Annotated in this window: 108 protein-coding genes, 1 tRNA gene and 2 riboswitches (1 of these 111 running past the window's edge); of the genes, 75 read left to right on the top strand and 34 right to left on the bottom strand. The window is 61.7% G+C overall.

Going from position 1 to position 113,746, the window contains the following annotated elements:
• Positions 1-401: the end of a cobyric acid synthase gene (locus FIU85_RS14625; protein WP_152497428.1), read on the top strand. Its footprint begins 1,045 nt before the window's first position; 401 of the gene's 1,446 nt are visible here — the last part of the coding sequence; its start codon lies beyond the left edge, outside the window; the stop codon is at positions 399-401.
• Positions 402-426: 25 nt separating this feature from the next.
• Here the strand turns inward: FIU85_RS14625 and FIU85_RS14630 are convergent, their stop codons facing one another.
• Genes FIU85_RS14630 through FIU85_RS14645 form a run of 4 tightly spaced genes read right to left on the bottom strand, consistent with a single transcriptional unit; the run spans position 427 to position 2,732 of the window.
• Positions 427-771, bottom strand: coding sequence for a hypothetical protein (locus tag FIU85_RS14630; protein WP_152497429.1), 345 nt, complete (start codon positions 769-771; stop codon positions 427-429).
• Positions 758-1,693, bottom strand: coding sequence for an adenosylcobinamide-phosphate synthase CbiB (gene cbiB / locus FIU85_RS14635; RefSeq protein ID WP_152493713.1), 936 nt, complete (start codon positions 1,691-1,693; stop codon positions 758-760). The genes FIU85_RS14630 and cbiB overlap by 14 nt, the downstream gene beginning before the upstream one ends.
• Positions 1,690-2,103 (bottom strand): hypothetical protein, encoded by a 414-nt coding sequence (locus tag FIU85_RS22225; RefSeq protein ID WP_216648876.1) that lies wholly within the window; start codon positions 2,101-2,103, stop codon positions 1,690-1,692. The genes cbiB and FIU85_RS22225 overlap by 4 nt, the downstream gene beginning before the upstream one ends.
• On the bottom strand, positions 2,100-2,732 hold the full coding sequence (locus FIU85_RS14645; RefSeq protein ID WP_254702912.1) for a histidine phosphatase family protein: 633 nt from the start codon (positions 2,730-2,732) through the stop codon (positions 2,100-2,102). Before FIU85_RS14645 ends, FIU85_RS22225 begins: the two co-directional genes overlap by 4 nt.
• Here FIU85_RS14645 and cobU point away from each other — a divergent pair.
• Genes cobU through FIU85_RS14660 form a run of 3 tightly spaced genes read left to right on the top strand, consistent with a single transcriptional unit; the run spans position 2,732 to position 4,984 of the window.
• On the top strand, positions 2,732-3,262 hold the full coding sequence (cobU, locus tag FIU85_RS14650; protein WP_152497430.1) for a bifunctional adenosylcobinamide kinase/adenosylcobinamide-phosphate guanylyltransferase: 531 nt from the start codon (positions 2,732-2,734) through the stop codon (positions 3,260-3,262). The genes FIU85_RS14645 and cobU overlap by 1 nt on opposite strands.
• Entirely contained in the window at positions 3,246-4,262 is a 1,017-nt protein-coding gene (cobT, locus tag FIU85_RS14655; RefSeq protein WP_152497431.1) for a nicotinate-nucleotide--dimethylbenzimidazole phosphoribosyltransferase, read from the top strand. The genes cobU and cobT overlap by 17 nt, the downstream gene beginning before the upstream one ends.
• Complete coding sequence (locus tag FIU85_RS14660; RefSeq protein ID WP_152497432.1) at positions 4,259-4,984, top strand: adenosylcobinamide-GDP ribazoletransferase; 726 nt, start codon at positions 4,259-4,261, stop codon at positions 4,982-4,984. The genes cobT and FIU85_RS14660 overlap by 4 nt, the downstream gene beginning before the upstream one ends.
• Positions 4,985-5,003: 19 nt before the next feature.
• On the opposite strand, the gene bluB is transcribed toward FIU85_RS14660, so the two are convergent.
• Positions 5,004-5,678, bottom strand: coding sequence for a 5,6-dimethylbenzimidazole synthase (gene bluB, locus FIU85_RS14665; RefSeq protein WP_152497433.1), 675 nt, complete (start codon positions 5,676-5,678; stop codon positions 5,004-5,006).
• Between the two features lie 263 nt (positions 5,679-5,941).
• Positions 5,942-6,148, top strand: a riboswitch (cobalamin riboswitch).
• Between the two features lie 35 nt (positions 6,149-6,183).
• Here bluB and FIU85_RS14670 point away from each other — a divergent pair.
• From FIU85_RS14670 to FIU85_RS14680, 3 genes are all read left to right on the top strand, one after another.
• A complete protein-coding gene (locus FIU85_RS14670) occupies positions 6,184-6,360 on the top strand; it encodes a CbtB domain-containing protein (RefSeq protein WP_082631025.1) in 177 nt (58 codons plus the stop codon).
• A gap of 4 nt (positions 6,361-6,364) precedes the next feature.
• The gene (locus FIU85_RS14675; RefSeq protein ID WP_152497434.1) at positions 6,365-7,066 is read left to right on the top strand and encodes a CbtA family protein; all 702 of its coding nucleotides are present in this window, start codon (positions 6,365-6,367) and stop codon (positions 7,064-7,066) included.
• Between the two features lie 73 nt (positions 7,067-7,139).
• On the top strand, positions 7,140-7,637 hold the full coding sequence (locus FIU85_RS14680) for a hypothetical protein (RefSeq protein WP_152493707.1): 498 nt from the start codon (positions 7,140-7,142) through the stop codon (positions 7,635-7,637).
• On the opposite strand, the gene FIU85_RS14685 is transcribed toward FIU85_RS14680, so the two are convergent.
• From FIU85_RS14685 to FIU85_RS14715, 7 genes are all read right to left on the bottom strand, one after another.
• A complete protein-coding gene (locus tag FIU85_RS14685) occupies positions 7,627-7,965 on the bottom strand; it encodes a DUF1636 family protein (RefSeq protein WP_152493706.1) in 339 nt (112 codons plus the stop codon). The two genes, FIU85_RS14680 and FIU85_RS14685, sit on opposite strands and share 11 nt — an antisense overlap.
• Positions 7,966-8,057: 92 nt before the next feature.
• Positions 8,058-9,059, bottom strand: coding sequence for a hypothetical protein (locus tag FIU85_RS14690; protein WP_152497435.1), 1,002 nt, complete (start codon positions 9,057-9,059; stop codon positions 8,058-8,060).
• A complete protein-coding gene (locus FIU85_RS14695) occupies positions 9,046-9,708 on the bottom strand; it encodes an adenosylcobinamide amidohydrolase (protein WP_152497436.1) in 663 nt (220 codons plus the stop codon). Before FIU85_RS14695 ends, FIU85_RS14690 begins: the two co-directional genes overlap by 14 nt.
• Positions 9,705-10,463 (bottom strand): ABC transporter ATP-binding protein, encoded by a 759-nt coding sequence (locus tag FIU85_RS14700; protein ID WP_152497437.1) that lies wholly within the window; start codon positions 10,461-10,463, stop codon positions 9,705-9,707. Before FIU85_RS14700 ends, FIU85_RS14695 begins: the two co-directional genes overlap by 4 nt.
• Positions 10,460-11,443: an iron ABC transporter permease gene (locus FIU85_RS14705; protein WP_152497438.1), complete on the bottom strand. Its 984-nt coding sequence runs from the start codon at positions 11,441-11,443 to the stop codon at positions 10,460-10,462. Before FIU85_RS14705 ends, FIU85_RS14700 begins: the two co-directional genes overlap by 4 nt.
• The gene (locus tag FIU85_RS14710; protein ID WP_152497439.1) at positions 11,440-12,294 is read right to left on the bottom strand and encodes an ABC transporter substrate-binding protein; all 855 of its coding nucleotides are present in this window, start codon (positions 12,292-12,294) and stop codon (positions 11,440-11,442) included. The genes FIU85_RS14705 and FIU85_RS14710 overlap by 4 nt, the downstream gene beginning before the upstream one ends.
• 1 nt (position 12,295) lies before the next feature.
• Positions 12,296-14,239: a TonB-dependent siderophore receptor gene (locus FIU85_RS14715; protein ID WP_152497440.1), complete on the bottom strand. Its 1,944-nt coding sequence runs from the start codon at positions 14,237-14,239 to the stop codon at positions 12,296-12,298.
• Between the two features lie 124 nt (positions 14,240-14,363).
• Positions 14,364-14,575: riboswitch (cobalamin riboswitch) on the bottom strand.
• Positions 14,576-15,060: 485 nt separating this feature from the next.
• On the opposite strand from FIU85_RS14715, the gene FIU85_RS14720 reads away from it, so the two are divergent.
• The 10 genes from FIU85_RS14720 to FIU85_RS14765 all read left to right on the top strand — a co-directional run bounded on the left by FIU85_RS14720 (position 15,061) and on the right by FIU85_RS14765 (position 25,496).
• Positions 15,061-16,208 (top strand): IS3 family transposase gene (locus FIU85_RS14720; protein ID WP_152497441.1). Its coding sequence is split into 2 segments (ribosomal slippage): positions 15,061-15,313 and positions 15,313-16,208, totalling 1,149 coding nucleotides; the frame shifts between segments, so codons are not numbered across the junction.
• A gap of 486 nt (positions 16,209-16,694) precedes the next feature.
• Entirely contained in the window at positions 16,695-17,930 is a 1,236-nt protein-coding gene (locus FIU85_RS14725; RefSeq protein ID WP_152497442.1) for a transporter substrate-binding domain-containing protein, read from the top strand.
• Positions 17,931-18,007: 77 nt separating this feature from the next.
• Entirely contained in the window at positions 18,008-18,877 is an 870-nt protein-coding gene (gene urtB / locus FIU85_RS14730; protein ID WP_152497443.1) for an urea ABC transporter permease subunit UrtB, read from the top strand.
• Between the two features lie 12 nt (positions 18,878-18,889).
• Positions 18,890-19,993, top strand: coding sequence for an urea ABC transporter permease subunit UrtC (gene urtC / locus FIU85_RS14735; protein ID WP_152497444.1), 1,104 nt, complete (start codon positions 18,890-18,892; stop codon positions 19,991-19,993).
• Between the two features lie 2 nt (positions 19,994-19,995).
• Positions 19,996-20,724: an ABC transporter ATP-binding protein gene (locus FIU85_RS14740; RefSeq protein ID WP_152493695.1), complete on the top strand. Its 729-nt coding sequence runs from the start codon at positions 19,996-19,998 to the stop codon at positions 20,722-20,724.
• A 2-nt stretch (positions 20,725-20,726) separates the two neighbouring features.
• Complete coding sequence (urtE, locus tag FIU85_RS14745) at positions 20,727-21,428, top strand: urea ABC transporter ATP-binding subunit UrtE (RefSeq protein WP_152493694.1); 702 nt, start codon at positions 20,727-20,729, stop codon at positions 21,426-21,428.
• Between the two features lie 52 nt (positions 21,429-21,480).
• On the top strand, positions 21,481-22,524 hold the full coding sequence (locus tag FIU85_RS14750) for an aliphatic amidase (protein ID WP_152493693.1): 1,044 nt from the start codon (positions 21,481-21,483) through the stop codon (positions 22,522-22,524).
• Positions 22,525-22,592: 68 nt separating this feature from the next.
• Positions 22,593-23,729 carry an AAA family ATPase gene (locus FIU85_RS14755; protein ID WP_152497445.1) on the top strand — a complete coding sequence of 379 codons (1,137 nt, stop codon included), beginning with the start codon at positions 22,593-22,595 and terminating at the stop codon, positions 23,727-23,729.
• Positions 23,730-23,743: 14 nt separating this feature from the next.
• The gene (locus FIU85_RS14760; RefSeq protein ID WP_254701719.1) at positions 23,744-24,904 is read left to right on the top strand and encodes a transporter substrate-binding domain-containing protein; all 1,161 of its coding nucleotides are present in this window, start codon (positions 23,744-23,746) and stop codon (positions 24,902-24,904) included.
• Entirely contained in the window at positions 24,897-25,496 is a 600-nt protein-coding gene (locus tag FIU85_RS14765; protein WP_254702913.1) for an ANTAR domain-containing response regulator, read from the top strand. The genes FIU85_RS14760 and FIU85_RS14765 overlap by 8 nt, the downstream gene beginning before the upstream one ends.
• A 203-nt stretch (positions 25,497-25,699) precedes the next feature.
• On the opposite strand, the gene FIU85_RS14770 is transcribed toward FIU85_RS14765, so the two are convergent.
• Positions 25,700-26,569 carry a MurR/RpiR family transcriptional regulator gene (locus FIU85_RS14770; RefSeq protein WP_152497446.1) on the bottom strand — a complete coding sequence of 290 codons (870 nt, stop codon included), beginning with the start codon at positions 26,567-26,569 and terminating at the stop codon, positions 25,700-25,702.
• Between the two features lie 115 nt (positions 26,570-26,684).
• Between FIU85_RS14770 and FIU85_RS14775 the strand changes: the two genes are divergently transcribed.
• The 5 genes from FIU85_RS14775 (at position 26,685) to FIU85_RS14795 (ending at position 31,823) form a co-directional block, all read left to right on the top strand.
• Positions 26,685-27,722: a PotD/PotF family extracellular solute-binding protein gene (locus tag FIU85_RS14775; RefSeq protein ID WP_152493690.1), complete on the top strand. Its 1,038-nt coding sequence runs from the start codon at positions 26,685-26,687 to the stop codon at positions 27,720-27,722.
• A 78-nt stretch (positions 27,723-27,800) separates the two neighbouring features.
• Positions 27,801-28,907 (top strand): ABC transporter ATP-binding protein, encoded by a 1,107-nt coding sequence (locus tag FIU85_RS14780; RefSeq protein WP_152497447.1) that lies wholly within the window; start codon positions 27,801-27,803, stop codon positions 28,905-28,907.
• 80 nt (positions 28,908-28,987) lie between these two features.
• Positions 28,988-29,830 carry an ABC transporter permease gene (locus FIU85_RS14785; RefSeq protein ID WP_254702914.1) on the top strand — a complete coding sequence of 281 codons (843 nt, stop codon included), beginning with the start codon at positions 28,988-28,990 and terminating at the stop codon, positions 29,828-29,830.
• A 3-nt stretch (positions 29,831-29,833) separates the two neighbouring features.
• Entirely contained in the window at positions 29,834-30,664 is an 831-nt protein-coding gene (locus tag FIU85_RS14790) for an ABC transporter permease (RefSeq protein WP_152493687.1), read from the top strand.
• Between the two features lie 10 nt (positions 30,665-30,674).
• Positions 30,675-31,823 (top strand): P1 family peptidase, encoded by a 1,149-nt coding sequence (locus FIU85_RS14795; protein ID WP_254702915.1) that lies wholly within the window; start codon positions 30,675-30,677, stop codon positions 31,821-31,823.
• A gap of 218 nt (positions 31,824-32,041) precedes the next feature.
• Here the strand turns inward: FIU85_RS14795 and FIU85_RS14800 are convergent, their stop codons facing one another.
• Positions 32,042-33,205: a GlxA family transcriptional regulator gene (locus tag FIU85_RS14800; RefSeq protein WP_216648877.1), complete on the bottom strand. Its 1,164-nt coding sequence runs from the start codon at positions 33,203-33,205 to the stop codon at positions 32,042-32,044.
• Here FIU85_RS14800 and FIU85_RS14805 point away from each other — a divergent pair.
• From FIU85_RS14805 to FIU85_RS14820, 4 genes are read left to right on the top strand one after another with little or no spacing between them, the layout of a single operon-like run.
• Positions 33,192-34,175, top strand: a complete 984-nt coding sequence (locus FIU85_RS14805) for a TRAP transporter substrate-binding protein (protein ID WP_152497449.1) — start codon at positions 33,192-33,194, stop codon at positions 34,173-34,175. The genes FIU85_RS14800 and FIU85_RS14805 overlap by 14 nt on opposite strands.
• 22 nt (positions 34,176-34,197) lie before the next feature.
• Entirely contained in the window at positions 34,198-34,704 is a 507-nt protein-coding gene (locus FIU85_RS14810; protein WP_152493684.1) for a TRAP transporter small permease, read from the top strand.
• A 9-nt stretch (positions 34,705-34,713) separates the two neighbouring features.
• A complete protein-coding gene (locus FIU85_RS14815; protein WP_152497450.1) occupies positions 34,714-35,994 on the top strand; it encodes a TRAP transporter large permease in 1,281 nt (426 codons plus the stop codon).
• Positions 35,995-36,022: 28 nt separating this feature from the next.
• Positions 36,023-37,039: a proline racemase family protein gene (locus FIU85_RS14820; protein WP_152493682.1), complete on the top strand. Its 1,017-nt coding sequence runs from the start codon at positions 36,023-36,025 to the stop codon at positions 37,037-37,039.
• Positions 37,040-37,451: 412 nt separating this feature from the next.
• Here the strand turns inward: FIU85_RS14820 and FIU85_RS14825 are convergent, their stop codons facing one another.
• The 3 genes from FIU85_RS14825 to FIU85_RS14835 form a co-directional block, all read right to left on the bottom strand.
• The gene (locus FIU85_RS14825; RefSeq protein WP_152498272.1) at positions 37,452-38,726 is read right to left on the bottom strand and encodes an O-antigen ligase; all 1,275 of its coding nucleotides are present in this window, start codon (positions 38,724-38,726) and stop codon (positions 37,452-37,454) included.
• Positions 38,726-40,168 carry a hypothetical protein gene (locus tag FIU85_RS14830; RefSeq protein ID WP_152497451.1) on the bottom strand — a complete coding sequence of 481 codons (1,443 nt, stop codon included), beginning with the start codon at positions 40,166-40,168 and terminating at the stop codon, positions 38,726-38,728. Before FIU85_RS14830 ends, FIU85_RS14825 begins: the two co-directional genes overlap by 1 nt.
• A 115-nt stretch (positions 40,169-40,283) precedes the next feature.
• Positions 40,284-40,898, bottom strand: coding sequence for a response regulator transcription factor (locus FIU85_RS14835; RefSeq protein WP_152493680.1), 615 nt, complete (start codon positions 40,896-40,898; stop codon positions 40,284-40,286).
• A 285-nt stretch (positions 40,899-41,183) separates the two neighbouring features.
• Between FIU85_RS14835 and FIU85_RS14840 the strand changes: the two genes are divergently transcribed.
• From FIU85_RS14840 to FIU85_RS14850, 3 genes are all read left to right on the top strand, one after another.
• Entirely contained in the window at positions 41,184-42,569 is a 1,386-nt protein-coding gene (locus FIU85_RS14840; protein ID WP_152497452.1) for a WecB/TagA/CpsF family glycosyltransferase, read from the top strand.
• Between the two features lie 115 nt (positions 42,570-42,684).
• A complete protein-coding gene (locus tag FIU85_RS14845) occupies positions 42,685-43,197 on the top strand; it encodes a molybdopterin-dependent oxidoreductase (RefSeq protein ID WP_152493678.1) in 513 nt (170 codons plus the stop codon).
• The gene (locus tag FIU85_RS14850) at positions 43,194-45,692 is read left to right on the top strand and encodes a PAS domain-containing hybrid sensor histidine kinase/response regulator (RefSeq protein WP_254702916.1); all 2,499 of its coding nucleotides are present in this window, start codon (positions 43,194-43,196) and stop codon (positions 45,690-45,692) included. The genes FIU85_RS14845 and FIU85_RS14850 overlap by 4 nt, the downstream gene beginning before the upstream one ends.
• A 3-nt stretch (positions 45,693-45,695) precedes the next feature.
• On the opposite strand, the gene FIU85_RS14855 is transcribed toward FIU85_RS14850, so the two are convergent.
• Positions 45,696-46,910, bottom strand: a complete 1,215-nt coding sequence (locus FIU85_RS14855; RefSeq protein WP_152498274.1) for a polysaccharide biosynthesis/export family protein — start codon at positions 46,908-46,910, stop codon at positions 45,696-45,698.
• 209 nt (positions 46,911-47,119) lie between these two features.
• Between FIU85_RS14855 and FIU85_RS14860 the strand changes: the two genes are divergently transcribed.
• From FIU85_RS14860 to FIU85_RS14875, 4 genes are read left to right on the top strand one after another with little or no spacing between them, the layout of a single operon-like run.
• On the top strand, positions 47,120-48,334 hold the full coding sequence (locus tag FIU85_RS14860) for an oligosaccharide flippase family protein (RefSeq protein ID WP_152497453.1): 1,215 nt from the start codon (positions 47,120-47,122) through the stop codon (positions 48,332-48,334).
• Positions 48,331-49,254 (top strand): glycosyltransferase family 2 protein, encoded by a 924-nt coding sequence (locus FIU85_RS14865; protein ID WP_152497454.1) that lies wholly within the window; start codon positions 48,331-48,333, stop codon positions 49,252-49,254. Before FIU85_RS14860 ends, FIU85_RS14865 begins: the two co-directional genes overlap by 4 nt.
• 11 nt (positions 49,255-49,265) lie before the next feature.
• On the top strand, positions 49,266-50,252 hold the full coding sequence (locus tag FIU85_RS14870) for a glycosyltransferase family A protein (protein ID WP_152497455.1): 987 nt from the start codon (positions 49,266-49,268) through the stop codon (positions 50,250-50,252).
• Between the two features lie 31 nt (positions 50,253-50,283).
• On the top strand, positions 50,284-51,333 hold the full coding sequence (locus FIU85_RS14875) for a glycosyltransferase family 4 protein (RefSeq protein WP_152497456.1): 1,050 nt from the start codon (positions 50,284-50,286) through the stop codon (positions 51,331-51,333).
• 317 nt (positions 51,334-51,650) lie between these two features.
• Here the strand turns inward: FIU85_RS14875 and FIU85_RS14880 are convergent, their stop codons facing one another.
• Positions 51,651-52,670 carry an IS110 family transposase gene (locus FIU85_RS14880; protein ID WP_152495634.1) on the bottom strand — a complete coding sequence of 340 codons (1,020 nt, stop codon included), beginning with the start codon at positions 52,668-52,670 and terminating at the stop codon, positions 51,651-51,653.
• Positions 52,671-52,839: 169 nt separating this feature from the next.
• On the opposite strand from FIU85_RS14880, the gene FIU85_RS14885 reads away from it, so the two are divergent.
• The 16 genes from FIU85_RS14885 (at position 52,840) to FIU85_RS14960 (ending at position 70,929) form a co-directional block, all read left to right on the top strand.
• Positions 52,840-53,619, top strand: coding sequence for a hypothetical protein (locus FIU85_RS14885; protein ID WP_152497457.1), 780 nt, complete (start codon positions 52,840-52,842; stop codon positions 53,617-53,619).
• 97 nt (positions 53,620-53,716) lie between these two features.
• Entirely contained in the window at positions 53,717-53,935 is a 219-nt protein-coding gene (locus FIU85_RS14890) for an AlpA family transcriptional regulator (protein ID WP_152497458.1), read from the top strand.
• A complete protein-coding gene (locus FIU85_RS14895; protein ID WP_152497459.1) occupies positions 53,932-54,573 on the top strand; it encodes a helix-turn-helix domain-containing protein in 642 nt (213 codons plus the stop codon). The genes FIU85_RS14890 and FIU85_RS14895 overlap by 4 nt, the downstream gene beginning before the upstream one ends.
• Before the next feature lie 381 nt (positions 54,574-54,954).
• On the top strand, positions 54,955-55,389 hold the full coding sequence (locus tag FIU85_RS14900; RefSeq protein ID WP_152493668.1) for an ester cyclase: 435 nt from the start codon (positions 54,955-54,957) through the stop codon (positions 55,387-55,389).
• An 833-nt stretch (positions 55,390-56,222) separates the two neighbouring features.
• Complete coding sequence (locus FIU85_RS14905; protein WP_152497460.1) at positions 56,223-56,993, top strand: DeoR/GlpR family DNA-binding transcription regulator; 771 nt, start codon at positions 56,223-56,225, stop codon at positions 56,991-56,993.
• Complete coding sequence (locus FIU85_RS14910) at positions 56,990-58,084, top strand: ABC transporter ATP-binding protein (RefSeq protein ID WP_152493666.1); 1,095 nt, start codon at positions 56,990-56,992, stop codon at positions 58,082-58,084. The genes FIU85_RS14905 and FIU85_RS14910 overlap by 4 nt, the downstream gene beginning before the upstream one ends.
• Positions 58,085-58,097: 13 nt before the next feature.
• Positions 58,098-59,360: an ABC transporter substrate-binding protein gene (locus tag FIU85_RS14915; protein ID WP_152497461.1), complete on the top strand. Its 1,263-nt coding sequence runs from the start codon at positions 58,098-58,100 to the stop codon at positions 59,358-59,360.
• 69 nt (positions 59,361-59,429) lie between these two features.
• Positions 59,430-60,344: a carbohydrate ABC transporter permease gene (locus FIU85_RS14920; protein ID WP_152497462.1), complete on the top strand. Its 915-nt coding sequence runs from the start codon at positions 59,430-59,432 to the stop codon at positions 60,342-60,344.
• Positions 60,341-61,147, top strand: a complete 807-nt coding sequence (locus FIU85_RS14925; RefSeq protein WP_152497463.1) for a carbohydrate ABC transporter permease — start codon at positions 60,341-60,343, stop codon at positions 61,145-61,147. The genes FIU85_RS14920 and FIU85_RS14925 overlap by 4 nt, the downstream gene beginning before the upstream one ends.
• 174 nt (positions 61,148-61,321) lie before the next feature.
• Positions 61,322-62,440, top strand: a complete 1,119-nt coding sequence (locus FIU85_RS14930; RefSeq protein ID WP_152497464.1) for an extracellular solute-binding protein — start codon at positions 61,322-61,324, stop codon at positions 62,438-62,440.
• Positions 62,441-62,546: 106 nt separating this feature from the next.
• Complete coding sequence (locus tag FIU85_RS14935; protein WP_152497465.1) at positions 62,547-66,344, top strand: choice-of-anchor I family protein; 3,798 nt, start codon at positions 62,547-62,549, stop codon at positions 66,342-66,344.
• 135 nt (positions 66,345-66,479) lie between these two features.
• Positions 66,480-67,583, top strand: coding sequence for an ABC transporter ATP-binding protein (locus tag FIU85_RS22620; RefSeq protein WP_152497466.1), 1,104 nt, complete (start codon positions 66,480-66,482; stop codon positions 67,581-67,583).
• Positions 67,580-69,007, top strand: coding sequence for an ABC transporter permease (locus tag FIU85_RS14945; protein ID WP_152497467.1), 1,428 nt, complete (start codon positions 67,580-67,582; stop codon positions 69,005-69,007). The genes FIU85_RS22620 and FIU85_RS14945 overlap by 4 nt, the downstream gene beginning before the upstream one ends.
• Positions 69,004-69,891 carry an ABC transporter permease gene (locus tag FIU85_RS14950; RefSeq protein WP_152497468.1) on the top strand — a complete coding sequence of 296 codons (888 nt, stop codon included), beginning with the start codon at positions 69,004-69,006 and terminating at the stop codon, positions 69,889-69,891. The genes FIU85_RS14945 and FIU85_RS14950 overlap by 4 nt, the downstream gene beginning before the upstream one ends.
• A gap of 10 nt (positions 69,892-69,901) precedes the next feature.
• Entirely contained in the window at positions 69,902-70,588 is a 687-nt protein-coding gene (locus tag FIU85_RS14955) for a hypothetical protein (protein WP_152497469.1), read from the top strand.
• 53 nt (positions 70,589-70,641) lie between these two features.
• Positions 70,642-70,929, top strand: coding sequence for a hypothetical protein (locus FIU85_RS14960; protein WP_152493657.1), 288 nt, complete (start codon positions 70,642-70,644; stop codon positions 70,927-70,929).
• On the opposite strand, the gene FIU85_RS14965 is transcribed toward FIU85_RS14960, so the two are convergent.
• Positions 70,914-71,474 (bottom strand): tetratricopeptide repeat protein, encoded by a 561-nt coding sequence (locus FIU85_RS14965; RefSeq protein ID WP_152497470.1) that lies wholly within the window; start codon positions 71,472-71,474, stop codon positions 70,914-70,916. The genes FIU85_RS14960 and FIU85_RS14965 overlap by 16 nt on opposite strands.
• A gap of 79 nt (positions 71,475-71,553) precedes the next feature.
• On the opposite strand from FIU85_RS14965, the gene FIU85_RS14970 reads away from it, so the two are divergent.
• Both FIU85_RS14970 and FIU85_RS14975 read left to right on the top strand, forming a co-directional pair.
• The gene (locus FIU85_RS14970) at positions 71,554-72,474 is read left to right on the top strand and encodes a PHP domain-containing protein (RefSeq protein ID WP_152497471.1); all 921 of its coding nucleotides are present in this window, start codon (positions 71,554-71,556) and stop codon (positions 72,472-72,474) included.
• An 820-nt stretch (positions 72,475-73,294) separates the two neighbouring features.
• On the top strand, positions 73,295-78,292 hold the full coding sequence (locus FIU85_RS14975) for an ExeM/NucH family extracellular endonuclease (RefSeq protein ID WP_152497472.1): 4,998 nt from the start codon (positions 73,295-73,297) through the stop codon (positions 78,290-78,292).
• Between the two features lie 526 nt (positions 78,293-78,818).
• On the opposite strand, the gene FIU85_RS14980 is transcribed toward FIU85_RS14975, so the two are convergent.
• The 5 genes from FIU85_RS14980 to FIU85_RS15000 form a co-directional block, all read right to left on the bottom strand.
• Positions 78,819-79,031: a hypothetical protein gene (locus FIU85_RS14980; protein WP_254701716.1), complete on the bottom strand. Its 213-nt coding sequence runs from the start codon at positions 79,029-79,031 to the stop codon at positions 78,819-78,821.
• 96 nt (positions 79,032-79,127) lie between these two features.
• Positions 79,128-79,760 (bottom strand): NADPH-dependent F420 reductase, encoded by a 633-nt coding sequence (locus tag FIU85_RS14985; RefSeq protein ID WP_152497473.1) that lies wholly within the window; start codon positions 79,758-79,760, stop codon positions 79,128-79,130.
• A 24-nt stretch (positions 79,761-79,784) separates the two neighbouring features.
• Positions 79,785-80,546: a carboxymuconolactone decarboxylase family protein gene (locus FIU85_RS14990; RefSeq protein ID WP_152497474.1), complete on the bottom strand. Its 762-nt coding sequence runs from the start codon at positions 80,544-80,546 to the stop codon at positions 79,785-79,787.
• 109 nt (positions 80,547-80,655) lie between these two features.
• Positions 80,656-81,585 (bottom strand): LysR family transcriptional regulator, encoded by a 930-nt coding sequence (locus FIU85_RS14995; RefSeq protein ID WP_254702917.1) that lies wholly within the window; start codon positions 81,583-81,585, stop codon positions 80,656-80,658.
• Positions 81,586-81,675: 90 nt separating this feature from the next.
• A complete protein-coding gene (locus tag FIU85_RS15000; protein ID WP_152493649.1) occupies positions 81,676-82,140 on the bottom strand; it encodes a cupin domain-containing protein in 465 nt (154 codons plus the stop codon).
• 263 nt (positions 82,141-82,403) lie between these two features.
• On the opposite strand from FIU85_RS15000, the gene FIU85_RS15005 reads away from it, so the two are divergent.
• Positions 82,404-82,859: a cyclophilin-like fold protein gene (locus FIU85_RS15005; protein WP_254701714.1), complete on the top strand. Its 456-nt coding sequence runs from the start codon at positions 82,404-82,406 to the stop codon at positions 82,857-82,859.
• A gap of 88 nt (positions 82,860-82,947) precedes the next feature.
• On the top strand, positions 82,948-83,694 hold the full coding sequence (locus tag FIU85_RS15010; RefSeq protein WP_152493648.1) for an SDR family oxidoreductase: 747 nt from the start codon (positions 82,948-82,950) through the stop codon (positions 83,692-83,694).
• A 335-nt stretch (positions 83,695-84,029) separates the two neighbouring features.
• Here the strand turns inward: FIU85_RS15010 and FIU85_RS15015 are convergent, their stop codons facing one another.
• Positions 84,030-85,700 carry a triacylglycerol lipase gene (locus FIU85_RS15015; RefSeq protein WP_152497475.1) on the bottom strand — a complete coding sequence of 557 codons (1,671 nt, stop codon included), beginning with the start codon at positions 85,698-85,700 and terminating at the stop codon, positions 84,030-84,032.
• Between the two features lie 407 nt (positions 85,701-86,107).
• Here FIU85_RS15015 and FIU85_RS15020 point away from each other — a divergent pair.
• From FIU85_RS15020 to FIU85_RS15040, 5 genes are all read left to right on the top strand, one after another.
• A tRNA-Gly gene (locus FIU85_RS15020) sits at positions 86,108-86,181 on the top strand.
• Between the two features lie 105 nt (positions 86,182-86,286).
• On the top strand, positions 86,287-88,083 hold the full coding sequence (locus FIU85_RS15025; protein ID WP_152497476.1) for an ABC transporter transmembrane domain-containing protein: 1,797 nt from the start codon (positions 86,287-86,289) through the stop codon (positions 88,081-88,083).
• 120 nt (positions 88,084-88,203) lie between these two features.
• Positions 88,204-89,190 (top strand): NAD(P)H-binding protein, encoded by a 987-nt coding sequence (locus FIU85_RS15030; RefSeq protein WP_254702918.1) that lies wholly within the window; start codon positions 88,204-88,206, stop codon positions 89,188-89,190.
• A 59-nt stretch (positions 89,191-89,249) separates the two neighbouring features.
• Positions 89,250-90,158: a GTPase Era gene (gene era / locus FIU85_RS15035; RefSeq protein WP_152497477.1), complete on the top strand. Its 909-nt coding sequence runs from the start codon at positions 89,250-89,252 to the stop codon at positions 90,156-90,158.
• Between the two features lie 73 nt (positions 90,159-90,231).
• Positions 90,232-90,564, top strand: coding sequence for a DUF1491 family protein (locus FIU85_RS15040; RefSeq protein WP_152497478.1), 333 nt, complete (start codon positions 90,232-90,234; stop codon positions 90,562-90,564).
• 251 nt (positions 90,565-90,815) lie between these two features.
• Here FIU85_RS15040 and FIU85_RS15045 read toward each other — a convergent pair whose 3' ends face one another.
• Both FIU85_RS15045 and FIU85_RS15050 read right to left on the bottom strand, forming a co-directional pair.
• On the bottom strand, positions 90,816-91,190 hold the full coding sequence (locus FIU85_RS15045) for a VOC family protein (protein WP_152497479.1): 375 nt from the start codon (positions 91,188-91,190) through the stop codon (positions 90,816-90,818).
• Between the two features lie 5 nt (positions 91,191-91,195).
• A complete protein-coding gene (locus tag FIU85_RS15050; RefSeq protein WP_152497480.1) occupies positions 91,196-94,255 on the bottom strand; it encodes a VWA domain-containing protein in 3,060 nt (1,019 codons plus the stop codon).
• 153 nt (positions 94,256-94,408) lie between these two features.
• Between FIU85_RS15050 and recO the strand changes: the two genes are divergently transcribed.
• Positions 94,409-95,143, top strand: a complete 735-nt coding sequence (recO, locus tag FIU85_RS15055; RefSeq protein WP_152497481.1) for a DNA repair protein RecO — start codon at positions 94,409-94,411, stop codon at positions 95,141-95,143.
• Positions 95,144-95,569: 426 nt separating this feature from the next.
• Here the strand turns inward: recO and FIU85_RS15060 are convergent, their stop codons facing one another.
• Positions 95,570-96,568, bottom strand: a complete 999-nt coding sequence (locus tag FIU85_RS15060; protein ID WP_152498277.1) for an LLM class flavin-dependent oxidoreductase — start codon at positions 96,566-96,568, stop codon at positions 95,570-95,572.
• Between the two features lie 132 nt (positions 96,569-96,700).
• Here FIU85_RS15060 and FIU85_RS15065 point away from each other — a divergent pair, with 132 nt between their 5' ends.
• Complete coding sequence (locus FIU85_RS15065) at positions 96,701-96,994, top strand: DUF1330 domain-containing protein (RefSeq protein ID WP_152497482.1); 294 nt, start codon at positions 96,701-96,703, stop codon at positions 96,992-96,994.
• Positions 96,995-97,142: 148 nt separating this feature from the next.
• Here the strand turns inward: FIU85_RS15065 and FIU85_RS15070 are convergent, their stop codons facing one another.
• Together FIU85_RS15070 and FIU85_RS15075 are read right to left on the bottom strand one after the other, a co-directional pair.
• Positions 97,143-97,535 (bottom strand): META domain-containing protein, encoded by a 393-nt coding sequence (locus FIU85_RS15070; protein WP_152497483.1) that lies wholly within the window; start codon positions 97,533-97,535, stop codon positions 97,143-97,145.
• Entirely contained in the window at positions 97,535-98,071 is a 537-nt protein-coding gene (locus tag FIU85_RS15075; RefSeq protein ID WP_152497484.1) for a TetR/AcrR family transcriptional regulator, read from the bottom strand. Before FIU85_RS15075 ends, FIU85_RS15070 begins: the two co-directional genes overlap by 1 nt.
• Positions 98,072-98,239: 168 nt before the next feature.
• Between FIU85_RS15075 and phnC the strand changes: the two genes are divergently transcribed.
• The 5 genes from phnC to FIU85_RS15100 all read left to right on the top strand — a co-directional run bounded on the left by phnC (position 98,240) and on the right by FIU85_RS15100 (position 102,922).
• A complete protein-coding gene (gene phnC, locus FIU85_RS15080) occupies positions 98,240-99,034 on the top strand; it encodes a phosphonate ABC transporter ATP-binding protein (RefSeq protein WP_152494562.1) in 795 nt (264 codons plus the stop codon).
• Between the two features lie 72 nt (positions 99,035-99,106).
• The gene (gene phnD, locus FIU85_RS15085) at positions 99,107-100,012 is read left to right on the top strand and encodes a phosphonate ABC transporter substrate-binding protein (RefSeq protein WP_152497485.1); all 906 of its coding nucleotides are present in this window, start codon (positions 99,107-99,109) and stop codon (positions 100,010-100,012) included.
• Between the two features lie 67 nt (positions 100,013-100,079).
• Positions 100,080-100,967: a phosphonate ABC transporter, permease protein PhnE gene (gene phnE / locus FIU85_RS15090; protein ID WP_152497486.1), complete on the top strand. Its 888-nt coding sequence runs from the start codon at positions 100,080-100,082 to the stop codon at positions 100,965-100,967.
• Positions 100,968-100,978: 11 nt separating this feature from the next.
• Complete coding sequence (gene phnE, locus FIU85_RS15095) at positions 100,979-102,298, top strand: phosphonate ABC transporter, permease protein PhnE (RefSeq protein WP_152498278.1); 1,320 nt, start codon at positions 100,979-100,981, stop codon at positions 102,296-102,298.
• 6 nt (positions 102,299-102,304) lie between these two features.
• A complete protein-coding gene (locus tag FIU85_RS15100; protein WP_152497487.1) occupies positions 102,305-102,922 on the top strand; it encodes a chloramphenicol acetyltransferase in 618 nt (205 codons plus the stop codon).
• 238 nt (positions 102,923-103,160) lie between these two features.
• On the opposite strand, the gene FIU85_RS15105 is transcribed toward FIU85_RS15100, so the two are convergent.
• Together FIU85_RS15105 and phnF are read right to left on the bottom strand one after the other, a co-directional pair.
• Positions 103,161-104,342, bottom strand: a complete 1,182-nt coding sequence (locus FIU85_RS15105; RefSeq protein WP_152497488.1) for an alpha-D-ribose 1-methylphosphonate 5-triphosphate diphosphatase — start codon at positions 104,340-104,342, stop codon at positions 103,161-103,163.
• A 64-nt stretch (positions 104,343-104,406) separates the two neighbouring features.
• On the bottom strand, positions 104,407-105,168 hold the full coding sequence (phnF, locus tag FIU85_RS15110) for a phosphonate metabolism transcriptional regulator PhnF (RefSeq protein WP_152497489.1): 762 nt from the start codon (positions 105,166-105,168) through the stop codon (positions 104,407-104,409).
• A gap of 102 nt (positions 105,169-105,270) precedes the next feature.
• On the opposite strand from phnF, the gene phnG reads away from it, so the two are divergent.
• From phnG to phnN, 9 genes are all read left to right on the top strand, one after another.
• Positions 105,271-105,714: a phosphonate C-P lyase system protein PhnG gene (gene phnG, locus FIU85_RS15115; protein WP_152497490.1), complete on the top strand. Its 444-nt coding sequence runs from the start codon at positions 105,271-105,273 to the stop codon at positions 105,712-105,714.
• Positions 105,714-106,280, top strand: coding sequence for a phosphonate C-P lyase system protein PhnH (gene phnH, locus FIU85_RS15120; RefSeq protein WP_152497491.1), 567 nt, complete (start codon positions 105,714-105,716; stop codon positions 106,278-106,280). The genes phnG and phnH overlap by 1 nt, the downstream gene beginning before the upstream one ends.
• Positions 106,281-106,283: 3 nt before the next feature.
• A complete protein-coding gene (locus FIU85_RS15125; protein WP_152497492.1) occupies positions 106,284-107,372 on the top strand; it encodes a carbon-phosphorus lyase complex subunit PhnI in 1,089 nt (362 codons plus the stop codon).
• Positions 107,369-107,788: a FosX/FosE/FosI family fosfomycin resistance hydrolase gene (fosX, locus tag FIU85_RS15130; protein WP_152497493.1), complete on the top strand. Its 420-nt coding sequence runs from the start codon at positions 107,369-107,371 to the stop codon at positions 107,786-107,788. The genes FIU85_RS15125 and fosX overlap by 4 nt, the downstream gene beginning before the upstream one ends.
• Positions 107,785-108,375, top strand: coding sequence for an HAD family phosphatase (locus FIU85_RS15135; RefSeq protein WP_152497494.1), 591 nt, complete (start codon positions 107,785-107,787; stop codon positions 108,373-108,375). Before fosX ends, FIU85_RS15135 begins: the two co-directional genes overlap by 4 nt.
• The gene (locus tag FIU85_RS15140) at positions 108,372-109,241 is read left to right on the top strand and encodes an alpha-D-ribose 1-methylphosphonate 5-phosphate C-P-lyase PhnJ (protein ID WP_152497495.1); all 870 of its coding nucleotides are present in this window, start codon (positions 108,372-108,374) and stop codon (positions 109,239-109,241) included. The genes FIU85_RS15135 and FIU85_RS15140 overlap by 4 nt, the downstream gene beginning before the upstream one ends.
• Positions 109,242-109,320: 79 nt before the next feature.
• Positions 109,321-110,091 carry a phosphonate C-P lyase system protein PhnK gene (gene phnK / locus FIU85_RS15145; protein WP_152493625.1) on the top strand — a complete coding sequence of 257 codons (771 nt, stop codon included), beginning with the start codon at positions 109,321-109,323 and terminating at the stop codon, positions 110,089-110,091.
• A 43-nt stretch (positions 110,092-110,134) separates the two neighbouring features.
• Entirely contained in the window at positions 110,135-110,815 is a 681-nt protein-coding gene (gene phnL, locus FIU85_RS15150; protein ID WP_152497496.1) for a phosphonate C-P lyase system protein PhnL, read from the top strand.
• On the top strand, positions 110,815-111,381 hold the full coding sequence (gene phnN / locus FIU85_RS15155; protein ID WP_152493623.1) for a phosphonate metabolism protein/1,5-bisphosphokinase (PRPP-forming) PhnN: 567 nt from the start codon (positions 110,815-110,817) through the stop codon (positions 111,379-111,381). Before phnL ends, phnN begins: the two co-directional genes overlap by 1 nt.
• Here the strand turns inward: phnN and FIU85_RS15160 are convergent.
• Positions 111,357-112,040 carry a DUF1045 domain-containing protein gene (locus FIU85_RS15160; RefSeq protein WP_152497497.1) on the bottom strand — a complete coding sequence of 228 codons (684 nt, stop codon included), beginning with the start codon at positions 112,038-112,040 and terminating at the stop codon, positions 111,357-111,359. The two genes, phnN and FIU85_RS15160, sit on opposite strands and share 25 nt — an antisense overlap.
• Before the next feature lie 47 nt (positions 112,041-112,087).
• On the opposite strand from FIU85_RS15160, the gene FIU85_RS15165 reads away from it, so the two are divergent.
• Positions 112,088-113,230: an alpha-D-ribose 1-methylphosphonate 5-triphosphate diphosphatase gene (locus FIU85_RS15165; protein WP_152497498.1), complete on the top strand. Its 1,143-nt coding sequence runs from the start codon at positions 112,088-112,090 to the stop codon at positions 113,228-113,230.
• The last annotated feature ends 516 nt before the right edge of the window (positions 113,231-113,746 follow it).

A 113,746-nucleotide genomic window follows, 5' to 3' on the forward strand; every position in this document is an offset into this window, starting at 1 on the left:
CGCCGGGGGAGACGTCGGGGATTGGATTGCTGGACATCGAGACGGTCATGGGGGGCGACAAGAGCCTGGCTCAGGTCGACGCGCACCACGTGGGGCTGGACCTGCCGTTTGCCGGATACGAGATTCATATCGGCCGCAGCGACGGCCCGGACCGCGCGAGACCGTTCGCCAGTGTGGATGGCGTGGCCGAGGGGGCGGTGTCTGTCGATGGTCGCGTGGCGGGCAGCTATCTGCACGGGATGTTCGGCGATGACAGGTTCCGCGCAGCTTGGCTCGGGTCGAACGGGGCCGATGCCTCGGATCTGGGGTATCAGGCCATGGTTGAGCGCACGCTGGATGAACTGGCGGCGCATCTTGAGATGCATCTGGATGTCGCGGGTCTTTTGGCGCTTGCCAGATGAGGTCAGGCGGAGCCGATCGCCTCTTCTAGTTGCGGCCAGCGGGTCTGCGGCAGCAAGCCATAGCGATGGCGCGGGCCGGTTTGGCCAGCCATGGCACCACCTGGAGCGCGCCTTGCACGCTATTCCACGTGGCCACGCAAAGGGAAGTTTCATAGGTTGCCACGGCATTGAGCAACCGCGCCAGGTCGGATTTGCGCGGCAGCGCTGCGCGGGCTTCGTCGGTAATGCGCGGAACCTGGTGGGGTTCAGGATTGATGCCGGTCGACAGATCGAGCCAGTCGGCGGGGGCGCCGCCCAGCCTGACAACGGCTGTTTCAACGTTGCCGTTGTGATGCAGGAGTGCCGTCCTGATGGTCTTAGAGCAGCGCAAGACCGACCAGCACAAGGGCGCAAAGTGCCATAGCGCGCCGGTAGAGCGACAAGGCGCGTTTCAGATCTTCGGGGGTCGGATCGGGAGCGGAGCCGTTCAACCAGGGCTCGTCGGTGGGACGACCGTCATAGATGCGCGGACCGGACAGCCGGACGTTCAGCGCACCGGCCATCGCGGCCTCGGGCCAGCCCGCATTCGGAGACCGATGCCGCGGCGCGTCCCGTCGCATCACGTGAAGCGCGTGAAAAAGCGCCCCCGAGGCCAGTGCGAAGATGAGGCCGGTCAGCCGGGCGGGAAGCCAGTTCACGAGATCATCCAGCCGGGCGGCGGCTTTGCCGAACGCCTCGAAACGGTCGTTGCGGTGGCCGATCATGGAATCCATCGTGTTGATGGCCTTGTAAATTGCGATGCCGGGCAGGCCCAGGATCACGCCCCAGAAGATCGGGGCAACGATTCCGTCGGAGGTATTCTCGGCAAGGCTCTCGGTGGCAGACCTGGCGATGGCCGGCGTATCGAGCTTGGTCGGGTCGCGCCCGACGATCATGCTGACGGCATGGCGCGCGGCGGGCATGTTTCCGGCGGCCAGCGGGTGTGCGACGGCGGCTACATGCGCGTGCATGGAGCGCATGGCAATGAGCGGCCAGGCCAGCACCGCGCCGATCATCGCACCGACCCACCCATGGGGCAGGATAGCCTGACCGATCAGGGCGGGTAGGCCGGCGAGCAGGGTTATCCAAAGGACCGTCACGCCCCCGGCCAACAGGCGCCGACGGCGGGACCCGCGATTCAGCCGGTGCTCGGCCATTGTGATGGCCCGGCCAAGCCAGGTGACCGGGTGGCCGATACGGGCGTAGAGCCGGTCGGGCCAGCCGAAGGCGAGGTCGAGGGCCAGGGCGCCCAGCATCATAAGGGCGAAACTCATGCGCGGCCTGTATCGAAGCTGAGAATGGTTTTGAGCCGCGCTTCTTGCAGCTCGGATGGGCCGCATGGCGGGTTGGTTCCCGGCGCAAAGGTCAGCCCGCGGGTGGAGCCGGTATGCGCGCGCACCATGCCCACGGTACCGAGGCCCCTTGCGAGGTCGGCCATCGGATCGCAAGGGCCACGTCGCGCTTTGCAGCGAGGCGCGGAGTCCGAGGCGAGGGCGGCGTCGCTGCGCAGGTCGCCTGTCTTGGTCGCTACTGCCCGGCCATCGGTGAAAGGAAAGGCCTCCTCGGACGGGGCCGCGACACGCAACGGCGAACAGGCCAAGGTGATCAGGGCCACCTGCCCCGAAGGACCGAACCGCCCATGAAGCCATTCTCCGAAATGGCCGCAGATCGTGACATACCTCATGTGCGGTTGACCTCGATCACCGAGAGCGGGCTGTCGGGGCCGCAGCGCAGGCGCGTCACCGACAGGTGCGCCACCTCGAATGCCAGACCGCCGGGGGCGTGCCCGGTCACGAAGCCGAGCGCGGCGCGGATCACGCCGGCATGGACGACCAGGGCCACCGGGCCGTGCAGCGCGGCATGGCGCCCGTGCTCGATCAGGGCGGGTGTCACACGCGCGCAGAGGTCGTTGAAACTCTCGCCGCCTGGCGATCGGTGCGCCGCGAGTGCCGCGCTGTCCAAAACGCCGATGTCGGGTAACAAGTCAAAGGCCAAGCCGTCATGCGCGCCAAAGTCCTGCTCCCAAAGGCGTGCGTCCTGCTCGCAGGCACCGAAAAGCGCATTGGCCGTCTGGCGGCAGCGTTGTGCCGGACTGCTGATGACCCGGGTGATATAGGCCAGCCGATTTCTGAGCGCCGCGACCGCGGTGTCGTCGAGGACGGCCGCAACATCGGTGCGGCCATAGAGATGCCCCGGATCGGCCACGGGGGCGTGACGGATCAGGACAAGCTCTGGCCGGGGGGGCGCAACGGGTTCCAGGACGTCGCCTTTCAGCTTTCTTTTTTCCTCGAAAAATGCTTTCCCACGCTGCAATGAAAAAGTCGATACTCATCACCGGGGGCGCGCGTTCCGGCAAGTCGGCATTGGCCGAGCGGATGGCTTTGCAGCCCGCCGGACGGGCCATCTATATCGCGACCGCGCGTCTGCACGCAGGCGACGACGAGATGGCCGAGCGCGTGGCGAAACACAAGGCGCGGCGCGGTGCGGCGTGGGAGGACGTTCATGCGCCGACCGATCTGGCCGGGGGGTTGCAGGACACCGACGGCAGCGTGCCGCGGCTGGTCGATTGCCTGACGCTCTGGTTGACGAACCTCATCCTCGAAGACAGTGACTGGCAGGCCGAGACCGACAGGTTGGTCGAAACGCTGGCAAGCCAGGCCGCGCCGGTCGTTTTCGTCACCAACGAGGTGGGGCAGGGGATCGTGCCCGAGAACAAGCTGGCCCGGCTGTTCCGCGATGCCGCGGGTTACGTGAACCAATCCGTGGCGCAGGCCTGTGACGAGGTGTGGCTGACCGTGGCGGGCTATCCGATGAAGGTGAAGCCGAATGACCATTCTTTCTGACGTCTCGTCGCTGGGCGAGGTTGCCGGGCTTGCCGGGTCTTTGTCCGTAACGGATAAAGACGCCGGCGAGGCGGCGCTGGCGCGCCAGAACAGCCTGACCAAGCCGCCGGGCGCCTTGGGACGGCTGGAGGAGCTGGCGATTTTCATGGCGGGCTGGCAAGGCACGGACCGGCCCGCCATCGCCAGCGCGCAGGCCCTTGTTTTTGCCGGCAATCACGGCGTCTGCGCGCAGGGAGTCAACCCCTTCCCGCAGGACGTGACGGCGCAGATGGTGGCGAACTTTGAAAATGGCGGCGCGGCGATCAACCAGTTGTGCCGCGCAAATGGAGCCGAGCTGTCGGTGATTGCGCTGGAGTTGGACCAGCCGACCGCGGATATCACCGCCGGGTCGGCCATGTCAGAGGCTGAGACGCTGGACGCCCTGCGCCGAGGGGCTGCGGCCGTTGATCTTGGCGTCAGTGTGCTGATCCTCGGCGAGATGGGCATCGGAAACTCGACCATTGCCGCCGCGATGGCCAAGGGCGCCTTCGGCGGAGAGGCGGCGCTTTGGGTGGGCAAGGGGACGGGATCGGATGACGCCGGGGTCACGCGCAAGATCGACGTGGTGACACGCGCCTGCGCGCGTCATTCGGACGCCAGAGGTCTGGAAATCCTTGCCCGGCTCGGCGGGCGCGAACAGGCGGCGATCTGTGGCGCCGTGCTGGAAGCGCGGGCGCGGCGCATTCCGGTCATCCTCGACGGTTTCATCTGCACGGCGGCGACGGTGCCGCTTTTTGCCGCCGACCGTCGGTTCCTGGACCATTGCCTAGTCGGGCATGTCAGCCGCGAGCCGGGGCACGCGCGGCTTCTGGCGGAACTGGGCATGCGGCCGATCCTGTCGCTGGACATGGCGCTGGGCGAAGGCTCGGGCGCGGCGATTGCGTTGGGCGTGTTGCGCTCGGCGCTGGCCTGTCACAACGGGATGGCGACCTTTGCCGAGGCCGGGGTGTCGGGTCAATGAACCTACGTGCGCGCGTTGCCGAGTTTCAACTGGCACTGATGCTGCTGACCCGGCTTCCGGCCGGGCGGATCGGTGACGACCCGCCGACGATGCTGGCCGCGCGGTGGGCGTTCGTTCCGGTGGGGGCAATGGTCGGCGCCCTGACGTGGCTGGTTTTCAGCTTGGCGGCGGCGGTCGGCGCGTCAAACCAGATATCGGCCCTGTTGGCGCTGGGCGGGCTGGCGCTGGTCACCGGAGCGCTGCATTTCGATGGGCTTGCGGATTTTGCCGACGGCCATGGTGGCGGACGTGACAAGGCGCACGCGCTGGAGATCATGCGCGACAGCCGCATCGGCAGCTATGGCGTGGTTGCGATGGGGGTGGTCGCGGCCCTGTGGGCGGTGTCCGTTGCCGACGCCGATCCCGGCCTTTGTGCGTTCGTCGGCGCAGCCATGCTGAGCCGGGGGGCAATGGTGGCGGTGCAGGAGAGCCTTGCGCCGGCCCGCGCGGATGGTCTGGGGCGCAGCGCGGCGGGGCGCAGCAAGGCCGCGCGCGGGGTTCTGGCGGCAGTGGCGGTCGTGGCGCTGGTGGTTGCGCCCTGGGCGCTGCTGGCCTGTGCGTTGGTGACGGCGGCCATCGGCTGGCTGGCGTGGCGCAAGATCGGCGGGCAGACCGGCGACGTTCTGGGGGCTGTGCAATTGCTCTCGGAAACCGCAATTTGGGTGGCGCTGGCGTGTCTTTGAGGGCCCTTTGGCTGGGCTGTCAGTCCTGCCAGCCCTCGTGCATGATCAGGTCATCGAGCGATATCCGCTGCCGCCAGCCCTTGGCTGCCAGTTCGGGCTGGTCGTATAGCTGATCGACATATCCCACGCAGAGATAGGCAACCAGCTCGACATGTTCGGGAATGCCGAGCATGGTGGCGATTTCCTGGTGATCGAAAATGCTGACCCATCCCACGCCGATCCCCTCGGCGCGGGCGGCGAGCCAGAGATTCTGCACCGCGCAGACGGTCGAATACAGATCCATGTCACGGTTATGCGTGCGGCCCAACACCACCTTGCCGCCGCGGGTGCGGTCGCATGTGACCACGATATTGAGCGGCGCTTTGGTGATCCCTTCGAGCTTCAGCGACCTGTAGGCGGACTGGCGTTCATCGGGAAACATGGCGGCGGCTTCTTCGTTGGCGCGGCTGAAGATGCTGTGCACCCGTGTTCTGAGTTCGGCATCACGCAACAGGATGAAGTTCCATGGCTGCATGAAGCCGACGGACGGCGCAGCATGGGCTGCTTCGAGAACCCGGCGCAGAGCTTCCTCGTCGATCGGTTCGGGCAGAAACTCGTTCCGCACGTCGCGGCGCGCTGCGATTATGTCATACAGGCTTTGCCTTTCCTGCGAGGAAAAGATGCGTGCCGGAGTTGGCCTGGGTTGATCCGCCATGGAGCGCCTCTGCGATAGATGCTGCGACGTGTGAGCGACCCTTTCGGAGGGCGGTATCCTTTGAAGTGCGTCGGCAAGCGGCATTGCTTTGAGGCCCGGCGCGGCGATTGTCTTGTCTATGTCAGAGTGGGGCGGGACTTTGCAAGCCTGACACAGAGTACGTTTCCAAGTCGGGCCGGGACGTTCGCCTTGCGGTTTGGTCGCTGGGATTGAGATTCGCCTATCGTTTTGCGTTGTATTGTTGACAGGTGGCAATGCTTGCTAGACTAACGATGGTGATCAGTTCCATTTCCGCAAGAAATGGAAAACAGGGAACGCGGTGCGCCTGATAATATTCGGCAATTCCGTGGCTGTCCCCGCAACTGTAGGCGGCGAATCAGGCTGAATACGTCACTGGAGCACTCCGGGAAGGCCAGCCAGACGATGAAGACCCGCAAGCCAGGAGACCTGCTGATCACGACCGAAACCACAAGGCCTTCGGGTGTGAAGGCAAAGAGGTAGTACTATGACTGCAAAGACTGCAACCGCCGCACAGACAACATCGGCCTCCGGGCTGGTTTCGGTGATCGCCATCGCCGCGCTGGGCCTTGGCGTGATCTTCGTGGCAGGCCACGTTCAGGCCGCGACGCTGCACGACGCGGCGCACGATGTGCGTCACGCCACCGGCTTCCCCTGCCACTGAACCGGTGTTTACGCGTCTGCTGACCAGCGCCTTGTTCGCTGGCGCTGCCGCAGGGTTGATCATCGCCCTGTTGCAGCTTTTTTTCGTGCAGCCGGTCCTGCTTCACGCAGAGCTTTATGAAGGCGGCGAGCTGGTGCATTTCGGGACCGACTCGACCGTTTCGGCCACGCCGGATTTGCCGGGCTTCGATGCCGTGCGCGACGGGCTGAGCATCGTCTTCACGATGCTGATCTATTCCGGTTACGCGATGGTTCTGGTGGCGCTGATGTCGCTGGCCGAAAACCGTGGTGCGGCGATAAACGCGCGCACGGGCCTGATCTGGGGGGTTGCCGGGTTTGTCGCGGTGCACCTTGCGCCGGGCTTTACCCTCGCGCCGGAAGTTCCGGGCGTGGCTGCTGCCGATGTCTACGAGCGCCAAGTTTGGTGGTTCGCAACCGTGCTGACGGCGGCCATTGCCATGTGGCTGATCGCGTTCAGCCGCAACTGGGCCGGGTGGGGCGCCGCTGTGGTGCTGTTGCTGGCGCCGCATGTCATCGGTGCGCCGGAACCCGAGGTCTTTACGGGACCCGTGCCGACAGAAATCGGCGCCTTGTTCGCATCGCGCGCGCTTGGGATCGGATTGGCGGCCTGGGTCATGCTAGGAGCCTTTGCGGGTTTCTTCTGGTCGCGCGAAAGCGAAGCGGCCGGCCAGGCTCAGACCGCCTGATACCGGCAGATCACATTCCGGGCGCGTGCCTTGCGCGCCCGCCTTCTTGTTAAGGCTGAATTTGGACCCGATCATGGACCGTTCCATTCCGATGCTTCTTATCGGCCTTGTTTTCGGCGGGGGCATCGGGTTTGCGGTCGCCGCGGCGAACGGTGTCACTTTTGACGGGCATGATCATGGCGACCCAGCCCATCATGGCGGTCACGAGCAACACGCCGGGGCAGGCATGCACGATCACGGCGACATGTTGTCGGTTCCGGCAGGCGCCGATGCGCCGACGCTAAAGATCGAGGTGACGCCCGATCCGTCCGCCGGATGGAACCTGCACATCATGACCGAGAACTTCCGGTTCTCGCCGGAGAATGCCAGCCGTGACCATGTCCCGGGCGAGGGACATGCCCATGTCTATGCCAACGGCGTAAAACTGGCGCGGGTCTATGGCCCCTGGATGCATCTGGATACCCTGCCCGAAGGCGAGGTAGAACTGGAAGTGGCATTGAACAGCAACGATCACCGGCCGCTGGCCGTGGACGATACGCCGGTTGCGCGGACCGTCACGCTTAGCAACTGAGCGCCGGGACACGCCCCACCAGACAGAACCTAAGCCTGCCGCAGGGCTGCGCGTCCTCGATCCAGCCGTCTGGGGTAGCAAGGTAGGCGTGCAAGGTTGCGACGATATCTTCTGCATCCGCCGCCGGATCTACCCCGTTGAAGAAGTATGTGGCCCGGCCCGGGCCCTGCATGGCCATGGAAACCGGACTGGCACAACCATTCATGCACCCGCGTTCGACGACCATCACCGTTTTCGCCAGACCAGAACCCGTCAGTTTTGCATGCAGATCCAAGAGGTCTGATGGACCGCAGTTCTGACAGAAATGAACAGTGGCGGAGGGCGGCATTCGGTTTCTCGTTTGGTGTCTGCCCCAAGAGGCATACAGATATCTGCCAACCGGTCAATTAGGGCGGGATGGTCCGGCGTGGACCTGACCGCTCAGTGCCCAGGATTTTCCGGATCGGCGTCCGCATCGCCGCGGTCGAACGCAACCGCCCAGGCGTTCAGCAGAGGGCTGTCGCCGTGCTGGCGCCGCCACTGTCGGATCGCGTTGCGAAGACCGGCCCGGGCCACGCGGGTGTCGGGTTCGACCCAGGTTTCGGGGTCACGTGCCTCGCGGAGCGCGGTCCACACGCGCTGTTTCTGGTCGACGTAGTCCTGGGGGCCCCAATCGGACAGCAGCGCCTGGAACGCCGCGAATGCCGTCTCGTCAAAGTCCTGCTCCTCGCCGAGGCGTCCCATGACGGGACTGTTCGGGTGAAAGCCACAGCAGGGCACCCAGCCGTCGGGAATGGGCGTGTTGGCGGAATGGGTCCGATTGGCACGCAACAGCTTGGGCAGCACATGGGTGTGTGGCCCCTCGGGCGAGGTGCCGCCGGTGTCCGGTCCGCCGATCATCTGGTAGACTTCGACCCGGCCAAGGCGGGTCAGGGCGACGCGATGCGGATGCGCCTTCAGGATCGCACCCATTGCCGGGTTGTCCTGTTCGAAAAGCGAGCGCCCGGCGTTCGCGCGGAGAGTTTCCAGCAACGCCGGGTCGGCGGTGCGGATGCAGAAATCGACCTGCGGCTGGGCGAGGCCCATGTCGAAGATGACCGCCTCTCGGTCTTCATCGCGGATCGAATGCGCGTCGGGGCCGAGTTCGGTCAAAACATCCCGCCGGTTCATCGAAGCGGCGTCTTCGGGCAGGCAGAGCGAGACCGCCTGCGTCCAGCGGTGGGATCGGGGACTGAGCGTCTCGTAGGCAACTGGCCGAACGCCATCCAGTGTGTCGATACGGATGCCGCCGCGCGTTGTGACCTGCTGCAATGCTGATGCTTCGGTCGCCGGGGGATCGCCCGCCACTTGGTGAAATTCTGCAATCGCGCCGAAAGAGCCCATGTTCCATCCCGCATTCGGGTCGTTCAGCCCGTCCTTCAGTACGGCTTCAAGATGTTGCATCGAACATTTCTCCTCTTGTGGCCAACCATTGGCGTGCGCCGTCCAGAACGGCGGAATAGACGGCGCGGCCCGCGGCTTCGCCGATTTCGGTGTGAAGGCCGGCATAGCGTGTCTGCCCCGGCAGCGCCGCGACGGCAATGCAATCGGTTCCGGTCCCGGTGGCGCGACCGGGCGCGAGTGGCATGTCCACGTCCATCACAGCAGCCGTGCGCGCCTGAACCGCGATGCTCATGGCCTCGATGAGCGCGACGTCGGTAAGGCGGCGGTTGAGACGGAGTGCTATGTTGATGGTGCCCCAGTGTTCGTTTTCGAGAGCGGTCCTGTGACCGACGCGCTCGGCGTTGCTGAGACCCACGGTTGCGACGGCCTGCGCCTCTGTCGCGCCAACGGTGGCGACGGCGTGGGTGAAGCTGCCAACATCGCGGGAGGTCAGGACGGCCACGGCATCCTCGGAATTTCGCACTGCAAGCTCGGCTTGCAGCCAATCATGGGCGTCAAGGTCCTGTGTCAGGTCCGCGTCGCGCACTTCGCGCCAGACAATGCGGCGGGCGTGGACAAGACCGGGCCTGTGGACGGCCCAGCTAAGCACCTGCATCTCTTGTCCGAGATCGAATTCCAGCCAGGGGCGGTGGAGGGAGACGCCGTTCATTGCAGCACCTCGAGCGGCTGGAAAACGAAGCCCTTGTCGGTGTCCTGAAACCATGCCGTCACGCCGAAAATCTCGGCGAGGCGTCGGTCGGTCAGGACATCGGCGGGCTTGCCGTCCGCAACAAGCCCCTTGTTGCCCAGCATGATCAGACGGGTGCAGTGGCGGGCGGCAAGCCCGAGGTCATGCAACGACACCAGGGAGGATTTGCCGGTCCGTGCCAAGGCCGCGAAGGTCTGCATGGTGGAGATCTGGTGGGCGGGATCGAGCCCGGCGATCGGCTCGTCCGCGACAAGCAGCGGAGTTTCCTGTGCCAACGCCCGGGCGATCAGCACGCGGGCCTGTTCGCCGCCCGAAAGCTGCGTGGCATCGCGGTGGCGAAACTCGGTCAGCTCCATCCAGTCGAGTGCGTCGTCGACGGCCTTGCGGTCGTGGTCAGCCGGGTTCTGGATAGAGCTGAGATAGGGGGTGCGGCCCAGCATCACCACGGTTTCCACGGTCACCGGCCAGGCGATCTCGCGGGCCTGGGGCATCCAGGCGGCTTGCCTGGCGCGGGCGTTCTCCGACAGGGTGGCGAGGTTGCTGGAGCCGGTGAAGGGCAGCAGGCCGAGCGCGGCCCGCATCAGTGTCGTCTTGCCCGCGCCGTTGGGGCCGATGAGACCGACGAACTCGCCTGTCCCGATCTCGAAACTGACGTCGCGCAGCACATCGCGATTGCGCAAAGAGACCGTGAAGTCCTTGACGGACAGAAGGCTCATATCCGTTCCTTTCGCAGCTTCAGGATGAGATGCAGGAACAAGGGCGCGCCGACAAGGGCGGTCAGCACGCCAAGCTTGAGGTCGCGGGCGGGCAGGATGACCCGCACAGCAATGTCGGCGGCCAGGACCATGGCCGCGCCGCCAAATGCCGAGGCCCAGAGCAGGCGCGAGGGATGCGCCCCGACCAGGGGGCGCAGGAGGTGCGGGACCACGAGGCCGACAAAGCCGATGGCGCCCGCGACCGCCGTGCCCGCGCCGACCACGCAGGCGGTGCCAAGTACGAGCAGCAGGCGCAGGCGAACAAGGCGGATGCCCATGGCCGCCGCCGCATCCTCGCCCAGCGTCATCGCGTCGAGGCCACGTCCCAGGCCGGCCAAAAGGGCAAAGCCCACGGCCATGAAGGGCAGGGCGAGCCACACATGCGTCATCGAGCGGTCGGTGAGCGAGCCCATCATCCAGAAGACGATTTCATTCGCGGCGAAGGGGTTGGGCGAGAGGTTGAGCACCAGCGAGGTCAGCGCCCCGGCCAGGGCAGAGACCGCGATGCCGGCCAGGATCAGGGTCAGGGACGTGCCGCGCGGGCCGGCCAGTGACATGACCAGGATCACCCCAAGCAAGGAGCCCGTGAGCGCAGCCAGGGGAAGGCCGAGCGCGAATGCCCCCGCGAGCCCGGTATGGATCGCCAGGACAGCCCCCAGCGCGGCAGAGCCGGAGACGCCGATCAGGCCGGGCTCTGCCAGCGGATTGCGCAGGTAGCCCTGCATTGCCGCTCCGGCCAGCCCGAGGCTGCCGCCGATGAGCACGGCGAGGATGGCGCGCGGCAGGCGCACCTCGCGCATCACCAGCGTCAGGGGGCCGCCATCGCCCAAGAAAAGCGCCGACAGGCTTTGCCTGATGCCGATACCGGCGGGGCCGATCAAGAGCGACGCGGTGAATAGCGCGACGACCACCAGCAGGAGCGACAGGAACAGCGCCCTCATTGCCCGTCTCCGAAGAGGGCTTTGCGATCGGCGGCAAGCTCCTCGATGGCGCGCAGCACGTAGGGTGTGCCGCAGACCCAGTCGCGGTCGGTGATGCTGGCCCGTTCGCCCGTCCGGCGAAGTGTCTCGATCACCGGGTGGTTCATGATCGCTTCTGCACGGGACTCGCCGGGATAGGGCTGCGAGGTGATCACCAGATCGGGGTTGGTGACCGCCAGCACCTCGAGCGGGATCTTCATGCCCGATCCGTACCCGGCCTCTGCCGCGGCGTTCGCAAAACCCGCCGTGATCAGGATCTGGCCCGCCAGCGTCCGTTCCCCCGAGGTGTAGCCGTTGGCGTAGTAAAGCACCGCACGGGGCCGCTGCGCCACGTCAGCCCGCAGGTTGGTCAGACGCGTGTCGAAGTCCGACACCATGGCCTGGGCCGTATCCTCGCGGTGCAGCACCTCGCCCATTTGCAGGATCCGGTCGCGCACGTCGTCAAGCGACGAGGCGGGATCGAACACGACGACCGGGATATCCAGCCGGCGTAGCATCGCTACTGTGGCGCGGGCCGAATAGGTGCCTGCGATGACGAGGTCAGGCTGCATCAGATAGACCTCTTCGGCGAGGCCGTGATTGATGACGTGCTCTTTTGCCTGCTCTGCCATAGCCGAGGAGCGGGCGTCCGCGGCAATATAGGTAACCGAATGCAGTTGACCGGGTGCCGCCAGCATCATCGCCAACTGGTCGGTGCAAAGGTTCATGGAAACGACGCGGTGCGGCGCCTCGGCCGCAACGGGGCTGGCGCCGCACAGCAAAGCTGCGAGGGCCGGTCCGGCAAGGGCCGTGGAGAGACGCCGCACCGTCATCTCAGAAAGTGGCTGTCAGGCCGAAGAACGCCGTGCGGCCGGGGGTCTCGTAGCCGAGAACCTCCTGGTACTTTTCATCCGTCAGGTTCTCGATACGGCCATAGATTTCGACGCTATCTGTCAGCTGGTGCCGCAGTCCGACGTTGACAAGCGTATAGTCCGGCAGGGTCACGGGCACCGATATGAAGCTGGGCGGGAAGAACAGATCGACATTGTTCGCCACGTGCTGCACGTCCATGGTGAACCGCGTGCGGTCATCGGGGAAGTCGTAGCCAAGCTGCAACAGCACCTCGTGTTCCGGGCGGCGTACCTCGGTGCTGCCGTTGGGGTTCTCGGCATCCAGCCACGTGTAATTCAGCCCAAGGTCCAGCCGCGCGTTCACCTGCCAGGTCGCACCGATTTCCACGCCTCTGCGGTCGCTTTTTCCGGCCTGGTTGAAGGGTGTCAGGCTGCCGGTGCCAGGATCGACGGTGGACGAGATCTCGTTGGTCAGCTCGTCATCGAAATAGGTGACGTCAATCAGGCCGCGCCCGCCTAGGAATTGTTGTTCCACACCGAAATCCCAGCCTTCGCTCTGCTCGGGTTCCAGGTTCGGGTTGCCAATGAAGTTGTTGGAAAAACCGAATTGTTCGAACATGGTCGGGTTCTGGACGCCTGTGCCGTAAGAGGCGTGAAGTCGCGTGGTCTGACTGGGCAGCATGTACGACACACCGACAGCGTAGGTCGTAAAATCCTCGAACTCGTCGTTGAAATCATGCCGGACGCTGGCCTGCACATCAAGACTGTCGGTCAGGTTGCCCTGGTATTCCGCCACGAGGGCGGTCTGCTCGCGCGTCTGTTTGATCAGCTGGCTGGGTGCGAAGACGAAGGCGGGGTTGTTGTTGACGAACGTCTCCCGCTCCCACTCGGCGCCGAGGGTCAGGATGTGGCGGGCGGTATCGACCGCGCCGCCATCCAGCGCGACGCTGCCCTTGTAGCTGATTTTCTGGCGTGTCTCTGTGGTGTCGCCCGACTGTGCGCCGGTGCCGTTGAAACGATCGGTCTGGATGTCTGCAAAAGACAGATCAAGGCGGTTTCTGAAACGACCGCCGAACGTGTCGAGCTGGGCGTAGATGGAGCCGAAGGTCTCGGCCGTATCGGACCCGGAAAAGTCATCAACGAGGATCTGTCCGGCAGGTGTAAGCGCGGTGTAGATCTGGCCGTCGGAGTCCGAGTCGCTTTTCACGTGCCGTAGCGTGCCGCCGAAGGTCAGGTTTTCGGTCGCGTAATAATGGACGTTGAGGTTGTAGGTCTCGTTGAGATCACCGTCATCCTCGCCATTCAGGCCCGACACGTCATAGCCGCCGGTCTCCCGGCGCGTCGCGGAAAAGCTCAGAGCAAGTTTTTCGGTGCGCTGCCGCAAGGCCAGGCTGACTTGCGTCGTCTCGTCGGTGCCGATCTCGAACCCGGCTTGCCCGCTGAAGCCCGGCTCGGTCGCGCGCTTGGTGGTGATCGAGATCACACCGCCGATGGCGTTCGAGCCGTAAAGTGAGGATTGCGGCCCGCGCAGGACCTCGATGCGCTCGATGTCGGCGCTGAGAAGACCGCTGAAATCGTACTCGCCCTGGCTGGGCGAGGCCACTTCCACGCCGTCGATGATGACCAGCGTGTGGTTGCCTTCGTGGCCGCGCATCCGGACCTGGGTCAGGCCGCCGGCGGGGCCGGTCCGCGAGACGGAAACACCGGGCAGCGAGCGGATGATGTCGACCGCATATCGTGACCCGCGATCCTCGATATCCTCTTCGGTCAGGACAGTACCGGCACGGCCGTAGGCGCTGCCTTCAATCGGGGTCAGACCGCCGGACACGAAGATCGTTCCGAGGTCATATGGCGTGTCCTGCGCAATGGCGGGCTGGGTGAAAAGGGCGGTGGATGCCGCAAGCGCGGCTTTGAATGAGCGTGACATGGCGTGTCCCTCCGGATCTCGCGTGACGCGATGGCTTTTGTTTGTGCCTTTGGAGGGGTGACTCCGCAGACGGTGATATCGTCACCGCTACGGAAAGTCCGTTGTCGAAACGCGCCCCGCGTTCGGACAGGGTGATCACCTCGGCAGGTCTCCTGACTTGCGGGTCAATGCTTGGCCGGGTCTTCCCATCATGCGCCGCATGACAGTGACATGGTCCGGCTTCGCTCTCCGCCTACAGTTGCGGGGGCAGTTGCGGATTGGACGCCAGACGCGTCGCACCGCATTCCCTATTATCCCGCCGGAAAACCGCCGGGAACCGAAGTGAGTCGATGGTTAATGGATGAAATGGTCTGAGAAAAGATAAAAATCGAAGGCTGGAAGGTTTCATCCGCAGCCGGGTGGTACACTGAAGCCCGGGCCCATTCACGTTTCACATGGCAAAGCCGTCGATCCCGAGCTTCTCATTCGGGTGGCGGACCGCTCAGCCTGATCGAAGAACCGGCACGGTCGTTTCCGCGTCGTCCGACACCGCCATGCTATGGACCATTGTCCGAAACCAAATGGCTCAGATCTAGAGAGGCTCCGGTCATGCCCACTGTGGTAACGTCGTGATCGGCGAAATCGGAATGTTCGTCGCGGGTGCTGGTGCCCCCCTGTCTCACCGTGGAGGCGGCCATACGGGCGGGTTCGTAGGAAACACCCTGACGGATTTGATTGAGCCGCGGTCTTGTCCATGACGCTTGGTCTAGATTAGGAAGGATTGAATGTGGACTTGCCCTGGAAAAGTGGAGAGCACCAACTGAGGAACCAGGAGGTGTTCTATGGGAAACGGAAACAGACCGACGCCGGAGTTCCGGCGTGAAGCGGTGCGGCTGGCGCTGACCAGCGGCCGGACGCGACGGGAGGTCGCGGAGGATCTGGGGATCGGGCTTTCGACACTGACGCGATGGCTCAGTCGCGAGCGGGACGCTGGTGGGCCGGTCGAGGCATCGGTCGATCTGCACGCGGAGCTGAAGCGGTTGCGACGCGAGAACGCGGTTCTGAAGCAGGAGCGCGACATCTTAAAAAAGGCCGCAGCCTTCTTCGCGAAAGACGCAAGTCGATGAGCTTCGCTTTCATAGAGGCGGAGAAGGCCAGCTTCCCGATCCGGCGAATGTGTCATGTTCTCGGTGTCAGCCAGAGCGGGTTCTTCGCTTGGCGGGACCGCCCTGCCTGTCATCGCCAGCAGCAGGACATGATCCATCTTGCCCACATTCGAACGGCCTTTGAGCTGTTGAACGGGACCTACGGCAGTCCCCGCATGCACCGCGACCTCGTCGATGAGGGGCTCAAGATAGGGCGGCACCGCACGGCACGACTGATGCGCGAGAACCAGTTGATCGCGCGGCAAAAGCGGCGCTTTAAACGGACGACGGACAGTGAACATGCCTGGCCTGTGGCGCCCAACCTCGTGGCACAAGATTTCGCGGCGGACTGTCCGGACAGGAAGTGGGGGGCGGACATCTCCTACATCTGGACGGCAGAGGGCTGGCTTTACCTTGCCATTGTCTTGGACCTCTTCTCGCGCCGCGTCGTCGGTTGGGCCACGAGTGATCGTCTGAAGCGTGACCTCGCCATCGCAGCCCTGCGCCATGCTCTGGCCGCTCGCAACCCTGAGCCAGGACTGGTTCACCATTCCGACCGCGGATCGCAATACTGCTCGGTGGACTATCAGGCGCGGCTCCGCAAACGTGGCATCTTGATCTCGATGAGCGGGCGCGGGAACTGCTATGACAACTCAATGGTGGAAACGTTCTTCAAAACCATCAAGTCGGAGCTGATCTGGCCGGTCGCCTGGAAATCCCGCCAACAGGCCGAAAACGCCATCGCCAGATACATCGACGGGTTCTACAATCCCGTCAGACGCCATTCATCGCTCGGCTTCCAAAGCCCGATAGCATTCGAGCGAAAGGCCCGCGAAGTGAGCTAAACGCTCTCCACCAAAACCGGGCAAGTCCACTTTTTCATCGTCCGCTGTTGCGGTCATCATCGATGGGTCCTTTCGGGCCCCTCTCTGCACGCGGGTAATTCGCACCCCATGCCGTAGCTGTTTGTGATTTTTGGCAAGGGTTGAGATTTGGGTTGGTGTTGTTGTTCGAATAACGTCATTTGATGGCTGATAAGCTTATCACCATCAGCACTGCAAATGTTGTTCAAGCATCCGTTTCCCTTTGAGCTCGAAAAGGACACGAAACTGTCCACGAGTGATGCATTCGTGCATAACTATTAGATTTTAATAACTAAAATTTTCTTGCAAAATGTGAACCCCTGCTGAACGATGGTTGCAGGCTCAAATGTGAGTCTAAAAAATTCATGAGCAATGAGGCTCTCCGATCGTGACGAAGACGTCGCGGTGGAGGGCCTTTTTTTGTTGCCGATTCAACGGCCGCTCGTAACCAACAGAGGAGATAACCTAATGAAACGTCGCGACTTTCTTGGAGGAGTAGGTGCTCTCGGTGCAGCTGGTGCCCTTTCGGCGCCCGCGCTTCTGACGACCGCTGGGCGTGCCATCGCGCAGGGTGGCGATATTCCCGTCGGTTTGCTGTTTTCACTGACCGGCGCCGTGGCCGTGGTGGAAAGCACTCTGCACGATGCTGCGCTGATGGCGATTGAAGAGATCAACGCCGCCGGCGGGGTGCACGGCCGGCAGTTGCGGCCAATAATTGAAGACCCGGCATCCGACCCAGCGACTTATGCAGACCGCGCTCGGCGCCTGATGATCCGCGACAAATGCGTCAGCGTTTTCGGCTCTTACACCTCGGCGAGCCGGCAGGCGGTGTTGCCGGTGACCGAGCAGCGCAAGAACCTTTACTGGTACCCTACGCTTTACGAAGGCCGCGAGTGCTCGAGAAACGTCATGTATGGCGGCGCCGTGCCGAACCAGCAGCAGGATGACTTGATCGCCTGGGCGATCGAGAATTACGGCCCGCGCTTCTACATGATCGGCAACAACTACGTCTATCCGAAGGAAGAGAACAACTACTGCAAGACCCTGTTGGCCGAACTGGGCGGCGAGGTCGTGAACGAGGAATACGTCCCGCTTGGGCATTCCGACTTCAGCTCGGTCATCAACCGCATCCGGTCCGAGAAACCCGACGTGATCTTCGCCACCGTCGTGGGCGATTCCGACGTGGCCTTCGCCCGACAGTATCACGCGGCCGAACTCGACCCCGCGCAGATGCCGGTGATCAGCCTCACCCGGTCCGAGGTAGAGGTGAAAGCCATCGGCGGCGAAGCGGCGGCCGGGCACTTCTCCTCCGCGCCCTACTTCATGGGCCACGACACGCCCGAGAACGAGGCCTTTGTCGAAGCCTACAAATCCCGCTATGGCGCGGACCAGGTCACGCATTTCGTGTCCGAGGCGGCCTACTTCCAAGTTTACCAGTTCAAGGCGGCGCTGGAGAAGCTAGACCCGGGCAACATCACGCCCGAGACGATCCGCGACGCGGCCGTGGGCCTCACGCTCAACGCGCCGCAAGGCGAGGTGCTGATCGACGAGAACCTGCACACCCACCTTTGGCCCAAGATCGGCCAGTGGCAGAGCAACGGCCAAGCCGAGGTGATCGTGGAATCGCAGGAGCGGATCGCGCCCAAACCCTACGCCGCCTACGAGGGCCAGAGTTGCACCAGCGAAGGTCTCGTCAAGGCCTGACGGTCATCCACTCATAACTGAAACCAACGTCCGGCCCCGACACAAGGGGGTCGGACCCACGGGGAAGGACCGTTTACATGGACGTGCTAGCGAACCAACTCTTTGCCGGACTGAGCATGGCGTCGATCCTGCTCATGATCGCGCTTGGATTGGCCATCATCTACGGCGCGATGGGGGTCATCAACCTCGCGCACGGCGAATTCGTGATGCTGGGCGCCTACGCGACCTGGGCGTTGCAGACCTTCGCGGGCATCGGCATCCTCCCGGCGCTGCCGCTCGTCTTCATTGCGGTCGGCCTCGTCGGCTGGGTGATCGAGAAGGCGGTGGTGCAGAAGCTCTACCACCGGCCGCTGGACACGATCCTCGCGACATGGGGCATCGGCATCATCCTGCAACAATGCGTGCGGCTTGGGATCGGGGCGGAATCGCGCTTCGTCAAGGGGCCGGACATCCTGTCGGGCAATACCGAGATCGGCCCGCTCATCATGTCGAACTACCGGCTCTTCGTGATCGCGCTGTCGATGGTGGTGCTCTACGGGACGTGGCTGCTGATGACCCGGACTGAGTTCGGCATGAAGCTGCGCGCCGTCATCCAGAACCGCGGCATCTCCGAATGCTACGGGATCGAGGCCAAGCGCATCTATTCCATCACCTTCGCTTATGGCGCGGGGCTCGCCGGAATTGCCGGAGCGCTCATCACGCCGCTCTTCAGCACCATCCCGACGATGGGCACGGGCCTCGTGGTCGACGCGTTCCTCGTGGTGATCGTCGGTGGGCTCGGCAGCCTGATCGGGGCCGCATCCGCAGCCGTGCTCATCGGGGAGGCGACCGCCATCTTCTCGATCCTGATGAACGACACATTGGGCCGGATCGCCGTTCTCGCTGGGATCATCGTGCTGATCCGCTTCCGCCCGCGGGGACTCTTCCCCACCGACACCCGCCGCTGAGGAACCTTTCCGATGTCCAGACTTCACTACGACCTCGCCGCCTTCGCCCTCTTCGCCATCATCATCGTCTTCGGTGTGCCGGCGCTGATGGGCTATGACGGGTTCGAGCTCAACACCTTCGCGCGCTACCTAGCCCTTGCCATCGTGTCGATGGCGCTGGCGCTGTCCTGGGGGACCGCGGGGCTTCTCAACCTCGGGCAGGCCGCAACATTTGGCATGGGGGCCTACGCGATGGCCATGCACCTGAAACTCCGCGCGAGCGATGGGTTGCCGGACTTTATGGGCTGGAACAACGTGCCCGCGCTGCCGCTCATCTGGGTGCCGTTCGAATCGCTGGCCTTCACCCTCCTCGCGGGGCTTCTGATCCCGGCCTTCATCGGCGGGCTGATCGCGATCTTCATGTTCCGCGCGCGCATCGCGGGTGTGTTCGTGGCGATAATCACGCTTGCCTTCCTCGTGGCATTTCAGCTTCTCGTCATCAACCAGCAGGGGCTGACCGGCGGGCAGAACGGCCTCACGGGGCTGGCGCAGTTCACGATCATGGGCTGGCGCGTCGATCCCTACAGCACTGTGTTCTACTACCTCGTCGCAGGCTGCCTGACGGTGGCGCTCGCGATCGGCGTCTACCTCACCCACAGCAAGTTCGGCCTCGTGCTGCGCGCCATCCGCGAGGACGCGGACCGCACCCGGTTCTTCGGCTACAACGTCGCCACCTACCAGACGGCCGTGTTCTGCATCTCCGCGGCGCTCGCGGGTTGGGCGGGCATGCTCTACACGATGGTTCTCGAATTCGCGTCGCCCACCTACATGGGCGTTTCCTTCAGCCTCGCCATCGTCATCTGGTGTGCCGTGGGCGGACGCGAATCCGTCATCGCCGCGGCCATCGGAGCGATCATCGTCAACATGCTCGAAGGGCGGCTTTCGGACGTCTTCGTCGAAGGCTGGAACCTCATGCTCGGCGTAATCTTCGTGCTGGTGGTCATGTTCATGCCGCGCGGCATCTACGGGCTGCTCACCGGGATCGGCCAGCGGCTGACAACGCCGCGCCGCACCGCGCGCCGCGAGACCGGCACCGCGATCCCTGACGAGCAACTCGAACCCCAGCAGGAGACGTAACCATGGGCCAACTGCAAGTCACCGACCTGCTGGTCGACTTCGGCGGCCTGCGCGCCGTCGACAACCTGAGCTTCACCGTCAACGAAGGCGAAATCCTCTGCCTGCTCGGCCCAAACGGCGCGGGCAAGTCGACGACGCTCGACCTGATCTGCGGCAAGACGCAGCCGACCGGCGGGTCGATCCGGCTCGACGGCGCGGAAATCTCGCAGATGCTCGAGTTTCGCCGCGCGCGGCTTGGCATCGGGCGCAAGTTCCAGGTGCCGTCGGTTTACAAGGAGCTGACCGTGGCCGAGAACATGTCGGTCGCGCGATCGCACCGCCCCGGGCTTTGGAGCACGTTCACACGGATGGCGCTGTCGGACATGGGCGGCACCGGGGAAATCCTCGATCGCGTCGGGCTGTCGGAGAAGCGCGGCGAGATTGCCGGCAACCTGTCGCACGGCCAGACCCAGTGGCTCGAGATTGCGATGCTGATCGCGCAGGACAGCCGACTTATCCTGATGGACGAACCCACCGCCGGCATGACCGTGCAGGAGACCGAGCGCACCGCCGAGATCTTCCGGTCGCTGAGCGCCACGCACACGCTGATCGTGGTCGAACACGACATGTCCTTCGTGCGCACGGTCGCGGACCGCATCCTGGTGATGAACCAGGGCGCGCTGCTAGCCGAAGGCTCCATCGAGGAGATCGAGGCCAACCAGGCCGTCAAGACCGCCTACCTGGGACACTGATCATGGAACATCTGCAAGCAAGAGACCTCTATTCCTTCTACGGCAAGAGCCCGGTGATCCAGGGCGTGTCCTTCGACCTCGGGGCGGGTGAATTCCTCGCCGTTCTGGGGCGCAACGGGGTGGGCAAAACGACCCTCCTCAAATCTGTGATGGGGCTGACCGACCGCTGCGAGGGCGGGCTCGCCTTCGGAGATACCGATATCCTGAGCTACGCGACGCCGCTGCGAGCGCGGCTCGGCATCGGCTACATCCCGCAGGGGCGCGAGATCATCCCGCAATTCACCGTCCGCGAGAATATACTGATGGGAACCTTCGCGCGCACCGACGGCAAACGCGACATCCCCGAATACCTGTTCGAGATGTTCCCAATCCTCGACGAATTCATCAACCGCCGCGGCGGCGACCTCTCGGGCGGCCAGCAGCAGCAGCTCGCGATCGCGCGGGCGCTGGCGATGGATCCGAAGATCCTAATCCTCGATGAGCCGACCGAGGGCATCCAGCCCAACATCGTCAAGCAGATCGAGGAGGCGATCGTGCGGCTCAACCGCGAACGCGGCCTCGGCATCATCCTTGTCGAACAGAACGTCACCTTCGCACGCGCGGCGTCGGACCGCTTCATCGTGCTCGACAAGGGGCGCGTCGTTCTCGACGGCAAATCCGACGACCTTACCGAAGAGGCTGTCGAAAAACACCTGACCTTCTGACGGGTCAGGGCAAACCACCACCACACGGGATCAACAGGAAAGGACCGAACCCATGAGACACGGTGACATTTCAAGCAGCGACAACACGGTCGGCGTGGCTGTCGTGAACTACAAGATGCCGCGGCTGCACACAAAGGCCGAGGTGATCGAGAACGCCGAGAAGATCGCCGAGATGCTCGTCGGCATGAAGAAGGGCCTGCCGGGCATGGATCTCGTGATCTTCCCCGAATACAGCACCCACGGAATCATGTACGACGAAGACGAGATGATGGAGACCGCCGCCACCATTCCCGGCGACGAGACCGAAATCTTCGCGCGGGCCTGTCGCAAGGCCAATGTCTGGGGGGTGTTCTCGCTCACCGGGGAACGGCACGAGGAGCATCCCAAGAAGACGCCCTACAACACGCTCATCCTGATGAACAACAAGGGCGAGATTGTGCAGAAATACCGCAAGGTCCTGCCGTGGAACCCGATCGAGGGTTGGTATCCGGGCGATCAGACCTACGTGGCCGAGGGTCCGAAGGGCTTGAAGGTCAGTCTGATCATCTGCGATGACGGCAACTACCCCGAAATCTGGCGCGATTGCGCGATGAAGGGGGCAGAGCTGATCGTGCGCTGCCAGGGCTACATGTATCCCGCGAAGGATCAGCAGGTTATCATGTCGAAGGCGATGGCATGGGCCAACAACTGCTACGTGGCCGTGGCCAACGCGGCGGGGTTCGACGGGGTCTACAGCTATTTCGGCCACTCCGCGATCATCGGCTTCGACGGGCGCACGCTCGGGGAATGCGGCGAAGAGGACATGGGCATCCAGTATGCCCAGCTTTCGATCCCGGAAATCCGCGACGCGCGGGCCAACGACCAGTCGCAGAACCACCTCTTCAAGCTGCTACACCGGGGTTATACCGGCGTGCATGCCTCCGGCGACGGGGAGAACGGCGTGGCGGAATGCCCGTTCGAGTTCTACCGCAACTGGGTCAACGACGCTGAGAAGACGCGGCTGCATGTAGAATCCTTCACCCGTTCGACTGTGGGCGTGGCCTGTTGTCCCGTCGGCGGATTGCCGACTGGCGAGAAAGAGAAAGAGGCGGACTGATCCGCCACGACTCGGCGGTGCGGCCCGAACGAGCCGCTCCGCCAATCGTATTATTGTATGGAGTGAATATGCCTTTCCTGACTGATCGGTTGCATGACACACAAAGGCAAGAAAAGCTGGCGGCCGCCTTGGCGGACGAGAATGCACGTGTAACCGGGCGCCCAGTGAATAGGGTCAATCCCGGAAGAGGCCTGGCGTCGCGTTTCTCATTCGATAGCGCCGACATCGAGGCCGAATTACGCGCATCGATCATCGGACAGGAAGAGCCGATCAGCCAGGTGCTGGAGATCCTCAAGGTGGTCCGCGCCGATATCGGTGATCCGCGCAAACCGCTGGCGTCCATCCTCTTTTGTGGGCCGACAGGTGTCGGCAAGACCGAGACCGTCCGCACCATCGCCCGAGCGATGTACGGGGATGCCGACGCGTTTTGCCGGATCGACATGAACACGCTTTCGCAGGAGCACTATGCGGCTGCCTTGACAGGGGCGCCGCCAGGCTATGTCGGCTCAAAGGAAGGCACCACGATCCTTGACCAAGAGAAGATCGAGGGCACCCGGAACCTTCCCGGGCTTGTGCTATTCGACGAGTTGGAAAAGGCAAGCAACGAAGTGGTTCTGGCGCTGATGAACGTGTTCGACAACGGCATTCTCACCGTAGCGTCGGGTGAGCGCACCTATTCGTTTAGAAACAGCCTGATCTTTATGTCGTCGAATCTTGGAGCCCGGGAACTGATGGCGCTCGACGAGGTGGGCGGGTTCAGCCCGCGCGCGCTATGGTCGCGGCTGCTTGCAGCGCACAAGCCGAGGAAAGAACCCGCGCATGATATTGTTATGCGCTGTCTACTGGATCGATTTCCGCCAGAACTTGTAAACCGGATCGATCATGTCGATACATTTAATTGGATCAGCAGCGACAAGATGCCGGAATTGGTGGACGTGGAACTGGCGCGGTTGAACCGACGCCTGAAAAAGCATGATCTCTGGCTTGAAATCTCGGAAGACGTCAAAGGTTTTATCGCAGCAAAAGGCTATGATAAGCGGTTTGGCGCTCGTGGACTTCGCAGGGCAATGCGGCGTTATCTTGAATTTCCACTGGCTGGATATTTGCTTGGCGACCATGGGGACTTTTCGCCCCCTGATGGAAGTGCCATTGTCAGACTCCAAGCCCAATGCCGGGATGAAACCGTTTCGTTTCGGCAGTTTTGAAAGGGATGTGATCTTTGGAAAGTTGGAAGGTCGGGCTGCTTTTCTCGGAGACAGGCGTTACTTCGATCATCGAGCGGTCGCAGCTCAATGGCGCATTGCTGGCTATCGACCAGATCAACGCGAGGGGCGGAATCCTCGGTCGGCCGATCGAACCTGTCCGGTATGACCCCTCATCGGTCGTTCGACGATACGGCGAACTGGCCGAGAAGCTGATCATTGATGACAAGATCGGCGTGATATTCGGCTGCTACATGTCATCTTCCCGCAAGGAGGTTCTTCCGGTCGTAGAACGCCGGAACGCACTCTTCTTCTATCCAACGCTTTACGAGGGCTTCGAATACTCCCCCAACATGATCTACGGCGGAGCTTGCCCGAACCAAAACAGCGTGCCTTTGGCGAACTACCTGATGAATGCCTATGGTAAACGGATTCACTTCGTTGGCTCTGACTATATTTACCCAAGGGAGTCCAACCGTGTTATGCGCAATGTTCTTCGCCAAGGAGGCGGGGAAGTGACCGGAGAGGTTTACTTCGATCTCGAGGCGAAAGCTGACGACTTTTCCGCGGTCGTTGACGATATCATGGCAGTGAAACCGGACGCAATCTTCTCCACTGTTGTCGGGCAGGCCTGTATAGAGTTTTATAAAGCCTACCATGCGGCCGGAGGCAATGGCAGAGAGTGCCCGATCGCCAGTCTCACCACCAATGAAGGAGAGATTGACGCGATAGGTTCACAAGCTTCGACCGGGCACATTACGGCCGCGCCATACTTCCGCTCGATCAATTCGCCGGCGAACCGCCGCTTTCTCAGGGCATACGAGGAAAAGTTCGGCTCGACGGTTGATGTCACAAGCTGTTGCGAGGCGACATACAGCCAAGTGCACATGTTCGCCCGTGCGCTTGAAGAAACGGGTGAGATCGACACGGAATGCCTGCGAGAAGCTCTCTTGGGGGCCAGCTTCGACGCGCCGCAAGGGCAGATCAAGATCGACCCCGACAACAACCACACCTACCTTCAGTCGCGGATTGCCAAAGTTGACGAGGCTGGCGAATTCGTCATTGAGACGAAGGTGCGCCGTGCCATCAAACCGGATCCCTACCTTGTCTATCCGGCCATCCACGACTGGAGTTTCCGAACGCTGAAGGTAGCTGGAGGTGGGCGACGGAATGAGTGATCCGATCCAGGATCTGAGGGACCTTCATGCGCTCGTCGTCCACCCTCGGGACCGTAGCGCAGACGAACTGATGCAGCAGGTCAACAGGATTGGATGCAATTTCGATCACATGTGGCCGGTGCCGAAGACGCTGCCGGAAAAATTCGACCTCGTTTTTGTGGATGTCACGGATCAGAGCGCGCAGAAGCTGAAAACTTTCATCGGCAACATTGCAAAGCCACCATCAGTCGTGGCGATCATTGGGTATGAGAACCCGTCGGTTCTTGATCTCATTTTCGAAATCGGTGCTCACTCGGTTCTGATGAAGCCGGTGCGAGCAGCCGGCGTGCTCAGCAGCATGCTCATGGCACGGCGGTTTCAACAGGAACAACATCGCTTCAAGAAAGACCTCACAAAACTGCGTGAAAAGCTCGATAACGTGCAGAAGGTGAATGATGCCAAATTCATCCTTATGCGTCATCGCGGCATCACAGAGCGAGAGGCCTATGACCTAATCAGGAAGCAGGCTATGGCGAAGAGGACGACCACCACGGAAATCGCGCAATCGATTATCAACGCCGAGAGCATCCTCAGTAATATGGGAGACACATAACTATATTGAGCGGTTTTTGCATTATTCGCTCAAAAACAACCCACCGGTTCGAGCTCGCTTTCTCAGCAGCGCCATCGTCGAAGGTGGAAAAACTGTCGAATTAATCATTCTACGTACTCTCCCTTTAGCTGCATAGGAAAGATGAATGTCGGCGTGCTAGTTGATCATCTTACCGTGAAAACACTCTAGAAAAGTTTCAGACTTCAGAAAAGTTTCAGACTTCGCGCATTCTTCTTCCAACTGGCCAGTCTTTTGCTGGCTTCACCTGTAGACGCATTGGCAGCATGATCGACGATCAGCGCGAGGGTCGCGTTGAGCCCTAACGTGGATTCGAGAAACATACCGGTATTGGACGGGCTGTAGAGACAGGCATCCGCAATCTCGGCGCTCCAGTGGCAAAACTCGTCGGAGACCACGATGAGCGAGCGCCCCTGCCGCTTGGCGATACGCGCCAGCGCCTGTCCCTCGTTTGCGTAGGGCACCACATCTAGCATTACGAGGCATTCGTGCTTTGTGGCGCTATTGTCGCTGTCGAGCCATTCACCCAGCATGCTGTCATGGGGCGATAGATATTGCACTTTGGGTCGGGCAATGGAAAGACGCCGGGCGAAATCCTCGGCCAGACCGCGCACTGATTGAAAGCCGGTCACATAGATCCGAGAGGCGGAGCCGACGATCCGCCGTGCCCTGTCCCAGTGTTCGTTGTCGGTTTGCTGAAAGACTGTACGCACCGCAGACAGTTCCGCTTCCATGATCTGCGACATTCTGCTGTCGATATCTGCGCTTGGACTGATCGAAGGGCCGCCGATCGTAAATTGTTCACGCAGAAGCTGCTTGAGGTGCTTGGTGCCGCCGTACCCCAGCCTCCGCATCAGCCGGCCCACTGTTATTTCGCTAACACCGGCCCTTTGGGCCAGGGACTTGCCCGTTTCGGGACCGATGGTTTGCACATTTAGCAGGATGAATTGCGCTACCTTTGCTTCCTGCTTGGGCAGTTTGGGAAGTTCTCTCTCCAGTTTTCCTACGAAATCTCCCAGAGGCCCCTGGGGAAACGACGCAAATCCGCTGCTCATGCCAACCTCCTAGAAATGACAGAATAATAACCTTTGACAAAAACGATACTATTAAAACACCATTGGCAAATCAAATCAAAGTCCGAACACAACGAACAACGACAGGGAATGAAAAATGATTGAACGAACAGCAATTCGTACCGCTGCGGTGTCGGTTGCAGCGCTTGCCACGACCACAGTGGCCCAAGCCGAGGGAGAGCTGAATCTCTACAACTGGGGAGACTACATCAATCCGGCCGTGCTCACCGCCTTTACGGAGGAAACCGGGATCGAGGTCAATCTCGATACCTACGGAAGCAACGAGGAGATGCTTGCTAAGATCCAGGCGGGCGCTTCGGGATACGACATCGTTTTTCCATCGGTGCACATGCATGACATTATGTATCAACTGGGCCTGCTGGCGAAGACCGATATTGGACAAAGCGAGAATTTCAGCAATATCGACCCGCAATTCATCCGTGCAGAGACCGATCCGAATGCGGAATATTGCTTGCCCTATGCCTGGGGCAACGTGGGCGTCGTCTATAACAAGACCAAAGTCGAGGAGATGAGCAGCTGGGCCGACCTGTTCGACCTTGCCGCCAGCGGTGAGAAGATCGTCCTGCTGGACGATCCGCGCGAGACCATTGGCATTGGTCACATCATGAACGGCACATCGGTGAATTCCACCGACGAGGCCGAGGTCGTGGCTGCCGCCGACGTCATCAAGGAGAACCTGGAAAACGTATCGGCCTTTTCCTACGACAGCATCCCGCTGGTAACCTCAGGTGATGTCGCCGCGGCGCATTGGTACGTGGGCGCCAACATCTTCGTGCAGCAGAATCCGGATGTACTAGCCTATTATATCCCGTCCGAGGGGGCGACGATGTACCAGGAAGACATGTGCGTTCTGAAGGATGCACCGAACGCAGACAATGCCAAGGCTTTCATGGAATTCTACCTGCGCCCCGAGATCGCGGCATTGAATGTCGAACAACAGATGAACGGCACGCCCAACATCCCGGCGCAAGAGTTGATCCCCGACGAAATAGCCGAGAACAAGTCGATCTACCCGGACGCCGAAACTCTGGAGAAACTTCAGATTTTCGTCGACCTAGGACAGGACCTGCGGCTTTACAATCGCGAGTGGACCGCGATCAAAACCGCCCAGTAAGCACCTGTGACAAGTAGCGGGCGCGACGGCCGGCCGGTCGCGCCCCTTTAAGCGAGAATTAGCGGAGATGCCAAGCCGATGTCGCCAATTCTAAGCGTCAAGGACGCGACCAAGCGTTACAGCACGCCCGAGGGCGGAACGATTACCGCTCTCGACGGCGTGTCTCTCGATGTGCAACAGAATGAGTTCGTGACCTTGCTGGGCCCGTCGGGGTGCGGCAAGACGACCCTGCTGCGCACGATCAGCGGTTTCGAGGATCTCGAAGGTGGCTCGATTGAAATTGACGGGACTCCGGTCACTCATCTGCCCCCGCACAGGCGACCGGTGAACACGGTCTTTCAGCGCTATGCGCTGTTTCCGCATCTAACGATTGCGCGCAACGTGGCCTACAGCCTCGAGGTGGCGGGCCTGAAGCGCGCCGAAATCGGGTCGCGCGTGGGTGAGATGCTGGAGCTTGTCGGCCTTGGTGGTTTCGGCGATCGGAAGATCAACCAGCTATCTGGCGGACAGCAGCAGCGCGTGGCATTGGCGCGATCTCTGGTGGCGCGGCCCAAGATATTGCTGCTGGACGAGCCGCTGTCGGCGCTGGACAAGAACCTGCGGCAAAAGATGCAGCAGGAATTGAAGACCCTGCAGGAAGAGGTTGGCATTGCGTTCGTGTTTGTCACCCATGACCAAGAAGAGGCTCTGACCATGTCGGACAGGGTCGCTGTCTTGTCAGATGGCAAGATTCAGCAGTTCGGTACGCCCGAAGAGCTCTATCGCCGCCCGCGGAACGAATTTGTCGCGCGTTTTCTCGGAGCAGGAAATCTTCTTGGTGCGACCGTTTCCGAGCGCAAGGAAGCCGGTGCTATCGCGATACTAGAGTCGGGGCAAGTTGCGCATCTGCCTTCGACCGACGCCGCACGTGGCGAGAGGATCAAGCTTTTGATACGGCCCGAAGACGTCCGGATGGACAGCACCAGGGATGCAGGCGCCTTGCGGTTCGAGGGAACGGTCAAGCAGGTGTTGTTCGTGGGAACTGACTACATCGTTCACGTCGAATCCGATGACGGCGTCGAGCTGAAAGCCACCTTGCGCCCCAGGGCGGAGGATCGCGGCGGTGTCACGGCACCGGGAGCACGCATCACGCTGTTCGTTCAGCATGAAGCGCTGCATCCGGTCACGTCTGCGAAAGTGGCATAATGGCACGGCGTGACACGAGCCAAGGCCGCAAGATGCTCTCGCTTCTAGGACTGCTTGCACCGCCCACGATCTTTCTTGGCGTGTTCTTCATCACGCCGCTGGCCATAATGGTGATTTATTCCTTCCTCGAGCCCGGCCTTTACGGCGGGGTGGTGTGGAATTTCTACGATCTCAACTATGGCAGGATCCTCGGCTGGGCCGACACGAGGTACGAGAAATTTGACCCAGTTTATCTGACGATCTTTTTACGCTCCGTCCGCTTGGCCTTGACAACTGTCCTCATGTCATTGGTCATTTGCTATCCGGCTGCCTTCTGGATCAGCCGCATGCCTCAGGGCCGCAAGAACTTCTTCTTGTTCCTGATCACGCTGCCTTTCTTCGTCAGCCTGGTGGTCCGGCTGTTTGCCTGGGTGCTGATCCTGCGGCCGACTGGGTTCCTGAACCAAGCGCTCATGGAAATCGGAATGATTTCCGAGCCGCTGAATCTGATCTTTACCGATACCGCCGTGGTCATCGGCATGACCTATGTGTTCATACCCTTCATGTTCCTGCCGCTTTACGCCTCGATTGAGAAGCTGGATATGTCGCTGGTAGAGGCGTCGGCTGACCTTGGGGCAACGCGCCTTCAGACCTTCCGCCGGATCATTCTTCCGGTCACGCTGCCGGGCATTGTCGGCGGGTCGATCATTGTGTTCATCCCGTCGCTGGGCAACTTCATCGTGCCTTCGGTACTGGGCGGGGCAAAGGTGATGATGATCGGCAACCTTATCGAGCAGCAATTCCTGTCGGCGCGAAACTGGCCCTTCGGCTCGGCTCTCGGGATGATGGTGATGGCGGCGGTTCTGTTGTTGCTGATGATCTACGTGCGGATGATGACGCGCGAAGAGGAATATGCCACGGCTGCGAAAGTGAAGGAGAGCTGAGACATGAAAATTCGCAAGCTTCTGCGTTCCAGCATCCTGCCGATCTATGGCTACTTCTTCTTTGCTTTCGTCTATGCGCCGATCCTGCTGATCGTCGTGTTCTCGTTCAACTCCAACCCGGTCAACATGATGATCTGGGAGGATTTCACCTTTGACTGGTACAAGACGATCTTCGGCTTCACCTCCGCGGCCACGGAATCCGCGCTCTACCTCGATTCCACTGATCAGCTTTACGCGGCGGTGAAGAACAGCCTGGTCGTGGCGCTTGTCACCACCGCGGTCGCCACTGTCTTTGGTACTGCGCTCGCGCTGGCCATCGCGCGGTTCCGTTTCCGGTTCAAACCATTCTACCGGGCGCTGATGTTCATGCCGATGATCATGCCGGACATCCTGCTGGGTATTGCGCTGCTGATCTTCTTCGTCAGCGTCGGCATCGAGCTGTCGGTTTTTACGATCATCATTGGCCACTGCACCTTTCTGGTGTCCTATGTCTTCATAGTTGTTTCGGCCCGGATCGCCGATATGGACGAGGCCTTGGAAGAGGCCTCTGCCGATCTGGGAGCGAATTCCTGGGTGACGTTCCGGCGGGTGACTCTGCCGATGATCATGCCGGGGGTCGTGGGGGGCGCGCTTCTTGCCTTCATAATCTCGATGGACGACCTGGTGATCACCTATTTCATCGCTGGCGTGGACAGCCAGACATTGCCGGTCTTCATCTACGGGATGCTGAGAAGGGGCATCAAACCCGAGATTAACGCGATTGCGACGATCATGCTGCTATTCTCGCTGATCATCGCTTCCGTTGGGCTCTACATGAGAGCGAGAAAGGCCTGATATGACACGTGTGACGACCACGAAGCCACGGGCGCGCGATACGGGCTTGCCTTTCCTCGGGCAGACCGGACCAAATAATGCGATTACCGACGTTCCCGGTGTTTTGGTTGGCTACGAGACGCTTTGCTCGCATGCCGATCCGACGCTGCGTACCAGTGACATGCATGTTCAGACCGGGGTCACCGCTATCCTGCCGCGCGGCTTCGCAAAGGAGCCGCGCCCGGTTCTGGCTGGCCAGTTCACACTCAACGGAAACGGAGAAATGACAGGCAGCCACTGGATCCGGGACGGTGGCTATTTCGTCGGGCCGGTCATGCTGACCAACACCCACTCCGTCGGTGCCGTCCACGAAGGCGCGACACGCTGGATCGTGGAGCATTACGCGGAAGCCTGGGAGAACAATCACCTATGGGCGATGCCGGTCGTCGCCGAAACCTATGATGGCGTTCTGAATGACATCAACGGCTTTCACGTGCGGCCGGAACATGCCCTGAAGGCCATCGCGGCCGCTGATACCGGCTCGGTGAGCGAGGGCAACATCGGCGGCGGCGCCGGGATGATCTGCTACGAGTACAAGGGCGGCACCGGCACGTCGTCGCGTCGGATCGAGATTGACGGCGAAAATTACACGATGGGGGCGCTTGTTCAGGCGAACCATGGGCTGCGCCCCTGGCTGACCGTACTTGGAACGCCGGTTGGCGCTACGATGACCGAAGACCGGCTACCGGATTTCGAAGCCGAGCGCGGGTCGATCATCTGCGTCCTTGCGACCAATATACCCCTGTCCTCTAGCCAATTGGAGCGTTTGTCGCGTCGCGCATCGATCGGCATCAGCCGATCCGGCTCTCCCGGCGGGAACAACTCGGGCGACATTTTCATGTCTTTTAGCACGGCCAATGAACTGGAACTGCCGCAACTTTCCGGACCGTGGCGGTCGGTCAAACAACTCAATGACGAATTGCTGGACCCAGTCTATCTCGCCGCTGTACAGGCTATAGAAGAGGCCGTCCTGAATGCCATGTTCGCTGCTGAAGATACACCGACCACACGACCATCAGGCAAAATCTGCAAAGCCATCGACCATGCGCAACTTCTTGGCGCAATGCAAAGTGAAGGTGTTTATGATCCCAAAGCGAAATCTGTCGTCATAGAAGACTAGGATCTGAACTCTGAGGTCGAGTTCAGGGGATTTCGCGGCATTTCACAAATTGATTTCCCAGCGGACGAAAATCTGACGTTTGCTGCGGTCTGCGCCAAAGTCCGCTATGCGCGTCATTTTTGGCCATCCGTATTCCTGAGCATTTCGGTGGATCACGTTCGTTGGTGAGGACCATGATGTCTCATCAATTTTGAGTCTTATCCAATCAACGTCCGAGATCAGCCTCCGTCGATTGTTTGGCTCAATTGGCTAGAAGCTGCACGATAGCTCTTCGGCGTCATGTTGAAGAGTGACGCAAACTCTCTTGAGAAGTGAGAGGAGTCCGCGAAGCCGAGATCAGCGGCCACTTGTCCGACACTGTCCGTGGTGTGCAGAAGCCGCCATGCGCCATATCGAAGGCGCATTACCCGGTAGAACCTGGAGGGCGGCTGACCGACGCATTCAAGGAACCGACGGCTCAGCTGGCGTGTGCTAAGCCCCACTTTCTTCGCCAGATCATCGACAGAGATGGGAGCATTTAGGGTCTGCTCCATCAAGCCAATCGCATGTCTGACATCCGCGTCCTTCACACCACTCATGTCGGTTACGAATTGAGGTTGTGGCGCCGAGGATTCCCGTTGCCGGTTCAGGATCATGTGACGCAGGCTCTGTTGTGCCCTTTCGGCACCGCAATGACGGGACACCAAGTATAGAGCTAGGTCCGATGCCCCGGTCGAGCCAGCACAGGTGATGCGGTCTCTGGCATCGAGGAATATGCGATCTGACACAGTCTCGATGCCGGGGAATTGTTCGCGGAACTCTTCCCGGACATTCCAGTGGACGCATGCTGGGCGACCCTTCATAAGACCTGCGCGCGCGATATTGAAGGTGCCAGTGCAGAGACCAATCAGCGTCACGCCCTTGTCGGCGGCATCTTTGAGATATGCATCCAACCAAGCGGGCTGTCGTCTGTCTCTATAGTCGTTCCCGGCGCTTACAGCGATGTAGTCGACCTCCGCGGGATCGGGTGGCGGCCCTTGTGGTGTTACGGTAAGACCGCAGCTCGCTTGGACGGTCCTGTGTCCGGCAATCTCCCAACCGCATTCGATCTGACGACTGCGCCCACCCTCATCGGCTGCCAGTCGTAGCGCGTCGACAAACCCGGAGAATGCATTGAGAGTGAAATTGTCCAACGGAAGAATCGCCACGCGGAACTTCTGTCGCCCGCCTCCGGGCCGGTTTGACCGAACCTTGATATTCGACATTCCGTGCTCCAATCCGGAAAAATGACTGCGGCATTCTTCATTATGTCCGAGGTATTCTATTTTGTTGTCGTTTTTGCTTCTAGCCTTTCCAAATACAAAAACGACCCGACAGGAGAAACCGAAAATGATGAACCGCATATTATCCGTCACGGCGATCGCAAGTTGTCTGGCTCTTTCGCTTCCGGCAGCCGCTCAAGACCATACGTTCAAAGCGAACATGCCCGGCAACGAACAATCGATTGCCTACCTGTCGGTCGAACGGTTCGACGAGGTGCTCGGCGAGCTGACTGGTGGGGCGGTCGATATCGATCTCTTCGCCAACAGCGCCCTAGGCGATCAGGAAAGCTCGCTGGAATCCATGCAGACCGGTCTACTCGACATGGCCACGGTGGAGACGCCGATTACCAGTGTGGTGCCCGAACTTGGAGCAACCGCGCTGCCCTACATCTTTTCCGGTCGTGACCATGTAAAGGCGGCGATGGATGGCGACGCCGGCGAGATGATTGAAGAAATGCTACTTGCAAAGGGCCTGCGCCCTGTTGCCTTCCTCGAAGGTGGTTTCCGCCAGATCACGAACGATGTCCGCCCAATCAACGTGCCTGCCGATCTGGATGGGATCAAGATGCGGACACCGGGCAGCGCGCTGCGGATCAAAATCTTCAACCACTACGGCGCCAACGCATCGCCTCTACCGTTCAGCGAGCTCTATTCGGCGCTGCAGACCGGCGTGTTTGACGGCCAGGAAAACCCGGTCATCTGGGTCCAGTCTCAACGGTTCTACGAGGTTCAGGACTACCTGTCGCTGACCAACCACCTTTACACGGTCACCTACCTGCTGATGAGCGAGGACAAGTTCCAGAGCCTCACTGAAGAGCAACAACAGGCTGTCATGGAAGCCGGAGACGCGGCCGAGGCTTATTCGGTCGAGCTAGGCACGAAGGCGGACGCCGAGATTGTCAGCTTCCTCAAGGAGCAGGGCATGCAGGTGAACGACGCCGACATCGCGGCCTTCACCGATGCGTCTTCCGCCATTTGGACCGAGTGGGCCGCTGAGCAGTCTGGTTCGGCGCAGGACCTGATCGACGCCATCGTCGCTGCGCGTCCCTGATACAAAGAAAGGAGGCATCGCGATGATCAACCGAATTCTTGAAGGCGTTATCGCGATGCTTCTAGTTGCCGCTGTAGGCGTCGCGTTTCTCGCCGTTATCTATCGCTACGCACTCGATTCCGCACTGAGCTGGAGCTTCGAAGTCTCGCTTGCGCTGCTGACCTACATCACGTTCATCGGCGGTTATCTCGCGCTTCGCAAAGGTGCGCATCTGAAGGTCGATCTTCTTCTGGCGCGGATGCCATTCCCGATGCGGGGTGCGGCATTCCTGCTGAACCAGGCTCTAATCGGCGTCATTGGCTGGATCATGGCCTGGCATGGCACCAAGCAGATGCTGCGGTTCTCGGACCAGCTGACCAACGTGCTCGAAGTGTCCACGTCCTGGTATTACGCAGCCATACCCATAGCTGGAGTTCTGATCTGCCTCGATGCAGTGATCACCACGATCCGGGGCCTGATCCGGATGTCTCGGGGCGAAGAACCCGTTACGGCAGCGTCAAAAACCTCCACCACCTCCGTCGACCTTTAAGGCACCGATATGACCCTCTTGCTCGCTCTCTGCGTCCTTCTTGGGCTGATCGGCTTTGGCGTCCCCATCGCCTTTGCGCTGATCTCGATCGCCGTAGGAATATTCTGGCTTGCCGATGTCGACCAGCTCATCGTGGCGCAGCGCCTTTACAGGGGCGTCCAGAGCTTCCCGCTCCTAGCCGTTCCGCTGTTCATCCTTGCCGGTCAGATCATGACCCGAAGCGGCATCTCGGGCCACCTCGTGGAATTCGCCAAGACCCTCGTCGGCCAGATGCGCGGTGGGTTGGCGGCGGTGAACATCGTCACGTCGATGTTCTTTGCGGGCATGAGCGGCACGTCGATGTCCGATACCGCCGCCGTTGGCGGCATGCTGATCGATCCGATGGTCAAGCGCGGCTATAGCCGCCCCTTCACGGGGGCCGTGACGGCCGCATCTTCGACCATTGGCATCATCATCCCGCCAAGTGTCCCTATGGTCATCCTCGGGGCGTATCTCGGGATCTCCACTGGCGCCCTGTTTGCCGCCGGCCTGATCTCGGGTGTCGTGCTCGGCATCGCACTGATCGTCACAGCCTGGCTGATCTCTATCCGCGCTGGATATCCCGTCGAAGCGCCGTTCTCGGCGAGCCGCGCAACGAAAGCCTTTGCCCGGGCGCTGCCGGCTCTATTGATGCCAGCCATTATCCTCGGCGGCATCCTGGGTGGGGTTTTCACAGCCACCGAAGCCTCCGCAGTTGCGGTTGTTTACGGCACCGCCGTGGGAATGTTCTACTACCGAACCCTCAAGCTTAAGGTGCTCTATCAGACGCTTTGCGAAGCTGCCGTCCTCAGCGGCGCGGTGATGCTCGTCACGGCTGCGGCACATGTGATGGGCTTTGCCTTCACCTACGAACAGCTGGCCGACGACATCCTGCGCCCTCTGGCAGAGATAGATCTGTCGCCGGTGATGTTCCTTGTCCTGCTGAGCGCCGTGATGATCGTGGCAGGCACTTTCCTCGACGGGATCGCGATGATCTTCATCATCGTGCCGCTGTTCTTTCCGGCCATCCAGTTCCTTGGCATCGATCCGGTGCATTTTGGAATGGTTGTCGTGCTGTGCTGGGGCATCGGCCAACAGACGCCGCCGGTGGGCGCAGCGCTCTTCATCACCAGTGTGATCGCAAAGGTAGACATGTTCTCGCTCACACGCGCCAACCTGCCGTTCATTGCGGTCATGCTGCTCGTGCTTGGCGCCGTAATTCTCTTCCCCGAGGCGATGGTTCTGTGGATCCCGCGCGCCCTCGGTCTCTAATCTCTGAAAGAAAGAAGGTTTCGACATCATGATGACACCCAACCGTTTCCTGGACGTGATCTACACGCATACGGACGGCGAGCCGACCTGCATCATCCCCGGCGGGATCCCTTATCCCTACGGTCTGGACATCGTCGCCAAGCGCGACTTCATCCGGCGCCACTATGATACCGTTCGCACCGGCTTGCTGCGGGAACCGCGCGGTCACCATGACATGGTCGGCGTGTTTGTCACACCGCCGTCGAGCCCCGATTTTGATGCCGGCATGCTTTGGTGTGACGGGGATGACTTCATGGAAATGTGCGGCCACGGCACCATTGCGCTGTCCATGGCTATGGTCGCACATGGCATGGTGCACGATGACGGCGGTGATGTCGTGAAGATCCGTTTCGAGACACCGGCAGGGCCAGTCACGTCGGAAGTCGGGCGCGAGAATGGCCAGGTCGCCTGGACCCGTTTCCAGAATGTCCCGGCCTTTGTTCTGGCACAGGACGTGCCGGTAACACTTCCCGAGGTCGGTGAGGTGATGGCTGACATCACATTCGGGGGGAACTTCTTTGCGGTTGTGAAGTGGCCTTATCCGAACCAGCCCATCGGCCCGGAGAATGGCCGAATGCTTTCGGAATTGGGCGTAATGGTGAAGGACCAGATCAACGCAAAAATGAAAATCACTCATCCGACGGCGCCCCACATTCAAGGTTTGAACTTCACGACATTCTGGCAAGAGCCAGACCACCCAGACAGTCTTTATCGCAACGTTCACGTCTTTAGTGACGGCAAGCTGGACCGCTCGCCAGGTGGGACAGGGACATCTATGATGATGGCCGCCTTCGAGGCGCGCGGGAAGATGGAACTTCACGAGCAAATTCGCTCCGAAGGTTTGCTCGGAATTGGCAGGTTCGAGGGCGAGTTGATCGGCGAGACGAGGCTCGGAAACCTTCGGGCGGTCATCCCCACCGTAAAGGGAACTGCGAAGGTGACAGGCTACGCCAAGTGGCTTCTGGACGACAATGATCCAGTTGGACGTGGCTTCGTGGTCACCTAACCTGACCGGCGGCGGCGAGGATGAATCATGCATTCCAAACGCCTCGCCGCTTTCGCAAAGAAGATGGTCCGTTACCCTGTCTGCAGTTCTCGCTGTCGACAGTGCTGAAATTTGGAACGCTAGCCGGTGCTACGCTGCGCAGTCGGCGCGACTCAAAAATAGTTCCGCCGCGGCATGTATCAAAGTAAATAACGCGACCCCCGTAAGCTACATTATGTTAACGGCGTCGTCGGGCGGATTGCGGACCTTCACCGCACCTGCGCGAAGCTTGATGAGCCTCAGTTTGGCTGAATTACAGAAGTCCAAGGCCTGTGCTTCTTAAACGCATCGTCCGTAATTCATTCTGCGGCAGAACGCAGACAATAGGTTATAGTTATGCTCAGTAGGCGATCCAAACTGCCACCAGACGCAATTACGGCACTCCTTGAACAAACGAATGACTGCATTCACGGGCATGTATTCCAAGGCACAACAGTGCTGGCCAAAGCAAGTATGCCTCGATTTCTATGTTCTCGCCGAAGGAGAGCAAGACGACGACCATACATAACCCGAGCGGTAAGCGCCCGCGCGGACTGAGGGCCGCGTCTTTGAATGCGAGCGAAGTTTGCCAGATCAAGGGACACGCCAAGGCTATAAACCCTACCAATCCCTTGACGAACAGGAGGCCAAACCAAGTATGATGCGTGCCGATCGGCATGTATTCCACCAAGTGTGGACCCGGTTGAACGGTGCCGTGTCCGAACCACGGTGCGTCCTCCTGCCAGCGCTCTTGTGCGATACGTTGAAGTGTCGCTCGAACACGTGTGCTATCGGCGCGGGCAGACTTGAAGCCATCGACGCCTGCGCCGATCTTTTCCAATAGCCAGGGTCCTGTGACGGCAAGGGATGCAGTGAAGACCGCAAGTCCAGCCCACGCCCAGCTACGAAGCACCAGAGGCACCAGCCGAGGGCCTACCGTACAAGCCAAAAGCCCTACGAGCCCCATACGGGATTTCGACGCGAGAATTATCAAGGTGCCCGCCGCGATGCCGGCCGCGCGCCAGCGCCCTTCCTTTTCCTCAAGGGCAAACAGCACCATGACCACGCCGAGAAGCGCGGCGAACGGCGACCATGGTGCATAGAACTGCCATCTGGGCGTCCATGACGCGGGATCGAACGTAAACAGGAAGACCGTAAAGTATTCAGGCCCCGGACCGCCAACAGCCTTCAGGGGCGAGGTCCAGATGCGCTCAGGCAAACCTATATAGGGGGCGACAAGCAGCACCGGCGCGATGCAGAGCGTCCAGAAGCCGAGGCGGCAATGCGCACGGATCAGCAATTCTCTTCGTATCGGGAGAACGGCGCCCGCCAGCGGGAACAACGCAAGAAGCGCCCATCCTTTTGCCCAGCCGATCGAGGATTTAGTGGTCTGTTTTAGCCCAAGATCCCAATTGAGGTGCCCGGCCCACAAGGCAACGAGCATCACCAGCATCCCGATGATCCATGCCCAGACAACAGGCGGGATCGGGCCCGTGGCACGCATGTCAGACCGTATCGCCTGCCCAAGGTAGAGTGACAATACGGCCAACCCCGCGATGAGCCACGCCAGCACCGGCCCGACCACATAGAGCGCCCCAAGTGCATAGAAGGGCCAGGTCCAGAGGATCGTCTTCCAAACCATGGCCTCGGCCGGGTTCTCGGGTCGCATCATGCCATGCGACCCTTCTCGGAGATCAGCTTTTCGATCAGGGTGCGTCGGATCCAGGCGAGCGACAGAGCGAAGATCAGAAGGATGCTGGCTGCGGCACCGGCGGCGATGGCCAGTTTCTTGCGCGGGGAAGACGGGGCTTCGGGCAGGGTCGGATCTTCGAGCACTTGGACAAGCGGATACGAGGCGAACACGTCGGCTTTGCTGGACTGGGTGCGGGCGATCGCCGATGCGAACACGGCTTCGGCCACGTTGAAATCGCGCTGCAGATCCTCCAGACGAGCGGCTTTCGGTGCCAACGCCCCGATTCGACCGGCCTGGGCCGACACGAGTTCGCGCAGCTCGTTTAACTCGGCCAGCAAACCGGCGCGAGAAGCGTCCTGTCTGACGAGTTCGGTCAGTAGTGCGTCCCGGGCACCATCGAGGGACCGCTCAAGCGCGCTTGCGTCACCGGTTAGGGACACGGCACGCGCAGTGGCCTCGGACCGGGCAGTCTCCATCGCCGCGAGGGCTTTGAGCACTTCGGGATGGCGTTTGCCGTATCGTGATTTGGCCCGCGCCAATTCTGTCTCGGCCTCTGCCATTGCATCGATGAGTGCAGTATAGGCGCCATCGCCATTCAGCCGCAGGATGCGTGCGGCCGTTTCCGCATCTGTTCCCAGCTGGGCTTCCAGCCCGGTAACAGCCGCCGCGCTACGCTCGTATTCCGCCGTGGCAGTGTCGATTTTTGCGCGCAACAGATCGAGTTCGTCGACCTGGCGATTGTATTGCTCGGCCGAATGAAGACCGGTCTCGGCGCGCAACTTCTCAATTTCCACGCGCGTCGCGGCCACTGAGTCCTTATACTCGGTTATCGCATCAAGGCCGCCGGTCTGGCGGCTGTTCGTTTCGTCACTGCGCAGGCGGTCAATCTCGTCGAAAAAGGCGCTGAGCAGTGCGGAATTGCGCGCCTGCGCCGTTTCGGGGGCCGGCCCGGTGATCTTGACGTGGATGAATGCCGTCTGATCGACCAGCTTGACCTGGGGCTTTCCAAATTCTCTGGCCTTGATGCCAAGACGACCGGCGGCATCCCTGATCACGCGGTCCGCGGCGAGAAGCCGCTTGTAGGTTTCCGTCGGGCTGATCGAGTTACTGGAGAAGGCGGAATTTGCATGGCTGGAGGCCTGCCCGATTTCGGCAAGGTTGACCGACGAAGCCGACCCCGAGCCAGGCAGGATAAGTGACATGTGGCTGGCGAAGCTGGGCGCGGCGGTTTTCAGATACCCCGTGATCGGCGCCCAGATCGCGGCAAGACCAAGCGCGCAGATCCATACGTAGCGCGGGATCCGCCCGCTGTCGGTCGGCGCCCCGCCGATGAGCGCACGGCGCACCAGCTTGCGCATGGCGCCCGGGGCGCGGCGCGGTTTCGGTATATCTGTCGAGGCAATGTTCCGTGTGGTCATCGGCGATCTCCTTCGCCGAAATCCCTATCCCGGATCTTGTTGCAATTCGCCTGCGCGACTGGTGGGTCACGTGGGGCTTTTGCCCTGCCTTATATCCTTCCGGACAGGAGCCCTGTCAGAAAAGGCCTGCATCGCGGGCCACGATGGCCGCTTGCGTACGGTTATTGACCTCCAGCTTGCGGAAGAGGGTCTTCATGTGAAGCTTGATCGTCGGCTCGGTCAGATCGAGGTCACGCGCGATGGCCTTGTTCGACTTGCCTTCGGTCAGTCCTTTCAGGACTTCCTGCTCGCGCTTGGTCAGCTGCTCTGCCATGGCGTGCGGTTCGTCCTCTTCCTGAGCTTTCATGAAATCGATAGGGGCGTATTGCTCACCCATGGCCATGAACTTGACCGCATTCACGAGAGACTTGGCCGGCAAGGTCTTGGGCACGAAACCGGCGGCTCCCAGGCCGAGTGCTTCTCCCGCGATTTCGCGGGTGGCCTGTCCGGAGATCAGCGCGACCCGTTGACCGCCTTCCAGTCCTATCGCCTCCGACAGGCTTTCAAGCCCTTTCATGCCCGGCATCTTGTAGTCGAGCAGAACAAGATCGTAATGCGCATCCTCGCGAATACGCCGTTTCGCCTCTTCGAAGTTCGACGCGCTTCCCAGTTCCATATCATTGTCCGCGCTGAGAAACGCGATGAGCGTATCACGCAGCAGATCATGGTCGTCGGCAATCAGAACTCTCATTTCGAACTGGTCCTCGGTGAATCGGTTAATGCAATCTAAACGCGACTTAAGACAAGATTACGGCATTGAGTAGATTAATTAACGGGGAAACCGGCTACCTGATGTATCCATCCGGGTAGCATCGGCCCCGCATGCAGCGCGTCGCACAGCCTTTCGAGCGTTAGATACGCGTCCGGATGCGCGATGTATCGAATGCGTTCCCCGGTTATACGGCCGGGAAATTGCGGTGCGACAGGTGGCGAGGGCATGAACCGGGAAAGCTCAATTTCATCCCGGAGACCCGACATGACCCGACACCACCCTTTCGCAACGTTCGAAACCGCTGCAACGCCTGTTTCGCCGTCGCTCGCCCGCAGAACCATCCTTGGCTTGCCGCTCGTCGATGCGACGACTGAACAGACCGTGGAGCACGTTCTTTCAGGTTCTGTGCGGAGCGTATTCTTTCTGAACGCGCATTGCGCGAATGTCCGAGCAGGCGACCGCGGCTATGCCGCCGCGCTTGGCCGGGCCGACCTGATCCTACCGGACGGCATTGGGGTCGAGCTGGCCGCCCGCATGAGCGGTGCGGGTTTGACCCAGAACCTTAACGGTACGGATTTCACGCCGGCGCTTCTGGCCGAGGCAGCACGGAGGGGGCTATCCGTGTTCCTGTTCGGAGCGACCCCCGGCACGGCAGACAAAGCGGCAAAGAAACTTGTGACGACCATTCCCGGTTTACGCGTCGCCGGTGCGCTCGATGGCTATGATGGCGCCGCCGACGAAGACGCCGCCGTGGCTCGGATCAATGCCTCCGGCGCCGATATACTTCTTGTCGCAATGGGCGTACCTCGGCAGGAAATCTGGATAGACAGGCATCTGCCGGGCCTGTCTCCGCGCGTGGTCCTTGGCGTAGGGGCCTTGTTCGACTTTCTGGCCGGGAATGTCACCCGGGCCCCAAGACTGGTCCGGGCTGCACGGATGGAATGGATCTGGCGTCTCGCGCAAGAACCGCGGCGCCTAGCCAAGCGATATCTGCTCGGCAACGCCGCATTTCTGGGTCGCGCTGCCGTCCATGCAGTGCGGATGGCCGGCCCGGAAGCGATTGGCAAGCGATGCTTCGACATGGTCACGAGTGGTTTGGCTCTACTGGTTCTTTCGCCCGTAATGCTCTGTGTCGCGGCTCTTATCAGGCTCGAAAGCAAGGGGCCCGCCCTTTTCAAGCAGATGCGCGTCGGTCGCGACGGGGCTCCTTTCACGATCTACAAGTTCCGCACAATGCATACGGATGCCGAGGAACGACTGGCCGCAATACGGTCGCAGTCCGATCGCGAGGGTATCTGCTTCAAGTCGCGCCACGATCCGCGTGTGACCCGAGTTGGTCGATTCCTGCGTCGCTATTCGGTCGATGAACTGCCGCAGATCCTGAATGTCTTTCTGGGTCACATGTCAGTTGTCGGGCCACGCCCGGCACTTCCGCGCGAGGTTGCAGCTTACCCGGCTGCGGCGCTGGAGCGGCTGAAGGTCCGGCCCGGCATCACCGGCCTGTGGCAAGTCTCTGGTCGCGCCGATATCGGGTTCGACAAGATGATCGACATGGATGTTGCCTACGTCCGATCGAATAGCATGATCCTCGACCTGATGCTGCTTTCCCTGACGGTGCGGGCGGTCCTGTCCGGGCGGGGCGCTTATTAAACTATCCGGTCGGACGGCGAACTATCCGAACGGATACAAGGCTGATCCTTATGACCAGCATACAACATCACGCAGAAATGCGAGAAACTGATTAACCAAGATACAGGAGCATCAAATGAACTTCTTGCGCGTCGTCCCGGCCGTTGTCGTTGCAGTCAGCCTGTGGGCGCTGCCGGCACAAGCCGAAAGCCTGCCATTGCCCGAGGGTCGCGTCCTGCTGACTGTTTCCGGCGATATCGAAATGACCAATGATGGCGAAGCCGCGACTTTAGACTTGGAAATGCTGCGCGCACTCGGCGAGAGCGAAATCAAAACCGATACCATCTGGACCCCCGGAGACCATGTTTTTACAGGCGTACGGCTCAAGACTCTGCTCGATCACCTCGGCGCCGACGGCAGCACGATCGAGGCGACCGCGATCAACGATTACAGCGTGTCGATCCCGGTGTCCGACGCGACCGAGGGCGGCCCGATCGTTGCCTATGCGATGGACGGCAAGGAATTGTCGCGCCGTGACAAGGGACCGCTCTGGGTGATCTATCCCTTCTCGTCTTCCAGTGACTACCGGACCGAAGTCATCTACTCTCGCAGTATTTGGCAACTCGATCGGATCACCATAAAGGAATGATTGAAGCCACATCGCAACAGCGATCACGCGACACTGCGCTATGGCGCCGGGGCCAGCTTTTGCTGGTCCTGGTTGGTTTGTTGTGCGTGCTGTCCATCACGTTCCTGATTTCCGAGATCATCCGCGATCTGCGCTTTCTGAACTCCGCTCGGTCCGACAACGTCCACTGGGTGCTGTCACAGGCGGAGGTTGAGTTCCTTGATTTTCGAAACGCTGTACAGACCGCGCAGTCAAGCACAGATCCAGACGCATTGGAGGAGTTGATTGTCGAGTTTGACGTATTCTACAGCCGAATAGATACTCTGCACTCCGGTGCGCTCTATACGGAGTTGCGACAGATTGAGGCTTTTGGGCAATCGATCGCGACGATCCGAAACAGGCTTGATGCCGTGATCCCGATCATCGACGGACCTCGCGATGAATTGCGCGCCGCGCTCCCCGCCTTGAGCGAGGCCGCCGATGAAATGAGGTCGCTGTTGCGCGCGGCCGCAACCACGGGGCTTCAGTTTTTTGTGGAACGGTCGGACCAAAGCCGTGAAAACTTCTCTTCCACCCTGTTGCGCCTGGCCCTTATCGCTGCGGCGCTCGTACTGGCGTTGATCGTATTGCTGGGTCATACCCGGCGGGTGGGCAAGCAAACGGAAACCCGGGGGCATGAACTGGCCGATGCCTACTCCCGACTCAATACCATCCTCGAAACCTCCTTGGATGCGGTCATTGTCGCGGATCTGGACGGGCGGATTCTGAATTTCAACAAGGCCGCGGAACGCACTTTTCAGTATCCAACAGATGAAGTTCTCGGAAAGAACATCGCGGAAATTGTCGTGCCGGACCACCACCGTGCAGCCCATGACGCCGGAATGCAACGCATGCGCGTCTCGGGTGAGCAGCGCGTGGTTGGCCAAGGCCGGGTTCGGCTTGAAGCCAAGCGGCGCGATGGTGAGATATTCCCCGTCGAGCTGGCATTGGAGATGGCGGAATCAGGCGAGGACGAGATGATCGTCGCATTTCTCCGTGATATTTCTCACCGTGTTGCAGCTGAAACCGAACTGGTCGAGGCCCGTGACAAGGCACTTGCAGGAGAGAAGGCCAAAGCCGACTTCCTGGCCATGATGACACATGAAATCAGAACGCCGCTGAATGGGCTTCTTGGCAACCTCGCTCTTCTCGAGAAGACACCGCTCTCGGTGACACAGGACCGATACGTGCGCAACATGGACATATCGGGGGGCGTGTTGATGCATCATGTCGATGCCGTCCTCGATGTCGCGCGTTTCGAAGCCGGCGCCGCCGAGCCGCGCGAGGAGGTCGTGCATATCGGGCGTCTCATACAGGATATCGTGGACTCGCAGGCCAGTGCGGCCGAGGCAAACGGCAACCATATTCAATGGGGTTGGATCGGAGATCCGGCGACATGGGTGCGCATTGACGCTTCGCGTCTGCAACAGGTGCTGCTGAATCTCGTCGGCAACGCCATCAAGTTCACGCGCGACGGACGTATCGTAGTCGAAGCGGAATGCAGCGAAAGCGGATTGGATTTGCGTGTGATCGACACGGGTGTTGGTATTCCCGAAGCTGACCAAGAGCGGATATTCGGCGACTTTCAGACAATCGACAACACCGGCGAAGGCGCGTCCGCAGGGACCGGCCTGGGCCTTGGCATTGCCCGCCGGTTTGTCGAGGCGATGGACGGAGAGATCGGGGTCGAAAGCACAGAAGACGAGGGCAGTGTATTCTGGCTGCGCTTGCCATTGACCTGCGTTGATGGTCCCGAAGAAGAAGATGATCCGCAACCCTCGGATCCCGAAGCTCAAGGTCACAATATACTGTTGGTCGAGGATAACGAGATAAACCTCGAACTGGCAGGGGAAACGCTGTTTGGCCTCGGTCACCGGGTGACCGAGGCACGCAACGGCCAGGAGGCCGTAGAAGCCGCTGAAAAGGGGCGTTTCGATCTCATCTTGATGGACATACGGATGCCCGTGCTTGACGGGCTGGGTGCAACACGCGCCATCCGCGCTGGCAACGGTCCTAACCAAGATGTGCCGATCGTGGCGTTCTCGGCCAACGTTTTGCCAGAGGCCAAGGACCGTTTTATCGCGGCTGGTATGTCTGGCTTTCTTCCAAAGCCGCTTGTCGAGGAAGAACTCGTGCGCGTTATTAACCAATTCACGTCCGGCGAGCAATCGGCAGTCGAAGCATCGGTCGCACCGCAAGAGGAACAGAATACCTTGGATCGCCTGACCGCCCGCTATGTGTCACAGACGAACGCGCTGTTCGACTGGCTTGAAACCCGACCGGACGACATGTCCGAGATTGCCGCAGAAGCGCACAAGGTGGCCGGCAGCGCCGCTGCATTCGGTCAACCGGACCTGCGAGACGCGCTTGTCGCTGTTGAAATGGCGGCAGAAAGCGGGGATCGCGACCGTATGGAGCGGGCAATCGAAACAGCCAGGCAGACACGAGCGCACCTGCCCGACCCTTCGCTTTCCTGACCATCAGTCGACGATTGCGCCTGTGGCCACAACCGCACCGACGATCTTTGCAACCTCGGTAAAATTCGTGACACTGCTGTCGTAGCAGGCGATCGCGTCACCCGGCAGCAGGTAGGGGTCGTAATCGTCCCGATCCGCGCGGCGCAGCATGTCCTCGATCTTGCGCTCGATCACCGTCGAGACGCCCGTGATTGGGTCGCGCGTGAACAGGACGGCCGAACGCTTGGCGCTGGTTGCCCGCGCGCCACCGACACAGTTGGTATTGACCACTGCCTGCATGAACCGCGTCCCGTAGGGAACTTCGCGCACCTCTCGGCCCACGGCCGATGGCGCATTGCCGGTCGCCGGCTGGGTCAGGTTCGACAGGAACAGGGATATGCCGGGCGGGCTGATCGGGCTGGGACGCATCAGGTCGTCCTGGAAACACTGGCGCGAAGGCACCCTGATCTCGTCGCCGGTCAGCAGCATAACATCGACTGCGTTGCGGCCTTCGAAGACGCCGCGCATGTCGAGGACATGCCGGGTTCCGTTACGGCGCAGTTCCACGGCGGACAGGTCGGCATCCGGGCGAACGCCGCCAACCGCGCGCAGCGCTGCCGAAAGATTTCGCGCCTCGGTGGACGCGCCGAGTGCTGCCTGCCGCGCCCGGTCGATGTCGTCGGCGACACGATTGCCGATCTCTACCGCGTGCGGCTCAAAAACCGCTCCGGAAACCGCCACGTTGACGCTTGCGAAATCGGAGACACGCGCAGAGATGCGCGGTGCCTCGTCGTAGAAACCCTCCCGCACGAGAAGGCGTGCGATCTGCGCTTCAATGTCTACGGTGGTACGCCCTTGCGCGCGTACCGGTGGGAGGAAGGGGAGTTTCAGGTCACCGTCGCGCGACACCACGTAATCACCGTTGAAGGTCTCATCGTCGGAAATTCTGATATCGACCAGGTCATTCCGCGACAGGCGTTCACCGCGCAATCCGGCGGCGGCGACGCTTCCGCCCTTGCCGCCCGCGCCCTGAGCCTGTCTGCATTTGCGAGCGTTCATCTGCTCTGAATGCAGAATGGGCTGATCCTCGGACCTGCGGGGTAGCTCGCGGTACTGGGCCTGATACGCGCCGCCGCTATTGACGGGCGCGAGGTTCTCGGGCGCGGGGGCATCGCCACAAGCGGCGGTGAGGGCGAGGCTCAGGCAAGAGCCGAGCAGGCGTGTGCGAAAAGCAGTCATGATTCTTCCTAAGTACAACTTAGCGTTTTCTAATGCAGGGTTTTGTTCGCTCCACGCATTCAATCGGGTGGAAGTGTGACCCGAAAGGATAGATGACCACTCGATAGCGGCATCTTGCTCTCCCGCCGCGCCAGCGACGGGCGTGTCATTGGCGGGTAGGAATAGCCAACCTTAATGAAAGCCAAGCGACCGTGCCCAGACCTTCCTCCATGTTCAGTCACCTGATTGCCTACGGTGCCTCCGAGATCGCGACCAAGCTGTCGCGCCTCGGTGTCGTCATTGCCGTGGCCCGCACGCTCGACGTGGCAGAGATAGGCGTGGCCGCCGCCGCGCTGGCGATCGGGGACCTGTTGAAGTCGCTGACCCAGAACGGCATCGGGCAGCGCATCATCGCCGCCCCGGCATCCGAGCTTGTACCAACCTGCAACCGGGCGCGTGACCTCTTTTGGGTCTGGTGCCTTGGTCTTTTCGCAATCCAATGCGTCATCGCCGGTGGCGTATGGGCGCTGACCGGCAACATTGCAATGGCCACACTGATCCTTGTCCTGGCTGGCGAGTACCTGTTCATGCCCGGCGGGCTGGTCCAGGCGGGGCTGGCCATGAGGGCAGGCAAGCTCAAGCAGACTGCCGCCATCGCCGGTGGGCAGACCGTGCTGGCGAACCTGATCTCGGTGGCTCTTGCAATGGTGTGGCCGTCGGCCTTGGCGCTTGTCTTGCCACGGTTTCTGACCGCGCCCTTCTGGCTCGTGGCGATGCGCCGCCTGCACCCGTGGCACAGTACTCCAGAGCAAGGCAAGGCTGCGACCCGCCCGTTCATTCGGTTCGGCTGGCCGATCCTGAGCACCGAGATGATCATGACCGCACGGTTGCATGCCGACAAGCTGATCGTCGGCGCGCTGCTCGGCCCGGAAGTTCTCGGCCTCTACTTCATGGCCTTCAACGCCGGCCTCAGCCTTGCCTCGTCTTTTTCGGCCGCATTCGCTGCGGTGCTGTTCCCGCATCTCTGTTCGAACGCCGACCGTTCCGCGGCCATGCGCCAGGGGTTCGGCCTGTCCATCTGCATCGTGGCACCCGCAGTCATCCTGCAGGCCCTACTCGCCGAGTGGTATGTGCCGCTGCTGCTTGGCGACGGCTGGAACGCCTTGGCGAAACCGGTATCTATCCTTTGCCTTGTCGCCATCCCCACAATGCTCTGGACGGCGACCGCCGGCTGGCACCGGGCCGAGAACCGCCCGATGCTGGAACTCAAAGGTACAGTGCTGCTGACGGCGGCGGTCATGCTGAACGTCGTGATCGCTGCTCCTTTCGGCCTCGACGCCATCGCATGGGGCTACTTGGTGACGGCCAGCATCATCATGCTGCTGCTCTCGCGTCCGGCCCTGAAACTCGCCTTTACTCCGATCCCCGAGAGCGCCCTATCATGACCCGCATTTCCATCGTCATTCCTGTTTTCAATGCCGCCCACACGCTCCCTGCCACCATCGCAGCCTTGCAGGACCAGAGCTTCACCGATTGGGAGGCGATACTTGTGGAGGACGGATCGGCCGACAGCAGCTGGAGCGTCGCCAAATCCTTGGTGCAAGGCGACCCTCGCCTGAAGTTGGTGCGCAATCCGCGCAAAGGCCCCAGTGCCGCTCGCAACCATGGTGCGATCGTGCAATCCACCGGCGATATCATAGCCTTTTGCGACGCCGATGACATCTGGAAGCGTCACAAGCTGCGTGATGTTGCGCAACATCTCGGCAGGGGTCAGGTTCAGGCCGTTTTCGGGCGGGTTGGTTTTTTCAACGAAGACCCCGGTCACGTTCGCACCCGCTCGCACGTGCCGGCAGGCGACGTGACCGTCCCATCGTTGCTCGGCGAGAACCCGGTCTGCACGCTGTCCAACCTGTCTTTGCGCCGCGACACGTTCGAAATCCTCGGCGGTTTCCGCGAAGACCTCGTTCACAACGAAGATCTGGAGTTCCTGGTCCATCTCGTGGGATCCGGCCGCCGCCTTTTGGGGCTCGATGCGGATCATGTGCTCTACCGGCTCAGCCCGCGTGGCCTGTCTGCGGATATCGACAGAATGCGTGCCGGACGGTGTTCTGCCCTCGAAACCGCGGCCCGGTTCGGCTTTCGCGCCGATCCGCGGGCGGAGGCCGTGCACCTGCGCTACCTCGCGCGCCGGGCCCTTCGCGTCGGTGCTCCCGCCGCCACCGTGCAGCGTCTTGTCCTTGAAGGATGCTACCAGCATGCCGCCGCCTTTCTTCTACCGGCCCGCCGCGGTGGGCTGATCGCGCTCGCCGCGCTGCTGCTGCCGTGTCTGCCCGAACCCACCCGCCAATATCTTTTTGCCAATTGAGGATCTGTCCCATGCCCTACGCTACGATCATCGTTCCCGCCTACAATGCCTCCGCCACACTTCCTGCGACGCTTGCCTCGCTCAGCGCACAGACATTCCGTGATTTCGAGGTCGTCATCATCGATGACGGATCGATCGACGACACGGCCCTGATCGCCAGTATCCACGCCGCCTCGGACAGCCGATTCCGGGTTCTTCATCAGTTCAACCGTGGCCTTGCAGGCGCACGCAACAGCGGCATTGCAGAGGCGCAGGGTGAAGTCATCGGGTTTTGCGACGCCGATGACCTTTGGATGCCCGAAAAGCTTGCCACTCATGTAGATCACCTGCTTGGAAAGCCTGACGTGGGTATCAGCTATTCCGGCTCGGCGATGATCGATGAGGCAGGCCAACGCATAGGGCATGCGCAGCGCCCCCGCCTTTACGGCGTGACGCCAGCCCATGTCTTCAAACGCAACCCCATCGGAAACGGATCCGCCCCGGTCATTCGTCGCGAGGCGCTTTCAGAGATTGCCTGGCGACCCGCTTCTGAGATGAAACGCGACTGGATCTTCGACGAAACATTCCGTCAGTCCGAGGATATCGAGTGCTGGATGCGCTTTTGCCTTTGTACCGATTGGATCATTGCGGGCGTTCCCGGCCTGTTGACGGAATACCGTGTCAATTCCACCGGGCTCTCGGCCAATGTGGACGCCCAACTCGCATCATGGGAGCGCATGGTGAGCAAGCTGCGCCCAACGGCATCGGAGTTTTTCGCCAGATACGAGGCCGCGGCCCGAGCTTATCAACTGCGCTATCTTGCCCGTCGCGCGGTCAGCAGCGGGGACGGAGAAACCGCCTGTGCTCTGCTCGCCAGCGCATACCATGAGTCCGCCCGCCCGATCATCGAAGAGCCGCTGCGCAGCGTGTCGACCCTGCTGGCAGCCCACGCCACGGCGCGCTTCGGCGACCTGCCGATGACGCTTGCCCGTTCCGTATTGCGCGTCGCCCGCGCGTGACCTCGAAAGAAAAAGAAAGAGAGAGAGATCCATGACCAACCTTCCCCACGTCCTGCACCTTGTCGATGATGCCACCCCGGGCGGCGTGAACCGTGTTCTTCAGCATATCCGGACCTGTCCCATGATGGCCCGATCTGCCCGCCACAGCTTGCGCGTCGTATCGCGCAAGGGCGCTTTGCCGATTTGCGATGCGGATATGATCGTCTCGCACCTCAGCCTGAGCTGGCGCAGACTTCCAGCACTTGTCGCGTTCCGCGCCCGTCATGCCAGCAAACCGCTCGTACATGTGGAACACAGCTACACAGAGGCTTTCACCGCTTTGAACGTTCCCTCCAAACTGAGGTTCTTCACGATGTTGCGGACATCTCTGGCTCTGTTCGACAGTGTCGTCGCTGTCAGCCATGCGCAGGCAGAATGGATGAAGCGCCGCCGCCTCGTTTCACCTGACGCGCTTCGCATCATCACACCGGTGGTCGATCTGCAAGACTTTCGCTCGATCGAAGCTGCAACACGCAAGCCGCAAGTGATCGGCGCAATCGGTCGGCTGCATCGCCAGAAGGGACTCGACATTCTGATCCGTGCCTTCCAAAGATTGCCGAACAAGGATGTTTCGCTGCACATTCACGGCACCGGCCCGGAAAAAACGGAACTGCGCGCACTGGCTGCCGGTGACCCGCGCATCCGGTTCTTCGGCCACTCTGATAGTCCGGACCGCGTAATGCAGTCGGTCGATTTCGTCGCCATCCCGTCGCGCTGGGAAGCCTTCGGATTGGTGGCATTGGAAGCACGCGCTGCCGGACGTCCTATCATCTGCTCGGATATCGATGGCCTGAAAACGAGCGCAGGTGCCGAAGCCACATTCGTCGCTGGTCACAGTGAAATCGCTTGGGAGAAGGCGCTTGCTGCAGCGTTTGAGGCCAATCCGGCAACCCGGAGCGCCGAGCGGGCCTGCGATTGCGAAAGCGCTTTCGCGTCAGCTTGGTCACGACTGATCGACCACCATATCGGTTTCCATGCAACAAAATCATCGGCCGAAAGCCTCACCCGAGGAGCGAGTGTGCAGTTGGATAATGCGATTTAGCATGACAGAAGATTCCGATAAGCGCTCGCTGCGGTGCGGAATTCTTGATCCGTTGAATGTCGTCTGTGGATGGCTCCTGCATTGCAAGAGTTTTCTTGTGGCTTTTGCGGTCTTGTTCGTCAGTACTGTCGTCTGTCCGGCCTGTTTGCGTGGCGGCGTTGTCGCCACTGGCCCTGATGAATTCCGCGAGCGAGGTTCCAATCGGCTTATCGACCTCAAAATATGGCCGCTGACATTCCCGGAGTGTCCTTGCTCTTGGTTGACTTAAGTCCGCATCATCACTTCAACGTCTTGCATCGCGTAAGCAGTCGCCGCGCTCAGAACGCGGGCTGCCGATATTCCTGTTTCTTCGTGAGCATCGCCCAGATGATCCTGGCTGCCTTGTTCGCCATCGCGGTTGTGGCCAGCCGGAACGGCTTGTCCGCGATAGTCTTGGCGGTCCATAGGTCGACTTTCTCGGGTGAGCGCTTCGCCATGACGGCGCGCGATGTCATGCTGACGACCAGCAGCTTTCGAATGTAGCGATCGCCTTTCTTAGTGATCTTGCCGAGACGCTCCTTACCCCCACTCGATTTGTTGAGCGGGGTTAAGCCCAACCACGCCGCCAGGTCACGTCCTGTTCGGAACTGATGCGCGTCACCGATCGTGGCGACAATCGCCGAGGCGGTGATCGGCCCGATCCCAGGCATGCGCATCAACCTACGCGCATCCGCATTGAGTAGCGCGTGTTGTTCGATCATCTTGGAATAGCCGTCAATGCGCTCGTTCAGGCCGATGAACTGATAACACTGGATGCCGAGCATGCTGTTGGCGATCTCCGGCATGTCCGGGTGATCACCGTTAAGGTGGCGCTTTGCAAAGGCCGTTACCGCTTCGATCCCGATGGGCAAGATATGCCCAAACTCGCGCAGAAGGCTACGGATCATATTGGCCATCTGGGTGCGTTGCCGAACAGCCAGGTCTCGCGTTCGATGAATAGAGAGAATGGCTTGCTGTTCCTCCGTTTTGATCTCGACAAAGCGCATGGTCGGGCGCCGAACTGCTTCGCAGATCGCTTCCGCATCAACAGCGTCGTTCTTCCCGCGCTTCACATACGGTTTGACGTAGCCAGCGGGCATGAGCTTCACATCATGGCCAAGCTTACGCAGCTGCCGGCCCCAGTGATGCGAAGAACCACACGCTTCCATGCCGACCGTGCAAGCCGCCAGCGTCTCGAAGAACGACAACAGCTTGGCGCGCTTGATTGCCTTGTTGAAGATAACCCGGCCATTCTCTGAAATGCCGTGCACTTGAAATACGTCCTTGGCCAAATCGAGGCCCACAGTCTTTACTGTCATTGGGTGGCTCCTTTGCTCGCAGTCTATGACAACTGCACTTTGGCACGTTCGATGCCGGTGGAGCAGGAGCCATCCACCTCATCCGCTTTGGGCCGTGTACGGACGTTCTACTTGACCCCGCCGAGTGCATGAAAAGGCTCTTGCCTCACTGGACCGAGTTGGTCCGCCAATGACTTCTGAAGCACTGGAACGTTTTTCTCCCGAGCTGCTGCCATCGGGTGTTCGGCAGACGATTCTTGAAGGTGAGCATATCTCGTGGACGCGCAGCTCCTCCAAGGGTGAGGTCGCTTTCAGGAAGGCGCTCTTGGGTCCGGAGGGACCTGTTCCAGGCCTTTCTCGACAGATCAGCGATGCGTTGGGCGACCGTCTAGCTCGGAAGAAGCTGGTTAGCTTGGATCATGAGCCTTCCGCAGAGGAAGTGGAAACTCTTGGCCTGATCGAGTTGCCCGATCGAGAAGACGCACAATGGCTTGGCCATTGGCAATGTTATGAAATCGGGCCCGAGTGGTTAGCGTTTCGGCAGGCTTGCCTTGCCTTGTCGGCAGAGCTCGACCGCGCGCTCCTGCTTGCTTTGCGCGAGGGACGCATGCTTATCGTTGAAGAGCTTTTCCCCGGTGCGCGGCTTTTGCATCCTGATCGCTGGAAGGAGGAAGAATACGATCCAGTCAATTACATAAACTATTGGGTTGTGCTGACCCGTGACCTGCCTACCGAATGGTTCCGGTCAAGACCGAGAAAGCTTGGACGCCCAGCAGGACGTGGCGGATACACGGCAAAAGATAAACCCTTTGTGGACCAGATACTCGAAGAGTTGGACCGGAATAGCGATGCGACTGTTCATGGTGCTGTCGTGGATATCTTGGACCGGTTTGGCGATGAAATTCCCGGTGCATCTTACGATGCGAAAAAGCGCCGATTGATGAGTAGAATCCAAGAAGCTCGTGAGTAGCGCGCATTTCGCTCAATAAATCTCAAATACAATCAAATGCGGACAGCATGTGAGCCTGTGTATCTCGGGGTAACAGCAAGTTACCCGGAGCTATGGGATGTCACAAAAAGAGCAGTCTGACCTGAAACTGCTGACCCGCTCAGAGGTCGAGCAGGAATACGGCATCGGAAAACGGTATCTCGAGGTTGCGGCGACACGGCGGGAAGGCCCGGCATTTATCAAGATTGGGCGATCGGTCCGCTACAGGCGGGAAGACCTGGAAAGCTGGATCCTCGAGCAGCGGGTCGAGACTGCTGCAGATCGTTCCGTGCAATGAATAAGAAATCTTCATATCACAAGCTCCTGAAAATCAACGAGGCAGCCCGCGACGAACGTCTGACTGCGCACGACAACCTCGTGTTCGGGCGACTTGTCTGGCGCGTCAATCTAACGACAGGCAAGTGCTTTCCGTCCATTGGATTGATCGCCGAAGAGCTTTCGATGACCGATCGCGGCGTGAGCAAGTGCATCGCCCGCCTTGAGAAGAATGGCCACTTAAAAAGGATTATTCATCGAGGGCGTGAGAAAGCCAATGACTATCTGATCCCGGGTCTAAATACGGAACGTGTGTTCCATAAAACCGGAACGGAGGTTCCGAAAAACAGGAACAAGGGTTCCGCCCAAATAGAAAAAGAAACAGAAAAAGAAATAGAGGCCAGCGAGGAGCAGGTGCCGATTGAGGGTGTTGCTCGAACGTCCGCATGCTGTGAGAGAAAAAGCGTGGAAGAAGGGCAGTTCCAGAACAAACTTGCCGACGCGTTCGGAGGGGGCGAGCAGGGCTGGGTCGCGGTGATGCAATTGCCTAGGGATACGTTGGAAGACTTGGAGGCCCGGTGCCTGAACGGAAAGATGAGTGTCGAAGAAGCGGTTGCCGTCGCGAGCAGCGAACTCGGTGTGGAAGTCGCGAAGCTCTGAACCAATCGATGCCATATTTTCTTCGCGTGATCGGGGGGAGGGGGAAAGACGAATTCGTTTTGCCCGGGGACCGGAGAGGGAGCCTTTCTTTGCAACAAACGGAAATTGAATAGAGAAATCCAATTTCTGGCTACGGCCTCGACGATAATGGTCGCATCTGCTGCATTGCAGACCTGCGAGTAAAGCGCGGCTAACGGCAGGATTGAGCCCAATCAAACGATTGCTGCACCGGGAACGAACGGCGGCAATTTGAAATATAGCAGACGTCCAGCAACCTTGCATCATTCATATCTCTGACCCATTGTGGTTATCTGAATTTAGCATCTGATCATTGAACGCTATCGTCTTGCTGGTCGCATACAGACAGGATGAAGAAGATTGATGAGCGCCTGTCATGCAAAGAATGACAAGAACAAGGCTTTGGTCATGCGCTATGTCAAAGAGGTGCAGGAGCAACACTCGTTGGCGACGATTGGGGAAATCTTTGCAGAGGATTTTGTCGATCATTCTCGGGTAGCTGGTGGAGTATTTGACGGTGGATTGGTGCAACTTACCGAAGGGCTGGCTTCAATCTTGTGCGCGTTCCCCGACTTGGAGGTCGCAATCAACCATCTATTGGCGGAGGGCGACAAGGTAGTCGCACATAAGTCTTTCACGGCGACTCACCTCGGGCCATGGATGGGTGTCGCGGCGACGGGTAAACGAGTGGAGTGGGAACTTGTCAGCATCTACGGGATTCGAGACGACAAGATCTCGGAGTATTGGGGAGTTTTGGATGATCGACGCCTCAATGAATCCCTTGGATTGCCCCGATAGTTCTCTGCTTTTGGCCAACGACCGAAGTCTAACACCATCAGCACCGATGTCTGAACTTTTGCACATCCGAGAAATAGTCCCCAGGTCAGCAATCGGTCTCAAACCGGACCTCCGGAGTTTTGATCGAGTGGCAGCTCCGTCCCGCACATAAGACATCGAACGCTCTTGCAACGAAAGGCCGCCATCTAAAAAATTGCCATAGAAGGTTTTGCGATCAGCTATTGTTTGGGTCCGCTCACGGTGAACAAAAAAAGAGGCCTTGAACGACACCCGGGAGGGGTGGGTTCGATCGCTGAAACCACTGATTGCGCCGACCCGCGTGTTCTCTAATTCGCAGATTTTTTTCCCGGATTGAGCGGAATTTTCCAAGCGCGACAGTCAAACGAAATGAATAATCGATGACCACCAAACCTCCCCGAAGAAGGAAGGCGAATGTATTTTAATTAAATTAATTCAAATGCTTAGATGATTCGGATCAATAATCGTTTTGCACGGCTGTGGCATTTTCCGGTTTCGTGTGTGCCGAAGCGATTTCTGAAGTTTTTTTCCCTATCGGTTTGCAGCCGTTTTCAACTTAGCGTCGGATAGCGTCTGCAGTTTGGCGGATAATTGTCGGGTTGCTGCTTGGGTCCTTCCCGCCCCCTGTTTGCACGCGGGTAATTCGCACCCCGGTGCTAGTCTTTGTGTCGTCTTTTCAAACTGTTGAGATTTGGGTTGTTGTTGTTCTTGCCAAAGAGCTCGTTGCATTCCGAGGCAGGTCCGCGCTTGGCCACCATGTGTGTTCATAGCCTTGTCACAGACAACTGCTCATATGAGCAAGAGGGGGCGCGCGAATGGACAGACGATCTGCGATTCTTGAGATTGCACAACAACAAGGGCGGGTCATGGTTGATGCGCTCTCGCGCGAATTGGGCGTGTCCAGTCACACGGTGAGACGGGATCTCAATGCACTTTGCGAAGAAAGCAAATTGCGGCGTCTGCACGGTGGGGCGGAATTCGTGGATGGCAGCGCCAACGTACCCTATGCCTCTCGTTCTGTCCTGAACTTTGACGCCAAGCAACGCATTGCCGCAGCAGTTGCCGACCTCGTGCCAGACGGCGCTACGGTCTTCATATCGATCGGGACAACTCCGGCGCTCGTGGCGCAGGCCTTGGTCGAAAAAGATGCGCTGACCGTGGTGACCAACAATCTCAACGCAGCAATGGCGCTTTCGGAAAACTCGGCCAATCGGATCATCCTGCCGGGCGGCGAGATGCGCCTTCCGGACCGGGATTTTCTCGGGGTGGCGTCCATCGAGCTTTTCGCAAACTACCGGGCCGACTTCGGCATATTCGGAGTGGGAGGGATCGACACCGATGGCTGCCTTCTGGACTTTCATGAGCCTGAGGTCCGGGCGCGAGAGCAAATTCGCGAGAACAGCCGGGTGTCTATCCTTGTGGCCGACTGCAGCAAATTCGGACGCCGCGCGGCGGCTGTCGGTGGGCATCTGTCGGACATGGAAAGGATCGTGCTGGATCGCCGCCCAGACCCATCCTTCGACAACGTGCTCGACACTGTGAAAGACCGGATCCTGCTGGCGCAGGCCGCAGGAGCGGCGGAATGACCGGTTTCGTGTGTCTCGATGCCGTGACTCGCCAATGGGATGGTCGCGGTGGCGTCGAGAGCGTAACGCTGAATGTGCCAGAGGGTGACTTTGTGGCTGTGCTGGGCCCGTCGGGATGTGGCAAGTCTACGCTCTTGCGGCTGATCTCGGGGCTTGAACAGCCGCAGAGTGGGACCGTGAGCATTGCGGGGCGTGATGTCACGAACCTGCCGGCATCGCAGCGCGCGCTGTCGATGGTGTTCCAGTCCTACGCCCTATTTCCGCATCTGAGCGTCAGGGAAAACATCTCGTTCGGGATGAAGGTCCGCAAGGTTTCCAAGCCGGAGCGGGCCAAGAAATTCAGCCAAGCCGTCGAGATGCTTGGCCTCCAAGGCTTAGAGTCGCGAAAGCCCGCCGAACTGTCTGGCGGGCAACGCCAGCGCGTGGCACTGGCGCGTGCCGTCGTCTCGGGGCATCCGCTGTGTCTGATGGATGAACCGCTGTCGAATCTGGATGCAAAGCTGCGCCATTCGGTACGCCGGGAAATCAAGGTCTTGCAGCGCAAGCTGGGCCTCACGGTGATTTACGTCACCCATGACCAGACCGAGGCGATGTCGCTGTCCGATACGGTGGTTCTGATGCGGGATGGTCGGGTCGAGCAGGCCGACAGTCCCGCCACGCTCTACGCGCATCCGGCCAGCACCTTCGCCGCCGAGTTCATTGGTGATCCGCCGATGGCGATGATTCAAGGCGATGTGATGGGACGTACGGGCGCGACCATTGGCATTCGCCCCGAACACATAACGGCCCTTCGGCCCGAGGCGGGCGACCTGACAGCTCGCGTAAGCGATGTCGAATTTCTGGGCGCGCAGACGCATGTGGTAGTGGATCACCCGGCGGCGCGTGGCCTGATCGTATCCCTGCCAGGACATGCTGACTGGCGCCCGGGCGACGAGATCGGGCTGTGCATACCCGATGAACACAGGGTTCTCTTTGACGCCGACACTGGCCGGGCCAAAGAGAACCCGCAGCAGAATTACGGGGCGAACCATCGCCAAACGGCGCCCCGTGATAGCCGCAAGGCACCCCAACCCCAACCCGTATCAGACTGAAGAGGAAGGCCAAATGCTTCGCTACTCTACTGCTGCCGTCATGCTCACCGCGAGCACGGCCCTTGTCAATCCGGCCGCTGCCGAGACCGAATTGACCATGTACTATCCCATTGCCGTGGGTGGCCCGCTTACCGAGGTGGTGGACGGGATCGTCGCCGATTTCGAGGAGCAAAACCCCGATATCACCGTCAACGCGATCTATGCCGGCAACTACGACGACACCCGCATCAAAGCGCTGTCGGCGCTGAATTCCGGAGACCCGGCGCAACTGGCGGTCATGTTCTCGATCGACGCGTATGACCTGATCGAACAGGACCTGATCGTGCCCTTCGAGGACGTGGTCGAGACCGAAGAAGAAAAGCAGTGGCTGGACAGTTTCTATCCGGCGCTGATGGCAAACTCCAAGATCGAGGGCAAGACATGGGGCGTGCCGTTCCAGCGCTCGACCATCGTGGCTTATTACAACAAGGACATGTTCCGCGACGCCGGTCTTGACCCGGAAAACCCGCCCGAAACGTGGGACGAGCTGGTGTCGATGGGCAAAGAACTGACCACTGACGACCGCTATGGCCTGATGATTCCGTCGACGGGCTATCCCTATTGGATGTTCCAGGCGCTGGCGATCCAGAACGGCAAGGAAGTGATGTCGGACGACGGGCTGACCACCAATTTCGATGACGAGAAGGTGGTCGAAACGCTGGAATTCTGGAAATCGCTGTCGACCGAGCATGGCATCATGCCCGAGGGCACCGTCGAGTGGGGCACGTTGCGCCAGGCCTTCCTGGAAGGTCAGACCGCGATGATGTGGCATTCCACCGGCAACCTGACCGCCGTGAAGAACGACGCCAGCTTCGATTTCGGTGTCGCCATGCTGCCGGGCAACGAGAGGTTGGGTTCGCCCACTGGCGGCGGCAATTTCTATATCTTCAAGGATGCCACCGATGAAGAGCGTCAGGCCGCGCTTGAACTGATCAAGTTCATGACCGCACCGGAACAGGCCGCGGAATGGTCGATCCAGACCGGGTATATGGGTGTTTCGCCCGCCGCCTATGAGACCGAAAAGCTGAAAGCCTATACCGAGGAATTCCCTCCGGCCCTGGTCGCTCGCAACCAGCTTGAACATGCAGTGGCCGAATTCTCGACTTTCGAGACGGCGCGGGTGCGTGAGGGGCTGAACAACGCCATCCAGTCGGCGCTGACCGGCGCCAAGGAACCGGCAGAAGCGCTGTCGGAGGCGCAGGCGCAGGCGGAGAACCTGCTGTCGGCCTATAGGTAAAACCAACCGATCGGGGCGGCGTCGACGTATTTGGCGGCGCCTCGTTTCTTTGACCGGATGGAACACGGGATGCCGGGGGACGCGACGAAAGAGATCGGGCAAGAGGCGTTCATGCGTCGCCGTCGGGCCGTGCATGGCTGGCTTTTGCTGACGCCTGCGCTTGTCATGCTGTCGACCTTTGCCTTCTATCCTTCGCTGGCGACGCTCTGGACTTCCGTCTTTTCGCGCGGCACCCGCCGCAATCCGTCCGAGTTCGTCAGATTTGAGAATTACCAACGGCTGTTCGACGATCCGACCTTCTGGACTGTGGTTCAGAACAACATTTTTTATGCCGCCGTTACGATCCCCGTCTCGATCGTGATCGCGCTGGCCATGGCGCTGTGGGCCAACGCGAAGATCCCAGCGCGCAGTTTCGTGCGCACAGCCTATTTCACGCCCACGGTTCTGCCGATGATCGCCGCCGGAAACCTGTGGCTGTTCTTCTACACGCCGGGGTTTGGCGTGTTGGACCAGATCGGCGCTTTTTTCGGGGCGCCGTCGGTCAACTGGCTGGGGCAACCCGAAACGGCACTCTGGGCGGTTTGCATTGTGACGATCTGGAAAGAGGCCGGTTTCTTCATGATCTTCTATCTCGCCGCCTTACAGACCATTCCGCCGGACCTCAAGGAAGCTGCCGAGATTGAGGGGGCAAGCCGCTGGACCTATCTGCGGCGGATCGTGCTGCCGCTTTTGATGCCGACAACGCTGTTCATCCTCGTGAACGCGCTGATCAATTCGGTGAAGCTGATCGACCACATTTTCATTCTGACCAAGGGCGGTCCCTCGGACGCTTCAATGCTGATCCTTTATTATATCTGGGAAAACGCGTTTGCCTTCTTCGATGCCCCGGCGGCGGCGGCGATGACGGTCATGGTGCTTGCCGTCCTAGGGGGCGTCGCGGCGATCCAATTCTTCGTGATCGACCGCCGGACGCATTACAGATGAGCGTGTCGCGCCGGATAGAAACCGCGGGGGCGCTGGTGCTTGCGGTGTTGTGGATTTCGCCGCTGGCCTTTGCCGTCTGGGCGGCCTTTCACACCACGAGCGATGCGGTCAACTTCAACCTGACCGCGCCGCTGACGCTGGAGAACTTCCGTACCGCTTGGGAGGGCGCGCCCTGGCTGCGGTACTTCCTGAACACGTTTCTACTGGTGACGACCGTTCTTATCGGGCAGTTCATCTTGTGCACGCTGGCTGGGTTTGCCTTTGCCCAGGTCGAGTTTCGCGGCAAGGAAACGCTGTTCGTGCTGGTCCTGATGCAGCTGTTCATCCTGCCCGAAGTGTTGATCGTAGAGAATTACCTGGTGGCCGCCAACCTGGGCCTGCTGGACAGTATCCTGGGGATTGGGGCGCCTTACATGGCATCCGCCTTCGGGATTTTCCTGATGCGGCAAGCATTCAAGACAGTCCCGAAGGAACTTGATGAAATGGCCCGGGTCGAGGGGTGCAGTCTGCTTGGGGTGCTGTGGCATGTGTATATACCGGCTGCGCGCTCGACGTATATTGCCTATGCTCTGGTATCAGTTGCGACCCATTGGAATAATTTCCTATGGCCTCTGGTGGTGACTAACTCAGATACCACGCGCCCGCTGACGGTGGGGCTATCGATCTTCGGAGCACCGGAAAACGGCGTCGATATCTCGGTCATCTCGGCGGCGACGCTGATGGTGATACTGCCGCTTCTCGCGGTTTTCCTGATCTTTCAGAGGCAGTTCGTTCAGGCGTTCCTGCGGGCTGGCATCAAGTGATGGCCGCACGGTCGCGCAGTCCCTCTGAACGCAATAACAATGGTTAAGCGCACCTGAGCCAAGGGCGCTGTCACAAATCTTTTAAGGTAACGTCACGCAGTGGATTCGAAGCGCGATTAAATCCGCGGGGCGCTCTATTCCGAGCGTCAATCAAGAATCCAAGGGGGATATCCTATGAAAGTTTCGCGTCGTTCCGCGCTGCAAATGACTGCGGCGGCCGTTGCCGCACCTGCAATCCTCAAAGCGTCTGACGCGCTGGCCTCGTCCGGCACCGTCAAGGTTTTTGCTTGGCAGGACTATATTCAGCCCAATATCGCAGAGGCCTTTGAGGCCGAAACCGGGATCACGCTGGACCTGACAACGTACGGTTCGAACGACGAAGCGGAATCGACAGTGCGCGCGTCGGGCGGCAAGGGTTTCGACGTTGTCTTTCCGTCGATCACCAACGCGGCAGGCTATGTCGACGACAATGGTGACAGCTTCTTCATGGCGGTTCCCACGGACGTCAACACCGACAACGTGATCCCGTCTTTCATGCGTGACAGTGCTTCGCTGGGCGGCGTGCACAAGGGCGAGCAGATCCTCCTGCCGTTCGACTGGGGCACCGAAGGTGTGACATATAACTCTTCCGAGATGCCGATCGACGGGCAGGTGTCCTATGGCGACTTGTGGGTCGATGCCGCGAAGGGCAAAGCAGCGTTCCGCCAGAAATCGGTTATTATGGGAACGGGTCTTTATCTTGACGCCACGGGCGAAGTCCCGTCGAACCGGATGTTGGACGTCTACAAATCCGAAGACGACGCGCGCCGCGTTTGGGGCGAAATCACCAAGTGGATGTTGGAGCGGAAAGAAAACTTCGGCGCGTTCTGGAACAATGCAACCGAAGCGACCGCCGCGTTCAAGGATGCGGGCAGCATCATCGGCCAGACCTGGGACACGACTGGCCTGCTGCTGAACCGTGAGAACGGCGATTACCTGTACCGCGCGCCCAAAGAGGGCATCATAACCTGGCTCGACAGTTTCGGCATCCTGAAGGGCGCCGAGAACAAAGACCAGGCGGTGGCCTTCATGAACTTCATGCTGAAACCCGAAACCGGTGGCATGTTCGCCAACAATACCGGATACAACTCGGCCGTTCAGGGCGCTGCTGACTACGCCTCGGACGAGTTCAAGGCGCAGTTCAACGAGGTCTACACCGCCGACGTTCTGGGCAACATGTGGTGGTGGCAGGCGGACACGCCGTTCTTTGCGCCGGTGCGCAACGAGTTCGTGGAAATTATTACCAACGCGTAACGCCAAATAGGCGCAAAATTCAGGCGCCCCTCTCCGTTTTGCGGGGAGGGGCCATTCAGCAAAATCAGAATCTTACAATTTAGCCAATCCGAAAAAGGATAAGCCAATGAAACCGTTCACGTTTCCCGCAGAATTTTTGACCAAGGAAAAGCCCGCAGTCACGATCACCCCGAATGATGACCTGGGAGTAGAGCAAGCCACATCCTATGACAGCGGCGTCGGTGAAGGTGGGTCGGAAGTCGTTTCGCATTTTGACGGCAAGCTTTACATCACCAATGGCGAAGAGGATCGGATCGACGTCGTTGACGCCGAAACCGGCGTTCTGCTGCAGTCGATCGATCTGACCGTAATCCCGGGCTATGACGGCGTTAATTCGGTCAGTGTGTCGGAGCATGGTATTGCCGTCGCCATCGAAAGCGAGCCTGGCGAAGTTACCTCGCCGCCGATGCTGGAAGGCGAGGAGGGCTGGACCACGGAGCCGCTTTTCACTGTGGGCGGCGTTCTGGACAATGGCTACACCCCGCCGGGCATAATGGACGGCATCGGCGCGATGAAACTGGATGACCAGACCGTGCGGATCTACGTCAACCATGAGCTTGGTTCGGGCGACGGCTACGAATACGAAGTGAATGGCATCACCCTGACGGGCGCGCGTATCAGCTACTTCGACATCGACATCGCAACCCGTTCGATCGTGGACGGCGGCCAGGCCATTCAACAGATCGTTGATGCCAACGGCGACATCGCGACCGACACCTCTTTCACCTTCGAAAACAAACCGGGGTTTGAGCGCTTTTGCTCCAGCGTGCTGGTCGAGGCTGAGCAGTTCGGCGATGGGAAGGGTCTTGTCGATACGATTTATTTCACCGGCGAAGAAACGGGCGGTGATTTCTCGGGCGTCGGCGGTGCGGAATGGGCGCTCGATGTCGCCACGGGCACGATCTATGCGTTGCCCGGATTTGGCCGCGGCGCTTGGGAGAATGTCACCGAAGTTGATACCGGAACCGAGACCCACGTGGCTTTTGTTCTGGCAGACGACACGGCGCCCTTCGATGCGGATGGCGACGGGGTCGATGAAGCCGCTCCGCTTTTCATGTATGTAGGTGAAAAGAGCACTGATCCGGATGCCGATTTCCTGGCTCGGAACGGCCTGGACGGCGGCAAGCTATATGTCTGGGTGCCGTACAATCCCAACATTACCAGCCCCGAAGACCTGAACGGCGGGGCAAACAACATCCCTCAGACCGGCGCATGGGTCGAGGTGGACAACTCGCAGAACCTCGCCCTCGCTGACGAGAACGGCGCGAACGGCTATGACGAGTTCGGCTATCCGACGCAAAGCAACCTTTGGCAACAAGCCGAAGCACTGGGTGCATTCGAGTTTTCGCGCCCAGAGGATGTAGCCACCAACCCCAATGACGGCAGCGAACTGGTACTTGCATCGACCGGACGCGACGCCCCCGACTTCAACGGGGCGGACACCGTCGGCACGATCTACAGCGTGAAGACGGACTTCACCGATATCAATGCACCGACCGCGGCGCTGGAAATTCTTTATGACGGCGACGTCGACCCGAACCAAACCCTGCGTAGTCCGGACAACCTGGATTGGGCCGATGACGGCATGATCTATATCCAGGAAGACCGCGCGGCGAACGGTCTGTTTGGCGACGGCGCTGCCAACCCAGCGGACGCGGGCGTGGTGCGCCTCGATCCGTTGACCGGCGAGGTGACTCGGATTGCAGAGATCAACCAGGATAACGTCTCGCCCGGCGCCGTGGATGAAAACGTATTCTTCACTGGTCAGCAGGACATCGGTGACTGGGAAAGCTCGGGTATCCTGGATGTTTCGACCCTCTTCGGCGAAGCGCCGGGGACACTTTTCCTGGCTGATGTTCAGGCCCACGCGCTTGACGACCAAGATCGGTTCGACGTGCCCTTCCCGGCCTCGGAACTGACCGACGACAACCTGAAGGAAGGTGGTCAGCTTTTGTTCCTCGCCGCCCCCGGTGTCGAGATCGGCGTGCAGGATCCGGTTGACCCGATCGGGAACGCGAACGGCACAGTGGCGCTATTCGATCTCGATGGCAACTTGCAGCAGACCTTCGAGGCCGGAAACCTGCCGGACATGGTGACCTTCTCGAAGGACGGCACGAAAATCTTCGTGGCCAACGAGGGTGAGCCGACCGAGTTCGGCGATCCGGCCGGATCGATTTCGGTCATCGACGTGACGACGGGCGTGACTCAAACCTTTGGGTTCGAGGAATTCGATGACCAGGTCGACGCGCTGCGCGATGCCGGCGTGCGGATTTTCCCTGGCAGCCTGCCGTCGACGGAATTCGAACCCGAATACATCGCAGAGTCCGACGGCAAGCTGATCGTGACGCTTCAGGAAGCCAACGCCGTGGCGATCTTCGACCTGGACAGCATGAGCTTTGACGGGATCGTGCCCCTTGGGACAATCGACCATTCGGTCAGCCCACTCGATGCCTCGGACCGGGATGACGCGATCAGTATCCAGACCTACGACAACCTTGTCGGACTGCGGATGCCGGACGCGGTTGCGGCCACCGAAATCGACGGTGAGACCTATTTTCTGACGGCGAACGAAGGCGACGACCGCGGCGACGCCTTCGTCTATGACGATGGCGAGTACGACGGCAACGACCGTGGCGATGCCGCACGCGTGGGTGACATTCTGGACGGAATGGAGTCGGGCAATTTCGTGCAGTTCCGTGACGGCGACACTGTCATCGACATCACGCTTGACGAGGACCTGGTCACGTACCTGAACGGCCTTGAAGGAACTGGGCTAGACCGTTTGACGGTCTCGGTCATTGACGGGGACACCGATGGCGACGGCGATATCGACGTCCTGCACGCCTACGGCTCGCGGTCTTTCACGATCTTCGATCTGGCCGGCAACGTGGTCTTCGACTCGGGCGATGATTTCGAGCAGATCATCGCGGAAAACCGTGTACCCAATGCGTTCAACAACGATGATTTCCCCTCCGATGATCCCGACGTGATCGACGAGAACCGCTCGGACAACAAGGGCCCCGAGCCCGAGGCGATCGAGATCGGAGAGGTTGGCGGACGCACTTTGGCCTTCATCGGGCTGGAACGTGACAGCGGCATCATGATCTACGATATCTCCGACCCGGCGAATGCCGAGTTCGTGGATTACATCGAGAGCACTGAATTCGGCAATGTCAGCCCCGAGGTCATCGACTTCATCCCGGCGGAGGAGAGTGCGAGCGGTCTTGCGCAGATCGCGGTCTCTTACGAGGTATCTGGCACGACAGCGGTCTATGACCTTGAATTCGGCGCCGAGTTCAAAGGCACCCGCCGGGCCGACAACATCGACGGCACGATTGCGGATGACGAAATCGATGGCGCATCGGGCCGTGACACGATTGAGGGGAACGGCGGCGACGACGATATCGACGCAGGCGCAGGCCGCGACAACGTGAATGGCGGCGCCGGAAACGATACCGTCGATGGCGGGCGTGGCCGCGACGACATTTCCGGCGGCAGCGGTGATGACCTGATCCTTGGCGGTCGGGGTCGTGATGACCTGAGTGGTGACACAGGTAATGACACGGTCTTCGGTGGACGCGGCCACGATACGATTGACGGCGGCGAAGGCGACGACCTTCTTGGAGGCGGTTTTGGCCGCGATGTTTTCGTCTTCGACCTGGGTGATGGTACGGATGAGATTATTGATTTCGGTAACCGTGACATGATCGACATGACCTCTACCGGCCTTACCTTTGGTGACCTGACGCTGACGGAGCTGAATCCGCGCCAGTTCGTTGTGGAATACGGCGACATGGGTGACGAAATCGAGATCACACTGGCAGGCCGCAGCTTTGATCTGACCGAGGATCACTTCTCGTTCTGACCGTTTGAGAATCACGTGGCGGCGCGCGGCACCAGTGCGCCGCCGGCTTAGCGTCCTTCGTAGCTGGGAACGGAATTATGAAAATGTTGCGCCGCGTCGACTCTCTTTGCCGCGGCGTTTCATGGAGGACATCGTATGCGCGGTAAGGATGTATTGCTGGAAAAGGTGGAGATCACATATCCCAACGGTTTCACGGCAGTTCACGAAACCGACCTGACCGTCAGGGCAGGTGAGTTCTTCTCGATCCTGGGGCCGTCGGGCTGTGGCAAGACAACGATCCTGCGGGCCGTTTCGGGTTTCGTCGAGCCGTCGGGTGGCGCGGTGCGTATCGGTGGCCAGGATCAGCGCGGGCTTGCGCCCAACGCGCGGCCCACGGCGTTGATTTTTCAGAACCTGGCACTTTTCCCGATGATGCCTGTGTGGGAGAACGTGGCCTTCGGGCTGGAAGCGCGCGGCGTGTCGAAACGGGAACGGCAGGCGCGGGCGACAGAGTTGTTGAACCTTGTGGCACTCGGCGATCAGGCCGACAAGAAGCCTGGCGAGTTGTCCGGTGGTCAGAGACAGCGCGTGGCCATTGCGCGCGCCTTGGCGGTCGATCCGGCGGTATTGCTGCTGGACGAACCGTTGTCGGCCCTGGACCTTAAACTGCGCCAGCATATGCGCGCCGAGCTGCGGTCGATCCAGCAGAAAACCGGCGTCACCTTTATCTATATCACTCACGACCAAGGCGAGGCCCTGACCATGTCGGACCGCATTGCGGTGATGAATGCCGGCCGGATCGAGCAGGTCGGTACCGGCGACGAAATCTATGCCCGTCCGCGCACCGCCTTTGCGGCGTCTTTCGTAGGGGAAAGCAACCAGTTCCCCGGGCGTGTCAGCGCACAAGAAGGGCAGATGGCCTGGATCGAGACGGCGCATGGGCGTTTTTTGGGCCGCAACATCGCTGATCTGCAAGAGGGCGACGCAGCGATCCTGTTCGTGCGCCCCGAGGTGATGCGGGTGGCCGACGGGCGCAACCGGCTTAAAGCACGGCTGGAGCGTCGCGATCTGGAGGGCGCGTTTATCAATATTTTCCTGCGCAGCCAGACGGGCGCTGAACTGGCGATGTCGATGCCCAATACGGGTATGATCGGCTTCGACACCAGTGATGTCGATGTCGGGTTCAGCGCTGAACAGGCGTTGGTGCTGCCTGAGGGGCCCTTGGCGAAGACCGGGCGAGAAGAGTTGGCGGCGGAATGAGAGAGCTTCTGCGGGGTTATGGCAAAGGCTTGGTCGCGGTCTTCTTCGGAGCCGTGGCGATTTGGGCTTTGGTGCTGATCGTGCTGCCGCAGCTGGCGATGCTGGAGCGGGCCTTGACCAAGCCCAAGCGGCAACTGGACAGTTCGATCGCCGCGCAGCTTGAACGCGACGCCTTTACCTGTATCAACGTTTTGCAGCAACACCAGGCGCCTTCCGCGACGGCGGGGACGAATGGCGGTATGGCCGTGCCCTCTGCCTCGGGCATGGCGGTGCCGTCCGCTTCGGGAATGTCCGTGCCATCGGCGTCCGGCATGGCGGTTCCGTCCGCGTCCGACATGGATGCAAGCGCGAGCGGGGCGGCAACCCGGCCTTACATCCTGCAATGCGACCGCGCCACGACCCGCAAGAAGATGGTGCGCGATGCCGGGGACGAGGCCTGGCTGAACGAGCTTTATGACCTGCCTCTGCTGGAAGTGACGGACAGTCCGCCCATCGAAGACCAGATCGCGAGGGCTGAAGAGATCACGCGCGTCGCCGGTGCGCTGTATCAGGACCTTTTGGTGATGGAAGCCAACGCGTCGCGTTTTGGTTTTGGCAATTTTGCGGCCCTGACCCAGCCGGTGCTTATCCCGCTGGCGCCGGAGACCAAGGCCGAAGAGGATGCCGCGCTATCAAACGTTCTTCTAGGCGTATTGGGCCTACGGTTCGAGCGGGACGGGCGGGTTTACGAGCGGATCGGCATGGTGACGCTCACTCGCACGCTGATCTTTGCGATACTGGCCACGACACTGGCGCTGGTGGTGTGCTATCCGATTGCCTACAAAGTTGCTTTGGCGACCCCGCCGGAACGGGCAATGTGGCTGTTTCTTGGGCTGGTCATACCCTATGCCATCGTCGAGTTGATGCGTATCTATGCCTGGACCGCGATCATCGACAATGAAGGGTTGCTGAACCAGGCGCTGATGTGGGCGGGCGCGATTTCCGAGCCGATCCAGTTCAAACGGTCGGCGCTGACCGTCTTTGTGGTGATCGTGTATACCTATGTCCTGTTCATGGTCTTCCCGATCTTCAACGTGATGTCCACGCTCGACCGCAACCAGATCGAGGCGGCGCGCGACCTTGGCGCATCGACGGCGCGATTGCATTGGCGAGTGATAATGCCACACGCCAAGCCAGGTATCGCGGTGGGCTGTATCGCGACATTCATGCTGGCTGCCGGAGCGTTTTCTGTTCCACGCATCATTAGCCGGGGCCTGCAGGCAGAATGGTTCAGCCAGACCATCTATAATAAGTTCTTCGAGTCGGAGAATTCCAATGTCGGTGCGGCCTATTCCTTTGCCTACACGCTAGTCTGCTTTCTATTGGTGGCGCTGTTCATGTGGACGATGCGCACGCGCCTGAAAGACTTCGCGAGGGTGCAATGACCGAAGCGACCACCGGCATGATCGTTCGCCCCAATGCCGCAAAAGGCCACGCATGGATAACAGCGAACGCGGTATTGACCGTTTACACCTGGGCCTTCCTGGCCTTCATGTTCGCGCCGCTTCTGATGATGATCGTCTCGAGCGTCAACGACACCTCGCCGCCTTCGGTCACGGAGTGGGGCGGGCTGACGGGCAAGTGGTACGCTTTTTTCTGGATGCCTGAGGAGGAGATCCGCGCCGACCCGGTGCTGCGCGCGCTGGACCGGGACAGATTCATGGCGTGCTTTGGCAATTCGCTGATCATCTCGGCGGTCGTCGTGCCGCTGGCTTTGTTGCTGGGACTGGCAGGTGCAGTGTTGCTGACACGCTGGCGCAGCCGGATGAACGGAGTGCTCTGGTGGGTACTGCTGTCACCGATGCTGGCGCCTGGTGTTATTCTGGGGCTGTCGGCGCTGGTCTTTTGGGGCAGGCTTGGTGTTGGCGCGGGTCTTTTCACGATCATGATGGCACAAGTGACATTTATTGCCGCCTACCCGCTGCTGATCCTGATGGCGCGTCTGCAACGCCAGCCCGTTGAACTGGAGGAGGCGGCGCTGGATCTTGGCGCGTCGCCGTTCCATGTGTTCCGCCGGATCACACTGCCGTTTCTGTTGCCGGCGCTGGCCTCGGCAGCGGTGATCGCGTTCCTGAGCTCGATGGAAAATTACAACACGACGATGTTCGCCAAAGGCGGGGCCTGCAATTTCGCCACCGAAATTGGGGCGATGGGCCGCAACCCGAACGGCCACCCGCCGGTAATCAACGCGGTGGGTACGGTGATCATTTTTCTGACTGTCACGGCCGCGGTGACTCACGCTCTTCTGACCCGGCGCGAAAGTCGGTAAACTTCGGTCTATGAAAATCACCGCACGCTGTCACCCGGCGCTGGAGCCGTTGCTACCGCCGCCCGTTCCGGCGGGGCGGATGCTGCCCGACTGGCTGTCGAGGATGCCGTCCGAGATTGCGGCCGAAAGCCTGGGCAACGAGAGCATCCGGACGCTGAAACGTTGCCCGCCGTTCATCGACGCAATGCGGCTTGGCGTCTTGATTCTGAGCCCTGTCGACCTATTGGTGAAGGATGGGGAGTTGCATTGGGAGTGGGACCCACCGATCCTGGAGGATGCCCAGATCAGCCGCGCGCCGGTGGGCGTGCATGTTCCGGAACAGGCCGACGGCACGCCGCTTGCCACGGAAAGTCTGATTCTGAAATTCATCAACTACTGGACGCTTTCGACTGAGCCGGGCTGGTCGCTTCTGTTTCATCATCCGGCAGGGTATCCGAACCTGCCGTTCCAGACTTTGTCAGGCGTTGTGGATAGCGACCTTTACACCGATGGCTATGTTCACTTCCCAGCGCTGCTCGATCCCGGTTTCGACGGCATCATCCCGCGTGGCGCGCCAGTGGCGCAGGTGGTGCCAGTGCGCAAGGACAGCACGCTGGAGGTCATAACCATGACCGAGAGCGAAATTGCCGATAATCGCGCCATGCAGGACGGTCTGGCGCGCGAACCCGGTCTGTATCGCAAACGATATCGACGTTAGGGATTTACGGATCAAGGTGGAAGTGTAACACTTTCATGACAAATGAGTAGGTCATGAGAGCAGTTATCGTAATGTCGGCGCTTATCGCCGTCGCAAGCCCCGCCGCAGCGCAGACGCTGGAGGACCGGCGCGCGCAATGCATGGGATGGATGATGCAGGGCTATCCGTCAGGCATCGAGGAAACAGCCTGTACCGCGCAATTCTCGTTGCCGTCCCCGTTCCTGTTCAAATGCGCACGGGCGCAGAGGGTGGGTTATGACAGCGTCCGGCAGCGCGCGGCGTGCAAGCTCTTTTTCGAGGAGGCGTCGCTCGCCGCCGATGAAGGCTACATCCGGAACTGACACAGGTTAAGCGGGATCGCACCTTTGGCGGTGCGGGTCAGCGCCTTGAGCGCCTGTGGCCGCAAGGACTGATCCAGCAGTAACGCATGGCGATCGGCTCTTGTGCTGCGCCCGGTTTCGGCTGCAATGCGATATCGCGCCAATCGGGCCTCGGCGTCTTCCGCATTGCCAAATGCCGTTTCTGCCTTGTCCCACTGTCCAAGTCGCAGGCAGAGCCGCGCGAACATGCGGCGAGCGTCGCTATCGCCGGGATCCAGCTTGTGCGCCTTGTCGAACGCCCGGTGCGCAGCCCTGAGATCAAGCGCTTCAAGCTCGGCCCGGCCCAGTTCGAACCAGGCCTTGGCGTAATCTGACCGCCGCAGCACCGCGCGCCTAAGCCACTGGACACGCTGGCCACTCTTGCCCGACTCTTCCAGAACCTTGGCAAGGTTGTAAAAGACCTCGGCCGGGGCGGATTTCGCGTTGGCGGCGCGCCGCAAAAGCCGCTCGGCCGCCGCCCAGTCTTCTGCCTGCAAGAGCGCCGGAAGGCGCGAAAGATCAGCCATGTCGCACCCTTTCGGACCCGTCGTCACACCGGTTTCACATTCTTTCGCGACAAGTCTGTGACACTGCCTGGGGGACCTGATGAGCAGTATGGCTTTCGACCGACCGGGCCGCTTTTGGCGCGGCAATCTTCATACACATTCGAACCTGTCTGATGGGTGTCTGGAACCAGAGGAGGTCTGCCGCCGCTATCGTGACGAAGGATATGATTTTATCTCGCTCACCGATCACTTCATCGGGCAGTATGGCTATCCGATTGCGGACACGACACCGTTCAGAACGCGTGATTTCACTACGATCCTTGGGGCCGAGCTGCATTCGGGCGCAATGGAGAATGATGAGCTTTGGCATATTCTAGCCGTTGGCCTGCCCACAGATTTCGAGCCGCCGAACGCGCCGGGCTTTTTCCCGGTCGAGGACCAGGAAAGTGGTCCCGACCTAGCGCAGCGAGCACGCATGGCGGGGGCTTTCGTTGCGGTGGCGCATCCGGAATGGTCGGGCCTGACCACCGAAGATGCCCGCAGCCTGTCCGCGGCGCACGCGGTCGAGGTTTACAACCATGGTTGTGCCGTGGGCTGCGACCGGCCGCATGGCTTTTACACGCTTGACCAGTTGCTGACCGAGGGGCGGCAAATGACGCTTTGCGCCACGGACGACGCCCATTTCACGGAACCGGACCATTTTGGTGGCTGGGTTATGGTCAAGGCCGAAGAAAACGATCCTGATGCACTTCTGGCGGCATTGAAGGATGGCGCGTTCTATTCCAGTACCGGACCGGAAATTTGTGGCATCCACTGGGAGGAAGACGTGGTCACGGTTGAATGCAGCGCGGCGTCTTCAGTCATCGTTCAGGGGCAGGGCTCGGCTGCGGTGGCGCAGCATGGGGCATCAATGACTCGCGCCTCCGTTCCCTTGGGCCGGTTCGAAAATTCGGCCTGGATGCGGGTGACCGTGGTCGATTCCGCGGGCAGGCGTGCATGGAGCAACCCGGTCTATCGCTAGAACGCGCGTTGCTGTTTAATCGACGGACTGACCGTCCGAGGAACAATGGTCGGGCAGGATCAACTGCGATCAGTTCGGCGCAGACCCTATGCGGGAGGACAATTCATCAGACTTTGAGCATGCGGTAAGCCAGGATTGGATATCGGACGGTCGCGCGCCGCAGAAATTAGCTTTGATTTTGTGATCGAAGATGTGCTTTTGGGGATCGAAGACCCTTGGGCTTTTCTTGTCCGGAGGAATGATCCAGACGCAGCTGATACGACCATTCTCGTCAGTTTCAGCAATGAACGTGTTCACAGCCATAGCGACACTCCCATGTAACGATCTTGTAAAATTAATGAATTTGACCGCAATTTAGCAAGTCTTAAGGCGGGAAGGCGAAGTCGTTGGGAATTTTTCTTGAGAGGTACTAAGTTTGATCGGTGTCGGCTTTTCCTGATCGAGTTTGGAAAATATCGCGGCTATTTCGTTTGATCGACCAAATTTTTTCAACGGTGCGGCGCGGCGTGAAGAAGCAGGCTTTTCCCATCGCATTCAACAAAAAGAGTACGCCGGAGACGGTTGTAGAAGAACGGGAAAATCGAACGTGACCAGAGGGTGAAAGCTGATAGCAACGAGCGGGTCGATTTGTATCCGAGAAAGTTTATCAAGCCTGAATAGCGGAGTGATGCAAAGGCATCTCGCATGTGCGTCAAAGACTGTGGTTTGTCCAACGCCTGAGTTCGAGCGCAGGATATATGCGAGCCGGTCGACACAATACTGATACGTCGCCCTGCAACGTTCGCGTCAACCAAATCTGGATTTACCTGGGAGATTCGGCATGACCGCTTGGTGGCGCAATTTTGAGTTCGGCAATTCCAAATCCAACATCCTGACCGGCTCGGTCTATTCCGACTATATCTTTGGGTTTGGCGGGGACGACGAGATTTCCGCGGGGGACGGTAACGACACTATCTTTGGCGGCTGGGGCGATGACATCCTGGAAGGCGGCGCGGGCGATGACCTGATCGTTGGCGGTCTCGGTTTTGACACTGCGGTCTACGAGGGTGGGCTGGACGATTACGACATCATAGTGCGTGGTGGATGGTTGGGGCGCAACGTGACGGTTTCCGGCGCCTCGTCTACGGCAGTCGGCGACGCTGGCACGGATCGGCTGAAAAGCGTTGAGGCGCTTTATTTTGCGGCCGATGACCTGACGATCTTTGTGAATGGGCGCAATAATGCCGTCATCGCGGGCGATGACAGCGTGGACGCCGCAGAGGATGGCCCGACCGGGATCGCGGTGGCCGATCTTCTGGCGAATGACCGCGACTTCGATGGGGACACCATCGCGATTACCGCAATTTCGGCCACTTCCGCGTCTGGCGCGTCGGTCCGCCTTGTGGGCGATCAGGTGGTCTATGAGCCAGGCACGATTTTCGATGCGCTGGACGATGGCGAGACGGCGACCGATACCTTTACTTACACTGTCGATGATGGCCGGGGTGGCACAACCGACGCCGTGGTTACCGTGACCGTCCAAGGCGCGAATGACGCCCCCGTCCTGTCGGCACTTGCGGAGGTCACCATCGACGAGAACACGACCGCCGTTCCGGCCCAGATCATGGGCAGCGACGTGGACGGTGACACGCTTGCATATTCAATCACCGGCGGTGCGGATGCGGCGTTCTTCCAGATCGACGCACAAACCGGCGCGCTCAGTTTTGTGTCCGCGCCGGATTTCGAGGCCCCTGCCGATGCCGGTGGCGACAATGTCTATGACGTGCAGGTCGGCGTCAGCGATGGCGACGTGACCGAGACGGCCGATATCGCCGTGACCTTGGCCGATGTCGCGGAAATCGACGCCCGCATCAACGAGTTTCACTATGACAATGCCGGTACCGATGCCGGTGAGTTTGTCGAGATCCGGGTGGGCGCGGGCCAGGATGTTTCGGGCCTGCTGATCGAGTTCTACCGCGACACCGGCACCGTCTACGACACCGAGACATTGGCGGCGACGCCGGACAGCACGCAAGGTGACTTCGACTATTACCTTGTCGAACTGCCGACCAACGGCATCCAGAACGGCCCGGCGGACGGGATCGCCCTGTCGAACAACGGAGAGCTCATCGAGCTGCTGAGCTACGAAGGAACGCTGACCGCGACCGAAGGCACCGCGGCGGGCGTCACCTCGACCGATATCGGCGTCGCCGAAGGCAGTGGCACACCCATCGGCGCATCGCTTGAACGTGCCGAGGATGGTGACGGCTGGACGGTGGCCGATCAGGACACGCGCGGATTGAACAACGATTTCGTTCCGCTGGCGCAGATCGTGATTTCGGAGATCATGCAGAATCCGGCAGCGGTTTCGGATGCGGACGGTGAGTATTTCGAGGTCTACAATTCGGGCGAGCAGGCTGTCGATCTGAATGGATTCACGATTACCGACAATGACTCCGACGCGCATGTCATTGAAAATGGTGGCCCGCTGCTGATCCAGCCTGGCCAATACCTTGTTCTGGGACGCAACGCCGATACGCTCAGCAACGGGGGGGTAACGGTCGACTATCAATACAGCGGCGTGGCCCTCGCGAACGGGGCCGACGAAATTGTCCTGACCGACACTCAGGGCCGCGAAGTGGACCGCGTTGAATATGACGGTGGGCCGGATTTCCCCGATCCGAACGGCGCATCGATGGAACTGACCGACCTTTCCACAGACAACAACATCGGCAGCAACTGGGTAACCGCAACGCAGGCATTCGGAGACGGCGATCTGGGCACCCCGGGTGCCGAAAACGGCGGGGCGCCGGAGCCTTTTGCCGGACGGATCAACGAGTTCCATTACGACAATGACGGTGCGGACGCGGGTGAGTTCGTCGAAATCCGTGTCGCAGCAGGGACCAATGTGGTCAACACGACGCTTGCGCTTTACAATGGCAGCAACGGCAGCCTGTATGAAACCTACAGCTTGCCCACGACGCCGGCGTCCAGCGACGGCACCTTTGACTATTACGTCGTTGACACTCCCGGTCTTCAGAATGGCAGCCCGGATGCGATCGCGCTGGTGAATGACGGCTCGGTGGTCGAATTCCTCAGCTACGAGGGCGAATTTACCGCCCTTGGCGGTCCGGCGGCGGGCCTGGCCTCAACCGATATCGGCGCGTCGGAATCCGGCAACACGCCCGAGGGGTTTTCGCTGCAGCGCAATGAAGATGGGACATGGCGCGTACCCGAGGCCGAAACACGCGGGGCCGCCAATGACGGCATCACTCCGCCGCAGGGGATTGTGATCAACGAATTCCGCATCTCAAGCGGGGGATCGAGCGACGATACCTCGAACTTTGTCGAGCTTCTTGGCACACCTGGCCAGGGCTTTGACGGTCTGACGCTACTTGCCGTCTCGGGCGAATTCGAACCAGGGCAGGTGGACTATGCCATCTCGCTCGACGGCGCGGTTGCCGACGAGAACGGATTTCTTCTGATAGCGGAAGACAGCAACCCGGCGCTGGAGGCTGGTGATGTCGGCGTGGCAGGGCTTGATTTATTCGGCTCGCCTCAGACTTTCTTGCTGGTCGACGGGTTCACCGGCAGTGCCCGCGACGATCTGGACACGGGCAATGACGGAACCTTCGACATGGGCGTGGGCAACGTGATTACCTCTTTGTCCCTGATCGATGGTGACGGCGCGCCTGATGTAAGCTATAGCAGCGATATCTTTGGTCCCGACGGATCCTTCACACCGGCGGGCGGGGCGCGCGACCCCGATGGCAGCGGCACCTTCACGCAGCTGGCGTTCGGCGACACGTCGCAGGACACACCGGGCGAGAGCAACGCGGCAGGCCCGGCAACGCCCGCGCTCATCTCGGAGGTGCAGGGAGCCGGTCCGGTTGCCGCCCGCTTTGGCGAAGTGGTCACCGTGACGGCGATCGTGACGTATCTGGTGGACGATGGGTTCTTCCTGCAGGAAGAAGACACCGACAGCGATGGTGATGCCGCCACTTCGGAAGGCATTTTCATCTTCACCGGTGAGGGCGCGAGCCTCCCGAGCCTTGGTGACCAGGTCTCGGTCACGGGCACTGTGACGGAGTTCTTCGACGAAACCCAGATCGGCGACGTGACCGACATCAGCGTGGTTTCGTCCGGCAACGCGATGCCGACCATGGCCGAAATCATGCTTTCCGACACTGCATCGAATTTCGAGGCGATCGAGGGGATGCGCTTTCGCCTGTCGAGCGGCATAGCCGGTGAAGAAATTACCGTGATCGAGAATTTCAACTTCGACCGCTTCGGTGAGATCACTGTCAGCGCCGGCACCCAGACCCAGGCGACCCAACTGTTCGACGCTCAGACCGAGGCCACGGAGGTGGCCGCGGTGATCGAGGGCAATCTCAACAACCGGCTGATCATCGACGACGGGGTGTCGGGGCAGAACCCGGACGCCTTCGAGTACGTGCCGAACCTGACCGCGGGTGACGATGGCAATGGAATCCTGAATGCGGCCGACACTTTCACCGCAGAGGGCGCCACTCTGCGGTTGGGGTCCGAGATTACGGGTGTAACCGGGCATCCGGAACAAGATGATATCACCGGGGTGATGCGGTTCGGTTTCGGCGAATACCGGATGCTGGTCGACGGCCAGTTGGTGATTGACCCGGCGACCAACGAAGATGCCCGCCCGGATACGCCAGAGGATGTCGGAGGCGATATCCAAGTGGCGTCTTTCAACGTGCTGAATTACTTTACTTCTTTCAGTGACGGCACCGCGACCAACCCGGCGGGGCAGGCGCGTGGTGCAACGTCCGCATCTGATCTTGACCGGCAGACGGCCAAGCTGGTCGAGGCGTTCTTTGGAACGGGGGCGGAAGTCTTTGCCATTCAGGAGATCGAGAATAACGGGTTTGGTCCTGGCTCGGCGATTGCCACCCTTGTCGATGCGCTGAATGCCGAGGCGGCGCTGCGCGGCTCTTCGTCGGTCTACGCCTTCGTTGATCCGACAACGGATGCCGGACCCATCGGCACCGACTCGATAACCACAGGGCTGATTTATGACACCACGGCGGTGAGCCTCGTCAGTTCCGATTTCATCGTGTTCGACGAGCTGTCGGCCGCGACTACCTTCGGATTGGCTGATGTGCTGAACGCCGTAATCGCGTCCGGAGAACAGTTGGATGATTTTCAGCGCAACCGTCCCAGCGTCGCGGCGGAGTTCGAGGATGTTGTCACGGGCGAGACGTTCACCGTGTCGTCCAGCCATTTCAAATCCAAGGGCGACAGCGGGCTTGTCGACCTGGTGGTAGCTGCGCAAACCTATCTGGACGGTGGTGGTACCGGCATCACGCAGGCCGACATCGACGCGCTGCGCGCCGACCCGAACTATGACCAGGGCGATGGTCAGGGCTTCTGGAACGCGGTGCGGACCGATGCGGCGGGTGAACTGGCGAACTGGCTGGAGAATGACTACGCCGGAACCGGCACGGAGAACTACCTGATGCTTGGGGACTTCAACGCCTATGCCGAGGAGGACCCGGTTCAGACGATCGCAGACGACGCCGATTACACCGATCTGATCGACAGTTTCATCGGTCAGGAAAATGCCTTCAGCTTCGTTTTCGACGGACAGCAGGGAACGCTTGACCAGGCTCTGGCATCAAATGATGTCGTCAGCATGGTCACCGGCGTAACCGAGTGGCATATCAACGCGCAAGAACCCGACCTGTTGAACTACAGCAGCCGATTCAATGATCCGGGCTTCTATAGTGACGATGTCTTCGCCTCTTCCGATCACGATCCGCTGATACTCGGGCTCGACACGCAGCCTGACGATCTTGTGGTCTGACCAGAGAGCCTTGGGCCTGATGGGGTTCGGTAAGTGGCCGAACCCCAATAAGACCTAGGCTCGCGAAATGCTTGATTGTTGGGACATAGAAGTATGGGTTTCGTGCAGATGACCGGGGGTCAGCTCGTTCCAGCGCCGCAATCTTGTCTCATGTAAACTCTTTCACGCAGACCTATGTGGAAGTTTAGAACAGCGTAGACACTTAAAGAATTGGGCGGGGAGCGGACCTTCGCTGCATCAATGTTCAACGTCCGCTTTGGCGAAATCTTCAATCCAGTGTGTCGGTTGGAGCATTGATATTGCCGGACGTTCGTCTGATAGGGGAACCATGATAGCCGAGTAGGCAGGGTGTGAAACGCGAAACATTTTCAGACATGCCGCAACGGCTGATCTAGGTCACAGTCGGCGAGTTAATTCCAACCTCAAAGCCCAAGCGTCTTGACCACATGCGCGGGGCCCACGGGCCGGATGCGCGTCGGGTTCAGTGCCTTGATATAATAGTAGCCGCGCGTGATATGGTCCATGTTCACGGTCTCGCGCACGCCTGGGATATCCAGCATCCGCTGCAGAAGAGCCGACAGGCGTGGGTAGTCCGCGAACTGGCGAAGCCGGATTTGTAGACGCCGTTGTTCAGCTTGTCGTAGATCACGGCGTTCAGCGTGTCGATCTCTGCGGCCAGGTCCTGCGGGTAGAAGCGCAGATCGGACGGTATCATTTCGCCGAAGGCGGTGTCGAACATTCGCAGGTCCGGGACGGTGTAGTTCTCAATGGATCGTAGCGAATGTCATCCGGGCTGGATGTCCATGCGTTCCGGCCAAAGCCCGTGCCGTCGATCTCAGAGCTTGGTGAAGCGATAGGTCAACGCCGGGCCGCCCGCTTGGGCGTAAGCCAGTTCCGCCGTCACCATGGCAAAAGGCTCAGCGAACCTCGCAGTTCGCAAAGAGCCCGCCTCAAGCGGCTCAAATCCCGCGTCGCGGATCAGCTTTTGGGCGATCTTCTTGGCCGAGGCATCGTCACCATAGGTCAGGACCTGAGGTGCCGGACTTTGCCCTTTGCCGGAAAGAACCGGCCTGAAGGCCTCGGACGGCACCGTGTTGAAACACGACACCCACCGCGCAGCGGGCCGCAGGCGCGCCAGTTCCTCCGCGCCCGAGGTCGTCGCGCCAAGAACCAATTCGGAATTCGCCTCGTTCAACGGCACGCAGCAGTTCAGCACGACCTTTCCCTCCAACGCCCCCGCCTGCTCCAGGACGTCCGGGATGCGCGACCAGCGCACGGCAAGCAGGAGGACATCGGCATAGCGCACCGCCTCGTCCACCCGCCCGGCCAGCGCGCCGTATTGGCGCGCCAGCATATTCAGTTTGGACGTGTTTCGGGCATAGGAAAAAATCACGTCATGCCCGCACGCGGCCCAGACACGGCCCAGTTGCGATCCCATCAGGCCAGAGCCGAGGATACCGATTTTCATGGGTCTTTTCTCCGCTGACGGGCCTTACTCGGACCGGTTCTCGAACACGTCCTTGGCCACCGGCATGGCGGAAAAGACCTTGGGCCAGCCGGAGTAGTAGGCCAGATGCGACAGCATCGCGCCCGCCTCGTCCTGGGTCAGGCCGTTATCCATGGCGCGGTTGAGGTGAAACGTCATCTGTTCCGCCTGACCCGCTGCGATCAGCGCGGCAACGGTCACAAGGCTGCGGTCGCGCGGCTCCAGCGCAGGACGGCGCCAGAGGTCGAGGAACAGCAGCTGCTCGGTATCGTCAACGACACCTTGGCTCACGCTGCCATAGGTGCCTTGCACGAACTCCTGGCGGCTCGCCTCAGCTTCCTCGTCATAGCCCAGCAACTCGGGGTCCACTGCCGAAAGGTCCTCGGCGGTGATGCCGCGCGCCTCGAAAACCGGCGCGGCAGCCGTTGCGGCAGCGGTCGCATTGCCCCAGCCGGTGTAAAAGGCCAGATGCGTGATCGTCTCGGAAATCTCGGCCGCGGTGACGCCCGCGTCCAGCGCCAGCGCCACGTGATCGGACAAGGCGCCCGTGTCTTGCCGTGTCATCAGCGCGGCAAATGTGACAAGCGCGCGGTCGCGGTGCGACATTGCCTCGTCCGTCCAGACTTCGCTGAAAAGCGAATTGTTAGAATAAGCCTCAAGCGCCGGGGCGACCTTGCCCACGGCATCGGGCAGGGTCTGCGTGGCGTCCTGGGCCACGGCGGCGCTGGTCATGAGGCCGAGCGCGGAAACTGTCAGGAAGGTCTTCATCGGGGGATCTCCTTGGTTCGCTGTGATCTCCGCCCTCATATGGTGCGATTGACCTAGGCCTTAATGGCCGGGATGCTCAAACCATTCATGATCCCTTCTCATCAATCGCTCAGCCCTTTTCGCGGAGTGCATCCAGCACGACACCAAACGCCGAAGAGGGCCGCTGGCGGCTGGGGTAATAGAGGTGGAACCCGGGGAAATAAGGGCAATAACCCTCCAGACACAGGCGCAGTGCCCCGCTGTCCAGATGGGCCTGCGCCAGCCGCTCGGGTACAAGGGCCAGCCCATGCCCGTCCTTCGCCGCCCGCAGCACCGGGTTGATCGTGTTGAAAATCGCCCGCCCCTGCACCTTGACCCGGATTTCGGTGCCGTCCTCGTCTTCGAACTCCCACGCGTAAAGCGCACCATGATTGGTGAGACGCAGGTTTATGCACTGGTGTCCGGTCAGGTCTTGCGGCACGTCGGGCGTGCCCGCCACATGGAAATACCCCGGCGCGCCGACGCACACCATCCGTTCCTCCGGGCCGATGCGCATCGCGATCATGCCATCGCTCACTTGGTCGCCATATCGCACGCCCGCATCGCACTGGCTTTCGGCCAGATCGGTATAGCCATAGTCCATCACGAACTCGACCTTCACGTCTGGGTATTCCTTCAACACCGGAGACAGCTTGGGCCAAAGCAGGGACTCGATGGCATACTCCACCCCTACGATACGCACCGTCCCAGACGGCGCGCCCTGAGAGTCGTTTAGCGCATGAAGACGCGCCTCGATCTTTTCCAGACAAGGGTTCAGAGTGGCGAGCAGGTCCTCACCCTCCAGCGTCGGCGCGACAGAGCGCGTCGTGCGCGTCAGAAGCCGCAGACCAAGGCGCTGCTCCAGCCCCTTGATCGTATGGCTGAGCGCAGATTGCGACACGTTGAGCCGTGCTGCGGCCCGGGTAAAGCTGCGCTCTTCGGCCACGGCGGCCAGCGCGATAAGGTCCTGGATATTCTCTCGAAGCATGAGGGCGCCTTGGATCTGCGGATCGATGATCACGTCGGTTGCCCCTCAGAATATATGTCGAATTTTCATGTGTCGAAGAATTATGCCGCCCCGCCGAATGAATGGGCGGAGCGGCAAGAGTCGCTACTCGGCCCCGTATTCGGCGTCGGTCACATGCTCGCCCCAGACGACGTTCTCACCGTCGGCGAACTGCTGCACCGCGATATGCGTGACAGCCGTGCTGTCCGTCGCGCCATGCCAATGCTCGACTTCCGGCGGACACCAGACCACGTCGCCGGCCTGCATGACGTGGCGCTCCTGACCGCGTTCCTGTACCCAGCCGGTGCCCTCGGTCACGATGAGCATCTGGCCCGCCGGATGCGTGTGCCAGGCCGACCGTGCGCCGGGCAAGAAGGTCACTTTGCCCGCGTTCACGGCAAAGGGCTCGTTGGCGGGGAAAACCGGCTCGATATAGGCGGTGCCGGTGAAGAGATCGGTATCGCCGATAAAGCCCTCTTGATCGCTCGCGCGAGTGATTTCCATGGATTGGGCGAAGGCGCCGGGCGCGGCCAGCCCCAGAGCAAGTGTGGGTCCCAGAATTCGTGTCATGTCGAAAAATCTCCTTTTGGCTGCGTTTATGGGTCGGTCACCGCGACCGTCCCGACATGAACGGCTACCTAAAGCGCGTGATGGCCCGTATCATGGGCGGCATTCGGCAAGCGGACATGAGGAGGGTTCATGAATGATTGCCCTCATCACTCGGCGAACAATGTCACCCATTCATGAGGCGCCTTCATGAGAGGTAGAGATTCAGCGGGGATTATCCCGCGCCGCCATCGGCGTATATCCCCCTCAAAACCAAGGGGACGACCATGATCGGATCAACCACGAACATTGCCCGGCTGGCCATCGCGGCCCTGACGATCAGCCTTGCCCCCGCCGCAGAGGCAACCGACCAAGGAAAGGAGGCCGCCATGACCGAAATCAGAGTGATCGTCGGGGAAAAGACCCTGACAGCCACGCTCGACACGACGCCGGTGACACAGGATTTTGCGGCGCTTCTGCCTCTCGACCTGACGCTGAGCGATTACCACGGGATTGAGAAAGTCGCCGATCTGCCGCGCAAGCTGGACACCAGCGGTGTTCCGGACAGCTATGAGCCCAAGGCCGGTGACATCACGCTTTATGCGCCTTGGGGCAATCTGGCGATCTTCTACAAGCCATTCCAGCGCTCGCGTGGCCTTGTGCGGCTTGGCGCCTTTGACGGGCCGATCGACGTGCTTGTCCGCGACGGAGATTTCCCTGTCCGCATCGAGCTGGCGGACTAGGCCCCCCTGAACCTCAACCCACCCACATCTGGCAGGGCTTTCACAGCCTGTCCGCCCCAAACCTGCATCCAAAACGAAAGGACACATCATGACCGACAACATCACAGGCAAAGTCATCGTCATCACCGGCGCCTCCTCGGGCATGGGCGAGGTCACGGCCCGCGACCTGGCCGCCAAAGGCGCGAAACTTGCCCTTGGCGCGCGCCGCAAGGACCGGCTCGACAGCATCGTCAAAGACATCACCGACGCGGGCGGCGAGGCCGTCGCGATGGAAACCGACGTGACCAAGCTCGACGACGTGCGGGCGCTCGTCACCAAGGCCAAGGACACTTTCGGCCGCGTCGACGTCATCTTCAACAACGCGGGTCTCATGCCGCTCTCGCCCCTCGAAAGCCTGCGGATCGACGAGTGGGACCAGATGATCGACGTGAACATGAAGGGCACACTTTACGGCATTGCCGCCGTGCTGCCGATCTTCAAAGAGCAGAAATCTGGCCAGGTCATCAACGTGTCCTCGGTCTATGGCCATATCACCGTGGCGTCCGGCGCGGTCTATTGCGCCACGAAGCACGCCGTGCGCTCGCTTTCCGAAGGGTTGCGGCAGGAGGTCAAGGATTACAACGTGCGCGTCACCGTGATCTCGCCGGGCGCAGTGGATACAGAGCTTACACAGCATATCACCGAGCCTGAACTTGGCGACAACGTGCGCGACTTCGTCAAGGAGATCGCCGTGCCCGCCAGCACGATGGCTGACATGGTGTCTTTTGCCGTGTCCCAACCGGAAAACGTCGACGTGAACGAGATCCTGTTCCGTCCGACCGTGCAGCCTGTGTAATTTCGAGTACTGCCGGCGCCGCTGAAATGGCGGCGCTGAAACCTCGCCCCCTATGCCGAGGCATCAATGCCAATGTCCAAGTGGTATCCGATATTCTAGAAGACTTCTTGTCGTGTATGTCGCAGATCCGAATTAGGAACACGATAGCCAACTTGTAAAAAGCACAGCACAGGCAAGGTTGCTGCCTGTCCCAACATGCCATAATTTTAGACTTCGCCGCGTCATGGACTCACTCCAGTCGTTCGCCGGGCTGACCGTTAAGGTCCGCTTCGGGCCGCGAGTTTCAGCTTTACACCCCGTAGATTGCCTAAGGATCGTGAAAGCAAGCCACTTCGTTAGTTCACGGGGAGGTCAATGCCTCCAATCCGAACAATAGTGTCATCACCACTCTCAATGAACTCGATGTCCGGTGCGGATCCTCCAGTACAGATGTTGATTTCGTCTTCAAGACCAAAAGCTCTCATAACCTCTCTCGCTGTGTTCTTCATACCGTCTAACTGCGAAAAGTACTCAAAATGTTCGCAGTCAAACTTGCGGACAGTTGGGTTGGGCGCAGCCTCCGCAGAGGAACGTGGCACGACGATGTCGTTCGGAGATCCAACTATCTGGTCTATTCCGATCCTAACAGCTTTGGTAATCAGACTACGTATTCCCCACCCGGAAATCTGTGGCGCAGCTCCGGATACAGCCCAGGTGCTAAGCGAACCATATTTGTTCTCACGGTCTTCAAGATCTTCGAGAAAAGTCGACACCAGATTTCCAACAGGCTGAAGATCGTCTATGCCTTCAATGCGCCTGACGTGTTTCAGGTAGCAGAACAGCATGTCGAGAGCGATCAACTGGTCAGACTGACCTTTGAGCAGTAAGTAGGATCCCTCATATCTCCCTGGCAACTGCGCCAGTTTCGCTCCAGTGTGTGGAGTGCCAAATGTAGCAAAAATCTTAATCCTGTCGTTCCATCCATTTCCACGGAAAAGCAGATGTTGAATGGCCCGGCTCGTTACAAGCCCACCGCGCGAATGGGCGATAAGAGCGAGTTTGGTGTCCGATGCTTCAAAGCGATCATGTAGGGCGTCGGCCAGCGCTTGTCCGCTTTTATCTATTCCGCAGAACGTATCATGCGGAAAACCGATGTGACCAACCTTGTCAAACACTGATTCCACACATCTTCGGTCTAGTGCCCCGTCGGTATAAAGATTGATACGCAACGACGACCAAGCGTCGCGGAATCCATCGAAACTCCCGGCATCTGTCGAGAAGAGTCCGTGAACATAGACTAAAGCCATGGAGTGCTTGTCTGGGTTAAATGTCTGGACTGCGTTCGGATGGTCGAGGCGATCTAGCGGCATGGCTCCATGTCCATGTTTGAAAGCGCGACTTCGCAGTTCATTTACGTACCAGTTCGCTGCTTCGTTTGCGGAGGTGAAATTTGGCCGGACCCAGCCGTAACCTACGAGCATCCATTTGCTAGCGGTATAAAGACCTTTCAATTTCAGGAGCGCGATGGAAAGCGACCCGTGGTCTAAAATGAGCATTGGCAGTTCATCATGCGCAGCAACGCGGCACGGGCGATCATCATTCTCTGGTTGCCAGGCAAACACAATTCCAACGCTGGTGTCGCTGAAGGTTGGATATTCCATCAAAGAGGCGAGCCCCTCGCAACCGGAAACAAGGGTTTCGAGCGGTGTAAGATCGCGCTGTGACTCGAGTGTGTCCTTCAGAAAAATCTCTATCTGATCTTGATTGATTGGCGGCGGCGGCTCGGAGGGAAACCTGCTAATGATCTCCAGGAACACTGCCTCTTGTTCCTCTATGGAAGATGATGACAATTGCGCAGTCATCGCCGCGTGTGATAACCACTTCACGTCCTGTCGAGTTTCCAGCAACAGCAACTTCGACCCACCAACCCAGATTACTGGGCCCGAGGGATCAACTTCTATCAGACCTTCAGGAGCGAACTCCATGCTTTCAGTTTGAAGCAGTTGTCCATCTTCCAGTGGCCGCATGGATTTCCCCTTCAGCTTTCAAATCGTTTTGTGGTGCGACTTTGAGAGTTTACCATTAGAAAGTTTTCTAAGTGATGCTTAGCAGTGATACGCTAGCATACCAACTTTCAGACTTTCGATTCATGAAACCCGGGCGTGGTTCCATGACAGTGAGTTCGATCAGGTAAGGTTCGTTACTCTTTTGTATTGTGCAGGGCACTTTGAGCGGCAAGCGGAAGAAGTTCGAGTGATCGCTTTGTCGGCAAGCCGGGCGTGCCAGCAACCTTGTGTTTTGCATCGGCAGCAAATGGCGGCTTTGGCGGGCCGCACAGCAGCATGAGCTGCCCACCGGCAACGGCAGGTATGGGCCGTTCTCGACGTGGCACTTGACCCTGCCGTGCGCATGAAATATCCGTCTGAATTGACGAGCGGGCGTTGTGTAATGGTAAGACCCTTGCCTTCCAAGCAAGAGATACGGGTTCGATTCCCGTCGCCCGCTCCAGCTTCTTCCTTCCAGTTCCAGGGGCGATGAAAGACTGCAACGCCCTTGACCCCGGCGTCCCGCGCGGCCATGAGGAGGTCCGGGAAAAATCGCGTTTGGGGATACATGGTACGCAAGGCCGAAAACGGCGCAGACATGATTGAGCGGGCGAAGTCGAAGCGTATGGGCGCCTTGTCGGAGCTCTGGCCGTTCCTGCGTCCGTACGGGCGGCTTTTGACGCTTGCGATACTTGCGCTGGTGATGACGGCCTGTGTTTCGCTGGTGCTGCCCTTGGCGGTCCGGCGCGTGGTCGACAATTTCGGAGCCGAGGACGGCGCGATCCTGGACCAGTATTTCCTTGCGGCTGTCGGTATCGCCGGGCTCTTGGCGATCGGTACCGGCCTGAGATACGCGTTGGTGACGCGGCTGGGCGAACGGGTCGTGGCGGACATGCGCAAGGCGGTGTTCGACAAGGTGATCGGACTGAGCCCCGCCTTCTATGAACGCACGATGACGGGTGAAATCCTGAGCCGCGTGACGACCGATACCACGCTCATTCTGTCCGTCATCGGGTCGTCCATCTCCATCGCGTTGCGAAACCTGTTGATCTTTGTCGGCGGGCTGGTCCTGATGCTGTTCACCTCGGCCAAGCTGACCGGAATGGTGTTGCTTCTGGTGCCGCTGATCATCGTGCCTATCCTGACCCTGGGGCGAAAACTGCGCAAGCTGAGCCGCGAAAACCAGGACTGGATCGCCGCCAGTTCCGGCAATGCGTCAGAGGCGTTGTTGAACGTGCAGACGGTTCAGGCCTTTACCCATGAGACGGCCAGTCGTGCCGCGTTTTCGGACGTCACGGAGCGCAGTTTCGACGTGGCCCGGCGGCGCATCTGGGTGCGCGCCCTGATGACGGTTATCGTTATTTTCCTCGTTTTTACCGGGATCGTCTGCGTGCTGTGGATCGGTGCCCGGGATGTGCGGGCAGACCAGATGACCGGCGGCACGCTGGTGCAGTTCGTGATCTATTCGGTCATGGTGGCCGGCTCGGTGGCCGCCCTGTCGGAAATCTGGGGAGAACTTCAGCGCGCCGCTGGCGCGACGGAACGCTTGGTCGAATTGCTCCAGGCCGAGGACGAGGTCCAGGACCCGGCGCACCCCGAGGTCTTGCCGCGCCCCGTCAAAGGCCGCATTGCCTTCGAGAATGTCAGCTTCACCTATCCGACGCGCCCCGATGCGCCGGCGCTGCATGAATTGAACCTGGTGATCGAACCGGGCGAGACGGTGGCGCTGGTGGGGCCGTCCGGCGCGGGCAAGACCACGATCATCCAGATGATTCAGCGTTTCTATGATCCGCAAACCGGACGGGTGATGCTGGACGGCGTGGCGCTCGATCAGTTGGCGCGGCCCGACTTTCGGGCGGAGCTGTCACTGGTGCCGCAGGAGCCGGTCATCTTCGCCGCGTCGGCGCGGGACAATATCCGCTTTGGCCGGATTGATGCAGCGGATTCCGAAGTCGAGGCCGCGGCACGAGCGGCGGCGGCGCATGAGTTCATCATGGCGCTGCCGGACGGGTATGACACCTATCTGGGCGAGCGCGGCGTGATGCTGTCCGGTGGCCAGAAACAGCGGGTGGCCATCGCCCGCGCGATCCTGCGGGACGCGCCCGTGTTGCTGCTGGACGAGGCGACCTCGGCGCTGGATGCCGAGAGCGAGCGGGCGGTGCAGCAGGCAGTCGACGGGCTGGCCAAGGACCGCACCACGGTGATCGTGGCGCACCGGCTGGCGACGGTGAAGAAGGCCGACCGGATCATCGTGATGGAACAGGGGCGCATCGTGGCGGAAGGCACCCATGACAGCCTCGTGGCCGAGGGCGGGCTTTATGCCCGGCTGGCGCGGTTGCAGTTCACCGACGGGGCGGCGGCCTAGGGCGGGGCCAAAAGCTTTGAGAAAGCTTTTGGAAAATCCTTTCTCAAAGGATTTGCGGCGGTGCGTTGGTTTCGGATGGCACCTTGTGTAGTCTTTTCAAAACACCAGCGGGTGCCGTTGATGCGCGAGGATTCAGCCTATCTTTTGCAGCCGTCCGGCGCGACGATGCGTGTTGTCCTGTTGGGGGCAAGCGGCACGATCGGGCGGGCGGTCTTGGAGGTGCTGCTGGCCGATGGTCATGACGTCGTGTGCCCGTTGCGCCGCACCGACCCGGCAGTGCCTGAGCGGGTGCAGTGTGTCATCGGTGACCTGTCTGCGCCCGACCTGCTGGAGGACACGATGCGCGGGGCCGACGCCGTGGTCAGCTGCCTGGCGTCGCGATCGGGCGCGCCCGGGGATGCCTGGGCTGTCGACCATGGGCTGAACGCGGCGGCCCTGCGGGCGGCAGAGGCGCAGGGCGTCGGGCGGTTCATCCTGCTGTCGGCGATCTGCGTGCAGAGGCCGGCGCTGGCGTTCCAGAAGGCCAAGCTGGCCTTCGAGGCGGAGTTGCGGGCCTCAACCCTGTGCCACGTGATCGTGCGGCCCACTGCGTTCTTCAAATCGCTGTCCGGGCAGATGGACAGGATGCGGGCGGGCAAGCCTTACCTGGCCTTCGGCGACGGCAGGCTGACGGCCTGCAAGCCGATCAGCGACGGCGATCTGGCGCGGTTCATCGCGAACACGCTGACCAACCCGGCCTGCGACAACCGCGTCCTGCCGGTGGGCGGGCCCGGTCCGGCACTGACCCCGGAAGAGCAAGGCCGGTTGCTGGCCGATTCGCTGGGCGTTCCGTTCCGGATGAAACGGGTGCCGGTGGGTTTGCTCGACGCCATCATTGCCACATTGAGTGTTACCGGAAGGTTAAACAGGCGTGCCCGCGCCAAGGCGGAGCTGGCGCGGATCGGGCGGTACTACGCCACCGAGTCGATGCTGGTCTGGGACGACGCCCGGCAGTGCTACGACGCCGACGCCACACCGGAATTCGGGCAGGACCGGCTGGAGGACTTCTATGCAAGGCTTGCGGCGGGTGAGATCGCGCTGGAGCGGGGCGACCATGCGGTGTTCTGAACTGGTCAAGGGCGCAGGGATCGGGTAGGGGAAGCCCTTATGACAAAAGGCTTTGCATCATGACCCAACGCGCCGGTTTCATCGCCCTGATCGGGGAGCCCAATGCGGGCAAGTCCACGCTGCTGAACCGAATGGTGGGCGCGAAGGTCAGCATCGTGACGCACAAGGTGCAGACCACGCGGGCGCGTATTCGTGGCGTGGCCATCGAGGGTGACGCGCAGCTGGTCTTCGTGGATACGCCGGGGCTGTTCGCGCCGCGCCGCAGGCTGGACCGGGCGATGGTGGCCGCGGCCTGGAGCGGGGCGGCGGATGCGGACGTGATCGTGCTGCTGATCGAGGCGCATCGGGGCGTGACCGAAGGCGTCGAGAAGATCCTGGACGGGCTGAATGAATTGCCCAAGCGGCGGCGCGTGGCGCTGGCGATCAACAAGATCGACCGGGTGCCATCCGAGGTTCTGCTGGGGCTGACCAAGAACCTGAACGAACGCTATGCATTTGTTGAGACTTTCATGATTTCCGCCGAGAAGGGGCATGGTGTCGAGGACCTGCGTACATGGCTTGCGGGCGAGGTGCCCGAGGGGCCGTGGCTCTATCCCGAAGACCAGATCGCGGACCTGCCGATGCGGATGATCGCGGCCGAGATGACGCGCGAAAAGCTGACACTGCGGCTGCACCAGGAACTGCCTTACCAGTTGACCGTCGAGACCGAGAACTGGGAAGAGCGTGAGGACGGATCGGCGCGGATCGACCAGGTGATCTATGTCATGCGGGACGGTCACAAGGGGATCGTCTTGGGCAAAAAAGGCGAGACGATCAAGGCGGTTAGCCAGGCGGCGCGGGCGGAGCTGGAAGAGTTCCTGGGGCGGCGCGTGCATCTTTTCACGCAGGTGAAGGTGCGGCCCAACTGGCTGGAGGAAGCCGAGCGGTATTCCGAGATGGGCCTTGATTTCAAGGACGGGAACCGGTGACGGACCTTGGCAGAGAGGCTCCGGATCGGGGTCCGGGACAGGCCCCAAATCGAAGTCCGGGGCGGCAGGCGCGATGAGCCGGTTGACGGCGGAGTTCTGGGTGCAGGCCTACCTGGCGCGGCTGCGGCTGATGGAAATCCCGGCCTTCGTGGTGGCGCATGGCGATGACACCGGCGGCGCGGTGCTGGTCAAGCTGAACACGCTGGATGGGCAAGCGGCTGTTTTTCAACGCTCTTTTGACCTGATGAGTGGCGCGCGGACATGGGTCACGCTGGCCGAGGGGGACGAGCGCGATGTCGATCAGGCGGTGGCGAAACAGCGGTCTTTCGATCCGGATCTGTGGGTGATCGAGGTGGAGGACCGGCAGGGGCGGCACCTGCTGGACGAGCCTGGCTTGAGGGATTGAGGGCAGGTGGGTTGGCACCCACCCTACGGGGTCGGACAAAGGTTAACGGGCTCGGATTCGGTGAAAACGGGATGTCGGTATCGCGTCGGTATCCGGGTGGTATTGCGACGGTGCGGTTTCAAAGGGTCCGGCGGGTTAACGGGGCGTGCGCGGTAAAGGGGCGGTTAATGCCTTCGGCGCTGGTCCGGGTGGCTGGCAGGTCCCGGATCAGGTCCGGGACGGGGACGGTGATGTGACAGCCGGGGGGGGTGCTACGCCTCTTCCTGGCGGGCGATCCACCAGGTCGTGCCGCTGGCATCGCGGACGCCGCCGCGCAGGTCGCCGTCGCCCTTGGATTGCATCGGCTGGATCACCTCGGCCCCTGCCGCCACGGCACGGTCGAAGGCGGCCTCGGCATCGGCGAGGTAGAGGTGCAGGTTTGCAGGCGGACCGTCCGGCATTTCGCCCATCATCACGACGCTGTCGCCGATCCGGCATTCGGCGTGCAGGATGCCGCCGCCGCCCTCGCGTTCGATCACGCGGAGGCGGTCGGCGTTGAAGGCGGCAGTGCAGAAGTCGAGCACCGCCGCCGCGTCCGGCACGATCAGGTAGGCGGAGACGTCGGGGTAGCCTTGGGGTTTGTGCATCGGTCTTACTCCACGGTGATGACCTTGCGGGCGAGCACCTCTTGCCCCGAGACGTCGAGGAAACGCAGCTCGTAGACGCCGGGTTCATTCGGCAGGTCGATCTGCACGCCGGTGGCGCCGTCGGTGATCTTGACGGCCTGAAGCCAGGTGAAGATCGCCTGGTTGCCGCGCGCCAGCGTGATGCGCTGATCGGCGCTGGTGCTGTCTACCTGCCAGGAGACGTCGATGGTGCTGCCGGGGGCCGCGTTGTCGGGCGCGGTGAGGGCGGCGCCGGTGTTGAGGGCGGCGTCTGCGGCCAGCACCTCGACCGTGTGGCGGGCCAGCACGCGGGTGCCTTCGCGCAGGAGGTAGCGCACCTCGTAAAGGCCGGGGTCGGAGGGGGCTTCGAGGGTGGCGGAAGTGGCCTCGCGCACCGAGAGGTAGGTGCCGAACGTGTCATCCGCCGCGCCCATCGGGACGAGGTTGATGTAGTCGTTGGTGGCGACCGTGCCGCTCCATTCGACGGCGATGTCGTCGCCCGCGCGGATCTGGTCGGGGCCGGTGACCGTGACCTCGGGCGGGGTCAGTTCGATCATGGCGGTGGCCAGAACCTTGGGGCCTTCGCGCATCAGGTAGCGCAGCTCGTACATGCCGGGATCGGCGGGCATGGTCAGCGCCACCTGCGACGCGTCACGCACGACCTGGTAATTGCCGAACTCGCTTTCGGTCGCGCCGGCGGGGACGACGACCACATAATCCTGCGGGTTCACGGTGCCGGTCCATTTCACGGTGACAGAAGAGCCAGTCGCGGCGCTGTCGGGGCCGGAGATGGTGACCTGCGGTTCGGTGACCTCGATCATGGCGGTGGCCATGACCTTGGGGCCTTCGCGCAGGAGGTAGCGCAATTCGTACATGCCAGTGTCGGAGGGCGCGGTGAGCGTCGTCTCGGAATTGTCGCGGACCACCTGGTAGTTGCCGAACTCGTTTTCGGCAGCGCCTACGGGGACGATGGTGACATAGTCCTGGGCGTTCACGGTTCCGGTCCACGAGACGGTGAACTGCGCGCCCGTGCTGACGGTTTCGGGGCCGGAGACGGTGACCTGAGGCTCAGTCACCTCGATCATTGCGGTGGCCATGACCTTGGGGCCTTCGCGCAGGAGATAGCGCAGTTCGTACATGCCGGGATCCGACGGCGCGATCAGGCGCGTCTCGGTGTCTTCTCGGACGGGCTGGTAGCTGCCGTAGGTGTCGGGCTCGGCGCCGACGGGCACGATGGTTACGTAATCCTTGGGATTGACCGTGCCGGTCCAGGAGACGGTGAACTGTGCGCCGGTGGCGACTGTTTCGGGGCCCGAGACGGTGACCTCGGGGTTGGCCACCTCGATGGGGGCAGTCGCCAGCACGCGCGGGCCTTCGCGCAGGACGTAGCGCAGTTCGTACATGCCGGGGTCGGAGGGCATGGTGAGTGTCACGGTGTCATCGTCGCGCACCGGCTGATAGCTGCCGTAGGTGCCGGCGTCCGAGCCCGTGGGCGCGATGGTGATGTAGTCCTTGGCATTGACCGTGCCGGTCCAGCTGACGGGGACCTGCGCGCCGGTGACGGCGGTGGCGGGGCCGCTGATGGTGACCTCGGGCGTCAGAAGCTCGATGGTGGCGCGGGCCAGCGTCTTGTTGCCTTCGCGCTGGATGTAGCGGATCTCGAACATCCCCGGATCGGCGGTGGCCAGAAGGCGACCGGAGCTGTCGTCGAGGACGGGGAAGTAGTTGGTGTAGCTGCCTTCCTCGGCGCCCATGGGAACGATGGTGATGTAGTCCTTGGCGTTGACCGTGCCCGCCCAGCTGACCGGGATTTCGGCGCCGGTGAGGGCGGTTTCGGGCGTCTGGAGCGTGACCTGCGGGTCGGCCACCTCGAGCGGGCGGCTGGCGACGGTGCGGCTGTCGACGTTGAGGATGTAGCGGATCTCGTAGAGGCCGGGATCGGCGGGGGCTGTGAGGTCGAAGCTCTCATTCTTGTTGATGGCGCGGTAGTTGGCGAGCGTGCCGGCATCGGCGCCGGCGGGGACGATGGCGATATAGTCGCGCGGGTTTATGGTGGTCGACCAGCTGATGGCCACGGGCGCGCCGGTCTGGACGGTGTCGGCGGCTTGCAGGGTGACCTGGGCTGGCGTGATCTCGATGGGGTCGGACCCTAGTACCGCCTTGGTCTCGGTGCTGTAATAGCGGGCCTCGTAGGCGCCGGGCTCGCCGGGCATGGCGAAGGTGACGTCGGAGTTCTTGCCGATGCGGGTGTATTGGCCAAGTTCGGTTTCGGGCGCGTCTGCGGGAGTGACGGCGATGTAGTCGGCCTCGGATTGGGTCGGGTCCCAAGTGATGGTGGTGGGGCTGCCGGCGACGGCCGTATCAGGTGCGTCGACGGTGACCTGGGGCGCCTGCGGTTCGGGCTCGGGGTCCGGTGCCGCGACGGCGGTGGCGACGGCGGAGAGGGCGGCGCCCAGTTCATCGGCGTTGGAGGCCTGGATGTATTGCCCGCCGGTTTCCTCGGCGATGCAGGCGAGCGAGGCGGTGTCCTCGTCTGCGCCAAGGCCGAATCCTACCACGTGGGCGGTAAAGCCGACGCCGCCTTTTTCGAGCGTGCGGGCCAGCTCGCACGGGTCCCGCTCGCAGCTTTCCAGCCCGTCGGAGATGAGGACCACGGTGGCGGGGCGGTCGGTGTACGAAAGCTGTGTCGCGGCCTGTTCCACGGCATCGGTCAGGGGGGTCTTGCCGGTGGGTGTGATGGACTTGATGCGGTCCAGGATTTCCGAGCGCTGCGCCGCGCCGGGCTCGACGATGACCTCGATATCCGAGCAGTCGCCGCGGGCACGGTGGCCGTAGGCCATGAGGCCGACGCTGCGGTCGTCGGCCCAGTCGCCCAGAAGGTTGCCGATGACGTCGCGCGCGATCTCGATCTTGGCGGTGCCGTCGATCTGGCCCCACATGGAGTTGGAGCCGTCGAAGACCACCATGACATTGTCATTCGCAAGTGCCGCCGGAGCTGCGAGAAGCGTGGTGGTCAGCGCCACGGCGCGGGCGGTGGAAATTGTCATCGGATCCCCCTATGCGAAAAATCTATACGGGGGGCAGATAAGCATATCCCGCGCCCCCGGTCATGTCTGGATTTCCAGACCGTGTGTCGGGGCGGGCCTTGGCAGGGTTCATCTTTTGATGTCCTATGGTCCTTCGGAAGGCGGAGCAGTGTCATGGAATGGCGCGACCAAGGTATTGTACTGGCCAGCCGCCCGCATGGCGAGGCGGCGGCGATCCTGGAGGTGTTCACGCCCCTGAAGGGGCGGCATGCGGGCGTGGTGCGCGGCGGGGCGTCGCGCAAGATGGCGCCGGTGTTGCAGCCCGGCGGACAGGTGGATGTGACGTGGAAGGCGCGGCTGGAGGATCACCTGGGCGCGTTCACGGTGGAGCCTGTGCGGTCGCGCGCGGCGGCGTCTTTGGGGGACCGGGTGGCGCTGGCGGGGCTGAACGCGGTGACGGCGCTGCTGATGTTCTGCCTGCCAGAGCGTGAGGCGCACCGGCGGCTCTATGGCCAGACCGAGGCTTTGTTGGACCTGCTGGGACAGGGGGATGTGTGGCCGCTGGCCTATCTCAAGTGGGAGATGGCGCTGCTCGATGAGATGGGGTTCGGGCTGGACCTGGGCGAATGCGCGGTGAAGGGGCGCGAGGCGAACGACCTGAGCTTCATATCGCCGCGCACGGGGCGGGCGGTGTCGCGGGCGGGCGCGGGGGAATGGGCGGACAAGCTGTTGCCGCTGCCTGCGCCGCTGCTGGGCGAGGGAGTGTGCAGCGATGCCGAGATATTGGAGGGGCTAGGGGTGACGGGATATTTCTTGATGCACCACCTGGCGCCGGAGATGGGGCACAAGCCGCTGCCCGAGGCGCGGGCGCGGCTGATCCGGCGGCTGGAGCAGGCGGCGGAGGGGTGAGGGGGGCGGTTGTTCGCGATCGGGTCGCTCATGATCGACAAGAGCGCGTTGGTCTGGTTTGAGCCCACTTTGACGTCAATTGTAGGGTGGGGTTTCACCCCACACTCCCCGTCGTGGTGGGGTAAAACCCCACCCTACAAGGACTGTGACACGGCAGCTTTGTCCGCGCAGCCGACATTCGTGCCGCCGGCAGCGAATGTACGATTCGAGCCTTGAAAGACACCGGTATCGAGCACCAAGCCGGTTAACAGCCGCGCAGCGGCCCGGCCATCGTCAGCCCCTCCCTCGGGCTGGCGATTTGGGGGAGGCTGGGCGCAACGATCCTTCCGAGGATGTGTTTGGCAGGCATGAAGTGCTTCAGAATTGCCGTGGGATCGCCACCCCAGGGGCTGACGATTGCCTCCGTTGGGAGAGGTGGCTGGGGCATCAGGCGGCGTCGGCGGTGGTCATGTCCTGCAAGATCTCGGCGGCGATGCGGAAGGAATTGACCCGCGCGGCGTGGTCGTGGATCTGGCCGGTGAGGATGATCTCATCCGGTTGGTAGCGGTCCTTGAGGACGCCAAGCTGGGCGCGGACGGTGGTGGGGGAGCCGGTGGCGGAGACGCTCAGGGCGTGGTTGATCGACTCCGTCATCTGCGGGCCGATGGCGGCCTCGATATCCTCGACCGGCGCGGGCAGCTTGCCGGGCTGGCCCGTGCGCAGGCGGGCGAAGGCCTGTTGCATGGAGGTGCGCAGGTAGGCGCCCTCGGCGTCGGTTTCGGCGGCGAAGACGTTTGCCGCCAGCATGAAATACGGACGGTCTAGCTGGGCCGAAGGCTGGAACCGGGTGCGGTAGATTTCCAGCGCCTGGTCGAGCGCGTCGGGTGCGAAATGCGAGGCGAAGGCGTAAGGCAGGCCCAGATGCGCGGCCAGTTGCGCGCCGTAAAGGCTGGAGCCGAGGATCCAGACCGGCACATGGGTGCCCTGGCCGGGATGGGCCGAGACGGGGGCGGCGGGATCGGCATCGGCGAAATAGCCCATGAGTTCGACCACGTCGTCGGGGAATCGGTCGGCCTCGAGCCCGCGCCGCAGGGCGCGCGCCACGGCCATGTCGCCGCCCGGCGCGCGGCCGAGGCCAAGGTCGATGCGGCCGGGATGGATGGTGGCGAGCGTGCCGAACTGCTCGGCGATGGTCAGCGGCGCGTGGTTGGGCAGCATGACGCCGCCCGCGCCGATGCGCATGGTCGTCGTCGCCTCGGCGATGTGGCCGATCAGGACAGACGTTGCGGCGCTGGCGATGCCGGGCATGTTGTGATGCTCGGCCAGCCAGTAGCGGTGATAGCCCATCTTTTCGGCCGCGATCGCGAGGTCGCGGCTGTTGGCGATGGCGGTCGCGGTGTCGTGACCTTCGGGCACGGGGGCGAGATCGAGGACGGAATAGCGCATGGCGGGGCCTTTCATCTGTTGGATGTCATCTGGGGGCTGAGGGGCCCGAGAACAACCGTGCGGCGGGCCGGTGGCATTGCGCCGGCTGGTGTCTGCGGCCTAGGATCGGCGGATCGGACGGAGGGCAGGGCCATGGCGGCATACGTGATCGGGGAGATGGAGATCCACAGCCGGGACTGGATGGAGGCGTATTTCGCCAAGATCCCCGAGGTGGTGGCGGCGCATGAAGGCCGGTTTCTGGTGCGGGGCGGTGCGCCCGAGAGAATGGAGGGTGAGGGTGTGCTGCCCGATGCGGCCTTCGTCCTGGAGTTTCCAGACCGGGACCATGCGCGGGCGTTCTGGCACTCGGACGCGTTCCAGGAGCTCGCAGTGTTGCGGCGGTCGGGGTCGGAGCTGAATGCGATCCTGGTCGACGGGCTGGGGTAACCCGCGCGGCCAGATGGCTGACCCTTGGGACGGAGGGCAGCGGCGGATGCCTCCGGCGGGGATATTTGAAGCCAGAGGAAGAGGGGGGATGGCGCGAGGGGCGTACTGCGTGCTTTGTTCCGCTATGTGTCCCCAGCCCCGGCTCGCCTCACTCGGCGGTGCGGAAGATCATCTCGCGGCCCTCGGGTGTGCTGAGGATCAGGGTGGTTTCGGTGACCTCGGCCAAAGACATGGCACCGAGCGCGTCGAGAAACGCGGTTTCCTGCGCCAGGTCGGGACAGGCGCGGCGGGTGGTGCCGATCTCGGCGGCCTCGAACCAGGGGTAAGGTTGCAGTTGCGCGGCGAAGTAGCGGTTGCAGGGGGCCTCGCCGACGATCTTGCCTTCCTGGGGAAAGGTGATGGTGGCGGTCGCGTCGAAGGCGGCGCCGTCGAGTTCCGCGAGTTGCCATGTCCTGTCCGCCGCGCCGTGGCCCGAGAGGGTTTCATCGCCGCTGCAATTCAGCAGCGACACCACCAGGGGCATCGTCAGGAGGCCGCGCATCACCGCAGGGCCAGTACCAGGTCGACGAGCGAACCGATGGCGCTGATGTGGTCCGCGGGGCTGGCATTGCCGAGCGATGTCATGCCGATGGCCGAGGCATAGAGGATGCGCGCCATTTCCGGGTTGTCGATGCCGATGTCGGACAGAAGCGATTGCAGGGCGGCCAGGCGGGCGTCGTCGACGTCGTTGACCGCGGCGCGGGCGAGGTCGTCGGAATTGGCCCAGGCGCGCAGAGCGGGTTCGGTCGCATCCGGCGCGGCATACGCCTGGGCGAGATTGCGCAGGCGGGCCACCTCGGTGCTGCCGTCATTCATCAGGTCGGGCAGGCGGGCGATGCTGTCGTCGCGCCACGCGGCCAGCAGGGCCTGGTGATAGGCCGGCACGTCGCGAAAGTGCCAGTAGAACGAGCCCTTGGATACACCCAGCCGTACCGCCAGCGGTTCGGCCTTGAGCGCGGTGGGGCCCAGTTCGGACAGCGCATCGAGCCCGGCGGTAAGCCAGTCGCTGGATTTCAGACGTGTGGATGCGCGTGTCATGGTTTCGGGATACGCCCGCGCAGGGCGCAATGCAAGCGTTCCGCCGCAATGCAGCATGGGCGCGCGAAGTGTCGCGGGCCGGCCTGCGTTACAAAAGTTTTACCGCAGCGTCACAGAAGCTTCTGAAACCCTGCGTAGGTGTGCGCCGAACGACCGGGGGACATGAGCGTGCTTGAGATTACCAAGCTGACGAAGGTTTTTGGCCAGCACAAGGCCGTGGACAACATCACGTTCAGCGTGGAGAAACCCGCCATGATCGGCATTATCGGCCGGTCGGGGGCAGGCAAGTCGACCTTGCTGCGGATGCTGAACCGGCTGACCGATGCCAGCAATGGCAGCATCGTGTTTGAAGGGCGCGACGTAACCGCCCTGAAAGGTGCCCAGAAGCGCGCGTGGCAGTCGGACTGCGCGATGATTTTCCAGCAGTTCAACCTGGTGCCGCGCATGGACGTGGTTTCGAACGTGCTGCACGGCACGCTCAATCGTCGGTCGACTTTTGCCACCATGTTCAACCTCTACCCGCAGGCCGATATCTATCGCGCCATCGCCATCCTGGACCGGTTGGGTATTGCCGAGCACGCGCCGAAGCGGGCCGAGGCGCTGTCGGGCGGCCAGCAGCAGCGCGTCGCCATCGCGCGGGCGCTGATGCAGGAGCCCAAGATCGTGCTGGCCGACGAGCCGATTGCCAGCCTCGACCCGATGAACGCGCAGCTGGTGATGGACGACCTGCGCCGCATCCACGAAGAGGACGGCCGCACTGTGGTGGCCAACCTGCACACGCTGGATACGGCCCGCAAATATTGTGACCGGGTGATCGGGATGCGGGACGGGCGGATGGTGTTCGATGGCACGCCCGAGCAGCTGACCACCGGCGTGGCGCGCGACATCTACGGCGCCGACGCAGGCTTTTCCGAGGCTGCGACCTCGACCGCGATCGAGACGCCGGAGCGCGAGATCGCCTGACCCTACGACCTGAAATTCATCTGCACGCCGGTCACGGGGGCCGGTGGCAACAAACCTGACTGGAGGACCAAGATGAAGAAACTGATCGCTGCCCTTGCGGCCACCACTGCCATGACCGCACCTGTCATGGCCCAGGAAATCGAAGAGTTCCGCATCGGTATCCTGGGGGGCGAGAACGCCCAGGACCGTCTGAGCTCGCACGAGTGCCTGAAGAACTACACCGAGGAAGCGCTGGGCGTGGAAACCAAGCTGTTCGCGCCCGCCGACTATGCCGGTGTGATCCAGGGCCTTGTCGGCGGCACGCTGGACATGGCGTGGCTGGGTGCGTCGGGCTATGCCGCGACCTATCTGCAGGACCCCGAGGCGGTCGAGCCGGTGCTGGTCAAGATCAACCTGGATGGCTCTTACGGCTATCACTCGATCGGCTTTGCCCGTAAGGACAGCGGCATCACCAGCCTCGAGGACATGGAAGGCAAGGTGTTCGGCTTTGGCGACCCGAACTCGACCAGCGGGTACCTGATCCCGTCGATCGAGATCCCGCAGGAAGGCGAAGAGATCACCATGGAATCGGGTGATTACTTTGGCGAGGTGAAGTTCACCGGCGGCCACGAGCAGACCATCGTTGCGGTCAACAACGGCGACATCGACGCCGGCGTGACTTGGGCCGACGGCCAGGGCAACTGGGAAGACGGCTATAACTCGGGCGCGCTGCGAAAGGCCGTGGATGCGGGCCTGGTGGACATGAACGACTTGGTGGAAATCTGGAAATCGAACCCGATCCCGGAAGGCCCGATCGTGCTGCGCAAGTCGCTGCCCGCGGATGTGAAAGAGACGATGGTGGCCCTGGTCGACGGCATGTACGACACCGACAAGGACTGCACCTACTCGATCTCGGCCGGCGAAAGCCTGGGCTTCGACCCGATCACGCATGACGCGTACCTGTCGATCATCGAGGCGCGCAAGTCCAAGTCGCAATAAGCGCGTGACACCTAGATGGCGGGCCCCAAAACCGGGCCCGCCATTTGCATATTTTCCGAGAGGCTTCATGGCAGATGTGACCCAATCCGGCGGCGCGACGCGGCTGAGCGACATGCAGGCGACCTACATGGCGCAGGTGTCGAAGCGGCGGCTTTATTCGGGGATCACGTTGCTGGTCTTCATCCTGCTGATGGTGTCGGGCTTTCGCCTTGCCGAAGAGCGCAATGGCGGGTCCTTCATCGGCGGGCTGGACAATTTCTTTGACTATCCCGGCGAGGTGATGGCCGAGGCCGTGGAGAAGGCGGGCGAACTGCCCGCGCATTTCGTGACGTTTTTCCCGGCGCTTTTGGAGACGGTGAACATCGCGGCCGTCAGCACGCTGGTGGGTGCATTGGCGGCGATTTTGCTGTCGCTTCTGTCGACCCGCGGGCTGGCGCGGTTTCCAAGGCTGGTGCCGGTCTTTCGGCGGATCATGGACATCACCCGAGCGGTGCCGGAGATCGTGATCGCGCTCATTCTGATTTTCGTGCTGGGGGGCGGGCCGGTGCCGGCGATGATCGCCATTGCGTTCCACACGGCGGGGGCGCTGGGCAAGCTGTTCTCGGAAGTGAACGAGAACGCGTCGCTGAAGCCTTTGGAGGGGTTGGAAAGCGTTGGCGCCACGTGGAGCCAGCGGATGATGCTGGGGGTGGTGCCGCAGGTGGCGCCGAACTGGCTGAGCTATGCGCTGATGCGGTTCGAGATCAATATCCGCGCGTCCGCTATCCTGGGCTTTGTCGGCGCGGGCGGCCTTGGGTACGAGCTGAAGAACGCGATCAGCTGGGGGCAGGGGCGTTATGACGAGGCGGCGGCGATGTTCCTGATGCTGTTTGCCACGATCATTCTGTTCGACCAGCTGTCGAGCCACTTCCGGGACCGGCTGGTGCACGGACGCAAGGTGGAGTTGCACCGATGAGCGCGACATCGATGAATACCAAGATGACCGACACCGACGCGCTGATGGCGCAGACGGCCACGCTGTTTCAGCGCAAGCGGATGGTGGCCTTTGGCGTGCCGGCGCTCATCCTGGCCTATTTCGTTTATGTCTTTTTCGCCTTCGACGTGCCGGGTCTGATGCAGAGGGCGAGTGCCGAGAATGCCCGGGCGCTGGTGGCGGATACCTATAGCTATAAGGTGCACGTGACGCGCGATAACAGCGACGCCAGCGTGGGCGTGGCGATCGAGGGCGAGCGTAAAGGCGAGTATCCCGAGGGCGAGGCGCCTGAATGGGTTGAGCTGGGGCGCGACACGGTGATCGACCTTGGGGATGGGCATGTAGTGGTCTTTGGCCCCGAGACGGTCACCTATGATGTGCCGGGCTATGGCCTGATCCGGGCGACGCCGAGCCGCAGCCAGGGCGTGGTGCAGGAGTTCCCGACGGGTGATCTGCCGGAGTGGATCAACAGTTCCAAGAACCGGCTGGCGATCACGACCGAGGCGGGTCGCCTGTCGGTCACGCGCAACCGGTCTGAGGTGTTTCGCTATTTCACCGGCTGGGAGCTGTTTTTCTTCACGCTGGACAGCCCCTATCACGGGATGAGCGTGGGGCAGGTTCTGGGCCGAGCGTTCAGCGGCGAGGCGGGCGAGATCTGGGAGGATTTTTGGCACAACGAGATGTGGCGGCATTCGGACGTGATGTGGGCAATATTCGAGACGATCCTTATGGCGTTCCTGGGCACGATGGGGGCGGCCATCGTGGCGCTGCCCATTGCGTTCATGGCGGCCAAGAACTTTGCCCCGCTGAAAACCGTGCGGTTCGGGTTCCGGCGGCTGTTCGACTTCCTGCGCGGGGTCGATGCGCTGATCTGGACGATCGTTCTGACGCGGGCCTTCGGGTTGGGGCCATTGACGGGTGCGCTGGCGATATTGCTGACGGATACGGGCTCGTTCGGGAAGCTGTTTTCCGAGGCGCTGGAGAACGTGGACGACAAGCAGATCGAGGGTGTGCAGTCGACGGGGGCGAAGCCGGTGCAGCGGTATCGGTTCGGTGTCATTCCGCAGGTGACGCCGGTGCTGCTGAGCCAGGTGCTGTATTATCTGGAGAGCAACACGCGGTCGGCCACCATCATCGGCGCGATCACCGGGGGTGGGATCGGGCTTTTGCTGACGCAGGCGATCATCACCCAGAAGGACTGGGAAGAGGTGACCTATTACATCGTTCTGGTCGTGCTGATGGTGATCTTCATGGACTGGGTGTCGGGAATGTTGCGGCGGCGATTGATCCAGTCGGATGATGCGGGGCACTAGGGCCACATGCCGAAGCTGAGTGCCGATGCGCCGCTGATCCATCCCGAGTGCGAGATTTCCGGGAGTTCGTTCGGGGCCTATTGCGAGGTGGGCCGGGGCAGTCGTGTGGCGCAGTCGGTGTTCGGGGATTATTCCTATTGCGACCGGATGTGCGACATCGCCAATACCGACGTGGGCAGGTTTTCCAACATCGCGAGTTTCGTGCGGGTGGGGGCCACGGATCATCCGCTGGACCGGGCGAGCCTGCATCATTTCATGTATCGCTCGGCCAGTTACTGGGACGATGCGGAGGATGATGCCGACTGGTTCGGCAAGCGCCGCGCGCGGCGTACGGTCATCGGGCATGACACGTGGCTGGGGCACAATGCGCAGGTGAAGCCGGAGGTGACGGTGGGGCACGGGGCCGTGGTGGCCTCGGGCGCGGTTGTGACGCGGGACGTGGCCCCCTACACCATCGTGGCGGGCGTGCCGGCAAAGCCCGCGCGCGCGCGGCTGGCGCCCGAGGTTGCGGAGCGGGTGATGGCGCTGGGCTGGTGGGATTGGGACCATGATCGGCTGCGGGCGGCGCTGGAGGATTTCCGGGGCCTGCCGGTGGAGGGATTCCTGGAGAAATACGAGGGTTGAGCGGCGTGGTGGGTTGGAACCCCACCCTACGGAGCGTGGCGCGTGTGATGCTCGGGGCGCGCCCGAGGATGACGTTCACGGGAAGGCGCGGGGTGTCCCGATCCAAATTGGGCGGCCCGAAGGCCGCCCGGATTGGTCATGAAAATAAGCTTGGCATGTTCAGGGACAAGTGAACGCCGCCTGTATGGCCGAGTCGTGCAACAGGGATGTGTCGGCAGGATAAAATCTGGGTAACAGCCTATTCGGCGGCCATTGCCAGTTCGGTGCCGGCGCCGAAGAACCGCGTGGCGGCCTCGCCCGCGAGATGCGTGATGCGGCCGGCGCAGAGGGTGGCCTCGATCTGGCGGGTGGCTTCGTTGACCACCACGAGGTCGGCGCGGCGGCCATAGTCGATCACGCCGCGGTCGGGCAGGCGCATGATCCGCGCGGGTGTGCTGCTGATCATGGCCCAGGCCGAGGGCAGGGTGCGCAGGCCCTTGTCCACGAGCGCAAAGGCCGCGCGGGCCAGAGACGGGTAGTGGTAGTCGGAGACGAGCGCGTCGCAATGGCCGGCCTCGATCAAGTCCTCGGCGGCGGCGTTGCCGGCCTGCGAGCCGCCGCGCACCACGTTGGGCGCGCCCATCAGCACCGGGTCGCCCACGGCGGTGGCCAGCCGCGCGGCGGCGCGGGTGACGGGGAATTCGCAGATCTTGGCGCCGATCATGGAATAGGTCTCGCGGGTTTCGGCGTCGGGGTCGTCATGGCTGCCGTAGAGCACACCGCGGCGGTCGAAGCCTTCGGCCAGGCGGCAGAGGAAGCGGGGCACGAAGGTGGCGTTCTTCTTGGCGGCACGCAGGGCGGCAAGGTGTTCTTGCGGCGTGCGGTGGGCCTCTTCGGCCCAGCGGGCCAAAGTGACGGGCCGGGCCCGGGCGGCGTCGAGCGCGTCGTCGAGGTGGTTGTTGAAGACGACGTAGTCGATGTCATGCGCATCGACCAGGGCCAGCAGGCGGTCGGCGGAATCGGTGAGATGCGTCTCGCAGCGGATCTGGAGGCGCAGGTCGGTCAGCAGCCGGGGGCGGGCGGTAGCGAGCGCCGTGGCCAGTGCCTCGGCCTGGTCGGGGGCGCGGCGGCCGCCTTCCCAGGACCAGCTTTGGGCCAGCCACGCGGTGGTGATGCCGTTGGAGGCGGCGTCGCGGTCGGTGGCGGCGAGGGCGTCGGCCAGCGGGAAGGGCGCGGAGGGGCGGGGCGCGATATGGCGCTCGAACGCGTCGCCGTGCAGGTCGATGATGCCGGGCAGGACGAGATAGCCGGTGAGGTCGACCGCGGGCAGGGGGCCCTTGCCGATCACGCCCTGCCGGACGACGACCGAGCGGCGTTGCAGCTCGCCGTCGCGCAGGACGCGCGCGCCCGTCAGGCGCATGTCACAGGGTTTCGGGGCCATCGTACTGCTCTCGCTCGTTTCTCGCTAAGGTAGCGTGGGTTTGTATCGTCGGAGTGACAAAGCGTTAATTCTGCGTGTCTTTTTCCGGTTCATTTTCGGGCAGCACGTCGCCCAAGGTCAGCGTGACCTGGTCGCCCGAGAACCAGGTGCGGCCGTATTCCAGCGGCTGGCCGTCCGGGTCGACGTTGAGCGAGACGGTGCGCAGGACGGGCGCGCCTTCGCGGATGTGCAGGTGGCCGGCCTGGGTGGGGCTGGCCAGACGGGCGGCCACGCGGGTCCAGGCGCGGGTGTAGTCCGGGATGCCGATGGCGCGCAGGCTGTCGGTGATGGAATTGTGCCGGCGCAGGGCGTCGGGCAGGCCGGGCAGGCGGGCGGCCGGAAAGACCGAGCGGAAGAGCGCCAGCGGCTGGTCGTCGGCCAGCGACAGCCCGTCGTAGGAGTGCACGAGGTCGCCGGGGGCGAGGGCCAGTGCCTCGGCCTCGGTCGCGTCGGCTGCGCGGGTCTCGATCAGGTGGGCGCGGCGGGATGGCAGCCGCCCGGCGGCGCGGAGGTTGGTCTGGAACCGCACGCGCGTCCCCAGGGGATAGTCGGTGGGTTTCTGCGCCACGAAGACACCCGCGCCGCGGCGGGGAAAGACGGTTCCGGCCTCGGCCATGTCCGCCAGCGCGCGACGCACGGTGTGGCGGTTGACGCCGAAGCGGCGGGCCAGTTCCGCCTCGGTCGGCAGCTTGTCGCCGGGGGCGTAGCGGCCCGCCGCGATGTCATCGGTGAGCGTGTCACGGATGGATTTCCAGACCGGGGTGCGTGTGGCGGTGTTGGTCGGCATGTCATGAAACCTTCACGGGGCGGGGGCTTGGCGACTCGGATGCGATGCGCTATAGATTTGTCTAGTTGTATAGTAACATAGACAACTTCGCAAGGTGTCTAGATGACCGAAACTATCGAGAGACAGGCGTGGATGAGCACGCTGGCCAAGGCCCCCGCCGCCGATCTGGCGCGGCTGTGGGACGGGCTGGGGCTGGAACCCGAGCACGAGATGCTGCGCGCGCCCGAGGTGGGTGCGGTGATGGTGCGGGGCCGGACCGGGGCGACGGGCGCGCCGTTCAACCTGGGTGAAATGACGGTGACGCGCTGTTCGTTGCGGCTGGGCTGTGGTGCGGTCGGGCATGGCTACGTGCAGGGGCGCGACAAGGTGCACGCGACGACCGCCGCGCTGGTCGATGCGTTGATGCAGACCGACGAGGCCGACCGGGTGCGCGAGGGGGTCGTGGGGCCGCTGACCGAGGCGCTGGCAGCGGCGAAGGCGAAGCGCCGCGCCAAGGCGGCGGCGACCAGGGTGGAGTTCTTCACCATGCAGCGGGGAGAGGATTGATGCACACCGAGGCACTGACAGGCGGGTTCGGCGATGCGCCGGTGGACGCGGCGAGGGCCTTTCGCGGGGCGATGAACGCGATGGCGCGGCCCGGGCGGATCGAGGACCTGGCCGGGGCGGTGCCGCCTGCGCCGCTGACGGTGGCGGCGGGGGTGCTGGTGTTGACGCTGTGCGATGCGGAGACGCCTGTGTACCTGGCAGGCGATCACGATGCGCCCGCCGTGCGGGAGTGGATCACGTTCCACACCGGCGCGCCGTTTGCCGGGCCGGAAGCGGCGATGTTCGCGCTTGGGTCGTGGGAGGCATTGCGGCCGCTGGAGGCCTATCCGCTGGGCACACCGGAGTACCCGGACCGGTCGACGACTCTGATCGTCGAGGTGCCGGAACTGGTGGCCGACGGGGCGGTGTTGAGTGGGCCGGGCATCAGGGAGACGGCGCGGTTGAGCCTGCCGGAGGTGGCGGCGTTCCAGCGCAATGCAAAGGCGTTTCCGTTGGGGCTGGATTTCTTTTTCACCTGTGGCGACCGCGTGGCGGCGCTGCCGCGGACCACGAAGGTGGAGGGCTGAGCCATGTATGTTGCGGTGAAGGGCGGCGAGCGGGCGATTGAAAGCGCCCATGCCTGGCTGGCCGAGGAGCGGCGGGGCGACACGTCCGTCGCGGAGCTGTCGGTGGCGCAGATCCGCGAGCAGTTGAGCCTGGCCGTGAACCGGGTCATGGCGGAAGGTTCGCTCTACGATCCGGACCTCGCCGCGCTGGCGATCAAGCAGGCGCGGGGGGACCTGATCGAGGCGATTTTCCTCATTCGGGCCTATCGCACGACGCTGCCACGGTTCGGCGCGTCCGCGCCGGTGGAAACGGGCGAGATGATGTGTGACCGCCGGATCTCGGCCACGTTCAAGGATGCACCGGGGGGGCAGGTTCTGGGCCCGACCTTCGATTACACGCACCGCCTGCTGGATTTCAAACTGGCCGCCGAGGGCGCGGTGCCGGAGGCGCCGGAGGGCGAGGCCGAGGACGGGCCGGTGCCGCATATCACCGGGTTTCTGAACCGCGAGGGGCTGATCCAGACCGAGGATGAGAGTCACGCCACGCCGCCCGACCTGACGCGCGAGCCGATGGAGTTGCCGGCGAGCCGGGCGCTGCGGCTGCAATCGCTGACGCGCGGCGACGAGGGGTTCGTGCTGGGCATGGCCTATTCGACGCAGCGGGGATACGCGCGCAACCACGCCTTCGTGGGCGAGCTGCGCATCGGCACGGTGGAGGTCGAGATGGACATCCCCGAGCTGGGGTTCGCCATTGATATCGGCGAGATCACCCTGACCGAATGCGAGACGGTGAACCAGTTCAAGGGGTCCAAGACCGAACCGCCGCAGTTCACGCGGGGCTATGGGCTGGTCTTCGGGCAGACCGAGCGCAAGGCGATTTCCATGGCGTTGGTGGACCGGGCGCTGCGCTGGAAGGAGCTGGGCGAGGATGACCAGGGTGCGCCGGCGCAGGACGAGGAATTCGTGCTGATGCACGCTGACAATATCCAGGCCACGGGGTTCCTGGAGCATATCAAGCTGCCGCATTACGTGGATTTCCAGAGCGAGCTGGAATTGGTGCGGAAACTGCGGCGCGTGGCGGACGGCCAGCCGGCGCGCGAGGCGGCGGAATGAGCGAAGGACTGTCGCATATCACCTTCGTCTGCGCCGACCTAGACCGGATGCAGCGCGTTCTGGAAGAGGTGCTGGAGGCGCGCTGCGTCTATGCCAGCGGGGCCGAGCAATTCTCGCTGTCCGAGGAGCGGTTTTTCATGGTGGGCGACGTTTGGGTGGCGATCATGAAGGGCGCGGCGCTGGCGGAGCGGACCTATAATCACGTCGCGTTCAAGGTGGACGAGGCCGGTTTCGAGGGCCGCGTGGCGCGGATCGAGGCGCTGGGGCTGGAGATGCGCCCACCCCGGCCCCGGGTCGAGGGAGAGGGGCGGTCGGTGTATTTTCATTCGCCGGATGGGCATTTGCTGGAGTTGCACACCGGCACGCTGGAGGAACGGCTGGGGCGGTATGCGCGCGGACGCGAGGGCGTGGCGTGAATATCGTCTTCGATATCGGCAACGTGTTGATCGGGTGGGACCCCTATGCGGCGTTTCGGCATGCGTTTGACAGTGATGCGGAAATCGACGCGTTCCTGATGGATGCGGATTTCTATGCCTGGAACCTGGAGCAGGATCGCGGGCGCAGCCGCAAAGAGGCCGTGGCGGCGGTGCCGGAGGCCCATGCGGCGTTGATGGACGGGTATTTCGAGCGGTTCCACCTGACCATTCAGGACAAGATCTGTGAGACGTGGTCGCTGATGGAGCGGCTGCGCAGCAAGGGGCACGGGATCTATGGCCTGACGAATTTCGCGGCGGAGACCTGGCCCGTGGCCCTGAGGGTGCATCCGCAGCTGGGCGAGGCGTTCGAGGACGTGGTCGTGTCGGGGCGTGAAGGCACGGTCAAGCCGGAGCGCGAGATCTATGACCTGCTGTGCCGGCGCAACAAGCTGAGCCCGAGTGACTGCCTGTTCATCGACGACAGTGCTGCGAATGCGGACGGTGCGCGCAAGGCGGGCTGGCAGGCGCATCATTTCACCTCTCCCGACGCGCTGCGCCGGGACCTGACAGAGCGGGGGCTGCTGTGAACGAGTACAATTTCGCCTACCTGGACGAGCAGACCAAGCGGATGATCCGGCGGGCCATCCTGAAAGGGCTGGCCATTCCCGGCTACCAGGTGCCGTTCGCGTCGCGCGAGATGCCGATGCCCTATGGCTGGGGCACGGGCGGCGTGCAGGTGAGTGCGGCCACGCTGGTGCCCGAGGACCGGATGAAGGTGATCGACCAGGGCGCAGACGACACCACGAACGCGGTGTCGATCCGCAAGTTTTTCGAGCGCACGGCGGGTGTGGAGACGACCGAGGAGACGGGACGCGCAACGCTGATCCAGACGCGGCACCGGATACCGGAAGAGCCGCTGACCGAGGACCAGATCCTGGTCTACCAGGTGCCGATCCCCGAGCCGCTTCGGTTTCTGGAGCCGCGCGAGACCGAGACGCGCAAGATGCACGCCCTGGAAGAATACGGGCTGATGCATGTGAAGCTTTATGAGGACATCAGCCAGCACGGGGCGATCGCCACCTCCTATGCCTATCCGGTGAAGGTGGAGGGGCGCTACGTGATGGACCCGTCGCCGATTCCGAAATTCGACAACCCGAAGTTGGAGATGGCCGCCATTCAGCTGTTCGGCGCGGGGCGGGAACAGCGGATCTATGCGCTGCCGCCCTGGTGCGAGGTGGTGAGCTTGGATTTCGAGGATCATCCGTTCGAGGCCAGCAAGGCGGAGCACGCATGTGACCTGTGTGGGGCCGGGGACAGCTATCTCGACGAGGTGATCGTGGACGATGCGGGCGGGCGGATGTTCGTTTGCTCGGACACGGATTACTGCCGGGGGCGCCGGGCCGCGGGGCATGTGGGGGCGCAGGGCGTGCCCAATGAGGAGGGTGCGGCGTGAGACACGAGGCGCGCAAAATTTTATGGAAAAATTTTGGAGCGGATTTTTCGAAAAATCCGCGTGCGGGAGGGCTGGTGTGATGACTCCATTGTTGCAGGTGCGCGATGTGGCGAAGTTCTATGGCCCCCGGGTGGGGTGCCGGGACGTGTCCTTCGATCTTTTTCCGGGCGAAGTGATGGGGATCGTCGGGGAGAGTGGATCGGGTAAATCCACGCTTCTTGGCTGCCTCGCCGGTCATCTGGCTCCTGATGCCGGCGAGGTGATTTTCGACACGGCCGTGGACGGGCCGCGCGATACGCTGAAAATGTCGGAGCCGGAGCGGCGGATGCTGGGGCGCACCGATTGGGCGTTCGTGCATCAGCACGCGCGGGACGGGTTGCGCATGGGGGTGAGTGCGGGCGGCAATGTGGGCGAGCGGCTGATGGCCGTGGGCGCGCGCCATTACGGGGAGATCCGCAGCAGCGCGGTGGATTGGCTGGGCCGGGTGGAGATTGCCGAGGACCGGGTGGATGACCGGCCCACGGCCTTTTCAGGCGGGATGCAGCAGCGGTTGCAGATCGCGCGGAACCTGGTGACCGGGCCGCGGCTGGTGTTCATGGACGAGCCCACGGGGGGCTTGGATGTCAGCGTGCAGGCGCGGCTGTTGGATCTTTTGCGCGGGCTGGTGCGGGAGATGGGGTTGAGTGCGATCATCGTGACGCATGACCTGGCGGTGGTGCGTCTGCTGGCGGATCGGCTGATGGTGATGAAGGACGGGCATGTGGTGGAGACCGGGCTGACGGATCAAGTGCTGGACGATCCGCAGCATGGCTATACGCAGCTGCTCGTCTCCAGCGTGTTGCAGGTTTGAGGCGGCGGGATTTGAGTATTTTTGGCAAGAAAAAGGCCGGGTCATGATCGAGATCGAGAACGTGTCGAAGAATTTCGTGCTGCACAACCAGGGCGGCGCGGTGATTCCGGTGATGGCGGCGGCGTCGCTGTCGGTGGCGGCGGGGGAATGCGTGGCGCTGACCGGGGCCTCGGGCGCGGGCAAGTCGACGTTGATGCGGATGATCTACGGCAATTACCTGGCCGCTTCGGGGCGGATCGTGGTGGCGGGCGTGGATGTGGCCCGCGCCGCGCCGCGGGAGATCCTGGCGCTCAGGCGCGAGACGCTGGGCTATGTCAGCCAGTTCCTGCGGGTGGTGCCGCGGGTGCCGACGCGCGAGGTGGTGGCCGAGCCGCTGCTTGCCGTGGGCGTGGAGAAGGGTGTGGCGATGGCGCGGGCAGAGGAGCTGTTGCGGCGGTTGAACATCCCCGAGGGGTTGTGGGGGTTGAGCCCGACGACCTTTTCGGGGGGCGAGCAGCAGCGGGTGAATATCGCGCGGGGGTTCGCGCATGGCTATCCGGCGATGTTGCTGGACGAGCCGACGGCGAGTCTGGATGCGGATAACCGCGAGACGGTCTTGCGCCTGATCGAGGAGGCCAAGGCGCGGGGCGCGGCCATCGTGGGGATTTTCCATGACGAGGCGGCGCGGGCAAGGGTCTGCGACCGGGAAATCGACGTGTCGGTCTTTACCCCGAAGGCGGCGTAATGTGCGCGCTGGTCCATGGCGGGCGGCTCATTGGCGTTGTCGGGCCGTCGGGCGTGGGCAAGGACAGCGTGATGCAGGTGCTGGCGGAGCGGCACGCGTGCGTGCGGCTGGTGCGGCGGGTGATCACGCGCGACGCGGATGCGGGCGGTGAGGATTTCGAGGCGGTCGGCGAGGACGTGTTCGCGGCGCGGGTGCGGTCCGGGGCGTTCGCCTTGCACTGGCGGGCGCACGGGTTGAGATACGGCGTGCCGGTGGCGGTGAATGAGGACCTGGCGGCGGGGCACCTGTGCCTGGTGAACCTGTCGCGGTCGGTGTTGCGCGAGGCGCAGGCGATGTATCCCGGCTTTGCCGTGGTGCACCTGACGGCGCCGGTGCCGGTGCTGGCGGACCGGCTGGCGGCACGCGGGCGCGAAAGTGCCGAGGTGATCGCGGCGCGGCTGTCGCGGGCGGGGTTTGCCTTGCCGGAGGGGATGGGCCAAGTGATCCGGGTGGAGAATACCGGCACCTTGGAGGAGGCGGCGGAGGCGGTCTGGGCGCAGCTTCAGCCCGAAAGGGTGGCGCGATGAACGAGATGGAAACGGCCCTCGGCATCCTCGCCGCAGAGGCTGAGCGTGTCGAGAGTGAAAGGCTGTGGGACAAGCGGGGTGACCACGGGATCGAGAGCCGCGCGAAGTTGGCCTGCCTGCGCCTTGGGCAGTTTGCCCGAGAGGGTGTAGTGGCAGCGAAACTGGTCCATCACGTAAGGATAACCCCATTGCAGCAGGAGCGCGTCCTGTTCGGGCGTGAGGCCGGACGCGCGGCGGCGGGCGAGGTCGGCGTCGGAGAGGGCGGCGCGGAACGCATCGAGGTCGCGCACGGTGTCGGCGGCGAGGGCGTTCAGGGCCTGCGTGTCGCCGGTGGGCACGAGGGCGAGGAAACGGCCGAGCTGCGCCAGTTCCAGCCCGTCGAGCGTGACCGGCGCGGAGTGGGCGCAGTGGGTGGTGAAAGCCGCCACCAGGTCGGCCTGGGTGCAGCGCTCGGCCAGCCGGAAGGGCGGCTTGACGGTGGCGTGAAAGCCGTATTTGCGGGGGGTGCCGGTGATGTCGTCCCACGGGGCCGGAAGGCCGTCGATGTCGGGCGGGGTGGTCGGTTGGCCACTTTCCAAGTCCCAGCCGAGCCAATCGGCGCCGAACCGGCCCAGGGCGCCCTGCGGTGTGTGGTAGACAGCGTAGCGTTGGAATGCCATGTGCCCGGGTCTGCCCCTGTTTCAACTTCAAGACAAGTGATGGTTCCATGACAGAGACGTTTTGCCTTGCCAATGCGCAAGTGATCCTGCGCGACCGGGTGATGACCGGGGCCGTGCATGTGGAGGAGGGTGCGATCGCCGGGATCGAGGAGGGCGACGCGGTGCCCGCCGGGGCGGTGGACTGCGGGGCCGGTTTCGTGGCGCCGGGGCTGATCGAGCTGCATACCGACAACCTGGAGCGGCATATCCAGCCGCGGCCCAAGGTGGACTGGCCGCACAATGCCGCCATCCTGGCGCATGACGCGGAACTGGCGAGCACCGGGATCACCACGGTGTTCGACGCGATGCGGGTGGGGTCGATCCCCACGGGGCGGGGGCGGTACAAGGCTTATGCGCGGGGACTGGCGCGCGAGCTTTGGGCGCTGCGCGAGGAGGATGCGTTGAAGATCAGTCACTTCCTGCACTTGCGGGCGGAGGTGTGTTCGGAAACTCTGGAGGAGGAGATGGCGGAGTTCGGCCCGGAAGACCGTGTCGGCATCGTCAGCCTGATGGACCACACGCCGGGGCAGAGGCAGTTCCGGGACATCACCAAGCTGGCGGATTACATGAAGGGCAAGCACGCACTGTCGGACGTAGAATTCGAAGAGCATGTCGCGCAATTGAAGGCGCTGCGCGATGCCAATGGCGACCGGCACGAGGCGGCGGCGGTGCGCGAGGCGGCGCGCTATGGCGCGGTGTTGGCGAGCCATGACGATACGACCGAAGCGCAGGTGGAGACCTCGAAAGAGTACGGCGTGGCGATGGCGGAGTTTCCGACCACGGTGGAGGCGGCGGAGGCCAGCCACGCGCGGGATATCGCGGTGATCATGGGGGCGCCGAACCTCATCCGGGGCGGGTCGCATTCGGGCAACGTGGCGGCGGGCGAGTTGGCCCGCGCAGGGCTTCTCGATATCCTGTCGTCGGATTACGTGCCCTCGGCCCTGCTGCTGGCGGCGGTCAAGCTGGGACAGGACTGGGATGACATGGCGCGAGGGCTGGCGACGGTGACGGCGGCGCCGGCGACGGCCGTGGGGTTGCAGGACCGGGGCGAGATCGCGGTCGGCAAGCGGGCGGACCTGATCCGGTTCGACCTGCGCGGCGGCGTGCCGGCCTTGCGGGCGGTGTGGAGCCGGGGAAACCGGGTGGCGTGATCCGGGCCGTTGGCCGCGTGCCGGGTTTCGGCCATCAAAGGTGGGTTTTGTTAAGCAAAGGTGTGTTTCACCCACTCTACGCGAGCGGGCAATGCGCATGTGGCGGCAGCGTTGCCACCGTGAGATGATGTCCGCGGTGGCCCTGCGACATGGGCAAGGATTGCGGGACTGCTGCGATCCCGGGGCCTCTGACGCGGGCCGATGCCTTTGGCGGGATCGGCGATCTTGCCGGATCATGACGGGGCTAGGGGGCCGGGCGGAAGGCTGGCCGACAGGGCGTGGGGCGCGCCCCGGATCATCGCGCGATTGTCGCGGTTCTGCCATCTGTAGGTGGGGGACCTGAATGTGCCCGGCACGCCTGCGGATGTGGAGCCGGGGAGGCCGAGCTTTCGTCTGCGCGGCGGGGGCGCGGGGTTGCAACAGGTGCAGGTGGCTTGCGCGGGCTGACGACGCCGCGATTTTCCGGACCGGCGGCTGGAGAAAATTCGTACGAATTTTCTTGGGGGATTTTCTTCG

This window comes from Roseovarius sp. THAF8, assembly GCF_009363735.1.
Classification (GTDB): domain Bacteria; phylum Pseudomonadota; class Alphaproteobacteria; order Rhodobacterales; family Rhodobacteraceae; genus Roseovarius.

Bases quoted from the DNA above. Each gene is read 5' to 3' on its own strand.
- FIU85_RS14840 (WP_152497452.1), top strand. From the start codon at position 41,184: ATGACCCGACACCACCCTTTCGCAACGTTCGAAACCGCTGCAACGCCT.
- FIU85_RS14660 (WP_152497432.1), top strand. From the start codon at position 4,259: ATGAACCTACGTGCGCGCGTTGCCGAGTTTCAACTGGCACTGATGCTG.
- FIU85_RS15000 (WP_152493649.1), bottom strand. From the start codon at position 82,140: ATGACACGAATTCTGGGACCCACACTTGCTCTGGGGCTGGCCGCGCCC.
- FIU85_RS15015 (WP_152497475.1), bottom strand. From the start codon at position 85,700: ATGCGGCCACTGGAAGATGGACAACTGCTTCAAACTGAAAGCATGGAG.
- FIU85_RS14985 (WP_152497473.1), bottom strand. From the start codon at position 79,760: ATGAAAATCGGTATCCTCGGCTCTGGCCTGATGGGATCGCAACTGGGC.
- FIU85_RS15100 (WP_152497487.1), top strand. From the start codon at position 102,305: ATGCCGAAGCTGAGTGCCGATGCGCCGCTGATCCATCCCGAGTGCGAG.
- phnD (WP_152497485.1), top strand. From the start codon at position 99,107: ATGAAGAAACTGATCGCTGCCCTTGCGGCCACCACTGCCATGACCGCA.
- FIU85_RS15040 (WP_152497478.1), top strand. From the start codon at position 90,232: ATGAGCCGGTTGACGGCGGAGTTCTGGGTGCAGGCCTACCTGGCGCGG.
- FIU85_RS14945 (WP_152497467.1), top strand. From the start codon at position 67,580: ATGAGAGAGCTTCTGCGGGGTTATGGCAAAGGCTTGGTCGCGGTCTTC.
- FIU85_RS14910 (WP_152493666.1), top strand. From the start codon at position 56,990: ATGACCGGTTTCGTGTGTCTCGATGCCGTGACTCGCCAATGGGATGGT.
- recO (WP_152497481.1), top strand. From the start codon at position 94,409: ATGGAATGGCGCGACCAAGGTATTGTACTGGCCAGCCGCCCGCATGGC.
- phnL (WP_152497496.1), top strand. From the start codon at position 110,135: ATGATCGAGATCGAGAACGTGTCGAAGAATTTCGTGCTGCACAACCAG.
- FIU85_RS14820 (WP_152493682.1), top strand. From the start codon at position 36,023: ATGATGACACCCAACCGTTTCCTGGACGTGATCTACACGCATACGGAC.
- FIU85_RS14750 (WP_152493693.1), top strand. From the start codon at position 21,481: ATGAGACACGGTGACATTTCAAGCAGCGACAACACGGTCGGCGTGGCT.
- fosX (WP_152497493.1), top strand. From the start codon at position 107,369: ATGAGCGAAGGACTGTCGCATATCACCTTCGTCTGCGCCGACCTAGAC.
- FIU85_RS14930 (WP_152497464.1), top strand. From the start codon at position 61,322: ATGAAAGTTTCGCGTCGTTCCGCGCTGCAAATGACTGCGGCGGCCGTT.
- FIU85_RS14895 (WP_152497459.1), top strand. From the start codon at position 53,932: ATGAATAAGAAATCTTCATATCACAAGCTCCTGAAAATCAACGAGGCA.
- FIU85_RS14865 (WP_152497454.1), top strand. From the start codon at position 48,331: ATGACCCGCATTTCCATCGTCATTCCTGTTTTCAATGCCGCCCACACG.
- cbiB (WP_152493713.1), bottom strand. From the start codon at position 1,693: ATGAGTTTCGCCCTTATGATGCTGGGCGCCCTGGCCCTCGACCTCGCC.
- phnH (WP_152497491.1), top strand. From the start codon at position 105,714: ATGCACACCGAGGCACTGACAGGCGGGTTCGGCGATGCGCCGGTGGAC.
- urtB (WP_152497443.1), top strand. From the start codon at position 18,008: ATGGACGTGCTAGCGAACCAACTCTTTGCCGGACTGAGCATGGCGTCG.
- FIU85_RS14980 (WP_254701716.1), bottom strand. From the start codon at position 79,031: ATGTTCGACACCGCCTTCGGCGAAATGATACCGTCCGATCTGCGCTTC.
- FIU85_RS14990 (WP_152497474.1), bottom strand. From the start codon at position 80,546: ATGAAGACCTTCCTGACAGTTTCCGCGCTCGGCCTCATGACCAGCGCC.
- FIU85_RS15005 (WP_254701714.1), top strand. From the start codon at position 82,404: ATGATCGGATCAACCACGAACATTGCCCGGCTGGCCATCGCGGCCCTG.
- FIU85_RS14885 (WP_152497457.1), top strand. From the start codon at position 52,840: ATGACTTCTGAAGCACTGGAACGTTTTTCTCCCGAGCTGCTGCCATCG.
- cobU (WP_152497430.1), top strand. From the start codon at position 2,732: ATGAAAAAGTCGATACTCATCACCGGGGGCGCGCGTTCCGGCAAGTCG.
- FIU85_RS14920 (WP_152497462.1), top strand. From the start codon at position 59,430: ATGCCGGGGGACGCGACGAAAGAGATCGGGCAAGAGGCGTTCATGCGT.
- FIU85_RS14710 (WP_152497439.1), bottom strand. From the start codon at position 12,294: ATGACGGTGCGGCGTCTCTCCACGGCCCTTGCCGGACCGGCCCTCGCA.
- FIU85_RS22225 (WP_216648876.1), bottom strand. From the start codon at position 2,103: ATGAGGTATGTCACGATCTGCGGCCATTTCGGAGAATGGCTTCATGGG.
- FIU85_RS14780 (WP_152497447.1), top strand. From the start codon at position 27,801: ATGTCGCCAATTCTAAGCGTCAAGGACGCGACCAAGCGTTACAGCACG.
- FIU85_RS14875 (WP_152497456.1), top strand. From the start codon at position 50,284: ATGACCAACCTTCCCCACGTCCTGCACCTTGTCGATGATGCCACCCCG.
- FIU85_RS14850 (WP_254702916.1), top strand. From the start codon at position 43,194: ATGATTGAAGCCACATCGCAACAGCGATCACGCGACACTGCGCTATGG.
- FIU85_RS14765 (WP_254702913.1), top strand. From the start codon at position 24,897: ATGAGTGATCCGATCCAGGATCTGAGGGACCTTCATGCGCTCGTCGTC.
- FIU85_RS14960 (WP_152493657.1), top strand. From the start codon at position 70,642: ATGAGAGCAGTTATCGTAATGTCGGCGCTTATCGCCGTCGCAAGCCCC.
- FIU85_RS14685 (WP_152493706.1), bottom strand. From the start codon at position 7,965: ATGCCGCCCTCCGCCACTGTTCATTTCTGTCAGAACTGCGGTCCATCA.
- FIU85_RS14975 (WP_152497472.1), top strand. From the start codon at position 73,295: ATGACCGCTTGGTGGCGCAATTTTGAGTTCGGCAATTCCAAATCCAAC.
- cobT (WP_152497431.1), top strand. From the start codon at position 3,246: ATGACCATTCTTTCTGACGTCTCGTCGCTGGGCGAGGTTGCCGGGCTT.
- urtC (WP_152497444.1), top strand. From the start codon at position 18,890: ATGTCCAGACTTCACTACGACCTCGCCGCCTTCGCCCTCTTCGCCATC.
- FIU85_RS14715 (WP_152497440.1), bottom strand. From the start codon at position 14,239: ATGTCACGCTCATTCAAAGCCGCGCTTGCGGCATCCACCGCCCTTTTC.
- bluB (WP_152497433.1), bottom strand. From the start codon at position 5,678: ATGGCGGATCAACCCAGGCCAACTCCGGCACGCATCTTTTCCTCGCAG.
- FIU85_RS14915 (WP_152497461.1), top strand. From the start codon at position 58,098: ATGCTTCGCTACTCTACTGCTGCCGTCATGCTCACCGCGAGCACGGCC.
- phnE (WP_152498278.1), top strand. From the start codon at position 100,979: ATGAATACCAAGATGACCGACACCGACGCGCTGATGGCGCAGACGGCC.
- FIU85_RS15165 (WP_152497498.1), top strand. From the start codon at position 112,088: ATGACAGAGACGTTTTGCCTTGCCAATGCGCAAGTGATCCTGCGCGAC.
- FIU85_RS14790 (WP_152493687.1), top strand. From the start codon at position 29,834: ATGAAAATTCGCAAGCTTCTGCGTTCCAGCATCCTGCCGATCTATGGC.
- FIU85_RS15105 (WP_152497488.1), bottom strand. From the start codon at position 104,342: ATGGCCCCGAAACCCTGTGACATGCGCCTGACGGGCGCGCGCGTCCTG.
- FIU85_RS14805 (WP_152497449.1), top strand. From the start codon at position 33,192: ATGATGAACCGCATATTATCCGTCACGGCGATCGCAAGTTGTCTGGCT.
- FIU85_RS14740 (WP_152493695.1), top strand. From the start codon at position 19,996: ATGGGCCAACTGCAAGTCACCGACCTGCTGGTCGACTTCGGCGGCCTG.
- FIU85_RS15125 (WP_152497492.1), top strand. From the start codon at position 106,284: ATGTATGTTGCGGTGAAGGGCGGCGAGCGGGCGATTGAAAGCGCCCAT.
- FIU85_RS15025 (WP_152497476.1), top strand. From the start codon at position 86,287: ATGGTACGCAAGGCCGAAAACGGCGCAGACATGATTGAGCGGGCGAAG.
- FIU85_RS14955 (WP_152497469.1), top strand. From the start codon at position 69,902: ATGAAAATCACCGCACGCTGTCACCCGGCGCTGGAGCCGTTGCTACCG.
- FIU85_RS14755 (WP_152497445.1), top strand. From the start codon at position 22,593: ATGCCTTTCCTGACTGATCGGTTGCATGACACACAAAGGCAAGAAAAG.
- FIU85_RS14775 (WP_152493690.1), top strand. From the start codon at position 26,685: ATGATTGAACGAACAGCAATTCGTACCGCTGCGGTGTCGGTTGCAGCG.
- FIU85_RS15075 (WP_152497484.1), bottom strand. From the start codon at position 98,071: ATGACACGCGCATCCACACGTCTGAAATCCAGCGACTGGCTTACCGCC.
- FIU85_RS14725 (WP_152497442.1), top strand. From the start codon at position 16,695: ATGAAACGTCGCGACTTTCTTGGAGGAGTAGGTGCTCTCGGTGCAGCT.
- urtE (WP_152493694.1), top strand. From the start codon at position 20,727: ATGGAACATCTGCAAGCAAGAGACCTCTATTCCTTCTACGGCAAGAGC.
- FIU85_RS14950 (WP_152497468.1), top strand. From the start codon at position 69,004: ATGACCGAAGCGACCACCGGCATGATCGTTCGCCCCAATGCCGCAAAA.
- phnG (WP_152497490.1), top strand. From the start codon at position 105,271: ATGACCGAAACTATCGAGAGACAGGCGTGGATGAGCACGCTGGCCAAG.
- FIU85_RS14815 (WP_152497450.1), top strand. From the start codon at position 34,714: ATGACCCTCTTGCTCGCTCTCTGCGTCCTTCTTGGGCTGATCGGCTTT.
- phnF (WP_152497489.1), bottom strand. From the start codon at position 105,168: ATGCCGACCAACACCGCCACACGCACCCCGGTCTGGAAATCCATCCGT.
- FIU85_RS14905 (WP_152497460.1), top strand. From the start codon at position 56,223: ATGGACAGACGATCTGCGATTCTTGAGATTGCACAACAACAAGGGCGG.
- FIU85_RS14770 (WP_152497446.1), bottom strand. From the start codon at position 26,569: ATGAGCAGCGGATTTGCGTCGTTTCCCCAGGGGCCTCTGGGAGATTTC.
- FIU85_RS14670 (WP_082631025.1), top strand. From the start codon at position 6,184: ATGACTGCAAAGACTGCAACCGCCGCACAGACAACATCGGCCTCCGGG.
- phnK (WP_152493625.1), top strand. From the start codon at position 109,321: ATGACTCCATTGTTGCAGGTGCGCGATGTGGCGAAGTTCTATGGCCCC.
- FIU85_RS14855 (WP_152498274.1), bottom strand. From the start codon at position 46,910: ATGACTGCTTTTCGCACACGCCTGCTCGGCTCTTGCCTGAGCCTCGCC.
- FIU85_RS14695 (WP_152497436.1), bottom strand. From the start codon at position 9,708: ATGAACGGCGTCTCCCTCCACCGCCCCTGGCTGGAATTCGATCTCGGA.
- FIU85_RS14830 (WP_152497451.1), bottom strand. From the start codon at position 40,168: ATGACCACACGGAACATTGCCTCGACAGATATACCGAAACCGCGCCGC.
- FIU85_RS14810 (WP_152493684.1), top strand. From the start codon at position 34,198: ATGATCAACCGAATTCTTGAAGGCGTTATCGCGATGCTTCTAGTTGCC.
- FIU85_RS14835 (WP_152493680.1), bottom strand. From the start codon at position 40,898: ATGAGAGTTCTGATTGCCGACGACCATGATCTGCTGCGTGATACGCTC.
- phnN (WP_152493623.1), top strand. From the start codon at position 110,815: ATGTGCGCGCTGGTCCATGGCGGGCGGCTCATTGGCGTTGTCGGGCCG.
- FIU85_RS14890 (WP_152497458.1), top strand. From the start codon at position 53,717: ATGTCACAAAAAGAGCAGTCTGACCTGAAACTGCTGACCCGCTCAGAG.
- FIU85_RS22620 (WP_152497466.1), top strand. From the start codon at position 66,480: ATGCGCGGTAAGGATGTATTGCTGGAAAAGGTGGAGATCACATATCCC.
- FIU85_RS15045 (WP_152497479.1), bottom strand. From the start codon at position 91,190: ATGCACAAACCCCAAGGCTACCCCGACGTCTCCGCCTACCTGATCGTG.
- FIU85_RS14825 (WP_152498272.1), bottom strand. From the start codon at position 38,726: ATGCGACCCGAGAACCCGGCCGAGGCCATGGTTTGGAAGACGATCCTC.
- FIU85_RS14680 (WP_152493707.1), top strand. From the start codon at position 7,140: ATGGACCGTTCCATTCCGATGCTTCTTATCGGCCTTGTTTTCGGCGGG.
- FIU85_RS14880 (WP_152495634.1), bottom strand. From the start codon at position 52,670: ATGACAGTAAAGACTGTGGGCCTCGATTTGGCCAAGGACGTATTTCAA.
- FIU85_RS14870 (WP_152497455.1), top strand. From the start codon at position 49,266: ATGCCCTACGCTACGATCATCGTTCCCGCCTACAATGCCTCCGCCACA.
- FIU85_RS14970 (WP_152497471.1), top strand. From the start codon at position 71,554: ATGAGCAGTATGGCTTTCGACCGACCGGGCCGCTTTTGGCGCGGCAAT.
- phnE (WP_152497486.1), top strand. From the start codon at position 100,080: ATGGCAGATGTGACCCAATCCGGCGGCGCGACGCGGCTGAGCGACATG.
- FIU85_RS14860 (WP_152497453.1), top strand. From the start codon at position 47,120: ATGTTCAGTCACCTGATTGCCTACGGTGCCTCCGAGATCGCGACCAAG.
- FIU85_RS14925 (WP_152497463.1), top strand. From the start codon at position 60,341: ATGAGCGTGTCGCGCCGGATAGAAACCGCGGGGGCGCTGGTGCTTGCG.
- FIU85_RS14965 (WP_152497470.1), bottom strand. From the start codon at position 71,474: ATGGCTGATCTTTCGCGCCTTCCGGCGCTCTTGCAGGCAGAAGACTGG.
- FIU85_RS15050 (WP_152497480.1), bottom strand. From the start codon at position 94,255: ATGACAATTTCCACCGCCCGCGCCGTGGCGCTGACCACCACGCTTCTC.
- FIU85_RS14845 (WP_152493678.1), top strand. From the start codon at position 42,685: ATGAACTTCTTGCGCGTCGTCCCGGCCGTTGTCGTTGCAGTCAGCCTG.
- FIU85_RS14690 (WP_152497435.1), bottom strand. From the start codon at position 9,059: ATGCAACATCTTGAAGCCGTACTGAAGGACGGGCTGAACGACCCGAAT.
- FIU85_RS15070 (WP_152497483.1), bottom strand. From the start codon at position 97,535: ATGCGCGGCCTCCTGACGATGCCCCTGGTGGTGTCGCTGCTGAATTGC.
- FIU85_RS14900 (WP_152493668.1), top strand. From the start codon at position 54,955: ATGAGCGCCTGTCATGCAAAGAATGACAAGAACAAGGCTTTGGTCATG.
- FIU85_RS14705 (WP_152497438.1), bottom strand. From the start codon at position 11,443: ATGAGGGCGCTGTTCCTGTCGCTCCTGCTGGTGGTCGTCGCGCTATTC.
- FIU85_RS15030 (WP_254702918.1), top strand. From the start codon at position 88,204: ATGCGCGAGGATTCAGCCTATCTTTTGCAGCCGTCCGGCGCGACGATG.
- FIU85_RS15065 (WP_152497482.1), top strand. From the start codon at position 96,701: ATGGCGGCATACGTGATCGGGGAGATGGAGATCCACAGCCGGGACTGG.
- FIU85_RS15010 (WP_152493648.1), top strand. From the start codon at position 82,948: ATGACCGACAACATCACAGGCAAAGTCATCGTCATCACCGGCGCCTCC.
- FIU85_RS15160 (WP_152497497.1), bottom strand. From the start codon at position 112,040: ATGGCATTCCAACGCTACGCTGTCTACCACACACCGCAGGGCGCCCTG.
- era (WP_152497477.1), top strand. From the start codon at position 89,250: ATGACCCAACGCGCCGGTTTCATCGCCCTGATCGGGGAGCCCAATGCG.
- FIU85_RS14800 (WP_216648877.1), bottom strand. From the start codon at position 33,205: ATGCGGTTCATCATTTTCGGTTTCTCCTGTCGGGTCGTTTTTGTATTT.
- FIU85_RS14700 (WP_152497437.1), bottom strand. From the start codon at position 10,463: ATGAGCCTTCTGTCCGTCAAGGACTTCACGGTCTCTTTGCGCAATCGC.
- FIU85_RS14935 (WP_152497465.1), top strand. From the start codon at position 62,547: ATGAAACCGTTCACGTTTCCCGCAGAATTTTTGACCAAGGAAAAGCCC.
- FIU85_RS15060 (WP_152498277.1), bottom strand. From the start codon at position 96,568: ATGCGCTATTCCGTCCTCGATCTCGCCCCCGTGCCCGAAGGTCACGAC.